The following is a 99,544-nucleotide window of genomic DNA, read 5'->3' on the forward strand; positions in this document are numbered from 1 at the left end:
GGGCCTCCGGCCCGCTCAGGAGCGGGCCGGAGGCCCGCGCTCCCTTTAAGGTCGTGCGCAGCGATCGGCGATGTCCTTGGCATCGCCGCCGGCGTCGGTAGTCGGCCCGCCATAGACGCTGCGATAGGCGACCTCGGTGCCGCCGCCGCCCAAGCTGCGGATGTTGAACGTGCCCATCACGCCGCCAGCCGCATTGGTGACGACAATCTGGGCGCGGCCCGGCGAGAAGGTCGGCGTGACGGTGAGCAATGGCCGCTGCGAACGCGCCACGATGCAGTTCGCCAGCGGCTCCCACGGCGCCTGGTAGGCGGCCGTCCAGGTCGGCGGTCGCTGGTCCATCTGGCTGACGGACTGGCAGGCGGTGAGGGCAGAAAGGGCGGCGACGGCGAGGATCGTTTTGCTGTTCATGGCCGAAGAATGCCCCGAGGGTATGCTGATTGCGAGAGCTCTTTGTCTTCCGGACCGCGCGCTTCCAGCGCGGTCATGATCATGTGCGCGCTGGAAGCGCGAGGTCCGGAAGAGCATGATTCTAACTGGCCTTCCTCACCGCGCGCGCGACCTCGCCCCAGCGCTCGAGCACCTTGGGATCGACCTCGCGCCAGTGCGAGGCGAGGTAGATCACCAGCCGCGAGGCGATGCCCTTGTAGCGCTCGATCATGCGGTCGGCGACGTCGTCCCAGCGCGCCACGATGGCGAACTGGTCCAGGATCTCGTCGGTGATCAGCGCCTCGCTGCCGGCGCTGTCGCCGGCCTTCAGGCAGGCGCTTAGCTTGTCGCGCAGGCCGACATGGCCCAGGTCGTCGAACTGGAAAGAGTAGTTCGGTGTGGCGCCGTAGAAGCCGATGGTCGTCTTGGCCTCCTTGATCGGAGTCATGCGCTCCTCCGGCGTGTCGCCGGCCGCGACGATCACCGGAACGATCAGGTCGACGTCCTCAAGCTTGCGTCCGGCCCGCTTCGCGCCCTCGGCGACGCCGGGCAGCAGGCGGTTCTTGATGTAGTGCATGGAATGCATGGGATGCACATGCACGCCGTCGGCGACCTCGCCCGCCACCCTGAGCATGATCGGGCCGACCGCCGAGATGTCGACCTTGACGTCCTCGAACGCGTGCCGCGGCGGCGTCCACTGCTCGGTCAGGAGGTTCATCTTGTAGTAGGGGCCGTCATGCTGCAGCGGGCCCTCGCGTCGGAACGCCTTCAGGCAGGCCTTCACCGCCTGCACATAGTCCCTCATCTGCGGCGCGGGCTTGTCGAACGGGCTGCCGTAGCGCCGCGTGATGTGCGCCTTCACCTGGCTGCCCAGCCCCAGCCGGAACTTGCCGTTGGTGTTCTGCGCCAGCTCCCAGGCGATCTCCGCCGTCACCATCGGGCTCCGGGCGAAGGCGATGGCGATGCCGGTCGAGAAATGCAGCGAGGGCGCCGCCAGCGCGGCGGCCGCGATGTTCATCCACGGCACCTGGTGGCCCTCGGTGAACAGCATGCCGGAGAAGCCTGCTGCCTCGGTGCGCCGCGCCAGGCTGGCCACGTTGTCCCATGTGGTGGCGCGCGTCATGACATCGAATTCCATGGTCTTGTTCCTGTGCCGCGATGCGGGTGAATACGCGTGACGCCCGTGTCGCGGCCTTGCCATGGCGGAAACGGGCAGGTCAAGCTCGCCCACAGGGGAACGCGAACCATGACGACCAGCACAGCCTCATATGACTACATCGTCGTCGGCGCCGGCTCGGCGGGCGCCGTCGTCGCCACCCGGCTGAGCGAAAGCGGCAGCCATCGCGTGCTGCTGCTCGAAGCCGGCACCGAGGGTTCCAGCTACTTCTGGTCGCGCGTGCCGGTCGGCGTCTCCAAGATGATCGACCTTCCCGCCGTCAACTGGTGCTTCTCCTCGGAGCCCGACGAAGGCTCGGGCGGTCGGCGCATAGAAGTGCCGCGCGGCAAGATGCTGGGCGGCTCGAGCTCGATCAACGGCATGGTCTATATCCGCGGCCAGGCGCAGGACTACGACCACTGGGCGCAGCTCGGCAATCGCGGCTGGAGCTGGCAGGACGTGCTGCCGGTCTACAAGCGCATGGAGAATTACGACAATGGCTCGGACGCGCTGCGCGGCCGTTCGGGGCCGCTCCGCGTCACCGACACGCCGCGCCACAAGATCCCGCTGCTCGAGACCATGATCGAGGCGGCCAACAAGATCGGCCTGCCCTTCAACCCCGACCTCAACGGCGAGACTCAGGAGGGCATCGGCATGTCGCAGGTGACGATCGCCAAGGGTCGTCGCCAGAGCACGGCCTTCTGCTACCTCGATCCGGCGCGCGGCCGGCGCAACCTCACGATCGAGCAGGGCGCCCTGGCCGAGACGCTGATCCTCGACGGCAAGCGCTGCGTCGGCGTGCGCTATGCCGTGAACGGCCAGAAGCGCGAGGCGCGGGCCGGGTGCGAGGTCATCGTCTGCAGCGGCTCCATCAACTCGCCCAAGCTCCTGGAACTCTCCGGCATCGGCCAGGGCCAACGGCTGCGCTCGCTCGGTATCGTGCCGGTGCACGAGCTGAACGGCGTCGGCGAGAACCTGCGCGACCACTATTCGCCGCGCGTGAAATTCGCCATCACGGCGCGCAACGCCACCTTCAACGACAATGCGCGCGGCTGGCGCCTGGCGCGCGAGGCGCTGAAGTACGCGCTCTGGGGCGAGGGCTTTTTGGCGACGACGTCGGTGCCGATCCGCATGTACTTCCGCACGCGGCCCGGGCTCGACTCGCCCGATGCCACCATCTCGATCCTGCCGTTTCTCTACGAAATGGTCGGTCGCGAGCGCCGCGTCGCCAAGCGCCGCGGCATCACCATGAACGTCAATGTGCTGCGCTCGGAGAGTACCGGCTCGGTGCATGTGAAGTCGGCCGACCCCGCCGAGCCGCCCGCCATCCGCTTCAACTTCCTATCGGCCCGAGCCGACCGCGAGGGCCTTCTGGCCGCCATCCGCAAGGGCCGCGAGCTGATGGCGACGTCACCGCTCAAGGAGATGACCGGCGAGGAGATCGCGCCCGGCGCGCACCTCAAGACCGATGACGAGATCATCGAGTGGGTGCGCAACAATGCCGAAACCACCTACCATCCTGTCGGCACCTGCAAGATGGGCGGCGATCCGATGGCCGTGGTCGACAACGAGCTCAGGGTGCATGGCATCCAGGGCCTGCGGGTGGCCGATGCCTCGATCATGCCGACGCTGACCAGCGGCAACACCAACGCGCCCTGCATCATGATCGGCGAGAAGTGCTCAGAAATGGTGCTGGCCGCTGCGGCCTCGGGAGAGTGCAAAGCGGCCGCTTGAGGGAAGGGACCTATCGCCGAACGGGTTCCCGAACGAACACTTCGCGGCTCGAGCCGGAGCGCCCGGCGGGAACGGCGACCACGTTGCCTTGGCGATCGATCGGATTACCCTGCATGTCGTATTGCTCGCCGAACGTCATGCCGTGGTCGGACAGGGTTCCATAGACGACGGTCTCGGGAACCGTCATCGACGCCACGCATCGGCCGGCGTTCTGGCCCTGCGTCTCCTGCGTCTGCATGCAGGTGCGATCGAAGGCTTGGGCGCCGCTTGCGAACGAGAGCGTACCGACGATCAGGAGGGCGGACAGGCCGCGCGATAACATGAATTCCTTTGCCGGCGGCCGTTGATGCCACCTGGCTGATCAACTCGGTCGCGGCCGGAAAGTTGCCGCCCTGTTGTGCCTTAAATGGGCGCTGCAGGGTGGCTGCAAATCCCCCTACAAAACCCCAGCAAAGTGCGCCGCGCCGCCGTCGATCGTGACGACGGTGCCGGCGATGTGCGAGGCCCGGTCGGACGCCAGGAACGCCACGAGATCGGCGCACTGCTCGGCGGTTCCGACCGGCGGCTGCTTGGGGATCAGCTCGCGCCAGCGCTCGGCGTCGCCCAGCTTGTCCTTGGCGGTTGCGCGCAGCATGGTCTCCATGCGCTCGGTGCTGATCAGGCCGGGATTGCAGGCGACGATGCGCACCTTGTCGACCAGGCTGGTACCGCCCATGCCGCGGGTGAAGGCCATCAGCGAGGCATTGCCGGCGCTGCCGGCGATATAGCCCCAGGTCGGCCGCTCGCCGGCGGCACCCAGCACGTTGACGATGACGCCGCCCCCCTTCGCCTTCAGGACGGGATAGACCGCGCGGCAGAGGTTGATGTAGCCGAACACTTTCAGGTTCCAGGCGTCGCGCCAGCGCGCTTCGTCGATCGTCTGCAGGTCGCCGGCTGGGATGGCGCCGGCATTGTTCACCAGGATGTCGATGTCGGAGCAGGCCGCCGCCAGCGAGCGCGCGGCGTCGCCGTTGCTGAGATCGACCGGGTGGACCGTCACCGACACGTTGTGCCGGGACTGGATCTGCTCCTTGGCGCGCTCCAGGTCGGCCTTGGTGCGCGACGCGAGGTGCAGGTGGCAACCCTCCTCGGCAAGCTGCCTGGCGCAGGCGAGCCCGATGCCCTTGGATGCGCCGGTGACGAGAGCGGTCTTGCCGCGCAGATGGAGATCCATATCGACCTTCCCCCAGTGATGTCTTGGAACCGGCGGCGAGTATGGGCTAGAACGCCGGCTGCCAGTAGGCCGCTGAGCCGAGAGGCGGCACGGGAAGGGGAAACATTCTCCATATGCATGCGCTCAGGAACGTCGTCGCGGTTGTGGCGTGCGCGTCGATACTGGCAGCCTGCGCCAGCAACGATTCCTATCAGGCTGCCGCCCTGCAAGCGTCCGATGGCGGCGACCAGAAGGCGGCGGTAAGCCTGGCAAAGAAGGAGGTCGAGCGATTCTCCGATAAATGCTCGTCAACCAACAGGCTCGAGTGCGGGACGCTTGCGCTGGCTTACGGCGCGCTGGCGTCGTACCAGATCCTCGACCGCGATCGGGCTGGCGGAGAAGGCAGCTTCATCCAGGCCAAAGGGGCGTTGAGCGTGACCGATCCCGCAATCAGGGCAAGCGCCACCGGCATGGTCTATCGGGACGTCTCCGAAGCGTTCTGGAAAGCCGGCGATCAGGAGCGTGCCATTGCCGTGTTCAAGGAAGGCCGTGCCGCGGGTGGAGACGAGTACCTGTTCATGTCCTCTGCCGCCCGGGCTGCCGGTCAGCAGCCGACCAGGAAGCCATCGACAGATTGACGCCCGGATGATCTCGCGCAGGACCCTGCTTTCTTCCAGCCTGGCGGCTTCGGCCGTGGCCGGCTGCAGCACCAACCGGACGATCGCGCCGCCCTATCAGATGCCGATCGCGCCACCGCCGCCGGACCGCGCGACGCTGGGCCTGGACGCCGTCATCGACCTGAGCCGCGGCGTCACCGTCACCAGCTTCGGGCAGGTCCGCCAGAGCGGCATCCTCGGCGTCATCCACAAGGCGAGCGAAGGCGGCGACTATGCCGACACGGCGTACGCCGGGCGGCGGTCGCAGGCCGAGGCGGCGGGCCTGCTGTGGGGCGCCTATCATTTCGGCACCGGCCAGATGCCGGGCGAGCAGCAGGCGGCGTTCTTTCTTTCCATGTCGCGGCCGGGGACGCGGACCCTGCTCGCTCTGGACCTCGAGGCGAACGAGAACAATCCGTCGAACTCCATGCGGCTCGACCAGGCGGAAGCCTTCGTGCAGGTGGTGGCCCAGGCAACGGGCCAGCTGCCGGTTGTCTACGTGCATCCGACCTGGGCCAACGGCGAGCCGCTGCCGAACTCCGGCCTCAGCCTCGGCGCCGTGGTCACGCCGGCCTCGATCCTGGCGCGCTGCGGCCTGTGGGTCGCCGACTACCATGATTCGCCCGAGGTGCCGCGGGCCTGGGAGGCGACGGGCTGGAAGCTCTGGCAGTACGCCGGCGACGAGAGCGCGGGCCGCCCAGCCTACGGCCAGACCACCATCGTGCAGGGTGTCAGCCACTGCGATCGCAACCTGTTCAACGGCGACGCGGGCGCGCTTCGGGGCTTCTGGGGCTCGAGCACCTGAGCCTCGCGAATGGCGCACCTTGACCGCCCCGTAGCAGGTACGGGACGGCTCCGCGTCCGAAGGCAAATGGTCTGGCACAATGAGAGCGCCTTGATTGAGTTGCTGTACGATGCAGTGCTTGCGTTGCGCCGTGAACGAAGGATGCCGTGAACGACGCTTGACGTCTCCCTGATCCTCGACGCGAATTCGTTGTGCGGATCGATGAGCGATGGGGAAGACCGGCATGGCGTTGCTGACCGGATTCAATGTCCTTCAGATCGGACGCGGTCCGGCGGCCGCGGTTTGCGGTCGATTGCTGGCCGACGTCGGCGCGCAAGTGACCTGCATCGACCCTGGCGCCGGGGCGACGCTGCTGGACCATCTCAATCACGGCAAAGCCGTTGCCGTTGACGCAACGGAACAACGCAAGGCCTTGGCAGCGGCGCATCTGATCGTGCGGGAAGGGCGAGGTGCCTACGACATGACCGAGCTGCGCCAGGTCAACGCGTCGGCGATCATCGTCACGATCTCTCCCTTTGGCGAGACAGGCCCTCGGGCGAACGACCCGGCCACCGACCTGACCCTGTTCTTTGCCAGCGGAATTTCGCGTCTGCTGACCGGCCAGGTCGACGATCTGACGGAGCCGCCGATACGTCCCGTCGGTGAGCAATCCGCCTTCATTGGCGGATTGGCCGCTGCGTGCGCCGGCATGCATGCGTCGCTAGGCAACCAGTCCGGTGCGTCGATCGATGTGTCGATCCACGAAGCCCTGGCGACGCTCGCCATGACCGAGCTCGCGCGCGCGGGCCTCGGCAAGAAGAGCTGGGAGCGCAAGCGCCTGACCGACGGCAATGGCGCAACGGTGACGATCCTGCCGGCGAGCGACGGCTACGCCGCGATCTCCCCCCGCGAGGAGAAGCAGTGGGCATCGTGGCTCGAAGCGATGGGATCACCCGCCTGGGGCGACGACCCGCGCTTTGCCACCAAGGCCGATCGAGTGAACAACTGGGACGCCCTGCACGCGCTGATGTCGGAATGGAGCCGGCGGCACGACAAGCAATCGATCGCCGACACGGCGCAGCGCGCGCATGTGCCGAGCTTTCCCCTGCGCGAGGTCGCCGAGCATCTCGACACGCCGCAGATGAGGCATCGCCGGTACTACGCGCCGCATAATCTCGCGGGAAAGACGATTCAACGACCGGGCACGCCGTTCGGGCTGAGTGTTGTCGCGTCGAACCGCAAGCAGGAGACCCCGAGGGGGCCGATGCCGCTGTCCGGCATCCGCGTGCTCGACTTCAGCTGGGTGATCGCGGGCCCGACGACGACGCGCTACCTGGCCGCGATGGGCGCGGAGGTCATCAAGATCGAAGCGCCCGGCAAGGGAGACCCGGGGCGCGCAACGGAACTGCATACCGCGCTCGGCCAGGCGAAGAAGAGCATCGCCATCGATCTCAAGAAGCCGCAGGCGGTCGAGATCGTGCGGGCGCTTGCCGCGAAATCCGACATCCTGATCGAGAATTTCGCCACCGGCGTCATGGACAGGCTCGGTCTCGGCGCCGAGGCGCTGAGGGCCGTGAACCCCGATCTCATCTACATCTCCGCATCGGGCATGGGGCGAACGGGGCCGGACGCTCAGGCCGTCGCCTACGGGACGCTGTTGCAATGCTACAGCGGCTTTGCCGGTCTCAATCGTCATCCCGAGGTCGCGCCGCGAGTCGGCTTCGCGTGGCTCGATCCGATGTGCGGCCTGATGCTCGCCTTCGTGGCGGCCGCCGCGCTGTGGCATCGCCAGCAGGAAGGAGGGGTGGCGCGCGTCGATTTCTCGATGATCGAGGCGATGCTGTGGACGATGGCGGAGCCGCTGGTCACGACCCAGCTCGGCGCACCGCCAAAACCGGTGGGCAATGGATCGATGCATCATGCGCCGCACGGCGCCTGGCGCTGTGCGGGTGACGAAGACTGGGTCAGCATCGTCGTGCGCACGAATGAGGAATGGCGCGCCCTGTGCCATCTCGTGCCGGGCCTGGCGGACATGGCGTCGCTCGATCTCCGGCAGCGCCGCGACGCGCAGCACGCGATCGACGCTGCCCTGGCTGCCTGGGCCGCCGCCCGGTCGGCTGCCGCGGTCGCCGAATCGCTCTTGAATGCCGGCATTCCCGCCGCCGCTCTCGCGCGTCACGGCGACCTGGTGCAAAGCCCGCATCTCGCCGCCCGCGGCTTCTGGGACAAGCAAGGTAGCGGCCTGTTGCCAGGATTGCCGTGGCGCGCAAGCTTCGGCCGCACGCTCGGGCCTGCGCCCGAACTGGGCGCCGATGCCGATCATGTGCTCGCGACCGTCCTCGGCCTGTCGCCGGAACGCATCGCCGAGCTGCGGACGAGCGGCGTGCTCGGCTGAAGCGGGCTCGCAGCCCTTTTACGGGGCGGGAACCAGGACGGTGCGCGGTGCGCCGTCCTTCGCGTCCTTGCCGTCGGACACGATCAGCAGTCGCAACTGACCGGACGATACCTCCAGCGGCAGAATGCCCTCGGGTTTGCTCTGCTCGGCGGCCTGCGCCTGATCAGTGATGTCGCCGAGGTGCTTCATGTCGGGGCTGCTCGTATCCCACCAGTAGACATCGTAGCGACCTCTCTCGCTGCCGACCGGGCCCGCAAGGACCAGCAAGCCACCTCCGTACGGCGCCAGATCCCGCACGCCACGCCCTTTATCGAGCTTTACGACGACCAGCTTGGCTCCACCGGTGCCCGAGCCGAACAGCGACTCGAGCGGCACGGAAAGGATAGGTGCGCCGGGAAGGGACGGGCCGCGAAAGCCGGCATAGAGCCTGCCATTGAGGATGGCGAGCCCCTCGATGGTGACTCCGTTGCCCTCGGTCTGGGCATTGGGCTCGAGACACTTGTCCATGTGCGGCTGCAGCGTCGGCTCGGCCGCGATGAAGTCGCGCAGCTTGGCGTTCCGGGTGATGTCCACCACGTCGTGCCTCGAGAGAGTCTTCCCGACCGACGGCTTCAGCCGGATCCGCACGATCTGGCTGGAGGCGGCAATCCTCGCCTTGTTTTTCTCTGTCAACGGCCCGACGCAGTCGGTCGTGTCATGCCGCGCATGGCCGTGCGAGCCGATGACGTAGAAGGCACCGCCATCTTTTGGATCCGAGTAGAAGGCCACGCCTTCACCGTCCAGCTCGAGATCCCTGCCGCCAAAGGTGTTCTCGATCAGCGGCACGACATCGCCGGGCTGCAGTTCGCCGTCCTTGAGCGTGAGGAACTGGCCGCTCTGCAGGTTGTCGTCGATCACCAGGCAATGCCGCGGGAAACCGCTCGATGTCATGCAGGCTATACCGCTCACATCGCGCGAGTGCTTGCCGTCCTCGCCGAGGATGCGATCGACGACGGTCCACTCCTCGCCGGCTTTCGCCTCGTTGCCCGGCAAGGGCAGGACGACGAACAGGCAGACAACGGCACACAAGCTTCTGGACCAGGCGTGATCGAGGCAGGACATGGTGGGCCTCCCGCGAAAGCTCGTTCGCGTGTCGACGATGCAATGGCACCGTGCTGCGCGCATCCCGTATTGAGAGAATATCTTATTATGATGCAACTTTCCAGAGAGTACTCAAAATTCCCCGCTGCGATAGGCCTCGTCCAGCCGCTTTGCGTCCTCTTCCGAGAGATCCGGCCAGGCATCGCCGCGCTTGCGCAGCTTGCCGTCGAAGTTCGGCTTGCGCTTCTCGTTGAACGCCTGGCGGCCTTCCTCGCCGTCCGTCGTGGTCTGGATGAGCAATGAGTTGATCAGGTTCTGCACGTGCCACGCCTGGTCGGTCGGCAGATCGCCGAAGCGGACCACGAACTCCTTCATCATCCGCACCGCGACGGGAGGCAGCTTGCAGATATGGCGGGCGAGCTCCTCCGCCCGTTCCAGCAATCGCGCGTGCGGGACGACCTCGTTGATGAGGCCGATCCGCAGCGCCTCCTGCGCATCGAACGGCTCGTCCGTCAGCAGGATCTTCATGGCATCGATGTAGCGCAGCTGCTTGACGAGCAGGCTGGCGCCGGGTCCATGCCCCAGCCAGCCCTGAGTCAGGAGGGCGAATTTGAAGCGCGCATGCTCGGCGCTTGCAATCCTGATGTCGGTCGACGCCAGCAGGGAGTAGAGACCGGCGCCCGCCGCCCAGCCGTTCACCGCGGCGATCACCGGCTTCCACACCCGCGGATAGTGATCGCCCATGCGTCCGTCGACACCGGTCTTCTGGCCATGCACCGTTCCGGCCAGCGGCCAGAAGATCCGCTGTGTGCGCAGATACTCGCGCTCTTCTTCCGTGATGTTCTCCCGCGGCGCGAGATTGTGGCCGCCGCAGAAGTGGGTATCGCCCTTGCCGGTCAGGATCGCGCAGCGGATCGAGCGATCTTCCCACAGGTCGATCCACGCCTCGGAAATCGCGTCCGCCGTGGGCTTGTCGAAGATATTCGCCTTCGCGGGGTTGTTCAGCGTGATGTAGGCGACGCCGTCGCGCTTCTCATAGTCGATGGGCAAGCGGTCCTCCTCCCATGAAAAGTGGCAGAGCGTGCACTTGGATCGGATATTGTAGGATTCGGTTCCAACGGCCAAGGGAGAGCCTGATGCGGATGCAGCCAATGGTCATCGGCCACCACTACATGGCGTCGGCCGGGCAGTATCTCGCGACCGAGGCGTCGCATGCGATCTTGCGCGCCGGCGGAAATGCCATCGATGCCGGCGTCGCCGGCGGCATTGCGCTCGGCGTCGTGCACAGCGACCAAGTACAGTTCTCCGGCGTTGCGCCGATGCTGATCTACCTCGCCGATCGCGACGAGACCGTGTCGATCGCGGGGCTGGGCTGGTGGCCGAAGGCGCTGAACATCGAGACGTTCATCCGCGACCACAACGGCACGATTCCAGTCGGGCTTCAGCGCACCGTGGTGCCGGCGGCGCCCGACGCCTGGATCCTCGCGCTGCAGCGCTACGGCACGATGAGCTTCGGCGAGGTCGCGGCGTCGGCCATCCGCTACGCGCGTGACGGCTTCCCGGTGCACAGCGTGATGGCGACCTTCCTGCAGGACAAGGTCGAGGACTATCGGCGCTGGCCGCAGAACGTCGCGATCTTTCACCGCGACGGTGCGCCCCTCGAGGAAGGCGATCGCCTAGTGCAGGCCGATCTCGGCCGCACGATCCAGTACATGGTCGATCAGGAGAAGGCGGCGGTGGGCAAGGGCCGCGAGGCCGGCCTGGCGGCGGCGCGCGACGCCTTCTATCGCGGCGACATTGCCCGGACGATTGCTAAGTATCATCGCGAGAATGGCGGGCTGCTGACCGAGGCGGATCTTGCCGAATACCGCTCCGAGATCGAAGCGCCGCTCAGCTACAGCTTCAAGGGCACCGAGGTGATGAGCTGCGGTCCCTGGTGCCAGGGCCCGGTGCTGCTTCAGATGCTGTCCATGCTGGACGAGGTCGACCTATTAGCGCTCGGCCACAACTCCAAGGCATACGTCCATCTCCTGGCCGAGGTCATGAACCTCTGCTTCGCCGACCGCGAGCGCTACTACGGCGATCCGCGCTTCGTCGACGTCCCTATGGAGACGTTGTTGTCGCGGCCCTATGCCCAGGAGCGGCTGAAGACGATCCGCAACGACCGCGCCTTCGGCGAGATGCCGCCGGCCGGTCCTGTCGCCGGCCACGTCGCGGGCCACACCCGCCAGCCGTCGGTTGCCGTCGGCGAGCCGGGGTTGCCGGGCGACACGTCTTACGTCTGCGTCGTCGATTCAAAAGGCAACGCTTTCTCGGCGACGCCGAGCGACGTGTCGTGGGAAAGCCCGGTCATTCCCGGGCTGGGCCTCTGCCCATCGTCGCGCGGCTCGCAGTCCTGGGCCGATCCTGGCCATACCTCCGTCGCCGCGCCGGGCAAGCGACCCAGGCTCACGCCCAACCCGGCGATGGCGATGCGCAAGGGCGAGTTCCTGATGCCGTTCGGCTCGCCCGGCGGCGATCTGCAGCCGCAGGGCATGCTGCAGGTCCTTCTGAACCACGTGATCTTCGGCATGGACATCCAGCAGTCGGTCGAGGCGCCGCGCTTCATCACCCGCAACTTCCCCGACAGTTTCGAGCCGCACACCTATTATCCGGGCCGCGTCGACATCGAGCAGGGCATCGGCCGTCCGACCGGCGAGGCGCTCGCTGCCATGGGCCACCAGGTGAACTGGCTGCCCGATCTCTCGCTCAAGACCGCCGGTGTCTGCGCCATCTCCGCCGACCTCAAGGCCGGCAAGCTCTACGGCGCCGCCGATCCCCGACGGACAGGGCGGGCGATGGGTTGGTAGGGGGTGGCTTTCGATCTGTTGAAGCAACGCTCCGTTGGTCGGAACGGATTTCAAGAATCATGAAGCTCCGATAAAAGTGACCAATGACTGCGCAAATCAGACACAGGATTTACGGGACGCCCTTGGAAGAATGGATAGAGCTCGTCCCGGGGGAGCTTGAGATCGATGCTGTCAGCCTCCGGAACATCCTTGTCGCAGGGCGCGAAGGCTTCGGATTGTCGGATGACCAACTGATCGACTATGTCCGGCGCAACATATTGCTATTGCTCGCTAAGGGCGCAAAGCCGGTCGTTGGGGCCTTGGATGGCGTGCACTTCTGGTCGCTTGTCGACTACGGAAACGCACCGGAAGAAATAGCGGACGCGATCATAGGGGAATGGCAGCGTGTGGGACGGGACCCCGAACTCGGTGATTTGTCGTTCGCAGTGCCCAGCATTTACGAGGCGACCATACCTCCCGAGGCCAAGGCCGACATTGAGAGGTTGGAATCGCTGAGAAGAGATAAGGGGAATTAGACCGACAACGACGCCGAACGCCGTGCAGGTTTGTCTCCATCAGAGCGTCACAAGTATAGAAAACCTAGCTAGCTTGCTCGCGCGATCGGCAGGCCCGCACGAATGATGGAAGTAAATTGATTCTGCCGTTCACGGGGTAGATGGCTATGCTGCACTCCAAGTCTGGCAATGTTGCCTAATTGGGGTAGGAAGCATGACCAACCAACTCCGCTTCTCCGTGCTCGTGCTGCCGAACGTGCCGTGGCCCGATCTTCTGCGCCGCTGCCGCCACGTCGAGGAGCTTGGTTTCGATTCCGTCGGTCTCGCCGACCATCTCGTCGACTGGGCCGGCGGCAAGGGGCCGTGGTTCGAGCTGTGGTCGCAGCTCGCCGCCATCGCCCAGGCGACGACGCGCGTGCGGCTGACGACGCTGGTCGCGCAGATCCCGCTGCGTAATCCCGCCCTGTTGGCACTGCAGGCGCTCACCGCCGATCACATTTCCAATGGCCGGCTCGATGTCGGGCTCGGCATCGGGCTGGAGATCGATCCGTCGTATCGGATGATGGGCATCGACAATTGGAGCGCGAAGGAACGCGTCGCCCGCTTCGGCGAATATGTCGAGATCGTCGATCGCCTGATGTCGCAGGAGGAGACGACGTTCCAGGGCCGTTTCTACAAGGTCGATGCGGCGGCGCTGCGCCCGCGCCCCGTCCAGTTGCCGCGCCCGCCCATCGTGATCGCCGCGATGGGTCCCGTCATGCTGGGTCATGCCGCGCGCCATGCCGATGTCTGGAACAGCATCAGCTTCGCCAAGACCTTCGAGGCCCAGCTCGACGAGACACGCCAGCGCGTGGCCGCCATCGACGCAAGCTGCGCCAGGATCGGCCGCGACCCGACGACCTTGCGGCGCTCCTACCTCATGTTCGACCCGACCGCCCGTTCGAGCGGTGGCAAGATCAAGTACTACGAGTCCGAGGAGACCTGCCGGCAGATGGTGGAGCAGGTGATCGCGCTCGGCATCTCGGACATCGCGTTTTACTACCCCATGCTCGAAGAGCAGCAGCCGACCTTCGAGCGTATCGCGCGGAACGTGCTGCCAGCGTTGAAGGCCGCGCACGGCTGAGACTGCAAAGTCCCGTCATCCCGACCGGAGCCGAGCGTAGCGAGGCGGAGCGGAGGGACCTGTTTTTGTGGATGCATCGACAAAAACAGGTCCCTCGACTACGCCGCCCTTCGGCCGGCTCCGCTCGGGATGACGGGAAGCGATGTACTCTTCGCCAGCTTCGAGTCCTGCCAGGCGAACCAGCGCATCGCGAGCGGCAGGAACCAGGGATTGCCGCGATAGAGCGGCAGGGTAGGGAAGGCGTCTCGTTCGAAGGCGGTGACGCCATCCGTCAGGCCGAGGATCTTCTGCGCAATCTTCAGCCCGAAGAACGAACCCATGGGCACGCCGGCGAAGTTGTAGCCCATGCCGTACCAGACGCCGTCATGGCAGCCGATATGCGGCATCATGTCGAACGTGCCGGCGCATTGCCCCGTCCAGACGTGGCTCAGCTTGACGTCGGCCAGGTCCGGCAGCGCACGCCGGAGCCGCCCATGCAGGAGGCTGGCAATGGCCACGGGATCTTCCAGGCCGTTGGCCGTGGCGCCGCCGAACAGCAGGCGCGGCGAGTCCGGCGCCGGCCGGAAGAAATCGATGTCGAGGTTGGAATCGATCACCGTGCGCCGGTGCGGCAGCTGCTTCTGCAGCAGCGTCGGCGTCAGCGGCTCGGTCGCCGCCATGTAGCCGACGAAGGGAATGAGGCGCCGGGCGTGCCAAGGCAGGCTTTTCGGCGTGTAGCCGTTGGTGGCGACGATCACGTCCTGCGCGCGTGTCGGTCCGGCGGCAGTGGTGACACGGAAACGGTCGCCTTGCTGGCCGATCTGCTCGATCGCCATGACCTCGCAGTTCCCGAAGATCGCGACGCCAGCGGCCAGCGCGCGCTCCATCAAGCCGCGGTGATAGAGGCCCGGATGCAGCGATCCGAGATCGGGAATGACGGCGCCGCCGTCATAGAGGTCGCTCGCCATTTCCTCGCGCAGCCGCTCGCGCGGCAGCATGGCATAGGGCAGGCCGAGATCGGCCTTCATGCCGCTGAGCTCGCGGTCCAGCAGGGCGTAGTGCGCGGCGGAGGTCGCCGCGATGAGCCGACCGCAGCGCACGGCATGACAGTCGATGCCCTCCTCTTCGATGAAGGCGAGCGTGCTCTCATAGGCCGTCATCAGGTCGCGATAGATGGCGGCAGCAAAGGCGGCGCCCTTTGCGGCCTTCAGATCGATGTAGGATTTCTTGAGCGTGCGGCCGAGAAATCCGGCATTGCGCCGCGACGCGCCGTAGCCCGGCCGCTCCTTGTCGAACACCGCCACGCTTCGTCCGGCCCGGGCGAGCGTCAAGGCGGCGCGCAGGCCGGTGTAGCCCGATCCGACGACGGCTACGTCGTAGGAAGGAGCAAGCGCGCCACCGGCGACCTCAGTCAGTGGCGCTGCGTCCCACCAATAGGGTGCGTTCTTGAAGTCGGTCGTCAGCTGGAACTTACTCATCTTCCGACGGCATCCTTGACTCCGCGTAAGGCCTCGCCGAGATATTGGCCATGGTCGAGAAGGACATCCACATTGTCGCCCGAGTGGCCGGCATCCCCAACGCGGGGTGCCGGGGTGTCGACCACGCAAGCTGAATACGCGGATCGCCAATCCTGGCCTCGCCCCTCGCGGACGAGGTCTTTCGGCGTTTGAACGTGCCTCGTCCCCCTTTTCATTTGTGGAGATGAACGTGGCACAGAATATCTACGACAATTCCGATTTCTTCGCTGGTTACAACCAGTTGCCCCGACAGGTGCATGGACTGGCCGGTGCTCCCGAATGGCCGGCGGTCCGGGCCATGCTGCCCGCGCTGGCCGGCAAGCGCGTGGTCGATCTGGGCTGCGGGTTCGGCTGGGCATCGCGCTGGATGCGCACCGAGGGTGCTGCTTCCGTGCTTGGTCTCGACCTGTCGCAGAACATGATCGCGCACGCCAAGGCCGATACCTCGGATCCGGCGATCGACTATCGGATCACCGATCTCGAGACACTGGACCTGCCCGAGGCGGCTTTCGATCTCGCCTACAGCGCGCTCGCCTTTCACTATGTCGCGGATTTCCAGCGCCTCGCGCGCATGATCCACAAGGCGCTGGCAGCCGGCGGAGGCCTGGTTTTCACGATCGAGCATCCGATCTTCATGGCTGCGGCGCATCCGCATTGGATCGCCGATGAAGACGGCCGCAAGAGCTGGCCGGTCAACGATTATTCGATCGAGGGCGAGCGCCGAACGGACTGGTTCGCCAAGGGCGTGCTGAAGTACCACCGGACACTGGGCACGACGCTGAACACCCTGATCGACGCCGGCTTCGAACTGCGCCGGGTCGAGGAGTTCGCCCCGACGCGCGAACAGATCGAGCAGCTGCCGGGACTGGCCGAAGAACGGGAGCGACCGATGATGCTCCTGGTCTCCGCGCGAAAGACAGGAACGCGTTGATCAGCGCTTCGGGCCGCCGCCCGGCCAGACCGGGTTTTTTGCCAGGTCGGGCCAGCCGGCCGGCCCGCCCGAAGCGGCGATGGCCTCTGCGACGGGAAGCGAGGAGTCCCACTTCGCGGCAACGAAGCGCATGCCGGTGATGGCGCTGCCTGCATCGGAAGCGAGATGCAACATGGGCGGCGCCATCTTTTCCGGGCGGATCATCTGGCTGCGCTCCATCGACCCGTCGTCCGGCACCATCGGCGTATCCGTCGGCCCGCCCGGCACCACGACATTGACGGTGATGCCGGAGCCTTTCAGTTCGCCGGCCAGGCTGGCGCTCCAGGCTTCCAGGCCGGACTTGGCCGGGCCATAGGGCGAGAAGCCGGGATTGAGCATCGTGAAGAAGCTGGTGGTGACGTTGATGATCCGCCCGAATTTCCGGGCGCGCATGCCGGGCACGGCGGCGTGGGCCATGTAGAACGGCCCGGAGAGATTGACCGCCATGAAGCGGGCCCACAGGTCCGGCGCGATGTCCTCGATCTGCACGACGCGGCGCATGTGGTCTTCGCGCACCGTGGTCATCCCGACCGCGGCATTGTTGACCAGCACATCGAGGTGCCCGAAATGGCTGATCGTGCGGTTGACGCTGTCGCGACACGAAGCCGGATCCGACACGTCCATCGGCAGCGCGATCGTCCGGTCGGCGCCGAGCTCGCCATGGAGACGAAGCAGGGCGTCCTTCGAGGTGTCGCACAGGGCGACACGCAGGCCGGCGCCGACGAAGGCCCGCGCAAGGGCCTGGCCGATGCCGCCGGCGGCGCCGGTGATGAGGGCGATGCGGTTGTCGAGATCAGGTGCGGACATGTCGGGTACCTACGCTACAGGAGGGGCACTTCAGGCCGGCGAATAGAGCTCTTCCGCGACCTCCACGACTTCGCGCGTGCGCGTTATGCCTGTTCCCCAGACACGGTCGAAATCCGCCATCTGCGTGGCGAGCGCCGAGGAATCCAGAATCGCATCGGCCTCTTCGACGCTGGCGAACTCGTAAAGGGCGATATGGACGAGAGGATTGGTCCGGCTCCAGCAACGCCATGCGCGCTGCGCATGATAAAGCCTCACGCCATTGGGTAGGTGTTCGGTACTGTACCAACTGTCAAACTGCTGCCGATCAGCCATGTTGGTCAGTCTCGCCCGAACGATGAGAACGGCTGTAGCCATGGGCACCTCCGCAGCGGCGTTTCCTTGGAGCTAGAGACTATTGGCGGCCGGCACGTCAGGGAAGCCGACATCGTGCATCTCTGAGGCAACCCTCGGCCTGGCGGCTCCGTTGATGGCGCGCTGGATGCCCAGCGGAGCCCCTTCAGGCATGAGCGATCAGCCCGCCGACCTAAGCGCTCTCTCCGTCACAACCGCCGAGCCGCTGCGGCAAGGGCTGCTCACCCCGACGGTCATCGCCGCCACGGGCCTCGCCGCCATCCTGACGCTTGCCGCCGTCGATGCGGCGCTGCGCGGACCCTGGCTCGACGAGTTCTGGACCCTTGAGCTTTCGGATACCCGCAAAGGCCTGTCGGCGCTGGTCTGGGACGGCTGGATGCGCGATGCCCATCCGCCGGTCTTCAACGCCTGGGCGACCCTGCTTGCCTCGCTGGGCATCACCTCGATCCCGGCCGGACGCCTGGTCTCCAATATGCTCGTCGCCGGCCTGATGATCCTGGCGGCCTTCCGCCTGTCGCGGCGAATACCCGGGCAGGCGGGTTTCGCCGCTGCCCTGCTGCTGCTCACCCTGTCGCTGCCGCAGGCGATGGAATCCTTCGCCGTCTACCGGTCCTATTTCTGGCAGATAGCGGCGATCGGCACGCTGGCCCTGGTCGCCCGCCATGTCGCCGCGGCCAAGTCCGACCTCGCTTGGCGCCGTGACCTCGATGTGGCCGCGATCGCCGCGCTGGCGACGGTCGGCTCGATCGGCATCCACTATGTCGGTGCGCTGTTCGGCGGCCTTCTGGCCGCGGCCATCGCCGTCTGTGCCTTCGCCAGGGGGCTGCGGCGGTGGGCAACCCTGGTCCTGGCGACGGCGGCGCTGTCGAGCCTGTTCATCGCCACCAGCGTCGCGCTGCAGATGCCGAGCTGGGCGGCGCAGTTCGATCACAGCTGGATCGACCTGCCCGGCCTTGCCGCGCTCGGCGTGCTGGGGTCGCTCGCCGCGGCACCGCTCTGGCTCAATCCCGTGCCTCTGGCCGGCCTCTGGCTGGGCCGGGAGCGGGCCGGCGATGCGTCGCAGGCCTGGTTCGTCGCCATGATCGGTATCGTCCTGGCCGTCGGCATGGCCATCGTGTTCGCCGTCCATCTCGTCCAGCCGATCGTGGTTGATCGCTATCTCTTCGCCGTCCCGGTGCTGGTGTGCGCGCTGCTGGCCGTGCCGGCCGCGCGGCTTGCACGGGATCGATGGCTGTTCGGCCTGCTGGCGCTGGTGGCGGTGGCAGGCGCGGCGCGGCCGATGATCGAGACCGGCATCAGGCCCCTGTGGCGCGAGAATGCCCGGACGATCGCAGCCATCGTCGCCGGCTGTCCGACCACCCAGGTCTACGCCGCCAGCGGCTGGGCGCTGGGACCGGCCGCCGAGACCCGCGCAGCGCGGCGCGAAGACCCGGTCTTCGAACAGGCCTACCGGTCGCTCGCTGCGTCCGCGGGCTTTTCCGTCCGTTTCATCGGCCAGGGCGGCAGTGCACAGGCGACGCCGGGCGCCTGCCCGGTGCTGCTGTGGTACGAGCATACGCCCAACGAGGCGGAGGACGACCTGCCGTGGGCGATCGAGGCGGCCGGCTTCAGCGGACTGGAAGGCGCCCGCATCTCGGTGATGCGCAGCGCCACGGGCTTCGTGCTGCGCGCCGACCGGCCATAGGGACCATCAAAGGGGACCGTCAAACGAGACGCAGATGGCTGCCGGACCGCGCCTTGCGCAGGTCCGCCTCCAGGTCGTCCTTCTTCTTTCGCCAGCGCGCGTCCTCCGCTTGCGCTTTCTTGTCGAGCGCGGCGCGTTCCTTTTCGATCTCCCCGCGTTTCGCCTCGTGCTCCTGCCGGCCTTCTTCGAGCGCGGCTTCGGCGGCAGCGACCGCCCGCTCGCGGCGCTCGCGTTCTTTCTGCCGGGCCGCTTCCTCCTTGCGGCGCTCGCTGTCGCGTCGTTGCTGCTCCTTCTCGAAAGCCCGGGCAGCCTCGCGGGCCGCCTTGTCGTCGACGGGCTTCGGCGGCGGCTCGTGCTTCTTCGGCGCCGGCCGCTTCGCCGCCGGTCGCGGCGTGCTGGTGACGGGCAAGTCCGTGGGGAGCTTGGCATGTTCGCCGAAGGCGCCGTTCGAGCCGACCGGCCGCCGCAGGACGACGCCGGGACGCGCCATCGTCGCGGCAACGATCTTCGGATCGTCGGAGAGCTTGGCGAAGCCATGCTGGAAGAGATTGTTCTTCGAGCCCCAGGCGTCCAACGCCGCCTTCATCGACGGTGCGGCGACGGCGAGATCGAAGAATCCCGCTGAGGTCGTATAGGTCTTGAGCTTCCGGGCCATGGGTTCCGCGCTTTCCTGCAGCGCAACATTACCCGATTGCAGGAGGTTCCGGGCAACGGGCTCATTGGCCCCGGCATTGAAATCTCAGTGTTGCGCTCACATTGGAGGAGGAGACCGTGACGCCCGTTAAGCCCGCTCTGTTGGCGCGCTGGGCTTGCCTTGGTGCGCTCGTCACCGTTCTCGCCGGCTGCGAGGGCGAAGGAATCACTGCCTGGAGGAAGGACGATCCCGGCGGCATCTACCCGGCCGGAGAGATGAGTGGTGAGCCTGCATTCGGCATCGGATGGCGGCACCGCCTGTATCGATGACACTGAGTGCAGTCAGTGCATGCAAAGAATTTTGGCGTGATACGGTCCGCCAAAATCGCCGCCGTGCGTTTTGAGCTTGTGCGGCAATAGAACTTTAGTTATTATTCAGTTATAAGACGCACGCTCGGCGACGTCCTTTGCATGCCCCAACCATCACAGCGGATCCCGCACGCGCTGCCACGCCCACGACCGGGCGCGACAAGCGTGCGCAATTTGCTGTCTCATCCTGGGTGCACGCCACCCTTGAGGGGGGTAGCGCAACATGCGGGAACTGCGCTAATTCCCCCCGCAAGCCGCCTGCAGTGCAGGCGTCAGCGTCGCTCGAAGTCGATGCGCTCGTCGACCGGCAGGCCGAGCAGGTGACGGCGCAGGCAGTCCAGCCCCATCTCGACCGCGCCGGCGCGGATCCAGTCGCGGTTGCCGATCAGGCGCGCCTGGCGGGCGACAGTGCCGCTGCCGTCGGCGATGCCGATGCAGACCGTGCCGCCGAAATCGGGCCGCTCGGGGCCTTCGTCGAGGTCGATCAGCAGGGCGAGCGCATGGCTGGCGCGGCTTTCGTCGCGCAGCTTGCGGCCGACCGATTGCGCGGCCTCGGCCGACACGCCGTTGATGCCGAGCTCGCCCGGATCGCGCGTGACGACGCCCTTGCGGAAGATCCTCTCGGCGCCGGGCAGGGGCGCCAGCCGCGCCGCCATGTGGCCGCCGCTGAACATCTCCGCCGTGGCCAGGGTGAGGCCGCGCTCGAGCAGCGCCGCCAGCACCACGCCCTCCAGCGTCTGGTTGTCCTCGGCAATGATGAAGTTGCCGAGGCGCTTGCGCACCTCAGCCTCGACCGGCGCCAGCCTGATGTTCAGGTCGGCCTCGCTGTCGCTATGGATGGCGAGCTTGGTCTCGAGCTCGGGATAGTGCGCCTGGAAGCCGAGCTTGATGTGGCCGTTCTGGAAGGCCGGGATGTCGCTCAGCATGCCGTCGGCGCGCGACTCGCCGATGCCGAAGGTGTGGAAGCGTTTCAGCCGCGTCACGCCGGTGATGCCGCCGATCTTGAGCAGGCGCGGGATCAGCTGTTCCTCGAGCATGAGGCGCATCTCGCGCGGCACGCCCGGGGTGAAGAAGAAACGGGCCTTGCCGATGGTGACGGCGAAGCCGCAGGCCGTGCCAATCGGATTGTCGATGAACTCGGCGTTCTCCGGCAGCATCGCCTGCTTCTTGTTGTTGGGCGGCATGACGCGACCGCGCCGCGCGTAGTTCTGCTCCATGCGCGTCATCCAGTGCTCGTTCAGCACCAGCGGGACGCCGCACGCCTCGGCCGCCACCTCCTGGGAGAGGTCGTCGACGGTGGGGCCGAGCCCGCCATTGACGATCACCGCGTCGGCACGCTCGCCGGCCTGGTGAAAGGCCTGCAGCAGGCTTTCCCGGTCGTCGCCGACGGTGGTGCCCCAGTGCACGGTGAGCCCGACTTCGCCGAGCCGCCGCGCCATGTGGCTGTAGTTTGTGTTGATGGTCTTGCCGGTGAGGATCTCGTCGCCGGTGCACAGGATTTCGACACGCATGCGGGGACAGTAGCTGACCGCCTGCAACGAAACCACCTCGCGGAGACGGCCGTTGCCGGAGTTCCCCGCGGCCGGCTAGGGTCTCGCCAACCCAAGGGGAGGATTTTCAATGACGACGCTTTCATCCGATCTGCGCGAGGCCTTGGCCAAGGTCGGCACCTCGACGCTGACCGGCGTGCTGAACCGGCGTGGCCTCAAGAGCATGACGCTGTTCGACGTGTGGCCGCTGCGGCCCGAGCAGCCGCGCCTGGTCGGCATCGCTTTCACCATGCGATTCATTCCCTCGCGCGAGGACATGGACGGTCCCACCTCCAAGAACCGCTCGACCATCCAGCCGCAGGCGATGGAGGAATGCCCGCCCGGCCATGTGCTGATGATCGATTCGCGCGGCGATTCGCGGGCGGCCTCGGCGGGCGACCTCTATGTCGGCCGGCTGAAGGCGAGGGGTGCCGCGGGCATCGTCACCGACGGCGGCTTTCGCGACACCGACGGCGTGTTCAAGACCGGCCTGCCGGCCTACCATCGCCGGCCGTCCTCGCCGCCGAGCCCGATCGCCCACCGGCCGATCGACCTGCAGTTGCCGATCGCCTGCGGCGGCGTCGCCGTCTATCCGGGCGACATCGTGGTCGGCGACCGCGATGCCGTGCTGGTGATCCCGCCGGACATCGTCGAGGCGGTGGCCCAGGAAGCGCTCGACACCTACCACTACGAGGAGTTCGCCGAAGCCGAAGTGGCGCGCGGCCGCTCCCTCAAGGGCCTGTTCCCCGCCGCCGGCGAGGAAGCCAAGCGCGACTACGAGGAGTGGAAGAAGAAAAAGGGCTGACGCCTTCTGGGAGCGCGGGCCTCCGGCCCGCTGATGATGCGGGCCGGAGGCCCGCGCTTCCATCACGCCAGCGTCGTCCTGATCTCCAGCCCACCCTTCAAGGTCAGCGTCACCGGCGTGCGCTCGGCGATGTCGGCCATGCGCTTCTTCTGCTCGGCGTCGACTCCGCCCTCGATGGTGAGCACGCGATCGATGTGCTGCTTGTCGCCCTCGCGCACGAAATGCACGTCGGCGTGCACCGCCGTCACCGGCCACTGCTTGCGCTCGGCATACATCCGCAGCGTGATTGCCGTGCACGCCGCCAGCGCCGAGGTCAGGAGCTCATAGGGCCCCGGCCCGACATCCTTGCCGCCCAACGCCGGTCCTTCGTCTGCAGTCAGCCGGTGATGGCCGGTGACGATGGCGGTCTGGTAGTTGGTCGTGCCGATGCTTGCCTTGGCGTGCGCCATGCTCACCTCCGTCGCGGATGCGGCAGTCTAGCGGCGTGCGCGCTTGGCGGCTTTCCTGGCGGCCTTGGGTGCGACCTTTCGTGCGACCTTCCGGACGCTGCGCTTGGCCCGCGACACGGCCTTGCGGGTGGACTTCTTCGCCGCCTTCTTCTTGGTCGTGACCTTGCGCTTACCGGCGCCGATCTTGCGATTGACTGCCTGGACCGCTTGGCGACCGGTCCTCACGATCGCCAGCTCGGCGCGCACCACTGCATCGGCGACGGTGTCGACGATCCTGTTCTTGGCCATTTGTCGTTTGTCCCCTGCGTGACTCGCGTCGGGCAACGCTGCAGCATCGCCGAGGTTGCGAACCCTTTAGCGATACATCCGCATCCACTTGCGATCGATGTGGTCCTTCCACCACCACACCCATCGTCCTTCGATCGCCCAGCTGCCGCGCGTGGCGACGGCACGGCCATCGCCCGTGCCGAGGATGGAGAGATAGCGACGCTGCGGTACGAAGGGCTGCGGCTGCTCGCCGTTGAGCACGCGCCGCAGGTTGTCGGCCAACGGCGGCCCCTGGCGCACCGCGAAGACGCCGGCCTTGGGCCGGCGGTGCTCGAGCACGGTAGCGCAGTCGCCGGCGGCGAAGATGCGGTCATCGCCAGTCGAGGCAAGCGTGGCGTCGACGGCCAGGAAGCCACGCTCGTCGAGCGGCAGGCCGGTATCGGCGAACCACGGCGCGGCACTCGCCTCGGTGACGACGAACACTGCGTCGGCCTGGTGCCATTGGCCGTCCGCCAGCCGGACCGCGCCGCGCTCGATGCGCTCAGCGCCGCTCTGCTCGAGCAGCCGGATGCCGCGGCGCTGGAAGATCGCCCGCAATCGCCGGCGCGCCGCTTGCGCCTGGCCCATCAGGATCTCGTCCTTGGTGACGAGCGTCACCTGCAGATCGGCTGCCTTCGCCACGTCGCGCAGCCGATGGTCGATCGCCAGCGCCAGCTCGACGCCGCCAGCGCCGCCGCCGATCACCATGACGTTGAGCGGCCCCAGCCAGGTCTCCATGCGGCCACAGAACTCGAGCCAGCGTCGGCCCAGCTCGGCGATCGGCTTCACCGGGATCGCCCCTTGTTCCGCGCGCTCGATCGTGCCGACGTTGGGCGCCGAGCCGACGTCGATCGACAGCAGGTCGTAGTCGAGCGCCGGCCGATCCTTCAGGAGCACGCGCCGCGCCGCGCGATCGATGCCGGTCGCCTCGGCATGGACCAGTCGCGCGTGGGCCCGCTGGCAGAGCCGTGCCAGGTCGATGTGGCACTCCTCGAAGCTGTAAAGGCCGGCGACGAAGCCCGGGATCATGCCGGAGTAGGGCGTCTCGATATCGCGGCCGACCAGCGTCACCTCGGCGTCCGCCAGCGGCCTGTCACCGAACTGCTTCAGGACGTGGACGTGGGCATGGCCGCCGCCGATCAGCACCAGATGTCGCATCACCGATCGGTATATCCGACGATCGCTGGTACTGGTACGCCCATGAAAAATGTTGTATATCAATCCTTTATATCAATTTCTTTCAGTATTTTCGGAGCTACTGATGGCCGACATTTCCGGCCCCTCCGTTTCTCTCGAGCCAGCTCGCGGCAGGACGTCCTCCCGCTCGGGCGCCCGCTCCATCTGGGCGGTGTCGTGGCCGGTCCTGATCGGCCTTGCGGTGTTCGTGTTCCTGAACAACCCGTCGGGCCTGCCGCTCTTGAGCGACCCCGACACGCATTGGCACATCACCGTCGGCAACTGGATCCTGGCGCACGGCGCGGTGCCCACGGTCGACGCCTACTCCTTCACCTTCACCGGCCAGCCCTGGATCGCCAAGGAGTGGCTGTCGCAGATCCTGCTGGCGCTGGCCTTCAACCTCGGCGGCTGGGGCGGCGTGACCGTTCTTGCGTCCGCCGTGATCGGCTTCACCTTCGCGTTGCTGCCGCGCCTGCTGATGCGCGACATCCGGCCGTTGCCGGCGCCGCTGTTCACGGCGGCCGCGGCGGTCATGACGGCGCCGCACCTGCTGGCCCGCCCGCACATGCTGGTGTTCCCGCTGATCCTCCTGTGGGTCGCGGGCCTGGTGCGTGCCGTCGAGCAGCGCCGGGCGCCCGATCTCTGGCTGCTGTTGGTCATGCTCCTGTGGGCCAACATGCATGGCGGCTTCACGCTCGGCCTGCTGTTGGCGGGAGCCTTCGCGCTCGATGCCCTGGTCGGTGCGCGAGACGCCGCCGAGAGGCGCTCCCTGTTCGTCGCCTGGGCCAAGTTCGGCGTTGCCGCGCTGGTGGCGGCCTGCATCACGCCCTATGAACCGGAATCGATCCTGGTGACGTCGCGCATCTTCGGCTTCGGCGAGGCCTTGCGCCTGATCACCGAGTGGCGTCTGCCCGACTTCCAGAAGCAGCCGTTGCAGGAGCTGGTGCTGCTGGTGGCGCTCTACCTCGCGCTGTCGCGCGGGCTGAAGCTGCCGCTCGTTCGACTGCTGATCGTGCTCGGGCTGGTGCATCTCTTCCTGCAGTACGCCCGCAACGCCGAGCTCATGGCGACACTGGCGCCGCTCGCGACCGCCCTTGCTGGCGCGGCAGTTCCCGGCGATCGCCGCGCAGCCGCGGGCGTCCGGCCGCTTCGACATGTTCTCCCGTCCGTCGGGGCCGGCGGGGCTCGCGGCCTGCCTCGGCGTCGCGGGCCTGCTGGCGGGCGTGCTGATCGGGCTCGGCCGCGTCGCACCGCCACTCGAGAATTCGCCCACCGCCGCCATCGCCTTCGCACGCGACGCCGGCCTCACCAAGGGCCGCGTGTTCAATCACTACGGCTTCGGCGGCTATCTGATCAGCGCCGGTATCCCGACCTTCATCGATGGCCGCGGCGAGCTCTATGGCGGCGACTTCGTCAAGCGCCATGTCGAGGCCGTGGCGCTGCGCGGCGAGGAGCCGCTGGAGGCGATGCTCGATCGCTACACCATCGACTGGACATTGCTGATGCCGGAGCAGGCTGCCAACCGGTTGCTGGCGCGCCTGCCCGGCTGGCGCCGCGCCTACAGCGACGAGGTCGCGACCATCTTCGTGCGCGAGCGTTAAGCTTTCTGGGAGCGCGGGCAGAGGCCCGCGCTCCCAGTCTAATCCTTCAGCACGATCCAGGTGCAGGTGCCGACGGCGCACAGCCGGCCGGCCTCGGTGTAGAGGGCGGTGCCGGAATAGAGCTTGCGGCCGTCCTCGCCGATCTTCCAGCCGACCACGGCGCAGCGCTCGCCGACTTTCGGCGGCTCGATCACCTTGGCGGTCATGCGTCCGGTCACCGCCGGTCGCATGTCGTCGATGTCCTGCACGGCGAAGGCGCCCGGGCAGTCGAGCGTGCCCCACACGAACTCCGGCCTGATGCGGCCGGCATCGTCGGCGTGGTTGGCATGCGGCAGGTAGCAGGAGAGGGAATAGCCCGGCTGCGGCCCCGAGGTGCCGAACACGCGCAGGCCATCGCCCTCGCCGCGCTTGCGGCCGCAGACCACGCACCAGGTGAAGTCGCTGTCCTCGGGCGAGCCGCCGGTCTTGGCGCGGCGCAGCACGTCGTCCCAGTCGGTCGGCGCAGGCGGCGGTTTCAGATGCGCCACCGAGCCGGCACGCGCCTCGCAGATCAGCGTGTCGCCGTCGCGCAGCAGCAGCGCCTCGCTGTCGCGCACGACCTGCAGCGCGCGGTCGATCGGGATCGGCGCGCGCAAGGTGATCTCGACCGTGCCGTCACCGCCGAAGGCTTGTGTGAAGCGGCCGGCCATCACGCCGCCGACATAGCCGCCGTTGCCCGACAGGCGCGGGCCGTTGAAGCGCGGCTCGATGATGAGCGTGTCGTCCATCAAAACTCCCTGGCGCCGCGGACCTTGCCGACGCCTCGCCCGCGATGCAAGGGTGAAGCCGATGACGCGGTTCGTGCCCTGGGCGCTGGTGGCGCTGTGCTTCGCGCTGGGCGTGGCGAGCCGCTCGATCAGCGACACCTTCGTGGTCTTCGTGCCGGCGCTGCAGGGCGCCTTCGATGCGAGCCGCAGTGCGGTCACGCTGATCTACAGCTTCGCGCTGCTGGTCGGCGGCATCGCCGCGCCGATCTCGGGCTGGATCGTCGATCGTTTCGGTCTGCGCGCGCTCACCGTCATCGGCATGTCGGCCGCGGCGCTCGCCACCCTGTCGGCCTCGTTCGCCACGGAGATCTGGCACCTCTATGTCGCGCTCGGCATCGTCATGGGCTTTTCCGGTGCCTCGTTGGCGGGCGTGCTCAGCGCCACGCTGCTCGGCCGCTGGTTCCCGGCGAATCGGCTGGGCGTGGCGCTGGCCGTCGCCTGGTCGGCCGCAGGTGTCGGCACCATGGGTATGCTGCCGCTCGCCCAGCACCTGATCGCAACGGACGGCTGGCGGCATGCCTACAGCGTGTTCTCGATCATCAGCGCCGCCTTCATCCCGCTGCTGGTAGTTCTGCCGTGGCAACGCATCGCGCGCGGTGCATCCGGCCTGGTGCCGGCGCGCGCGACCGACAAGCCCGGGCCGACCGTCGGCGAAGCGGTGCGCGAATGGCCGTTCTGGGCGCTGACCGCGTCGTTCGGCTTCACCTCGCTCGGCATCTTCTCGATCGTGCCGCAGACCGTGGTCTATCTGCTGGAACGTGGCTTCGACGGCGCTTATGCCGCGCGGGCCATCGCCGTCGCCGGCTTCCTGACGCCGCTCGGCATGATCGGCTTCTCGTGGCTCGCCGATCGCGGCGGCCGCAAGATCGCGGCCATCCTTGCCTATGCCTGCTCGATCGCGGGCGTCTGTGCGCTCGCCATGGTGCGTACACCGGGCGACGATCTCTGGCTCTGGGTCTACGTGCTGCTGTTCGGCGGCAGCATGGGCTCGCGCGGACCAATGATCTCGACGCTCGCGACCTTGCGCTATCGCGGCGCCCATTTCGGCCGCATCTACGGCTTCATCGGCATCGGCATGGGCCTCGGCGGATTTTTGGGCGCCTGGATCGGCGGCCTGCTGCACGACTGGACCGGCGGATATGCGGCCGTGATGATATTTTCCGTGGCATCCTTGGCGCTCGCCATGGCGGCGCTTGGTGCCGAAGCGGGCGAACGGGAGCGGCTCAGCAGGTAGCGAAGGAGGAGACAAGTGATGTTCAGGAAGATGACGATGATCTTGCTGGCGCTGGTCGGCCTCGCGGCGACGGCACGGGGCGACGTGGCGAAGGGCGACGCCTGCGCGTCGAACCTCTCGGCGGTCGGCAAGCAGATCTATGCCGCCACCGTCGCCGCCAACCCGACGCTACAGACCCTGCGCGACACGGTGCGTTCGCAGGCACGCGGCATGGTGATGGGCGGCCAGATCTCGCGCGACGACGCGGAAGCCAACGCCATCCCCGCCGCCGAGTGCGTGCGCGTGCGCCTGCAGCAGCAGTAGCGCCGGAGAGGCTACGGCAAGATGGCCGAGTGCACGAAGTTGGCGACGAGATCCAGTCGCTTGCTGTGCCAGGGGTCGGGAACGCGGTTGTTGGTGACGTAGGCGAACGACACGCCCGACTCCGGATCGCCCCAGCAGTACGACGTGCCGACGCCGCCATGGCCGAAGACGCCCGGGTTGGCGAAGGCGCCGAGCCCGCGGATGTTGGCCGTGGTGCCGCGCAGATGCGGCCCCAGGCCGCGATGCATGGGCATGCCCATGAACTCGTCGACGCGATCGCCGGTGTGGTTGCGGATGGCGTATTGCAGGGTGCGAGGGGAAAGGATGCGCGTGCCGTTGAGCTCGCCGCCCGCCAGCATCATCTGGTAGAGCGCCGCCATGGCGCGCGCCGTGCCGTAGCCCGCGCCGCCCGGTGCGCCGCCCTTGCGCCATTCGGCGGTGTTCGCATCCCCGTCGCGGCGCATGCCTTCACCGTTGGGCCCCTTATCGCCGGGTACTGTTTCGTGCATGTCGGCGGCGCGGCCGAACTCGGCCTCGGGCAGGCCGACGAAAAGCTCGCGGCCGAGGCCCAGCGGCTCGGCCACGGTCTCGCGGATGACGTCGCGAAAGTCCTTGCCGGTGACGGCCTCGATCAGCACGCCCAAGGTCCAGTGCGCCGACAACCCGTGGTAATGGACCTTCGAGCCGGGCGTCCATTCGAGCGGGAAGTCGCACACGACCTCGCGCAGCCGCTTGTGGTCGGCCCATGCATCCTTGCCGACGACCGCGTTGGGGAAGCCGCCCTGGTGCGTGATGGTCTGCAGAACCGTGATGTTGCCCTTGGCGTGCTTGGCGAAAGCCGGCACGTGATCGGCGATCCTGTCGGAGAACGAAAACAGCCCGCGCTCGGCCAGCGCCCACAGCGTGACGGCCGTCACCACCTTGGTGTTGGAATAGAGGAGCCACAGCGTGTCGTCTGCCGCCGCGCGCGGTTTCGGTTCGGTGACAGCGTTACCGAAGCTTTTATAGAGCGCGAGCTTGCCGTGGCGGGCGAGCGCGATCTGGCAGCCGGGATAGCGGTTTTCCGCGACATGCCGTTCGATCAGGGCGATCAGCCGGTCGATCTGGCCTTTGCGGAAGCCGAGCGATTCGAGATCCGACGAAGGCAGGGGAAAACTTGCTGCACGGGCGATGTTGGTGACGGTGTCCACGATAAGGTTCCCTCCTGTGATGGCGATATTATCGTTCGATTGCATGTCGATGAACCGCTTATCGACATGTTGTGTTTTAGAAAAACTTTGCCACAATGCGCGGCATGTTCGACCGGGCTTTCGACCGACTCGACTTCCGCAGTAGACCCGCTCAACGGCGCCGAGGCTAGCCGTGACGCCGGGGCTCGAATCCTGTCACGCGCTGGTGCTCAACGCCGACTTTCGACCCCTGTCTTACTTTCCATTGTCGATCTGGTCCTGGCAGGACGCGGTGAAGGCCGTGTTCCTCGACCGCGTCAGCGTGATCTCCGAATACGAGCGCAAGATCCACAGCCCGTCCTTCGAGATGCGGCTGCCGAGCGTCATAGCGCTCAAGGAATACGTGCCGGCGGCACGGCGGCCGGCGTTCACGCGGTTCAACGTGTTCCTGCGCGATCGTTTCCACTGCCAGTATTGCGGCGGCGACTTCGCGACCAACGAGCTTACTTTCGATCACGTCGTGCCGAAGTCGCGCGGCGGACGTACGGCGTGGACCAACGTCGTGACCGCCTGCAGCCCATGCAATCTCCTGAAGGGCAACCAGCTCCTCAAGGAAATCGGCATGCTGCTGCAGCGCTATCCGTCGGAGCCGACGACGCAGGAGTTACAGGAGAACGGCCGCGCCTTCCCGCCCGGCTACCTGCACGAAAGCTGGCGCGACTTCCTCTACTGGGACAGCGAGCTGGATCAGACCTGATTGGGAGCGCGGGCCTCCGGCCCGCTCATGCGCTCCCGTTAAAACCGCGTCGACAGCCAGATCGCCAATCGCGAGCCCGCCTTGATGGCCGAGGTCAGCGTCTCGTAGGCCGGCGCCTGCTCGGCGCCGGCGGCGAGGGCCGTTTCCTTGTGCTCGATCTCCTCGGCGCGGAACTTCTCGATGGTGCCGCGCAACTCGGCCTCGTCGTCGCCCAGCGCGGCGGCCTGATGCGCATAGTGCTCGTCGATCGTTTCCTCGACGGCGACGGTGCAGGCCATCGCCGCCTTGTCGCCCATCAGCGCCGTCGCCGCGCCCAGCGCGAAGCCCGCGACGCTCCACAGCGGCTGCAGCACGGTCGGCCGCACGCGGCGCTCGACCAGCAGGTGGTCGAAGACCTCGTTGTGCTCGCGCTCGGCGCGCGCCATGGCGGCGATCTTGCGGCCGGCCTCGCTGTTGGAGCGGCCGGTCCAGCGCATGGCTGCGAGCTGGCCCTGGTAGATGCGCACGGCGCCGAACTCGCCCGCCTGGTCGACGCGGATGGTGCGCTCGATCAGCTCGCGCGGCTCGGCATCGCCGGGATTGCGGGTTTCGCCGGTTTTCATCGACGCTCTCTCACCCAACTCGCGACGCCCGAGGCCAGCACGAAGGCGAGGGCGCCCGACAGGATCGCGTTCCAGCCGGCCATCGAGATACCCCACATCGCCCAGGCGGTCTCGTCGCAACGGACCATCTTGGCGCCGAACAGGTACTTCTTGAGCTGCTCGGGCGTCAGCCCCTTCGGCACGTTGCCGGAGCAGGCCTGGGGGCCGGCCCACCAATGATACTCGACGCCGACATGGAACACGCCGATGCCGGCCGTGACGATCAAGGCCGTGATCGCGGTCAGCATGAACACCAGCGCAAGCCGCGGCCAAGCGAAGGAGGCGAGCGCCAGCAGCCCGACGATGATCGCCACCATGTGCGGATAGCGCTGCCAGTAGCACATCTCGCAGGGGGAGAGGCCCATGACGTATTGGAAATAGTAGGCGCCGCCCAGCAAGGCGCCGCTGCCCAGCGCCGCGAGAAGGCCGAGCTTGCTGGGAAGGGGAAGACGTTCAGCGAGGGTCATGCACGCGACCTAGAAGATGTAGCGGAAGGCGACGAACCCACCGATCAGGGCGATCAGGAACAACCACGTGAGCAGCGTCAGGCGCTTCTCGACGAAGGTCCGGATCGGCTCGCCGAACTTCCACAGCAAGGCTGCCACGATGAAGAAGCGCGCGCCACGCGTCACGATGGACGCCCACACGAACGTGAACAGGTCGAAGTGGGCCGCGCCCGAGGCGATGGTCACCAGCTTGTAGGGGATGGGGGTGAGGCCTTTTATCAGGATGATCCAGATGCCGTACTGCTCGAAGCCGTGGCGGAAGGCGGCCAGGCCCGACTGCAGGCCGTATGTCCGGACCACCCATTCGCCCAGCGTCTCGAAGAAGTAGTAGCCGATAGCGTAGCCCAGGAGGCCGCCCACGACCGAGCAGACGGTGCACACGGCCGCGATGGTGAAGGCCTTGGCGCGATTGGCCAGCACCATCGGGATCAGCATCACGTCAGGCGGGATGGGAAAGACCGAGCTTTCCAGGAAGGAGATGACGCCGAGCGCAGGAAGGGCGCGAGGGTGAGCCGCGAGCCGGATCACCCAGTCATAAAGGCTACGGATCATGCGGGTCGTTCCCTAGCAGGGGCAACCCCACCTGTCATCCTGAGCGCAGCGAAGGATCTCATGCCCGTTGCAAACGGCGATGAGGTCCTTCGCTTACGCTCAGGACGACAGAAACTACTCTGCCGCCTGCTTCAGGCTGGTCGGTACCGTCTCGCCGGCAAAGAGAGCCGCGCGGGCGGCCTCGTATTCGGCCTTGAGGCGCGCCACGATCTCGGCTGCCGGCGGCGCGTCGAAGATCTGGCCGACGCCCTGGCCGGCGCCCCAGATGTCGCGCCACGCTTTCGCCTTGGTGTTGCCGCCCGAGCCGAAGTTCATCTTGCTCTTGTCGGCCACAGGAAGGTCATCGGGGTCGAGGCCGGCTGCAGCGATGCTGCGCTTCAGGTAGTTGCCGTGCACGCCGGTGAAGAGGTTGGTGTAGACGATCTCCTCGCCGCTCGACTCGATGATGCACTGTTTGTTGCCGTCGGTCGCGTTGGCTTCCTTGCTGGCCGTGAAGCGCGTGCCGATGTAGGCGAGGTCCGCGCCGACCGCCTGGGCCGACAGCACCGACGCGCCGTTGGCGATCGAGCCCGAGAGCAGGAGGCAGCCGTCGTAGAACTGGCGCACTTCCGGCACCAGGGCGAACGGCGACAGCCGGCCGGCGTGGCCGCCGGCGCCCGAGCACACCAGGATCAACCCGTCGACACCCGCCTGCAGCGCGCGCTTGGCGTGCACCACGTTGGTCACGTCATGGAACACCAGGCAGCCGTAGCGCTTGGCCGACTTCACCACGTCGTCGGGCGCGCGCAGCGAAGTGATCTGGATCGGCACCTTGTACTTCTCGCAAAGATCGATGTCGTGCTGCAGGCGGTCGTTGGAGCTGTGCACGATCTGGTTGACCGCGAACGGCGCGACCTTGGCCGTCGGATGCTTGGCCTTGTACTCGGCGAGCTCGGAGGTGATGCGCTTCAGCCACTCCTCGAGCATTTCCTTGGGCCGCGCGTTCAGCGCCGGGAAGGAGCCGACGATGCCCGCCTTGCACTGCTCGATCACCAGGTCGGGATTGGAGACGATGAACAACGGCGCGCCGACGACAGGGATCGAGAGGTTGTCGCGCAGCAGGGCGGGAAGAGCCACGATTTCGCTCCTTGGAATGTCTATTTCAGTGTTCGAGCCGGCCTAGCACGACCGGGTTCACTTCAGGAAGGTCTGCGGCCCGCCTCGTTCCAGCGCACGCTTGTAGGCCGGCCGCGCCTGCACGCGCTCGACGAAGCTCCTGAGCTTGGGCAGCTTGCCGGTGAAGCCGACGCGTGCATCGGCCGCTTCGATCGGGAAGCTCATCTGCACGTCGGCCGCGGTGAGCTCGGCGCCCGCGAACCACTCGCGCTTGTGCAGCTCGCTCTCGAGGAAGGCGAAGTGGTTGGTGACCTGCGGGCCGAGCAGCGCCTTGTCGGCGCCGTTGGAGATCATCTTCGCCACCGGGCGCATCGCCCACGGCACGCGCTCGGGCAGGCGGTTGAACACCAGCTTCATGAACAGAATCGGCATCAGCGAGCCTTCGGCGTAGTGCAGGAAGTAGGTGTAGTGCAGCCGCTCCGGCGTGCCGTGCTGGGGCGCCAGCCGGCCGTTGCCGTAAGTCTCGACCAGGTACTCGAGGATCGCGCCCGATTCGGCCAGTGTCTTGTCGCCGTCGGTGATCACCGGCGACTTGCCGAGCGGATGCACGGCGCGCAGCGACGCCGGCGCCTGCATCGTCGGCTCGCGCTTGTAGAGCTTGACCTCGTAGTCGAGGCCAAGCTCCTCCAGCATCCACAGCACCCTTTGCGAACGCGAGTTCTCGAGATGGTGGACGGTGATCATCGTCGTCTCCTTAGAGCGGGCCGGGCCGCCAGTTGCCGTGGAAGCCTGCGGGCACCTTGGTGCTGAGATGAGCGAGCGCCACCGGTCCCTTGGCGATGTCGGTCGCCTCGAACACGGCGAGGTCGCTGCGACCTTCCTTGCCGCGCCACACCACGGTCAGCACCCAGCCGTCGCCTTCGGGAGCATCGTCGCTGCGCGGCACGAAGATCGGCTCGCCGAAGCGGTCGGCCTGCTCGCCGGCAAAAGCCTCGTTCTTGCCGGTCTTGAGGTCGTAGTGGGTGATGCCGTCCATGCGCGGCTCGCCGGTGCGCGTGTCGACGACGTTGCCGGCGACGATCCAGCCGTGCCGGTAGTCGCTCATGCAGAAGCGTTCATCGAAGCGCGGGAACTCGCCGGCGCGGTCATCGAGCTGCTCCTCCTTGAAGGTGTTGGCCTGGCCCGACGGATCGAAGGTCCAGCGGAACAGCCGGGCCTGCGGCGTGGTCGGCGACGACGGCTTGCCGTCGGGCAACGGGAAGAGCGGGGCCACGTCGAACTTCATGACGTCGACCACGACCTTGCCGTCGGCGGTCTCGTAGTGGTTCATCGGATGGAAGACGTAGCTCGGCGGCGCACTGATCCACTTCACATCGGCGACAGTGCCGTTGCGCGGGATGAAGGCGATGTGCGTGCCCTTGTCGGGCTCCCAGGCGAAGGGCGGCAGGCCCGCCATCGCCCGCTCCATAGACGAGGTCAGCGGGAAGATCGGCAGCACGATCCAGTTCCGCGTCACCGCGAAGTCGTGGATCATGCTGGGGAAGGGGCCGTCGAGGACCTCGGCGCGCGTGATCTGGCCGTCTTCCGTTACGGTCTGGATGCTCACTTCCTTGGTGAAGCGCCCCTTGGCCGAGTAGCCGAAGAACACCATCTCGCCGGTCTTGGGATCGAGCTTGGGATGGGCGGTGAACGGCCCGTTGAGCTTGTCGCCGAAGGTCTCGTAGCCGCCGTTGACGGGCATGAGGCTCGCAGGGTCAAGCGAGAAGGGCGCGTGCGCCTCCTCGAGCGCCAGAAGCTTGCCGCCGTGCCAGACGATGTTGGTGTTGGCGATGGTCGAGTTCATCTGGAAGATACGCGGATCGCTGTAACGCGGATTATTGAAGGTGCCGGAAAGGCCCTCGCCCTCCTTGTTCTCGAGCTCCCACTTGGGCGTGCGCACCCAGCGGTTCCGGTAGGAGACGTTGCCGTTCTCGATGTGGAAGGCGTGGATCATGCCGTCGCCGCCGAACCAGTGGTACGGCCCGCGCGGCGCGAATTGCGGGTTGGGGCCGTTGCGGTAGAGCGTGCCGCAGAGCTCCCGGGGCATCTCGCCGGTGATGTGCAGGTGGCCGGCATCGGCCTCGGTGTTCACCGGGCCGTAATAGCCGTGCAGGAAGGGATTGTCGGTCGGGAAGGCCTTGGCCATGGCGCGCTCCGCTCGTCGGTTAAGGGTAACGCTGTGTACTTATCCGACGCTATCAATACACACTGTTTCCCGCAAGAGGATTCTTCAGGCCTCGCGCGCGCTGGTTCAGGCGGCTCTGTTGATGGTCTTGATGGCGAGGGGAGGGATGCCCGACTTCTCCGCTACGGCCCGGTCCTGCTCCTCGATGACACCACGTGCACCGGCATCGCCGTCGGCCAGGGCGTCGGCGGGAACCCGACGATTCGAGCGTTGCGAGCCGTCTTCGTAGGTTACGTTGAAGAAAACGAATTCCGCCCGGGCGCGCGCGCCAGGTTTCTTGGCCATGAAGCTCTCCAATTCTGTGTGATGACGATCTCCATAGCACGTCGAGGTGCCTTGGGTGAGAAAGTTCCGGGTGAAGGTCGTACGGTCTCGAGGCAACTCAAGACCGTCTGCAACCATCTGTTTTCATTCGAGATCGGCGACGATCCTGGGGGTTCGCTCCGGCTCGATCTCGCGCCGCCGGTAATAGAAGTGACCAACCACGCCCAGCCCCAGTAGCAGCAGGCCGAGATAGAACTCGGTGTGCGTCGGGCCGATCAGGTCGAAAAGCGGCGTGGCGCCGAGGTTAAAGACCAGCATCGAGCCCGCCATGATGGCGAGCCTGAGGCGAAACACGCGGGCGATCTCGGCGCCGCGGAAGGTCGTCTGCATGCGCGTGATCATGGGAATGAAGAAGAACGGCCCGCCAAGGCCTGCGACCATGCCGGACAGCATCATGCCCGGCAGCTTGTAGGGGTTGGGCAGACCCCAGGCCGCGAGCGCCAGCAGGACGAAGCCCAAACCCATGGCGACGTAGCCCAGGAACATGGTCGAGAGCGGCCGCGCAAAGCGCACGCTGCCTGCCACGAGGTTGCCTATGACGTCGCCGACACCGATGGTGCCGATGATCAGGCCGAGCGCCGCCAGCCCATGGAAGCCGAACAGGTGCGGGTCGTGCTCGACCACCATCAGGGCGATAGCGAGCTGCAAGGCCACGCTCCACGGACCGTTGGCGAAGGCGTTGACCAGGAGCAGCGCGCCGGTCGTGGGCTCGCTCAGCATCAATCGCGCGCCGTCGAGCAGGGCATCCCAGGCGCCGCGCCAGCCGCCGCGGCCGACGCGCGGCTTGTTCGCCGGATCGACGACGCGATCGCGGACCATCCAGACCGCGACGGCCGACGCCACGAACCCCACCGCCGTCACCGACAGGAAGTGGATCACCGGCAAAAGCGCGTTCAACACGGCCGCCAGCACGGGCCCGATGAGCCGCGCCAGTCGAAAGGTCGCGTCGAACAGGCCGTTGATCGCCTGCAGGGCCTCGCGGTCCTTCACCAGCACGGGCACGGCCGACTGCAGCGCCGGATTGAAGACCATGCGCATGGCGGCGAGGCCCATCACCGACAGCACCAGCAGCGGGATCGAGATGCCCCAGATGTAGAAGCCCGCGACGGGCAGCAGCGCGAGCACGGCGCTGGCATACTTGGCGCCGATCATGGCGCGATCGGCGCGCCAGCGGTCGAACAGCGAGGCGCCGAGCAGGCCGACCGCCAGCATGGCGCCATACTGCGCGGCGTTGACGTAACCCGCGGCGTTGCCGATCTGCCCGGCGGCGATCCAGACGACGGCGACACGGAACAGGTCCTCGCCGATGGTCGAGGCGGCAAGCCCCGACCACACCGTGGCGACGGCGGGGTCTTTCAGGGGACGAAGGACGGGGATCATCGACGGATCGTCAGCGGGTCACTTCACCCACACCCCGCCATCCTTGTTGGTGTAGCCGAGCGAAAGATAGGCCGCGTCGACCAGCGCCTGGCCGCGTTCGTTCATCAGCAGGCCGGGGCCCATGCGGTTCATCGTGTAGCCGAAGGAGAGACCGGCGACGGGATCGGCAAAGCCCAGCGAGCCGCCGGCGCCGACATGGCCGAAGGCGGCGCTGCCCATGATCACGCTGTCGACGTCAGGACCGAACAGTTTCGCGCCGACGCTGCGCTTGCGATTGTCCATCGATTTCATGAAGCCCAGCGCGAAGCGCGTCGGGATGCGCAAGGTGGCGTCGTCGTGCGTCGCCATCGAGACCTCGCCCATGCGGGCCAGGGTCGTGCCATCGACCAGCCTGCCGCCGCCGTTTGCCAGCGGGGCATACATGCCGGCGAGCCCACGCGCATTGGTGATGCCGTTGGCCGCGCCGATCTCGGCTGCATGGCCGGCGCGCGAGTTGGCGCCGCTGGCCCGCCAGGCGCCGACGTTGAAGAAGAACAACGCCGCCGGCGAGTCCCGCTTGAGCGCAAGATCGATCATGAACGGCGTCTTGGCCTGCTCCGGCTTGTAGACGAACGGGGTGATCGGCGCGACGCGCGGCTCGATCTCCTCGGGCAGGCCGATCCAGAAATCGAGTCCCAGCGGCCTGGCGATCTCGTTCTGGAAGAAGGTGCCGAGCGACATGCCGGCGGCCCGGCGCACCATCTCGCCCACCGTCCAGCCGAAGACGAAGCCCTGATAACCGTTGCGCGTACCGGGCTCCCAGAACGGCGCCTCCTCAGCCAGCAAGCCGGTCATATAATCCCATTCGTAGGGACCGCTGTCCTTCACCTTGGTGCGCAGGGCCGGCACGCCCACCGAATGGTCGAGCATCATGCGCGTGGTCGCGCGCTCCTTGCCGTTCTTCGCGAATTCGGGCCACAGCTCGGCGACTGGCGCATCGAGATCGAGCTTGCCGCGGCTCGCCAGCATGTGGGCGCAGAGCGCCGTCGCGCCCTTGGTGCAGGAGAAAACGATGCTGACCGTATCCTTGGTCCACGGCGTACCGGTCTTCTGGTCGGCAATGCCGCCCCACAGGTCGACCACCGTCTCGCCACCGACGGTCAGGCACACCGAGGCGCCGACTTCGCCGTTGGCATCGAAATTCTTGCGGAAGGCCTCGGCGACGCGCTCGAAGCCCGGCTTGCAGAGGCCGTCGGTCATTTCGGCACCGGGAGCTTGAACGCTTCCAACAGGAAGCGCGCAGCGGCGGACAGCCCGGTGTCGTTGATGCCGTGGCCGACGCCTTCGGCGATGTGCAAGCCGACCTTCACGTCGTTCTGCTCCAGCACCTGGGCGGCGCGCTGGCTGAGGATATGCGGCAGCATCTGGTCCTGGTCGCCGTGGGTCAGCAGCACCGGCGGGCGCGACTTGATCTCGTCCTTCAGGACCTCCGGTCCTGCCAGCATGCCCGAGAAGCCGATGATGCCGGCGAGCGGCTTGGTGCGGCGCAGGCCGATATGCAAGGCCATCATCGTGCCCTGCGAGAAGCCGACCAGCGCCGTCCTGCTCTCGTCCAGCCCGTGCTCGGCCATCTTCTCGTCGAGGAAGGCATCGACATCGGCCGCCGCGCCGCGCACGCCGGCTAGCGCCAGCTGCGGGTCGAGGCGCGAGACGGGAAACCACTGGTAGCCGAAAGGATTGCCCTCGCATGGTTGCGGCGCATTGGGAGCGTAGAAGATCACGTCGGGCATCAACGGCCCAAGCACCGGCGCGAGACCGATCAAATCGTTGCCGTCGGCGCCATAGCCGTGCAGCAGGATCACCATGTGTCCGGCCTTGCCCTCGTTGTGCGGGCCGTAGCTGGCGCCTTCGAGCTTGGTCATTTCGTTTTTGTCTCCACCTTGGGCGCCTTCGCACTCCAATCCGGCATGTTGCGGCGATAGTGCCAGAGCAGCAGTGCCGCTGCACTGCGCCAGGGCCGCCACTGCTCTGCGATTTTGACCAGCCGTTTCGCATCGGGACGCTTGCGCAGTTTCTTGAGATGCTGGGCCGCGATCACCAGGCCGAGATCGAGGCCCGGCATGATGTCGGGCCGGCCATGGGCGAACATCAGGTAGATCTCGGCCGTCCAGCGGCCGATGCCCTTGGCCTGGCACAGCATGGCGATGGCCGCTTCGTCGTCGAGCGCATCGAGCGTCGCGAAGTCGATGCGGCCCTCGACGATGTCGGTGGCGAGGCTGCGGCCGTAGCGCATCTTGGCGCCCGACAGGCCGACGGCGCGCAGGTCTTCGTCGCTCAGCGCCAGGAAATCCGCCGGCTCCATGCTGGGAGCCGCGGCTTCTAGCCTGAGCCAGATGCTGCGCGCGGCATGAACCGAGACCTGCTGGCCCACGATCGAGCGCATCAGGCCGCCGAAGCCCGTCGGCACCTCGCGCAACTCGGGATGCCCGACCTCCTTGATCGCGCGCGCGAAATCCGGATCGACCTTCGCCAGATGCCGCATCGCCTTCTTGAGATTGGCGGCATCGAGAACCACTTGAGCCATGCGGCCGGCATAGCACGCCGCGAGGCAGAACTGTAAGTTCCACGCCATGGGCCTGGCGAAACTCGACCTTCCCGACCTGCACGCACACATGCTGGAACGCGTCATCGCGGCTGCGCGCGCGGACGGGCACTTCGAGGCGCTGCTGGGAACCGGGTCGTTGGCCTACGGCGGCTTCGACGAGCATTCCGACCTCGACTTCGTGATCGTCGTGCGCGCCGACGATCATGCTGCGGCGATGGCCGAGCGCCAGGCGTTCGCCGCCCGGCTCGGACCTTTGCTGGCGGCGTTCGGCGGCGAGCATGTCGGCGAGCCGCGCCTGCTGATCTGCCTGTTCGGCCCGCCCTTGCTACATGTCGATCTCAAGTTCATCACGCCGGGCGATCTTTCCGCGCTGTCGGAGCACCCCGTGGTGCTGTGGGCGCGTGACACCGGTGATCTCGAACGGCGCCTGGCCGGCATGACGGTCTCGGGCCGCGGCCGCGATGCCCAATGGTACGAGGACCGCGCCTGGGTGTGGCTGCACTACGTTGCGACCAAGCTCTTGCGCGGCGAACACTTCGAAGCCATCGGCGGGCTCGACTTCTTCCGCGACCAGGTGCTGGGTGCAATGCTCCAGCGCAATGCCGGCCGCAAACCGCGCGGCGTGCGGCGAGTCGAGGACGTCGAGGGCGCCAAGGCGCTGCTGGCGCCGACGCTGCCCAGCACCGGCCATCGCTCCATCGCCGAGGCCCTGAAGCGATCGGCGGCGCTCTACGTCGAGCTGCGCACGGCCGAGCCGCCGGCGTCGCCGGTCAAGGGCATGCCCGGCCTGCTCCTGGACTTCGTCGACGGCAAACAGTCGCGCGCATGACGGTCGTCACGCGGTTTGCGCCCAGTCCGACGGGCGAGCTGCATCTCGGCTCGGCCTACTCGGCCTGGACCGGATGGCATCGCGCGCGCGAGGCCCATGGCCGCTTCCTGGTGCGTTTCGAGGACATCGACATCCGTCGCTGCAAGCGGGAGTTCGAGATGGCGATCCTCGACGATCTCAGGTGGCTCGGCTTCGATTGGGACGGTGAAGTGCGCCGCCAGTCCGAGCACTTCGCGACCTACGGCAAGGCGCTCGACCAGCTCGGCGCGCGCGGCCTGATCTATCCTTGCTTCTGCAGCCGCGCCGCGATCGAGCGCGAGCTCGCGGCCTCGGCCAACGCGCCGCATGGACCCGATGGCCCGCTTTATCCCGGAACCTGCCGCCGTCTGTCGGTGCAGGAGCGACGCGACAGGATCGCCGCCGGGCAGGAGCACTGCCTTCGCCTCGACGCCGAACGCGCAGCGCGGGAAGCCGGCCCCTATCACTTCTTCGACGAGACGCTGGGCCGCGTCGAGGGCGAGCCATTGCTGATGGGCGACTTCGTGATCGCGCGTAAGGACACGCCGACCAGTTACCATCTGGCGGTCACGGTCGACGATCATCTGCAGGGCATCACCCTGGTGACACGCGGCGTCGATGTCCTGCCCTCGACCCACGTGCACGGCCTGCTGCAGAAGCTTTTGGGCTACGAGACGCCGCGCTACGCCCACCACAAGCTCTTGACCGACGCCTCGGGCCGCCGCTTCGCCAAGCGCGACCGCGACATGACCATCCGCGCCATGCGTGAAGCGGGTCTCGAGCCCCGGGAGATCATCGTCCGCGCACTGGCGGCGGCCGCGGCCGCGTCCTAAGATTCGAGCCATGAACAGACAAGAAGAACTGGCCGTCGGGAGGCGGCTGCTCGGCCACATCGACGGCCGCACCACCGACCTTGCCGAGGCGATGTTCCGCAATCGCGTCTCGGCCTATTCTTGCCGCGAGCGTGCCGCGCTGGAGCGTGACCGGCTGTTCCGCGAACGGCCGGTCTTCATGGGCCTGTCGACGCGCCTGCCCAGGTCTGGTGACTATCTCACCGAGGATGTCGCCGGCATGCCGGTGCTGATGACCCGCGGCGCCGACGGCGAGGTCCGCGCCTTCGCCAACATCTGCCGCCATCGCGGCGCGCCGGTCGCGCACGGGTGCGGCAACGCCCGCGCCTTCGTCTGTCCCTATCACGGCTGGACCTACGATGGCGCCGGCAAGCTTCTGGGCACCACCGACAAGGTGGGCTTCGCCGGCATCGATCTTTCAAGCCACGGCCTGGTGCGCCTGCCGGTGGCCGAGCGCCATGGCCTCATGTTCGTGCGGCCCAAGCCGATCGGCGCGGGCGAGAGCGGAGCGATCGACATCGATGCCGATCTCGGTGCGCTGGTGCCCGATCTCGCGGCGCTGAAGCTCGACACCTATCCGATCTTCTCGGCCGACCGAGTCGCCCCTCGCATCAACTGGAAGTTCGCCATCGACACCTTCCTCGAGGGCTATCACATCCCGCATCTGCATCGGAAGACGATCGCGCCGTACTTCATCGGCAATGTCGGCACCTTCGACGGCGCCGGGCTGCACGGCCGCATGTGCGTGGCGCGCACCTCGATCGACACGGTGCGCCCGGTGGCCGAGGGCGAGCGCAACTACCGCCCGCACGTCATCTCGATCTACCAGCTCTTCCCCAACACCATCCTGATCTGGCAGGTCGACCATATCGAGATCTGGCGCGCCTTCCCCGACCGTGACGATGCGAGCCGCTGCGATGTCGAGATGACGATCTACAAGCCCCAGGACAGCGACAGGCCCGACGCCTACTGGGAGAAGAACCGCGACATCGCCATCCGCACGGTGATGGAGGAGGACTTCCCGCTGGGCGAGCGCATGCAGATCGGCTTCGAATCCGGCGCCACAGAAGAGGTGATCTACGGCCGCAACGAGCCGTCGCTGGTCCATTTCCACACGTCCATTCGCAACGCCCTCGGCGTGGCGGCTTAGCTCATTGGACCGCGGGCCTCCAGGCCCGCTCATGAATCATGAGCGGGCCTGGAGGCCCGCGGTCCGGCAAGAAGGAGAAGACAATGCAACGTACCACGCCGCCCTTCCGTGCCGACCAGGTCGGCAGTCTCTTGCGCAGCGCACCCGTGAAGGACGCGCGCACCAAGCGGCTGGCCGGCGAGATCACGCCTGCCGAGCTGAAGGCGGTCGAGGATGCCGAGATCAAGAAGCTGGTGGCCAGGCAGGAATCGATCGGCCTGCAGGCGGTGACCGACGGCGAGTTCCGCCGCTCGTGGTGGCATTACGACTTCCTGGCCAAGCTCGACGGCGTCGAGCTGGTGAGCGTCACCCAGGGCCTGCAGTTCAAGGGCACGCAGACCAAGGCCGAGGGCCTGCATGTGCACGGCAAGATCGACTTCTCGGCGTCACATCCCATGATCGACCACTTCAAGTACCTGAAGTCGGTCGCCAAGTCTGTGCCCAAGATGACCATCCCGTCGCCGACGGCGCTGCACTATCGCGGCGGCCGTCAGGCGATCGAGAAGTCGGTCTATCCCGAGATGGATCCGTTCTTCGCCGATCTCGGCCGCGCCTACGGCAAGGCGGTGCGCGCTTTCGGCGAGGCGGGCTGCACCTACCTGCAGCTCGACGAAGTGTTCGTGGCGTACCTCTGCGACGAGGCGCAGCGCGGGTACCTGCGCGGTCGCGGCGACGATCCCGACCGGCTGCTGCATGTCTATGCCGACCTGGTGAACGCCGCCTGCGCCGGCCGCACGCCCGGCATGATCATCTCCATGCATCTCTGCCGCGGCAACTTCCGCTCGACCTGGATGGCGCAGGGCGGTTACGAGCGTGTCGCCGACATCCTGTTCAACCAGATGGGCGTCGACGCCTATTTCATGGAATACGACACCGAGCGCGCTGGCGGCTTCGAGCCGCTGCGCTTCCTGCCGAAGGGCAAGCAGGTCGTGCTGGGCGTCATGACCTCCAAGACCGGCGAGCTGGAGAGCAAGGACCAGCTCAAGCGCCGCATCGACGAGGCGGCCAAGTTCGCACCGATCGATCAGCTCTGCCTCTCGCCGCAATGCGGTTTCGCCAGCACCGAGGAGGGCAACCTGCTCGCCGAGGATGAACAGTGGGCGAAGCTCGGCCGCTGCGTGGAGGTCGCGAGAGAAGTCTGGGGTTAGGGTAGCGATGCTCATCGCGTTTGGCGGAAGACGACCGTTGCCCGCGCACTGGCGCGACGAAGTCCCGGCCGACCTGACACCTCCAGGTTGCTGCGGCGGGGCGAAGCGGGGCACCTATTGTTCGCCGGCGTCGACAACGCCCATTGCGCATGGCAGGCCGCGTAGCCACCTCAGTCACCAGCCCTATAAAGCAGATTTTTTTAGATTGGGACCAAATCATGTTTCGGTTGATTGCAGGCGCGTCGCTTGGACTAGCGTTGGTTGCGTCTTCGGCGGAAGCCAGAGTTTACTGTAATGCAGATGGCACGCCGCAGGGTTGTGTTTGGGAGCCGACTCAGGGCTGGGGCGCGCGTGGTGTTGGCGTCGCTCCGGGCGTTGGTGCCGGCGCAGCCGGTGTCGGTGTCGCTCCCGGTGTTGGCGTGGGCGCGCGGGGCGTCGGCGTTGAGCCCGGCGTTGGCGTCGGAAGAGACGGCGCCGAGGGCGAGATGAATCGTGGCGGCCCGGTCAATCGCGCCGGTCGTCGCTAAAGCACGATCTGCTCGGCTGGAAGCGGCCGAGCAGATCGTGTCCGCTGAACAACGAACATCCGTGCGCTCCACTCGCCGACAGGAAATCAGATGCGAACGATCATGACCGCGACGCTGGTGCTCGCCATGGCGGGCCTGGCGGCTACGGCGCGGGCGGACGGGCCGGCAGGCGAGACCTGTGCGGCTGGCCTGACGAGCGATGGCAAGGCGATCTTTGCCGTGGTCACCGCCACCAACCCGACGTCCGAGACGGTGAAATCGGTGGTCGAGTACCAGACGCGAGCCCTCGCCATGGACGGCAAGATCGGCCGCGACGACGCGCGCGAGAACGCGATGGCCGCAGGGGCGTGCATGAAAGCGCGTCTTCAGTAGCTCAACGTCCGCCGAGTGCCTGGCTGATCCAGTCCTGCACCGTGCTCGACTCGAGATGCCGGTAGGCGGAGGTGCGTTCGCTCTCGTCGACGAGATTGCCGGCGATCACGGCAATGACGAGATCGCACTTCTGCGAGACAGCAATGCCTTCGACATGGCGCGTCGTGCCGTTCGCGAGCTCGTAGCGATAGAGCCGCGCGCGGCCGGACAGCGCTCCGATGCGGACGGCGAGGCCTTCCTTGACCGGCGCGAAGCGTTGGTCGAGCAGGTCGACGTCGGTCACCCGGTCGACCTCCTCGTCGGTGGTGACGCCGGTCTCGCAGTTGCCGCAGAAGCCGAGCTTGGGCCGGAGATAGACTTCAAGCGTGCCGCGGCGCCAGGCGCGGCCCTGGGGCCACGCGTCGCGCGGAAACGGCCAGTTGGTCGGTCGCCACGGCGCGTCCTTGCTGAGCGACGGTGGGTCGTCTTCACTCAGGTTGAGCGCCACCATGCCGGCCACCAGGCCCGCGGCGAGCGATGTTTGGACGACCGTGCGGCGCTTCATGGGATGCCCCGCCTATTTGAGGCCCGCCACTGTGCGCGCCTCGCCGCCCAGCTCGAGGATGTGCATGCCCGTGTTGGCGCGATCGACGATGTAAATGTAGCCGCGCGCGTCGGTCTCGACATTGTTGGTCTGGATCGCCGTCTTGCAGCGGTCCTGGCCGTCGACCTTCACGCAGCGCTTGTCGGTCTTCTCGGTGATCGCCGGGATGAAGTAACCGACTTCCTTGGGCTGGAAGGGATTGCGGATGTCGAGCGCGCGTACGCCGGCATTGAAGAAGGCGATGAAGGCCATCTTCTTGTAGTAGACCGGGTCCATGCTCTCGTTGGAGGAGTGCGCACCGAAGCGGCCGCCGCGCTGGCAGAAATTGCCGCTCGCCTCCGGCACGGTCCAGTTCGACACCATCATCGGCGCCTTCTCGATCGACAGGTCGGCGAACCACACCATCTGCCGCGCTTCCGCGCACTCGTTCAGGATCGATTCGTTCACGATCATGACGATGTCGCGCTCGGCTCCGTCCTTGTCGCGCGCGAACTCGGCCACCGGCATTTTTGGCATGGGGAAGGTGGTGTGCGCGCCGGTCCATGGCGTCATCACCAGCCGCGCCACCTCCGGCGCCGCGAGGTTGGCCGGCGTCGGCTCCTTCGGTCCCTTGAGCAGCTTCTCGCGGTCGACGATCTGCAGCATACCGCCCTTGTTGGTGCCGTAGCCGAAATAGACGCGGTTGCCCTGCGGCCCGGTCGAGATCGGCCCGTGCAGGTCGGTCGGCACCGTGCCGGTGGCGCCCGGCTCCTGGCCGACCAGGCCGAAGTCGCGGATCTTCACCGGGTTCTTCGGGTCCGAAAGATCGTAGATCTGCGTCATGCGCTTGGTGCGCCAGTCGGGCGCGCCGCCGACCAGGAAGGCGATGCCGGTGTCGCACTCCCACCAGCTCTTGTGCGTGTCCTTCAGTCCGCCGATGCGTATCACCAGCACGGGCTCGGCCGGATTGGCGACGTTCCAGATCTCATGCGCCTCGCCGCCGAAGGTGCGCAGCATGTAGACCGCCGCGCGGTCTCCTTTGGGCAGGGCCGAGCCGTCGCAGATGCGCACCATCTGCGCGCCGCCCGCCTCGTACTTGCCCGGCTGGCCGGGCAGGTGGCGCAGGTATTTCGGGTTGGCGGGATCGGTGACGTCGACGATCGACGTGCCGTTGGGCTCGGGCTTGCCGGTCATGGGATTGACGGGCTCGGCGATGTCGTCGGTGCCGCCGTGATGGCCGACATAGGCGATCCAACGATCGCCCTGGCGATGGATGGTGGGCTGGTAAGCGCTGCGCGCCTGCAGGTCGGTCCAGCCGACCAGGCGCATGTTCGAGGCTTCCGGCGGCGCGCCGACTTTCTGTTGCTGGGCAAAGGATGGAAACGCCGCGACCAACAAACCGACGATGAGCAGAGACTGCCGCGTCATGGTGTTTTCTCCGGAGTTTGACCGATTATAGGCCCAACTGGCCGGACCGGCGACGGGGCGGCGGTGACCTCGAGATATCGAATATCGCGCCTTGACGGTCGCCTGCCTATCGCGCCTCGAGCTGCTTGTTCACCCACACCTGCACGGTGTTCGACTCCAGGAACTGATACGCCATCTTGCGCTTGTCGGGATCTGCCATGTCGCCGTCGACGATGGCGACCAGCAGGTCGCACTTGTAGGCGACGGCGATGCCCTCGGCGAGGCGCGGGGCGCCGTTGTGCATCTTGTGGCGATAGAGGCGGCTCCTGCCAAACAGGTCGGTGATGCGGATGCGCTTGCCCGGCCCGTCCGGAACGAAGCGCGGATCGAGGCGGTCGATGTCGATCACGCGGTCGACCGCCTCGTCGCTGATCACGCCCGTCTCACAGTCGCTGCAGACGTCGAATTTCAGGCGGACGTAGAAATCGAGATCGTGACCGGTCCAGGCCCGACCGGGCGGCCAGGCGTCGGGCGGGAAAGGCCAGCGGATGGGCCTGAAACCCCTGCCGTCGGTTGGGCCGAGCGCCACGCGTTCGTCGGCGAGCCAGGCAAGGCCGGCCAGGCCGGCGACCATGCCTGCCCCCAGATAGATCTTCGTGACCGTGCGGCGCGCCAACAGCGCCATCGCGTTCTCCCTGCTCGCTGCAATTATATACCCGCGACGGGCTATCGCTTGACCGTCCGCGCGACCGACAGCATTTTGCCGCCCGCGATGACGATCGGGAATCTCCTGCTTTATTTTCTGGCCTGCGGCGTGGCGACCTTTCCGCTGACGCTGATTGGCATGCGCGTCGTCGCCTCCCTATCGCCGGGCAGCCGCATCGCCCGCAAGCTCGACGACACGTTCGAGGCGGCGCTGACGATTTCCCTCGTCGTCTGGCTGTTGGGCGCCTTCGTGTTCTACGGCATCGCGCTCTATATCGAGCGCAAGAGCGACTGCGCCGACCAGAGAACGACGCAGCTTACCTACGAGTGCCGCAAGCTTTACGGCGGCAGGGACATATAGCTGCGCGAAAGCTGTCATCCCGAGCGCAGCGAGGGACCTTTGAGGCAACGAGTAAAGGGCCCTCGCTTCGTTCGGGATGACAGTCTCGTCGTTGCAAGGGCTGCCTAAATCTGATGCGCCATCGGCGGGGCGGGGATCGGGCGGACGCGCTCGTAGGCGGCCGCCGCTCGCAATACCAGCGCATCGCGGGCGTGGCCTGCGACGATCTGCAGGCCGATCGGCAGGCCCTCACGGTCGAGGCCGCAGGGGATCGTCGCAGCCGGCTGGCGGGTCAGGTTGAAGGTGAGCGTGAACGGCGTCCAGCCGATGTCGACGCCGTCGCCGCCCCAGGCGGCATTCTCGTTCACCGCGAAGGCCGTCATGGGCATGGTCGGCGTCAGCAGCAGGTCGTACTTCGCCACGAACTGGTTCATGATCACGCCGAGCTGCTGACGCTGGTGGATCGCCGCCACCACCATCTCCTGGCCGAGATTGGCGCCGTATTCGGCGGCCTTCAACAGGCCGGGGTCCATCAGCGTACGCTTCTCGGGGCTGAACGTCTTGACCAGGTGAGCGACGTTCGACTGCCAGTGCGCGTTGAGGATGCGGCGCGGGTCGAGACCCATCAGGTCAGGCGAATCCTCGACCACCTTGGCGCCCAGCGTCTTGAACACCTTCACTGCGTTCTCGACGGCAACAGCCACGTCGCGGTCGATCTTCTCCTTCTCGACGAAGCCCAGGTTGGGCGAATAGGCGATGCGCAGCCCCTTCACGCCCTTGTCGAAACCCTTGAGATAGTCCTCGACATCGTCCGGCCGTCCGTAAAGATCGCGCGGATCGGGCCTGGCCATCACGTTCATCATCATCGCGGCGTCGCGCACGGTGCGCGTCATCGGCCCGATATGGGACAGCGTGCCCATCGCCGAGGGCGGCCACAGCGGCACGCGCGCCTGCGTCGGCTTCAGCCCGAACAGGCCGGTGAAGGAGCAGGGGATGCGCACCGAGCCCGCGCCGTCGGTGCCGACGGCGAGATTGCCCATGCCGACCGCCTCGGCCGCCACGCCGCCGCCCGACGAGCCGCCCGGCGTGCGTCCGATCTTCCAGGGATTGTGGGTCGCGCCGTACAGCGCCGAATCGGTCACGCCCTTCCAGCCGTATTCCGGCGAGGTCGTCTTGCCGAGAAGCACGGTGCCCGCCTGGCGCAGGTGCTGGCCGACCGGCGAATCGACGGTCCACGGCCCGTCGGCATCGGTCGCCAGGCTGCCCATGCGCGTCGGCAGGCCCTTGGTCAGCACCATGTCCTTGATGGTGATGGGCACGCCGTCGATATCGGAGAGCCGCTTGCCGCCTTTCTTCCAGCGCTTCTCCGAGGCCCGTGCGGCACGCAGCGCACCGTCGGGATCGAGATGCTGGAAGGCGTTGAGCTGAGGATTGAACGCTTCGATGCGGGCGATGGCGGCCTTGGTCGCTTCGACCGGCGAGGCCTTGCGCGCCTTGTAGAGTTTCACCAGCTGCCAGGCAGGCATCATCGCAAGATCGCCAGTCATTTACTTGGTCTCCGGCAGGGCAGGGAATTTCAGCGGGTTGGTCTCGGCATAGCGAGCGGCGGCGCGCAACACGAGTGCGTCTTTATAGTGTCCCGACGCGATCTGCAGCCCGATCGGCAGGCCCTGGCGGCTGAGGCCGCACGGCACCGATGCCGCAGGATGGCGGCTCAGGTTGAACTGCGAGGTGTAGGGCGACCACAGGATATTGGCCTTGCCCTCCGGTCCCTCGGGCAGGTTCTTGCCGGCCTCGAACGGCTGCACCGCGACAGTGGGTGACAGCAGCAGGTCGTACTTGTCGAAGAACAGGTTCCACGCGATCGAAAGCTCGCGGCGCGTCACCTGGGCGTTGACCACGTCCTGCAGCGAATAGCGCAGGCCGGCCTTGGCCGAGGCCAGAAGGTTGGGATCGAACTCGTTGTGGCGGCTTTCGGGAAAGAGCTGCAGCAGTCGCTGCAGGGCCGCCAACCAGTGGATCACGAAAGCCCGGCCGGCTTCGGGATAGGGGAAGGGCGCCTCGACCTCCTCGACCTTGCAGCCGAGCTTCTCGAACTGCTTGGCCGCCTTGGTGACCAGGGCCGCGACCTCGATGTCGACCGGATGATCGCCGAAGCGCAGCACGAAGCCGACTTTCAGCTTCTTGAGCTTGCCGTCGATCTTCTTGGCGTAGTCGGCGTCGTCTTCGGGCAGGCCGTAAGCGTCGCGTGCGTCGGGTTGGCTGATGGCGTTCAACATCAGCGCGCAGTCGAGCGCGGTGCGACACATCGGGCCGGTGTTCGACAGATCGCCCGTCATCGACGGCGGCCAGGCCGGCACGCGGCCGAACGTGGCCTTGATGCCGACCAGCCCGTTGAAGCTCGAGGGGATGCGCACCGAGCCGCCGCCGTCGGTGCCGATGGCGAGCGGGCCCAGGCCCGCGGCCACCGCCGCGCCGGCGCCGCCCGATGAACCACCCGGCGTGCGCTCGGTGTTCCAGGGATTGCGCGTGATGCCGTGCAGGGGCGAATCGGTCACGCCCTTGTGGCCGTATTCCGAGCTGGTGCTCTGGGCGAAGACGATGGCGCCCGCCTCGCGCAGTCGCGCCACCGCCGGCGCATCGGCGTCGGCCGGCGCCTTGTCGGTGAGCTTGCTGCCCATCGAGGCCGGCCAGCCCTTCACGCGCACCAGCTCCTTGATCGACACCGGCACGCCGTCGATCGGCGACAGCGGCTTGCCCTTCTGCCAGCGCCGTTCGGACTCTCGCGCCGCCTTCAGCGACGGCTCGATGTCGACATGGCAGAGCGCGTTGATCTCGGAATTGACCCTGCTGGTGCGCGCCAGCACCGCCTTCATGGTCTCGACCGGCGAGGCCTTGCCCTTGCGGTAGAGCTTGGACAGCTCCGCCGCCGTCAGTTGGGTGAGGTCGCTCATGACGCCTTTCCTCTCGCATACTGTCGTGACAACTGCTCGGCCTGGTACTCGGCCGCCAGCGCCTGCTCCATGCGGCCGACGCGGCGATAGACATCGCCGAGCGAGCGCTTGGTCCACGGCACGGTCGGCCGCTCGCGGTCGTCGGCCTGGAGAATCTTCAGCGCCGCGTCGTTCCAGCCTGACTTCATCAGGGCATCGAGATGGATGGCGCTGAACAGCGAGCGCTGCGCAATGCTGCCGCCGATCTTGGAAAGATGCGGCATCGCCTGGCCGAGCAGGCGCGCCGCCTCGGCGTGATCGCCCTTGGCGTAGGCGGCAAGACCGTGCGCCGCCGGCACGGTGCAGTCAGCCCAGGCCTCGCGTTCGAAGGGCTTTGCGTTCTCGGCCTTGTCTTCCAGGCTCGCCAGCATCTCGGTGACGGCGCTCTGCTCGCCGGCGCGGGCAAGGCCGTAGAGATATTGCAGGTCGAGGAAGGGCACGAAGTGCTCGTGCAGGCGGGGCTTCAGGTACTGCGCCACGTCAGCCCAGCGGTTGCCGACGTCGACGCCGCGCAGTTCGAGACGCGCCAGCAACGACACAGCGTTGATCTGGTCCTCGCAGAACTCCTTCCACACGCCCCAAACGCGCTTGTCGAACAGGGCCAGCGCCTCGTCGGTGCGGTCGAGGTCGATCAGGAACAACGCCAGATGCCACCAATTGTGGGTGTACATGAAGGAGTTGCAGCCTTCCCAGGTATCCGACATCGCTTCCAGGAAGGCCACGCCCTCGAGCATCCTGCCGCGCGCCTCCAGGCAATGGGCGACGGCGTGATGCGCCCAGGGGTCGCGGCGGTCGACCTCGAGCGCGGCGCGCGCGACGCTCTCAGCCTCGTCGATGCGATTGCACTCTTCCAGGCCGAAAGCATACATCGCATTGACGTAACGGTTGTCCTGGTTGGCGGCGAACAGGCGCTCGCCGATGCGCAACAGGGCCTCGGCGTCACCGCAGTTGAAGGCATGGAGCTGGCCGAGCTTGCCCGCCAGCAGATCGCGCGGCCATTCGGCTGCCATGTCCTCGTGGATTTTCAGGCAACGATCGATGTTGCCGCCGATCCAGGCCTCGGTCGTGGCGAGCCAGGCCTGCTCGCGGGCGTTGGCGTCCTTGGCGAGCGCCTTGGCGCGCGCGAGATACCTGGCTGCCGTCGCGCGGCCTTCGTCGGAGTTCATCGACAGGACGAGGTTGGCCGCCATCACCGGCAGCAGGGTGCATCTTGTTTCCTTGTCGGCGGCGGCGACGAACTCGGGCAGCCGATTGCCGAAGGAGAGCCACTCGTCGCGCAGGAAATCCAGGGAGGCGATCGCCTCCGCACCGGCGTTGCTCACCTCCAGCCCTTGACCGTCCCGCGCCACTACTTTCGTCCCCGGTTGTCTTGTCCAACCTTCGCATGCCGTGGCAGGTTGGGCAAAACGGGAGGCAACATGAAACGCCGGCATCTCCTGGCCGCGGCGGCAGTCGTCGCCATTCCGCAATCCGGCCGCGCGCAGGCGTTTCCCGAGCGGCCCATCCGTTTCATCGTGCCCTATGCGCCGGGCGGGTCGACCGACACTTCCGCGCGCTTCGTCTCCGAGAAGCTGGCCGCCGTGCTGGGCCAGCCGGTGATCGTCGAGAACAAGCCGGGCGGCGGCACCATCATCGGCACCGAGATCGTCGCCAAGGCCAAGCCCGACGGCCACACCATCCTGCTGACGCCGGCCGCCATGATCGCCATCGCCGCGTTCGGCATGGCCACGCCCTACGACATCGACAAGGATCTCGTGCCGGTCGTGGGCTTCGTCGACCTGCCGATCCTGCTGGCCGCCTCCAACAGCGCGCCGTTCAAGACGGTCGCCGAGCTCGTCGCCTGGTCGAAGGCCGAGCCCGGCCGCACCGTCGCCTATGCCTCGGCCGGCATCGGATCGCTGACCCATCTGTGGGGTGAGTACGTCAAGGCCAAGACGGGACTGCCGATGGAGCATGTCGGCTACAAGGGCAGCGCCGAGGCGTTGCGCGACGTCATCGCCGGGCACGTGCCGTTGTTCGCCGACGTGCTGGTACCGACGGCGACGGCGGTGCGCGCCGGCCAGATCCGTGGCCTCGCGGTGGCGATGGCGCATCGCTCGGAGCTGCTGCCCGACGTGCCGACCGTCGCCGAGGCGGGCCTGCCCGGCACGGAAGGTACCGTGCCGTTCGGCATCTCGGTGCCCGGCGGCACGCCGGCCTCGGTGGTGATGAAGCTCAACACCGCGTTCAACGAGGCGCTGGGCGATGCAGCGATACGGCGCAAGCTCCTGGAGCTCGGCTTCGTACCGGTCGGCGGCGCGCCGCAGGCCTACGTCGCGGTGCTGGCCAACGAGATCGCCAAGTGGCGCAAGGTGATCAAGGACGCGAAGATTCCGGCACCGTCATAGGAGCACGGACCTCCAGGTCCGCTCAGAGTCTTCGTCTTCCGGACCGCGCGCGTCCTCGCGCGCTCATGAGCGCGCGAGGACGCGCGTGGTCCGGAAGAGCATGAGCGGACCTGGAGGTCCGCGCTCCGAAGAGGGCTAACTCTTGGGACTGCCCCCCAGGAAGCAATAGATCATCCCGCTCTTGCTGGCGCAGATGTGGCTGCGGCCGTCGGGGGCGAGCTGCTTCAGCACGACGCGCGGCGGCACCGGCACCCAACGACCGTCGAGCAGCGCGTACCACATGCCGTCGTCGTTGAGATAGGCGCGGGTCGGCCGGCAATCGCCGTCCGTGGAACTCGAGCGCCCGTTGCAGCATGAGTAGCCGGTGTCGGGCTGCTTCAGCTCCTTGTACCAGTCGTGATTCTCGGCGTGGCCCTGGCCGTATTGGCCCTCGGCGTGATCGTGCACATCCTGCGCACGGGCGCCGACGCTCGCGATGCAGAGAGTCGATAGCAATATGAAACCAAGAGCGGACAGGCGCATCGAACCGCCTCCGTCTGCCGTGGAAACGAACAAGGCATCGTTTTTCGCAACGAAGCCGGGAACCTCCGGGTCCCTTTTTAGATCTTGGGCGAGCCGCCCAAAAAACAATAGATCATGCCACTTTTGCTGGCGCAGATATGCGAACTGCCATCAGGTGCGAGCTGCTGCAGGACGACGCGCGGCGGCACCGGCACCCAACGGCCGTTGAGCAGAGCATACCATTGTCCGTCATCGTTGACATAGGCCCGGGTCGGCCGGCAATCGCCTTCGACTCCATTGAGCGTACCGTTGCAGCACGAGAGGCCCGTGCCCGGCTGCTTCAGCTCCTGATACCAGTCGTGGTTCTCGACGTGGCCTTGGCCGTGGTGACCATCCTGTGCCAAGGCCGGATGGAAAATGGCCGGATTGAAAGTGACGCAGACCGAAACGACACCAACAAGTGCGTATCGTGGCATGAGGAGTGCCACCTTTCGCAAACTCTGTTGAGCCGGCCACGCATTCCAAGCGACGCGCCGTCGCTCAACCGATACCGTTGAGCGAAGTGTACTCCTTCTTCAGTCCGGAGACGATGGCCATGAACTGTGGATCGTCGGCCGACAACAGCCCGTGGCGCACGAAGAAGTCGATCAACACCAGATTGCAGTTGTATTTGAACTGGGTCGTGTCGCGTACGGTCTCGAACACGCGCTGCACCGGCCACAGCTCGAAGGAGTGCACTTCGCCGTCATTTGCGCGCGGTGTGAAATCCTCGGGCAGCTCGAGATCGAAGCACGTCATGATGTCGGGCTTGAGCTGCGGGCCCGACTGGTTGAGGTAGGTGATGTAGCTCACCGCCTTGGCCTGCTCGGCGAGCTTGCGCGGAATCGAGGCTTCCTCTGCACATTCCTTGATCAGATTGTCGTGCAGGCCGATGCCGATCGGCTGGCCGCCGGCGACGGTGTTGTCGAGCTGCCCCGGGAAGGTCGGTTTCGTATAGGAGCGGCGCGGCACCCAGATGTGCAGGCCATCCTTGCGCCGCACGTAGGCCGTCAGGTGCGGTCCGAAGGCACGCACGCCGAACCACGGCACCGCCGCGCGCTCCATCGCCATCAATGGCGGGTCGGTGAACACCCAGGTGACGGGATAGGCCTCCTCGCGCCACAGACTGCCGAACTGGCCGCGCTCGCGCAGCTCAAGCAGGAAGGCGCGCATGGCAGCGGTGCGCTTGTCGGGCGTGTCGAGCGCGGGATCGAGATGCCAGGCGGCGTCGTGACGGACGAACAGATCGGGCCGCGTCGCCACCACGGGCGCGAAGTCGCGATGGATGAAGCCTGCGCGCTGGCGGCCGATGAACCACGGCTCGAACTGGCTGAGGTCGCCGTTGTTGCAGCGCTTGATGTGGTCGAGGAAGGACATCGGGGAGGCACATAGCTGGCAACGCCTCCGATGTCATCCCGAGCCTCTGTCATCCCGAGCGCAGCCTTCTGTCATCCCGAGCGCAGCGAGGGATCTTTCCTGCGGCCTTAAAGATCCCTCGCTACGCTCGGGATGACAGAGGGCGCTCGGGATGACAGCGGGTATGGTGTCTGCGACATTGAGTCGGATGACCGAAGACGAGCTGCAAGTCCTTCTCGACAAGACCTTGCCGGCGGCCGACCGGCACGACGTGTTCGTCGAGGAGTGCCAGGATCAGGACGTGCGGCTGCGCTTTTCGCTCAAGCCCGGCGAGATCTGGTCGAGCGCGGCGCTGCTGTCTCTGGCCGACACGTCGCTGCGCGCGGCGGCAGGACTTGAAGCTGCTCTTTCGCATCTCAACGTCACGGTGCTGAGGGCAGCGCACGAGGCCGACGTGCTCGCCCTGTCGCGCGTTATCCGCCGCGACGGCGGGACCGTGCATGCCGAGGCCTGGCTATTCAGCCACGCCGTCGTCGAGCCAATGCTGCACGCGACGGCGACGTTGAAAAAGTAACGTCATCGGAGCGCGGACCTCCAGGTCCGCTCATGCTCTTCTGGACCGCGAGCCTCCGGCTCGCTCATGAGCGCGCTGGAAGCGCGCGGTCCGGAAGACGAAGACGATGAGCGGACCTGGAGGTCCGCGCTCCGTCAGGCCGCTTCCTTCCAGGCGCCATCCACGACGGCGACGATGTCGCGCATGATCTGGGTGAGGTCGAAGTCCTTCGGCGTGTAGACGCGGGCCACGCCCGTCTTGATCAAGGCCTCGGCGTCGGCCGGCGGGATGATGCCGCCCACCACCACCGGCACGTCGCCGATGCCGGCGGCGCGCAGGCCGGCTAAAACCTCGCCGACCAGGGAGACGTGGCCGCCCGACAGGATGGAGAGCCCGACCACGTGCACGCTTTCCTCGAGGGCGGCGTTGACGATGCGCTCGGGCGTCAGCCGGATGCCCTCGTAGACCACCTCCATGCCGCAGTCGCGGGCGCGCACGGCGATTTGCTCGGCGCCGTTGGAGTGGCCGTCGAGCCCGGGCTTGCCGACCAGGATCTTTATGCGGCGGCCGAGGCGGCGCGACACCGTGTCGACCTCGCGGCGCGCGGCCTCCAGGCGGCCGTCGCTGACGCCGACGGCGCGGGCCACGCCGGTAGGCGCGCGGTACTCGCCGAACACCGAACGCAAGGTGTCGGTCCACTCGCCGGTGGTGACGCCCGCCTGCGCGCAGGCGATCGAGGCCGGCATGACGTTGCGGTCTTCCTTGGCGGCAGAGGTCAGCTCGTCCAGCGCCTTCTTCACGGCGGCGTTGTCGCGCGCGGTCCGCCACGCCTGCAGGCGCTCGACCTGCTCGCGCTCGACCGAGGCGTCGACCGTCAGGATGGCACCTTCGCCGGTCGAGAGCGGCGAGGGCTCGGCATCGGTGTAGGCGTTGACGCCGACCACGGTCTGCTCGCCGGCCTCGATGGCGGCCAGCCGCTTGAGGTTGGACTCGACCAAGCGCTGCTTCATGTAGGCCGCTTCGATCGCCGCCACCGCGCCGCCCATGTCGGCAATGCGTGCCACCTCGGCGTTGGCTTCCTGCTTCAGCGACTCGACCTTGCGGGCGATCTCGGCACTGCCATCGAAGATGTCGCCGTATTCCAGAAGGTCGGTCTCGAAGGCCACGATCTGCTGCAGGCGCAGCGACCATTGCTGGTCCCACGGCCGCGGCAGGCCGAGCGCCTCGTTCCACGCCGGCAATTGCACCGAGCGGGCGCGGGCGTTCTTGCTCATCACCACGGAGAGCATTTCGAGCAGGATGCGATAGACGTTGTTCTCGGGCTGCTGCTCGGTGAGACCGAGCGAATTCACCTGCACGCCGTAGCGGAACAGGCGCTGCTTCGCGTCGGTGACGCCGTAGCGCGTGCGCGTCAGCTCGTCCCACAGCTCGGCGAACGCCCGCATCTTGCACATCTCGGTGACGAAGCGGATGCCGGCATTGACGAAGAAGGAGATGCGGCCGACGACCTGCGGGAAGTCGGCCTCGGGCACCTGACCGCGATCGCGCACCGCGTCGAGCACGGCGATGGCATTGGCGAGCGAGAAGGCGAGCTCCTGCACCGGCGTCGCACCCGCTTCCTGCAGGTGATAGCTGCAGACGTTCATCGGGTTCCACTTGGGAACCTCGCGGTAGGTGAAGCCGATCGTGTCGGCGGTCAGACGGAGCGACGGCTCGGGCGGAAAGATGTAGGTCCCGCGGGAAAGATACTCCTTGATGATGTCGTTCTGGGTTGTGCCCTGCAGCTTGGCGCGCTCGACGCCCTGCGCTTCTCCGGCCGCGATATAGAGAGACAAGAGCCACGCCGCCGGTGCGTTGATGGTCATCGACGTGTTCATGCGGTCGAGCGGGATGCCGTCGAACAGGGTCCGCATGTCGCCGAGATGGCTTATGGGCACGCCGACCTTGCCGACCTCGCCCTTGGCCAGCGGATGGTCGGAGTCGTAACCGGTCTGGGTCGGCAGGTCGAAGGCGACCGACAGGCCGGTCTGACCGCGCGCCAGGTTGGTGCGGTAGAGCTCATTGGATTTGGCCGCGGTCGAGTGGCCGGCATAAGTCCGGATCAACCAGGGACGGTCGCGGTTGGTCATGGTAGCGGCTGCTGAAAGGTTTCCGGTAGACTGGGATCTCAAGCGATGTTGCATTGCAGCATGAATGATTTCGCAGCGCAACCGAGGTTAGAGACCGCTTCGTGACCAACACGACCTCTCCTTGGGGGCAGGCTGTCACGCCGAGCACGGCGGCGGCAGCCATGGCGGCCGCCACGACCGAGCCGGATCTGACGCCGAGCCGCCCGCGATACGACGGCCGGCTCAGCGAGCTCTATGTCATCTATATGCGCCATCTGGTGCTGATGCTGCTGACCTTGGGCTGGTCGCGCTTCTGGGGGCGAACGCGCATCCGCCGCTACCTGTGGAGCCATTTCGCCATCCTGGGCGACCGCTTCGAATATCGCGGCCGCGGCATCGAACTGATGGTGGGCTTCGTGCTGGCGCTGCTGATGCTCGCGGGCTGGGGCGGCCTGATGTACCTGGTGTGGATCTACGTGTTCCACGAACGGCCGTTCGCGAGCTTCGGCCTGTTCGACATCTTTTCCCTGTCGGTCGCGCTGATCGGCTTCCCCCTGGCCTTTGTCGGCCACTATGCCGGCCTGCGCTATCGGTTGTCGCGCACACGCTGGCGCGGCATACGCTGCGGGCTGGCGGGCTCGGCCTGGCGCTACGGCGCGTCGGCGACCTTTCTGACGTTCGCCAACGCCATCTGCTTCCAGCTGCTGACGCCGGTCGTGTCGGTGAACCTGGCGCGGCCGCGCATCGCCAACACGCGCTTCGGCAGCCTGCCCTTCGTCTTCGGCGGCAGCGCCGGCGACATCTACGGCCGCTATGTCGGCTACTACTTCCTCAACGTCATCGCCTGGCTGGTGGCGGCCGGCATCTTCTTCGCCGCGATCGGCGGCGCTGTCGGCGGCCTCGGCATCAGCTTCACGGAGGAGGAGCTCGGCGAGCTGTTCACGCGACCCAGCCTGCGCACCATCCTGGTGGTCGCAGCGATTGCGATCGGCGTCTACATTGTCTTCAGCCTGCTGATCCTGTCCTTGCGCTGCTGGTGGCAGGCCTATCTGTTCCGCTATCTCGTTTCGCACAGCCGCGCCGGCAACGTCCTGTTCGCTACGGCGATCTCGACGCGCCAGATGTGGGGCTTTCTGGTGCTGAACTATCTGATCATCATGCTGACCCTTGGCCTGGGCTGGCCCTGGGTGATGCATCGCACCTTGCGGCTCATCGCAGCCGAGCTGTGGCTGTACGGTGCGCCCGATGGCGCATCGATCCGCCAGCCGACCGATCTCGGGCCGCGCTACGGCGAGGGGCTTCTGGACATGTTCGACGTGAGCGGCGTCTGAGATGGCCTCGATGGCCCGCTTCTACGACGGCGAGACCGCGCTGGTGCACGAGGTCAGCGTGCGCACTACCACCAACGAGCTGGTGATCTTCCGCCTCGCCGATGCCGGCATCCTGGCGCGCTGGCCGATCGGCGAGCTCGCCGTGCTGGGTGACGTCCAGCACGAGGTAACGCCGCCGATCGTGCGCAAGGGCTCGGAGGCCCGTCTGGTGGTCGACGACCCCGAGCTCAGTCGGCAACTTGCCTCGCTGGTGCCGCAGCTCGCGCCGCTGGCCGGGACGCGACCGGCGCCGGCCGCCCGCATTGCGGCGTTCGGCGCCACCTTCGCCGCACTGGTCGGGCTGTTCTGGCTCGCCGTCGAATACGGCACCGAATATGTGGCGCCGCTCTTGCCCTACAGCCTGCAGGCCAGGCTGGGCGAGAGCGTGTTCGACGAGCTGACGGCCGACAAGGACGAGTGCCACGGCAAGGCCGGCGTCAGGGCGTTGAACGACCTCGCCAACCGGCTGGCCAAGGCGGCCGACTATCCGCACGAGATCGTGGTGCACGTGATGGAGGGCGGCCCGGTCAACGCCTTCACCCTGCCGGGCGGCATCCTGGTCTTCTATTCCGACCTCATCGAGCAGGCCACGGACAGCTCGCAGGTGGCGGGCGTCATGGCGCACGAGATCGGCCACGTCGTGCACTATCATCCGGTCAAGGGACTGGTGCGCCAGTACGGCATCGAGCTGCTGGTCAAGCTGGCGAGCGGCGGCTACTCCGACATGCTGAATACGCTGGCGTCGGGTGGCAATGTCCTGCTGGCGCTGCGCAACGGCCGCGGCTTCGAGCGCGATGCCGACGCCACCGGTATCGCCTTGCTGGAGAAGCTCGAGATCCGTGCCGACGGAGTCGCGAGCTTCTTCGAGCAGATGCTGGCCAAGGAGCCCAAGGACGCGGCTGCCGTCGCCGGCATCTGGTCGAGCCATCCGCCGACCGCCGAACGCATCGCGGCGACGCGGCGCCCGTCGTCCGGCAAGCCGGCCTTCACCGATGCCGAGTGGAGGGCCGTGCGCAATGTCTGCAAGTGAGGGTTAGACGATGCCGATGCGCTGGACGATCTCGCACGACGAGCGGTTGGTGCTGGCGACTGCCGAGGGGCCGTTGGGCTTGCTCGAGATCGAGGCCTATTTCGATGCCCTGATCGTGGCGGGCGCGCAGCCCTACGCCAAGCTGTTCGACGGGAGAAGCATGGACGTACGCCTCACGGACGACGACGTGATGGCGGTGGGCGCGCGCATGAGTGCGTATGTCAAGGACCAGCAGTGGACCGGTGGGCCGGCGGCCTTCGTGGTGACGACCCGCGCCAACCGCGAGTTCGTCAAGCGCTTCATCAATCTCACCGCTTCGCCGCGCCAGGCGAAGATCTTCCAGACCCTCGACGAGGCCCGTGCCTGGCTCGACGAGCAGAAGAGCTAGGCATGGCCGGTACGATCGTTCTCGCGACCGCGGCTGACCAGCCCGACATCACCGCCTCCGACGAGCTCTACGCCGCGGCGCTGCGGCGGCGTGGCTTCGAGGTGCTGGGCGCGGCGTGGAACGGGCCGCGCGCCGCATTCGACGGGGCAGCGGCTGTCGTGTTGCGCTCGACCTGGGGCTATTACCGGGCGGCCGCCGAGTTCAGCGCCTGGACGGAAGCCATCGCGGCATCGACGCGCCTGTTCAATCCGATCGGCCTGGTGCGCTGGAATTTGCGCAAGGACTACCTCGGCAAGCTCGCAACGGCCGGCATACGCACGCCCGGAACGCGCATCGTCGCGCGTGACGTGGCCACGATCGAGAAGGTCTTCGACGAGACGGGGTGGCAGTGCGCGGTCGTGAAGCCGGCAACCGGCGGCGGCGGACATTCCGTCGAGCTGCTGAGTCGGGACACGGTGGCCGACGCTGTGCCCGGGCTCGCTGCCGGCGACGTGCTGGTGCAGGAATTCCTGCCCGAGATCGCCGACGGCGAGCTGTCGATGGTCTACTTCGACGGCGTCTTCAGCCACGCCGTCCGCAAACGGCCGCCCAAGGGCGAGTTCCGCAGCAACTCGCGCTACGGTCCCACTCGCGCCGCCGAGAGTCCGGCAGACGAGGTGGCGGAGCAGGGCGCCGCTGCGTTGCGGGCGCTGCCCGAGATGCCGCTCTATGCCCGGGTCGACGGTGTCGTGCGCGACGGCGCGCTGATCGTGATCGAAGTCGAGGTGCTGGAGCCGTCGCTGTTCATGGAGTTCGATCCGCCATCGGCCGAGCGCTTCGCCGAGGCGACGGCGAAGCGCCTGCGTCAGAGCGCGATGACTTTCGCTCCATCGTCCCGACCGGAGCCGAGCCCCTCGACTTCGCTCGGGACAGGCTACGCGAGGCGTAGCGGAGGGACCTCCTCTCTACGACAAGCGGCTTATTGTCGAGAGATGCGTCGGCGTTGAAAGCATTGCTGGCAGCTGGGGCCAGCGCCACAACGATGGCGTGCCCGCGGGTTCGACCTGCCATTCGTGGCCCTCTACGGACGGCACCTCGCCGCCAAAACCTCTGTGACGAGCCACTAGCGCTGCTGCTTGGCCTTGTAGGCCAGCCAATCGACGATGGCGTCGAGATCGCTGTCGCTCAGCTGCGACTGATCGAGGCTCTGCATCTTCTGGTCGGGCCACTGGCGCACCGATGCCGGATTACGGATCAGCTTCTTCAGCGCCGGGATCTGGAAATAGTCGGTGACGTTCATCGGCCGGCCGAGATCGGGCCCCTGGTCGCCTTCGCCTTCGCCGTTGAAGCGATGACAGGACATGCACATGGCGACAAAGCGGTCGAGGCCGGTGCGAATGCGGTCGCCCGCCGGGACGTCGGGGCCGACCGCGAGGCCGGGCCAACGCTTCAGCGGACTGTCGGTGACGGCGAGCGCGGCGAGGTGGTAGGCCCAGTATTCGGGGCTGATAGTCACCGACGGCGCGCGTCGCCAGATGATGTAGAACGGGCCGGCGCTCTCCTTGTCCGGCTTGCCCGGTATGGCAGGCCATGGCGCCGCCGGATCCTCGATGGCGAGGAAGGCTTCGACCTGTGCGATGTCGGCGGAAGCAGCCAGGCGGCCGGGAATGCTGACCGAGAAGTTGTCGATGGCGCGCGCCTGCACGTGATCGTCTGCGCCGATGCCGGTTCCTTTCAGCAGCTCGGACAGCGGGATCGCACGGTAGGTCATCGTGCGGCGATAGACGGGATCAGCGACAGTGACACTGCGCAGGGACGGATGGGCGAGCAGCGCCTTCTGCGCAAAAGTCTTGCTCGAGTCCCTGCCGGTGACGGTGAGGGTCGGCGATTGTGCGGCAACGGACAGCGCCACAAGGCAGGCCATGGCGCCGAACAGCGCAGCCGCGAGAAGCCGCGCTGCGGCCATCACGTCATCCTCTGGCCGCCGATCCGGCAGTCCTTGAGGATCTCGAGTCGGAAGGCGAGGCCATGGCCCGGCCGCTCGGGCGGCGTCATGGTGCCGGTTTTCGACGGCAGCACCGGCTCAATCCAGAGATCGTCGTTCCAGTCCATGTATTCGAGGTAGTTGGCATTGGGGATCGAGGCCAGCAGATGGACCATGGTCTCGTGGAAGAGATGCGGGGCGATCCTGATGCCCCACGGCTCGGCGGCGGCCGCGATCTTGCGCAGCTCGGTGTAGCCGCCGCGCATCGGATCGGGCTGCAGGATCGGCACGCACGGCGTCTCGAAGAAGGGGCGCAAGTCGTTGCGCGTGAAATGGCTCTCGCCGCCCACGATCCGGGTTTTCAGCGCGGCGGCGATGCGCCGGTAGCCGGCGAAGTCTTCCGCCGCCACCGGCTCCTCGAGCCAATAGGGATCGAACTCGTCGATGCGATGGCCGGCCTGGATGGCGGTGTCGGCGTCCCAGCCCATGTTGACGTCGATCATGATCTCGATGCCGCCGCCCATCGCCTCGCGCATCGCCTTCACGTTCAGAACGTCCTCGCGCCACGGCCGGATGTGCGCCACCTGCATCTTGATGGCCTTGAGGCCTTGGTTGGTGAACTCCTTGGCGCGCGCGATCATGCCGTCGCGGCCGAGGCCGCGGAAACAGCCCGAGCCGTAGGCCGGCACCTCGGTGCGCGCGGCACCCCACAGGCGGAAGAGGGGCAGGCCGGCGCGTTTGCCTAGAATGTCCCACAGCGCCATGTCGACGGCGCTCTGCGCGAACACCGTGACGCCCATGCGGCCCAGCCAGAAGTTGCTCTTGTAAAGCACCTGCCAGATCGCCTCGATCTCGGTGGCGTCGCGGCCGATGATGTGCGGGGCCATCAGCTCCTTCATGCAGGCATCGAGCGTCTGCAGCCCGCCGCGCAAGGGCATGAGGTAGCTCATGCCGATGAGGCCGCCCTGGGTCTCGATCTCCAGCACGTAGATGTCGCGCTTGGGTGCAGAGAGGATGCCGGCGGCCGGCGGCGGGCCGCGCCAGGGTACCTGCAGAAGGGTTGAACGCAGCTCGACGATGGTCGTGGGCGTGGTCATCAGGCGTATCTCCCGCGCGTTTGGCTCACTATGATGCGCCCGCCATGACTTCGTCCAACCGCCTCTACCTCTTCGACACTACCCTGCGAGATGGCGCCCAGACCCAGGGCGTCGACTTCACCGTGGCCGACAAGGTTGCCATCGCGCGCGAGCTCGACCTTCTGGGCATCGACTACATCGAAGGCGGCTGGCCCGGCGCCAACCCGACCGACGACCGCTTCTTCGCCGATCCGCCCGAGTTCCAGAACGCCAAGTTCGTGGCCTTCGGCATGACGCGCCGTGCCGGCCGAAGCGCGGCCAACGATCCCGGGCTGGCCGCCATCCTGCAGACCAAGGCGCGCAACCTTTGCATGGTCGGCAAGACCTGGGACTTCCATGTCGACGTGGCGCTGGAAGTCGATCGGGCCGAGTACCTCGAGATGATCGGCGATTCGCTCGCCTATGCGAAGACCCGCATGGAAGAGGTGATGTTCGACGCCGAGCATTTCTTCGACGGTTACAAGGCCAACCCGGACTATGCGATGGCCTGCCTGGCCGCGGCCGAGAAGGCGGGCGCGCGCTGGCTGGTGCTGTGCGACACCAACGGCGGAACCTTGCCGCACGAGGTCGAGCGCATTGTCGGCGACGTGGTGAAGAAGATCCCGGGCGAGCGGCTCGGCATCCATACCCACAACGACACCGAGAATGCCGTCGCCAACACACTGGCGGCCGTGCGCGCCGGTGTGCGCCAGGTGCAGGGCACCATCAACGGCCTGGGCGAGCGCTGCGGCAATGCCAACATGATCGCGCTCATTCCCAACCTCGTGCTGAAGATGGGCTTCGAGACGGGCTTGAAGGACGGTGCCCTGCAGCGGCTGACGCACCTGTCGCGCCTGCTCGACGACCGGCTGAACGTCGTGCCCAATCGCAGTGCGGCCTATGTCGGCACGCGCGCCTTCGCGCACAAAGGCGGCCTGCACGTTTCGGCCGTCGAGAAGGATCCCAAGACCTACGAGCACGTCGATCCCGAGACGGTCGGCAACCAGCGCATCATCGTGGTCAGCGACCAGGCCGGCCGCTCCAACATCATGGCGCGCTTTCGCCAGATCGGATTGGAGGTCGATCCCAAGGATCCCGGCGTCGCGCGGCTGCTGGAGATCGTCAAGGAGCGCGAGGCCGAGGGTTACGCCTACGACGGCGCCGATGCCTCGTTCGAGCTTCTGGCACGCCACGAGCTGCATACCGTGCCCGACTACTTCGCCCTGCATAGCTTCCGCGTGCTGGCCGAGCGGCGGGTCAATGCGCGCGGCCAGCTCATTGCGCTTTCCGAGGCGACGGTGAAGCTCGACGTCGGCGGCCGCCGCGCCATGGAAGTGGGCGAGGGCAACGGCCCGGTGAATGCGCTGGATGCTGCCCTGCGGAAGGCGCTGCTGCCGGTCTATCCCGAGCTGCAGGACATGCGGCTGGTCGACTTCAAAGTCCGCATCCTCGATGCGGCCGGCGGAACGGCGGCGACGACGCGCGTGATGATCGAAAGCGCCGACGCCGAGCGGCGCTGGTCGACCATCGGCGTGTCGCCGAACATCGTCGATGCTTCCTACAACGCGCTCTACGACGCCATCACCTACAAGTTGTTCCGCGACGGCGCCAAGCCGGCGGAACGAGCGTAGCTTCCTCATCAGACTCCTCTCCCCCGCTAGGGGGAGAGGTTGGGTGAGCGGGCCGCGCACGTCGTAACCCCCTCACCTAGCCTCTCCCCCTAGCGGGGGAGAGGAAGCTGAAAGCGCCTGAAGGAACGTCGCCAGCGCAACCGACCTACCTGCCATGCCGCCGCTGCCAGTTGACCGGACTGGGGCCGCGGCAGACCATATATAGGTGCGAGACGGAGAGCATTTGGACGGCCGTTCCCCGGTGGGGACGGTAACGCCCCCGGTTGCGGCCATTCAGAAGCGGCCGCGCATGGAACGGCGTATCGTCGCTCGAGCCGTCATGTGGTCGCTGCCCGCGATCGTGCTGGCTGTCAGCGTTTTCGTCTGGCTGTCGTCCGGCCGCTACGTCAGCACCGACAACGCCTATGTGAAAGGCGACCGTGCGCAGATCGCGCCCGAGCTCAGCGGTATCATCGTCGAGGTGCCCGTGCAGGAGAACCAGCACGTGTCGCGCGGCCAGCTCCTGTTCAAGCTCGACGATCAGTCCTACCGGCTGTCGCTTGCCAAGATCGACGCCGAGATCGAGACGACACGCGCGGACATTCGCGGGCTGCGTGCGCAATGGCGCACCAAGCGCGAGGAGATCAAGGCGGCGCAGAGCCAGCTTACCTTTGCCCAGCAGGAATTCGACCGGCAGTCCGATCTCGCGGACAAGAAGATCGCCTCGGCGCAGAAGCTGCAGGAGACGCGGATGGGGCTCGATATCGCCCGCCAGCGCATTTCGGCGGCGCAGGAGGACCTGCAGCGCATCGAGGCACAGCTCGCCGGTGATCCCAAGATCCGCACCGACGACCATCCGCGCGTGAAGCAGATGGTGGCGGCGCGCGACGAGGCCTTGCTGCAGCTTCGCCGCACCACCATCGAATCGCCACTCGACGGCATCGTCTCCAAGCGGCCGGTGCCCGGCAGCTACGCCACCGCCGGCGTGCCGGTGATGGTGGTGGTGGCCGACAGCGATCTCTGGATCGAGGCCAACTTCAAGGAGACCGAGCTCACCCTGGTGCGGCCGGGCCAGACGGCGATCGTCAAGGTCGACACCTATCCCGACGCCGAATGCACCGGCAAGGTCGCGAGCATCGCGCAGGCGACGGGCGCGGAGTTCGCTGTGCTGCCGCCGCAGAACGCCACGGGCAACTGGGTGAAGGTGGTGCAGCGCATTCCCGTGCGAATCGCCGTCACCTGCCGAGAGGGCGATCCGCCCTTGCGCGTCGGCATGAGCACGACGATCGAGATCGATACCGGCCACAGCCGCTCGATCGGCAGCCTGTTGAGCGGGCTGGCCAAGGCGGTCGGTCTCACGAGCGCGTCGGCCACGGCCAAGCCATGACGCCGGTCGATCCGGCGGTGAGGCGCCGGCGCGGCCTGATCACCATCACGGTGATGATGGCCACCATCATGCATGCGCTCGACGGCACCATCGCCAACGTGGCGCTGCCCTCGATCCAGGGCTCGCTGTCGGCGACCCAGGAGCAGGTCTCCTGGGTGGTGACCTCCTACATCGTGGCATCGGCCATCATGACGCCCTTCGCCGGCTTCTGCGCAACGCGGTTCGGCCTGCGGCGCACGCTGTCGACCTGCGTCATCGGCTTCACCATTGTCTCCATGCTGTGCGGTGCGGCCCAGACGCTCGACCAGCTCGTGCTGTTCCGCGCCTTGCAGGGCGGGTTCGGCGCGGCGCTGGTCCCGGTCTCTCAAGCCATCATGATGGACACTTATCCGCGCGAGGAGCAGGGCAAGGCGATGGCGCTATGGGGCGTCGGCACCATGATCGGCCCCATCGTCGGCCCGTCGCTGGGCGGCTGGCTGACCGACGAGTTCACCTGGCGCTGGGTGTTCTACGTCAATCTGCCGGTCGGCCTCCTGTGCACCTTCGGCATCCTCGTGCTGGTGCGTGATACCCTCCCGGACCGCAAGCGGCCCTTCGACATGCTGGGCTTCCTGTTCCTGGCCATCGCCATCGGCAGCTTCCAGCTCATGCTCGATCGCGGCCAGCAGCTCGACTGGTTCGATTCGATCGAGATCATCGTCGAGACCCTGGTGGCGGGCGTCGCGTTTGCGATGTTCCTGATCCACATGATGACCGATCATCATCCGTTCCTGTCGCGTGACCTGTTCCGCGACCGCAACCTCACGGTCGGTCTGTTCCTGACCGCCATCACCGGCCTGGTGCTGATCGTGACGGCGACGCTGATGCCGCCCTTCCTGCAGCAGCTCAAGGGCTACCCGGTGTTCACCACCGGCATCGTGCTGGCGCCGCGCGGTGCCGGCATGATGATCTCGATGATGCTGGTGTCGCGCCTGATCGGCCGCTTCGACGCCCGCGTCATGATCGCCCTGGGCTTCGGCCTGTGCGCGCTCTCGCTGTGGGAGATGACGACCTTCACGCTCGATGTCAGCGAGAGCCGGATCATCTGGAACGGCGTGCTGCTGGGCTTTGCGCTCGGCCTCGTCTTCCCGCCGCTCACCACGCTCACCTTCGCCACCCTGCCGCCCCGGCTGCGCACCGAGGGGGCGGCGATCAACGCGCTGATGCGCAATCTCGGCGCCTCGGTCGGCATCGCCCTGCTGGTGTCGCTGCTGGCGCGCAACACCCAGGAGAACCGCTCCGAACTGGTCGGCCAGCTCACGCCCTACAGCGCCGGCTGGCCGTTCGGCCGCGTCATGCCCGGCCCCGATTCGCAGATGCTCGCAGTGTGGGATGCCGAGATCAACCGCCAGGCCGCGATGATCGGCTACCTCAACGACTTCCGCGCCATGACGATCTGCAGCCTGGTGGTGATTCCGCTGCTGCTGCTCATGCGCAAGCAGATGTTGGCGCGTTAGACTTTCCGCTAACTTGACCTCGAGATGTTGACGGTGCTGAGGTGCGTACATCATAATTTGATGTAGCCGCATCATCCAATCGCGCGGCCAAGTACCAACAGGAGGAAACATGGCACGCATGTCCTTTGCGGCGCTGATTGGCGCTGCTGTCCTGGCCGGCATTGCGGTGAGCAGTTCGGCTGGCGCGCAGGTGATCGGCGTGAGCTGGTCGAACTTCCAGGAAGAGCGGTGGAAGACCGACGAGGCGGCGATCAAGGCGGCGGTCGCGGCGGGTGGCGGCACCTACGTGTCGGCTGACGCGCAGAGCAATGCCGCCAAGCAGATCACCGACATCGAGGCGTTGATCGCGCGCGGCGCCAAGGCGCTGATCGTGCTGGCGCAGGATGCCAACGCGATCCGGCCGGCGATCGAGAAGGCGCTGAACGAGGGCATCCCGGTGATCGGCTACGACCGCCTGATCGAGATGAAGGACGTGCTCTACATCACCTTCGACAACAAGGAGGTCGGGCGCATCCAGGCGCGCGAGGTGTTCAAGGTTAAGCCCGATGGCAACTACGTCTTCATCAAGGGCTCGTCGGCCGATCCCAACGCCGATTTCCTGTTCTCCGGCCAGATGGAAGTGCTGGGCGACGCGCTCAAGGGCGGCAAGATCAAGAATGTCGGCGAGGCCTACACAGACGGCTGGCTGCCGGCCAACGCGCAGCGCAACATGGAGCAGTTCCTGACGGCCAACCGCAACAAGGTCGACGCGGTCGTGGCGTCGAACGACGGCACGGCGGGCGGCGCCGTCGCCGCACTGGCGGCGCAGGGCATGGCCGGGTCGGTGCCGGTCTCCGGCCAGGACGGCGACCACGCGGCGCTGAACCGCGTGGCGCTGGGCACGCAGACCGTGAGCGTATGGAAGGACTCGCGGCTGCTCGGCCGCACTGCGGGCGAGCAGGCGATCACCCTCGCCAAGGGCACCAAGCTCGGCGCGCTGAAGGACACGAAGACCTGGGCCGACGGCCCGCGCAAGGTCGCGATGACCTCGATCCTGCTGACGCCGGTGCCGATCACCAAGGACAACCTCGATGTCATCATCCAGGCCGGCTGGGTGCCGAAGGATGTGGTCTGCCGCGGCGTGAAGGCGGGGACGACCAAGGTCTGTAACTGAGCGTTATTGAGGCTTCTCCCCTCATGTTCCTCTCCCCGCTAGGGGGAGAGGTTAGGTGAGGGGGCAACGACGGGTGTAACCCCCTCACCCGACCTCTCCCCCTAGCGGGGGAGAGGAGCACGAGTGTGGTGAGTCATGAGTGGTGGCGGGTGAGGGGGCAGAAATTCGGGTGTGGGGACTGAAGTGGACTCATCGCTCTCCGGAGCATCGCAACGCGTGAGCGCGCCCCGACGTCGCGCCTTCGCCGACCTGTTCCGCGCGACCGAGATCGACGCGCGGCTGGTCGGCATGCTGGGTGCGCTGGTGCTGATCTGGATCGGCGTCGACCTCCTGTCGGGCGGCGCCTTCCTGACGCCGCGCAACCTGTGGAACCTCTCCGTGCAGACCGCGTCGGTCGCCGTCATGGCGGCCGGCATGGTGCTGGTGATCGTGGCGCGCCACATCGACCTTTCGGTCGGCTCCGTCCTGGGGTTCGTCGGCATGATCATGGGGGTGACGCAGGCCGAGTTCCTGCCGAAGTATCTCGGCTTCGAACATCCGCTCATCTGGGTCATCGCGCTCGCCGTCGGCATCGCCGTCGGCGCCGCGATCGGGTTGCTGCATGGCGCCATCGTCGCCTATCTCGGCGTGCCGGCCTTCATCGTCACCCTGGGCGGCCTGCTGGTGTGGCGCGGCTGCGCCTGGTGGGTCACGTCGGGCCGCACCGTGGCGCCGATGGACGATGCTTTCCGGCGCATGGGCGGCGGCATCGAGGGCGCGATCGGCGCCGGCTGGACCTGGGTCGTGGCGCTGCTCGCGCTGGCAGCCATCGCCTTCAGCACGCTGCACGCGCGCCGGCGGCGCCGGCAGGTCGGCTTCGCCCTTCGGCCGGTCTGGGCGGAGGTGGCGGTTGCCGGCCTGGCCGGCCTCGCGGTGCTGGCCATCGTCCTGGTCGCCAACAGCTATGACCTGCCGCCGCGAGTCGCCGAACGCATCGCCGCCGAGCGCGGCCTCGTCGTGCCGCCGCAGGGCCTGTCGATCGCGCATGGTCTTGCCCTGCCGGTGCTGATCGCCGTCGGTGTCGGCATCGTCGTCACCTTCCTGGCCCGGCGCACACGCTTTGGCCGTTATGTGTTCGCGCTCGGCGGCAATCCAGAGGCGACCGAGCTGTCGGGCGTCGACACCAAGCGCGTCACTGTGCTGGTCTTCGTGCTGATGGGCGTGCTGTGCGCCATCGCGGCCGCCATCTCGACCGCCCGCCTCAATGCCGCGACCAACGCGCAGGGCATGCTCGACGAGCTCTACGTCATCGCCGCGGCCGTGATCGGCGGCACCTCGTTGGGCGGCGGGCTCGGCACTGTCGCCGGCGCCATGCTGGGCGCGCTGGTCATGCAGAGCCTGCAGTCGGGCATGGTGCTGATGGGCCTCGACACGCCGTTGCAGAACATCGTCGTCGGGCTGGTGCTGGTCGTGGCCGTGTGGCTCGACCGGCTCTATCGCTCGCGCACCCTGAAGGGGAGTGCGGGATGAGCGATTCCCGGCCCCCACTGGTCGAGATGCGCGGCATGAGGATCAGCTTCGGCGGCGTGCGCGCCGTCGACGACGTGTCGCTCGACCTTTTAGGCGGCGAGGTCGTGGGCCTGCTGGGCCACAACGGCGCCGGCAAGTCGACGCTGATCAAGATGCTGTCGGGTGCCTACCGGCCCGATGCCGGCGAGATCCGCATCGACGGCCGGCCGGCCGCCATCAACAGCCCGCGCGATGCCAGGCGCTACGGTATCGAGACGATCTACCAGACCCTGGCGCTGGCCGAGAATCTCGACGCAGCGGCCAACCTGTTCCTGGGGCGCGAGCTCAGGAGCGGCTGGGGCACGCTCGACGACGTCGCCATGGAGGCTGAGACGCGCAAGGTGATGGCGCGCCTCAATCCGCACTTCGCCAAGTTCAAGGAGCCGGTGCGCGCGCTGTCGGGCGGCCAGCGCCAAGCCGTCGCCATCGCCCGGGCGATCCACTTCAACGCCCGGGTGCTGATCATGGACGAGCCGACGGCGGCGCTCGGTCCGCAGGAGACCCAGCAGGTCGCCGATCTCATCGTCCAGCTCAAGAAGGAGGGGATCGGCATCTTCCTGATCAGCCACGACATCCACGACGTGTTCGACCTCTCCGATCGCGTCGCGGTGATGAAGAACGGCAGGCTCGTCGGCACGGCGCGCACGCGCGCCGTGACCAAGGACGAGGTGCTGGGCATGATCATCGTCGGCACCTGTCCGGCCGCGGCCATTCCCGGGCCGGACGCTCTCGCCGTCGGCAGCGCCTGAGCGGCCATGACGCGCCGAACCCTCGAAGATGTCGCCCGCGCCGCCGGCGTTAGCCTCGCCACCGCCGACCGCGCCCTCAATGGTCGGGCGGGTGTGCGCGAGCAGACGCGGCGCAAGATCGAGAACGCCGCGCAGCGCCTCTGCTACCGGCCGGACCGCGCCGCCGCGGCGCTGGCGCGCGGCCAGCGCTGGCGCTTCTGCTTCGTGCTGCCGGCTGGCGACAACGTGTTCATGAACCAGCTCGCCGAGGCGGTGCGCGAGACGGCGGCGTGGATGGCCGAGGAGCGCGCCGACATCGAGCTCGTGCATGTCGACGTGTTCGACGGCCCGGTGCTGGCGCGCGAGCTGGCGCGGCTCGGGCCGCGCTACGACGGCTTCGCCATCGTGGCGCTCGATCATCCCGCGGTGCGCGAGGCCATCGATGCGCTGGTGGCGGACGGGCGCTATGTCGTCACCCTGGTGTCCGACGTGCCGACCTCGCGGCGGCACCACTATGTCGGCCTCGCCAATTTCGCCGCCGGGCGCACGGCCGGCACGCTGCTCGGCCGCTTCGTCGGCGCGCGCCTCGGCACGGTCGGCGTGATCGCGGGCTCGCTCGCCTTGCGCGACCACGCCGAGCGCCTCGCCGGCTTCGTCCAGGCGCTGAGCGAGGTGGCGCCCCATCTCGACGTCGCCGCGACGCGCGAGGGCCGCGACGACCGCGAGCGCACGCAGGAGGCGACCGAGGATCTCTTAGGCGCGCATCCCGGGCTGGTCGGGCTCTATGTGATCGGGGCTGGCAAGCGTGGTGCGGTGGCGGCGCTGGAGATCGCCAGGCGTGCCGGCGACATCATCTTCGTCGCCCACGAGCTCACGCCCGACACGCGCCGCTTCCTGCTGTCGGGGACGATGGCCGCCGTCGTGAACCAGGACGCCGGCCACGAAGCGCGCTCGGCGGCGCGGGTGCTGCTCGCCTACTGCGAGGACCGGGCGATCAACGCCGCCCAGGAACGCATCCGCATCGATGTCTTCGTGAAGGACAACTTGCCTTAGCTCTTGAGCCTTTCAAATCCTCCCCCGTCATACGGGGGAGGAATATGAGAGAGTTCATGGGACGTCCCGCCAAAGGTCGCGCTACCACCAACGCCGCGCCGACGATCATCCTGGTGCGACCGCAGCTTGGCGAGAATATCGGCATGGCGGCGCGCGCCATGCTGAATTGCGGCCTGTCGAGCCTGCGCCTGGTGGCGCCGCGCGACGGCTGGCCGAACCCGAAGGCTGAGCGCGCGGCGTCCGGCGCCGACGTGGTGCTCGACAAGGCCAAGGTGTTCGATACGGTCGAGGCGGCGGTCGCCGACATGGGCCGCGTGGTCGCGACCACGGCGCGCAACCGCGAGCTCAGCCAGCGCATCGTGACGCCGCGCCGCGCCGCCGCCGAGATCCGCTCCTGGACGGCCGAGGGCGACAAGGTCGGCGTCCTGTTCGGGCCGGAGCGCACCGGCCTCACCAACGACGACATGGTCCAGGCCGACACGGCGCTCTCGATCCCGCTCAATCCGCAATTCTCGTCCCTCAACATCGCCCAGGCGGTCCTGCTGGTGGCCTATGAATGGGCGATGGCGGGGGAGGAGGCGCCGGCCGAGCGCATGTCCGACCATTCGACGCGGCCCGCCACCAAGGACGAATTACAGAATCTGTTTGACCATCTCGAGCGCGCGCTCGACCAGTCGGGCTTCCTGCGCCACAAGGCGATGCGGCCGGCGATGGTGAACAACCTGCGCGCACTGCTGCAGCGCACGGCGATGACCGAGCAGGAGGTCCGCTCCTTCCACGGCGTCATCAAGTTCCTCAGCAAGCGCAAGCACGACGAGGAGTAGGGCCTCAGGCAGGGCATCCGCGGCGCAGCGTCTCTGACGGCCTTTCGCCGTAGCGCCTGCGGTACTCGACCGAGAAGCGGCCGAGGTGGCAGAAGCCCCACTGGACGGCGATGGTCGTCACGGTGTCCTGCGGGCAGGCCTGCAGCAACGCCTCGCGCACCTCGGCAAAGCGGCAGTCGCGTGCGTAACGCATCGGCGAGGTGCCGCGTGTGTCGTGGAAGTGCTTGTAGAGCGTGCGATGGGCGACGCCCGCGGCGGCGGCCACGTCGCCGACGGTCATCGCATCGTCGAGATGCGCGCCGATATATTGCTGGGCGCGCTCCACGTCAGGCATCAGATCTTCGATGTCGGGAAGCAGTGAGGTCGGGCTGTTCATCCGTGTCGTCTCAGCAACAGTTTTCTGCGATTTGCGGGAACTGGGGACTTTGGGCGGTTTCCGGATAGTGGCTGGCCCGGTTGCATTTCATTTTCCCTTATCGCGATCCCATCGCGACGGATGGAGGCTTCAATGCAAACCAATTATTCCTATGCATCGGCCCTTGCTGCCTCGCAGCGCCTCAACTGGCGAGTCGAGGACATTATCGGCGGTGAAAAGCGGCTAGATTTTGACAAGCCGTTCATGCCCGAGGCGCTTGCCCGCATCGCCCCGCTCGACAGCCTGTCGGCGCGCGAGAAGCTGCTGCTGAACCAGATCCGCGGCCACGGCTATCTCTACCAGTTCGGTCTGGTCGAGGAGTTCATCCTGCCCTTCCTGCTCGACCACACGCGCCCGCGGCTCGCCGGCGACGATGCGCGCTGCCGCGCCTTCCTGCAATTCGCCGGCGAGGAGGCCAAGCACATCGATCTCTTCAAGCGCTTCCGTGCCGAGTTCCAGAAGGGCTTCAGCACGGAATGCGAGGTGATCGGCCCGCCCGAGGCGATCGCCGAGGCCGTGCTGAAGCACAAGCCGTTGTCGGTGGCGCTCTTGATCCTGCATCTCGAATGGATGACGCAGCGCCACTTCATCGAATGCATCCGCGACGACGGCGGCCTCGACAAGCAGTTCGCCAGCATGCTCCGGCATCACTGGATGGAGGAGGCCCAGCACGCCATGCTCGACACGCTGATGGTCGCCGATCTCGCCAAGGGCATGCCGGAAGGCGAGATCGTGAGCTGCGTCGACGGCTATCTCGAGATCGGCGGGATGATCGATGACGGGCTGAAGCAGCAGGCGCTGTTCGACCTCGCCGCCATGATGAAGGCAAGCGGCCGCAAGCTCGGCGAAGCCGAGCATGCGAGGCTCGCCGAGCAGCAGCACCAGGCCCAGCGCTGGACCTTCATCGGCTCGGGCATGAGCCATCCCAACTTCCTCGGTACGGTGCAGCAGCTCTCGCCGGCGAGCGCCAAGCGGCTGACGGAAATCGCGCCGGTGTTCTGTTAGGCGCTTGATGCCTTGCGCTCGGTGAAGGATGTAGTGTCGAACCGACACGCATTCTTCACGGAGCCGAGATGTCCACGACTGCCAAGATCTCCTGGGTCGACGGCGCCCTGTTCGTCGCCGAGGCCGGCAGCGGCCACACCATCACCATGGACGGCGCGCCCGACGTCGGCGGCCGCAATCTCGCGTCGCGGCCGATGGAAGTGCTGCTGATGGGCATGGGCGGCTGCACGGCGATCGACGTCGTCTCGATGCTGAAGAAGCAGCGCCAGGACATCGAGGGAATCGAGGTGTCGATGGTCGCCGAACGGGCCGACGATTTCCCCAAGGTCTATACCTCGGTGAAGCTGGTCTACACGGTGCGTGGCCGCAAATTGAACAAGGCGCTGGTTGAGCGGGCGGTCAGCCTGTCGGACGAGAAGTACTGCTCAGCGACGGCAATGTTCAAGAAAACCGCCCAAGTGACCCATGAAATCGTGCTGGTCGAGATCTAAGCCATTGATCTTTAAGGGCGAACAGGCGCTTGACTGGCCGGCGTTCGCCAGTATGTTCCGCGCTTCTTCCGGAGAACGTGACTGAAGGCCTTTTCAGGCCCTCATTCCGCCCCAGCAAGCCTGCTGCAAATAGCGGGTAGCTGGATCCAGGCCTATCCGGACAACAGCGTCACATGACGCACAACGATGGAGCGATCGCGTGAGCAAGCGCGAGAATTCGAAGTACAAGATCGACCGCCGCCTCAGGGTCAACCTGTGGGGCCGTCCCAAGAGCCCGATCAACAAGCGCGAATACGGTCCCGGCCAGCACGGCCAGGGCCGCCAGAAGCCGACCGACTACCGCCTGCAGCTCATGGCCAAGCAGCGGCTCAAGGGCTACTACGGCTCGGTCTCGGAGCGTCAGCTGCGCCGCTATTATCTCGAGGCGGTGCGCCGCAAGGGCGATACCGGCGAGAACCTGGTCGAGATCCTGGAGCGCCGGCTGGACGCCGTCATCTACCGCATGAAGTTCGCCATCACCGTGTTCGCCAGCCGCCAGCTGGTCAGCCACGGTCACGTCAAAGTGAACGGCAAGCGGGTCAACATCGCGTCCTACCTGGTCAAGGACAACGACGTGATCGAACTCACGGCCAAGGCCAAGGACATGGCCCGGGTGCTGGAAGCCACCCAGACCGCCGAGCGCGACGTGCCGGAATACGTCTCGGTCGATCATAAGGACATGAAGGGCACCTACGTGCGCGGCCCCAAGCTCGCCGACGTGCCCTATCCGGTCCAGATGGAGCCTTCGCTCGTGGTCGAGTACTACAGCCGTTAAGCTTAAGTTAAAGGCTGTGATCTGCAAAAAGACGAAGAACCCGCCCAATGTGGCGGGTTTTTTGCTTTGAGAATTCGGGGGTAAAGGGCGGTTCTGGCTGTCCGGCAGGGCAGGCAACCCCTATAATCCCTCTTAAGGGGCTGGGGATCTGGAGAGTCTGGGATGCGGATGGTCCGGGTGGCGGTTTTCGCTGTGATCGCGGTCGCGGTCGGCGGGGCCGGGTATTTCTATCGTGATGAGGTCGCCCAAAGGCTGGGTCTTGGGGCGTTTGCAAGTGCGGCCGAAAAAGGAAGCGCGGCCAGTCCTGCAGCCGCCGCGCAACCGCAGGGCCGGCGTGGCCGATTGAACCCGGGCGGGCCTGTTCCCGTGGTCGTCACCAAGGTCGCCAAGAAGCCGCTGCCGATCGTGATCGAAGCGGTCGGCACCGTGCAGGCCATTGCCTCGATCCAGATCAAGCCGCGCCTCGACAGCCAGATCATGAAGGTGAATGTCGAGGAAGGTGCGCTGGTGAAAGAGGGCGACGTCCTCTTCGAGCTCGATGCGCGCACGCTTAAAGCGCAGCTCGGCCAGATCGAGGCGCAGATCCGCAAGGACCAGGCCCAGGTCGCCCAGGCCAAGCGCGACGTGAGCCGTTACGAAGAGCTGCTGTCGAAGAACGCCGGCACAGTGGTCAATCGCGACACTGCCCAAACCACGCTCAAGGCGGCCGAAGCCCAGCTCGAAGCCGACGAGGCAGCCAAGGCGAGCGTGATGACCTCGCTCACCTACACCGAGATTCGCGCACCGGTGTCGGGCCGCATCGGCTCGATCTCGAGCAAGGCCGGTACCGTGGTTCGCGTCGGCGACAACACCGCGGCGAGCTCGCTCGCCACGATCAACCAGGTCGACCCGATCTACGTCGCTTTCGCGATCCCCCAGGTCTTCCTGCCGGACATCCGCGCGGCGATGGCCAAAGGCGATGTCAAGGTCAACGCCCTCATCGACGACAATCGCAAACAGTCGGGCGTCATCGCCTTTCTCGAGAATACCGTCGATCCGCTGACTGGCACGGTGACGGCCAAGGCGCGCATCAATAATGCTACCGAAGGCCTGTGGCCCGGTCAGTTCGTCAAGGTCGAGGTCATTCTCGGCATCGAGCCCGAGGCGATCGCCGTGCCGGCACCCGCCATCCAGCTCGGGCCGCAAGGTCCCTATCTGTTCGTCGTCAAGGACGGCGTCGCCGAACTGCGCAATGTCGTCATCAAGCGGACCCAGGGCGGAGAATCGGTGATCGGCAAAGGCCTGGAAGGGGGCGAGCAGGTCGTCACGGACGGCCAGCTCCGTCTGGTCAACGGCGCCAATGTCGGCATCAGGCCGGCGACGCCCGAGACGCCGTCGACTGCCGCCGCCCCGCCGCGCGGCTAGAGCCTCAGAACCAGAGACCGGACATGCTTTCAGCTCTTTGTATCCGCCGCCCGGTCATGACGATCCTGGTGATGGCGTCGTTCGTCCTCGCCGGCATTTTCGGCTACAAGCAACTGCCCGTCGCGGCCGTACCGCGTGTCGACTTCCCGACCATCCAGGTCCAGGCGCAGTTGCCCGGCGCCAGCCCGGAAACGATGGCCGCCTCGGTCGCCTCCATCCTCGAGCGCCAGTTCGCGACCATCGCTGGCGTGACCACGATGACCTCGACGTCGTCGCTCGGGAACACCTCGATCGTCCTGCAGTTCGATCTCAACCGCTCGATCGACGGTGCGGCGCTCGACGTCCAGTCGGCGATCTCCTCGGCGATGCGCCGCCTGCCGGCCGAGCTGCCGACGCCGCCCAGCTTCCGCAAGGTCAATCCAGCCGACTTCCCGGTCATGTTCCTGGCGCTGAAGTCGTCCCAGGTCCGGCTGTCGGACGTCGACGCCTTCTCAAACCGCGCGATCCTGCCGCGCATCTCGACCTTGCCGGGCGTCGCCCAGGTGCTGATCTTCGGCTCGCAGAAGTACGCAGTACGCGTGCGCGCCAATCTCGACCAGCTGGCGGTGCGCGGATTGACGCTGCAGGAACTGCAGAACGCCATCGTCAACGCCAACTCGAGCAAGCCGGTCGGCGCCATCGCCGACTCGCGGCAGAGCTCGATCCTCGACGCCACAGGGCCGATCAACAAGGCCGCCGACTACATGCCGGTGATCGTGACCTGGCAGAACGGCGCGCCCGTGCGCATCTCCGATGTCGCCACCTCGATCGACAGCGTGGAGAACGACAAGGTCGCGACCTGGCTCGACGGCACACGTGCCATCGTGCTCGCGGTCTATCGCCAGCCCGACGCCAACACCGTCGAGGTCGTCGACCGCGTCAAGGCGATGCTGCCCGCCATCCAGGCCGAGCTGCCGACCGGAGTCGAGATCAGCGTGCTGAACGACCGGTCGGTCTCGATCCGTCATGCCATTGAGGACGTCCAGTTCACCCTGTGCCTGGCCGGTCTGCTGGTTGTCATCGCCATTTACTTCTTCTTGCGCAGCTTCCGCGCCACCCTGATTCCGGCCATCGCGCTGCCGATCTCGGTCGTCGGCACATTCGCCGGCATGTATGTCTGCGGCCATTCGATCGACAACATCTCGCTGCTGGCGCTGACGCTCGCCGTGGGCTTCGTCGTCGACGACGCCATCGTGATGCTGGAGAACATCGTCCGCCACATCGAGGCGGGCGAGAAGCCGATGGAGGCCGCCTTCAAGGGCTCAAAGGAGGTGGGCTTCACCATCATCTCCATGACGCTGTCGCTGGTCGCGGTATTCATCCCGGTGTTGTTCATGGGCGGCGTGGTCGGCCGCATGTTCAACGAGTTCGGCCTGGTCATCAGCTTCGCCATCCTGATCTCCGGCGTGGTGTCGCTGACCCTGACGCCGATGCTGTGCTCGAGGCTGCTGAAGCCGATCGACCACCACGAGAAGCACAATTTCCTGCTGCGCTCCTTCGAATGGAGCTTCAACAAGGTGACCCAGGGCTACACCTGGGCGCTGAAGCGGACGGTGACCGTGCCGCGGCTGGTGCTCGCCATCACGCTCGGTACCTTCGTATTGACCGCCATCATGTTCCAGGCGATCCCCAAGGGCTTCTTCCCGACCGAGGACATCGGCCAGATCTCCGGCGCCACGGTCGGGCCGGACGACGCCTCGTTCGACGCCATGGTGGCGCGCCAGGCGGTGCTGGCGGAGATCATCAAGCGCGATCCGGATGTGGTCTCGGTGATCTCCACGGTCGGCGGCGGCAACGCGGCGAGCACCGTCAATTCGGGCCGCATCTTCGTCACTTTGCGCGACAAGCCGGAACGCACGGACAGCGTGACCCAGGTGATCGCCCGCCTGCGTCGGGCGACCTCGACGGTGCCCGGCATCAACGTCTTCTTCCAGCCGGTGCAGTCGATCAACATCGCCACCACGCAGACCCGCGCCCAGTACCAGTTCGGCATGCGCTCGAGCGATCTTGCGGTGCTGCGCGACTACGCGCCCCGCATGGAGGAGCGCATGCGGCGCATCCCGACAATCCAGGACGTCAACTCCGACCTGCAGGTCAAGGCAAGGGCGACGGTCATCGACGTCGACCGCGACGTCGCCTCGCGGCTCGGCCTGTCGGTCGACCAGATCCGTTTGCTGCTCTACTCGGCCTTCGGCACGCGCCAGGTATCGACGATCTATGCGCCGGACGACACCTACCAGGTGATCCTGGAGGCTGATCCGAGATATGCCGACATCAACGAGGTCTTGCGCCGCATCCAGGTCCGTACGCCGAGCGGCGCGCTCGTGCCACTCGACACCGTGGCCAAGCGCAACGACAAGCCGACGTCGCTCACCGTCAATCACATCGCCCAGCTGCCGTCGGTGATCATCTCCTTCAACCTGGCGCCGGGCGTGGCGCTGGGCGAAGCGGTACAGGACATCACGGCCGCCGCGACCGAAGTCGGCCTGCCGCAATCGGTCGCCATCAGCTTCGAGGGCAGCGCCCAGGTCTTCCAGCAGGCCGTGGCCAACCAGGGCATGCTGCTGTTTGCCGCCGTGCTGGTGATCTACATCATCCTCGGCATCCTCTACGAAAGCTTCATCCACCCGCTCACCATCCTGTCGGGCCTGCCATCGGCCGGCATCGGCGCACTGGCAATCCTGATGCTGTTCGGCATGGACCTGAGCGTCATCGCCCTGATCGGCGTCGTCATGCTGATCGGCATCGTCAAGAAGAACGCCATCATGATGGTCGACTTCGCGATCGAGCGCCGCGCGCAGGGCGCCACCGCCGAACAGGCGATCGTCGAAGCGGCGCAGCTTCGCTTCCGACCCATCATGATGACCACCACCTGCGCCCTGCTCGGTGCCTTGCCGATCGCCATAGGCGCCGGCGCCGGCGCCGAGCTGCGCCAGCCGCTCGGTATCACGGTGGTGGGCGGCCTGATGGTGTCGCAGCTGCTCACGCTGTTCATCACGCCGGTGGTCTACATGTGGTTCGACAGGCTGACCGGTGTGAAGCTCGGCTCGCGCTGGCGTTGGCGCCGGCGCGCCGCGACGCCGGCCGAATAAGCCTCTACGATAGCCGTCATGACTGACGATATCGGCGCTTTCGTGCCGGGTCCGCGCGTGCGCGTCGAAGGCCGCACCGGCGGCCCGCTGCAGGGCCTCACCTTCGCTGCCAAGGACCTGTTCGACGTGGCCGGCGTGCCGACCGGCGGCGGCAACCACGACTGGCCAACCGGGCGCCCAGTCCCCAGCCGGCATTCCTGGGCGGTGCAAACCCTGCTCGACGCCGGCGCCACCCTGATCGGCAAGACCATCACCGACGAAGTCTCGCTCGGCATCCTGGGCGAGAACGCCTTCGACGGCACCCCGGTCAACACGCGCGCGCCCGGCCGCGTGCCCGGCGGCTCGTCGTCGGGCTCGGCCGCCGCCGTGGCGGCGGGGCTGTGCGACACCGCGCTCGGCACCGACACCGGCGGCTCGGTGCGCGTGCCGGCAAGCTTCTGCGGACTCTACGGCATCCGCCCGACGCACGGCCGCATCGACGTCACCGGCATGCTGCCCCAGGCGCCGACCTCCGACACCACGGGCTGGTTTGCCCGTGACGCCGAGACGTTCGCCCGGGTCTCGTCGGTGATGCTGGGAGAGGCGATACCGACCGTCCTGCCGACGCGGCTGATCGTGGCCGTCGACGCCTTCGGCTTTGCCGACGCCAACGTCGCCGCCGCTCTCCAGCCGATGGTGAAGCGCCTGGCCACGCTGATCGGATCGAGCCGCGAGGAGGTCATGGCGCCGCCCGGCCTGTCGGCGTGGGCGCGCGCGCAGCGCATGCTGCAGCCGGTCGAGGCCTACAACACCTTCAAGTCCTGGCTGGACGAGCGCAACCCGCGCTTCGCCTTCTCGGTCGCCAAGGCGCTGGTGATGGGTTCGCTGGTGCCGCCGGCCGAGCAGGCCTGGGCGCAGCTGATGCGCCAGGAAGTGCGGGCGCGCGTGGCGTACCTGCTGCCCGCCGGCACGATCCTCTGCCTGCCGACGACGCCGTTCCCCGCGCCGCTGGTCGGCCAAGCGCTGTCGGTTCTCGATCCGCTGCGCGATCGCATCACCTGCCTCTGCGCGCAAGGTGGACATGCTGGTCACCCACAGGTCAGCCTCCCGGGCACGACGGTTGACGGGCTGCCGGTCGGTCTGTCGATCATCGGGCCGCGCGGCAGCGATGCGACGCTGGTCGCCGTGGCGAAGGCACTGGAGGCAACGACGTGAAGGACATGACGCCGAACATCCCGGAAGTCGTCGAGGAAGTCCGGGAATTGTTCGAGCGCTACGAGCAGGCCCTGATCGACAAGAACGTCGACGTGCTCGACGCCACCTTCTGGAACAGCCCGCACGCGATCCGCCTGGCCAATTACGAGCACGGCTACGGCTTCGACAGGATCCACGCCCATCGCGTCGCCCGGCCTCCCGGTCCCGGCACCAAGGAGAAGCGCCATCGCCTCGACATCGTGACCGTGGGCCGCGACGTCGCCACGGTGACGCTGGTCTACAAAGTTCGCGACAGGGACATGGTCGGCCGGCAGACCCAGACGTGGGTGCGTTTCCCCGATATCGGTTGGAAGGTCGTCATGGCCCATGTGTCGATGATCGACAAGGAACCGACCTTGTGAGGGCGCGCGAAGGCGGCCTGGTTTTTGCAGATCACCGTCCGGGAGGAGCCCTCATGCGTCGTCTTGTTCTTTCATCCATCGCGGCGCTTGCCGCCGTTTCCACGGCGCCGTTGGCTTCGGCACAGACCCTCAAGGTCGTCATGCATTCCGACGTGAAGGCGCTCGATCCGATCTGGAGTGGCGCCTACATCACGCGCAACCACGGCTACATGATCTACGACACGCTGTTCGCCATCGACGACAAGCTGCAGGTCAAGCCGCAGATGGTCGAGAGCTGGACGACCAGCCCGGACGGCCTCACCTGGACCTTCACCCTGCGCGACGGGCTGGAATGGCACGACGGCGCGCCGGTCACGGCGGAGGATTGCGTGGCCTCGCTCAAGCGCTGGTCGGTGCGCGATGCGATGGGCCAGAAGCTCAACCAGTCGCTGCAGGACTACAAGATCGTCGATCCCAAGACCTTCCAGATCGTGCTCAAGGAGAAGTTCGGGCCGTTGCTCGAATCGCTGGGCAAGCCGTCGGTGGTCGTGCCGTTCATGATGCCCAAGCGCGTCGCCGACCTCGACCCCATGAAGCAGCTCGAGGACACGACCGGCTCCGGGCCCTTCATCATGAAGAAGGATGAATGGAAGCCGGGCGAGAAGATTGTCTACGTGAAGAACCCCAAGTACAAGCCGCGTACCGAGCCCGCCGCAGGCCTCGCCGGCGGCAAGGTTGTCAAGCTCGACCGCGTCGAGTGGATCTGGATTCCCGATGCAGAGACGCAGCTCAACGCGCTGATGAACGGCGAGATCGACATGATCGAGAGCGTCTCCTACGACCATCTGCCGATCCTCGAAAAGAACAAGGACGTCCGGCTGATCTCGAACAAGACCTCCAACCAGTATGTCTTCCGTGCCAACTGGCTCCAGCCGCCGTTCAACAACGTGAAGGTCCGCCAGGCCGCGGCCTACGCGCTGAACCAGGAGGAGTTCCTGCAGGCCAACATCGGCGACAAGCGGTACTACCGCGTCTGCAAGGCGATGTTCACCTGCGATTCGCCGCTCGCCTCGACAGCCGGCACCGAGGGCATGATGGAGGGCAACGTCGCCAAGGCGCGCGAGCTCCTGAAAGAGGCCGGCTACGACGGCACGCTCGTGGTGATGCCGCAGCCGACCGACCTCGGCGTCATCAAGCAGCTGGCGCCGGTCGCCAAGTCGCAGCTCGAGAAGGCGGGCTTCAAGGTCGAGGTCCAGCCCATGGACTGGCAGAGCATGGTGACGCGTCTCACGACCAAGCGAGGACCGCCGTCGGACGGCGGCTGGAACGCTTTCGGCACGAGCTGGGTGCAGCTCGACATCCTCGACCCGCTGATGACGCCCTATCTCATCGCGACCTGTGACAAGGCGCGGGCCGGTTGGCCGTGCGACGAGGCCATGGAAAAGCTGCGCGACAAGTTCGTCGCCGCCACCTCGGATGCCGAGAAGAAGGCGGCTGCCGAGGAAGTGCAGCGCTACGCTTTGCAGATCGTGACCCATGTGCCACTCGGCGAGTGGTTTGCGGTCTCGGCAGTGCGCACCAATATCGGCACGCGCCCCGTGCCGCCGCCGATCACGGTCTTTTGGGACATGACCAAGAAGTAGGCTCACGGCCATGTGAAGGGCCCGCTGTCGTCCAGTGCTGCTGCCACGCCGTAACAGGCGGGCCAGACAATGGAGGCAGGGAATGGCAGACAACGTGAAACTGATCCGGGATTGCTTCGATGCGTTCGGTCGCGGTGACCCGGGTTTCATCGTGGCGCGCGTGGCCAAGGATGTGGATTGGCGTCACGCTGGCGGCCCGGAAATCCCCTATGGCGGGGCCTACAAGGGCCGCGACGGGGTCGGCGACTTCTTCACCAAGATCGGTGCGGCGGTCGACGTACTGACCTGGGAGCCCAAGCATGTCTTGCCGGCCGGTGACGAGGTCGTGGCGATCGGCCACTGGACAGGCAAGGCCAAGCCGACAGGCCGCACCTTCGCCGCCGACTGGGCCATGGTGTTCGGCGTGCGCAACGGCGAGATCACCTCGTTCCGCGTCGTCGAGGATACGGCAAGGGTGGCGGCGGCCTTTCGCTAAGGTCTTCCGGACCGCGGCGTCAGAGCATCGCGCCGGCGTCTCTCAGCTTCTCGCGCAACGTCGCCGGATCGAGTTGTGCCGTCGGCTGGTTGGAGGCGGCGAGCAGGGCCGCTGCGGTGCCGACGGCCTGGGCGACGGCCATCGCCGTCGGCATGACGCGAATGGCGCCGTGCGCCTCGTGTGTGGCCGAGAGGCCGCGGCCCGCAACCAGCGCATTGTCGAGACCTTGCGGCACGGCGATGCGGTAGGGCAGGGCGTAGACGTGGTCCGGTCCCAGCTCCTCGAAAGTGATGTTGGCGTCGCCGGCGTGATGGACGTCGATCGGATAGGCGCCGAGCGCCATGGTGTCGGTGAACTCCGCGCCGTTGCGCAGGTCGTCGGCCGTCAGCGTGGCGAGGCCGGCGATGCGGCGCGTCTCGCGGATGCCGAGTTGCGGCGCGAACGACACCAGCCGCGCCCTGGCGCAGCCCGGCACGTTGGCGGTGATGAAGCGTGCCGCGGCGAGCGCCTGGCGGCGGCCTTCGCGCTCGCCGTCCGAAAGGGCGAAGGGATCGCTGGCGTCGATGGCAAGCCGGGTGACGTTGAACCAGCCATCGTCGCCGCCCGGCACGCGGCTGCAATGCAGCGCCGCGCGCGGCAATGCGCCCTCGGCGACGCCGCGGGCCGCGAGGGCTGCCTTGGCGTCCGCACTCATGCCGTCGAAGGCGGCGAAGTCGATCGGCCCCAAGCGGAACATCATGGTCGCGGGCTGCAGGCTCTCGCCCTCGTCGAGGTCGAGGAACGGGGCGCCGGCGCGCGCCATCAGGTCGAGGTCGCCCGAGCTGTCGATGAAGAAGCGGGCCCGCACCTCGAGCAGCCCACCCTTGGTCAGCACCGTCGCCGAGCCGATGGTGCGGCCGCGGCGCGAGATCTGGGCGAGCTGACCGTGCAGCAGCACCCGCACGCCTGCCTCGTGCGCCATCTCGTCGAGCACCACCTTCAGGATCTCGGTGTCGTATTCGACGCGATCCATGCGATGGCCTGTCGACATCACGAAATGGCCATGGCCGCTGCTGCCGCCCATGGCTTGCAGGCGCCCCACGATCTCCTCAGCGAGCCCCGCGATCACCCGACGGCCGGCCCGCGTCTCCCAGCCGACGAACTGGCCGACGGCGCCGGCCGTCGCGGCACCTCCCAAAAAGCCGTGGCGCTCGAACAGGACGGTCCGGGCGCCCTGGCGGGCCGCCGCGATGGCAGCCACCGTGCCGGCCATGCCGCCGCCGCTGGCCAGTACGTCACAATCGATGGGATTCATCTTCTCGACAGCAGTCATTCAGCCTCTGAGCCGTTCCTAAATAGCGGCATGCAAGGCTGCCCGCCAGACAACTCGCGCCGAGAGATCGTTGCAGAAATACTCGTCATAGTAGCATTCTGCTTGACCGCGCTATATAATGCCAAACAGGGGGCTTCGAGCGAATGTCCAAGAAGATCGTCATCTGTTGCGACGGTACCGGCAATGAGATCGGAAAGAAGATCTCAAATGTCCTGAAGCTCTATCGTATCCTGAAGAGGACCGACGCCCAGCGGGTCTACTACAATCCGGGAGTAGGCACGATCGGGCAGCAGAATGCCTGGCAGAGGTTCAGGCAGAACGCGAGCGCCGTGTTTGGACTGGCGACAGGATACGGCCTGGATAACGACATCCTGAGCGCCTACCGCTTCCTGGCCGAGACATACGAGCCCGGCGACAAGGTGTACCTGTTCGGCTTCAGCCGGGGAGCATACACGGTCCGCGCGCTCGCAGCCTTCACGCACGTCATGGGATTGCTCCCCAGGGACCAGCTCAATCTCGCGACGTATGCGTTGTCGGCTTACAAGAGGGCAAGCAGCGACAGCCAGAAATCGTCGGATACGGACGAAAGAGAAGTAAAGAGCGAACAGCTGGCGGCAGCGTGGGACTTCAGCCGGGTTGCCGGCGGGCGACCGATCAGGATCGAGTTCATCGGCGTCTGGGACACCGTCGCCTCGGTCATCGTGCCGAGAACAGATCGGCTGCTGCCCAACCTGCAAACCCTGCGATTCACGCGAACCAACCCGAGTGTCCGCATCTTCCGGCAGGCCATCGCGATCGATGAACGCCGGCGCATGTTCCGGCTCAACCGATGGATCGACCCGCAGCCCTATCAAGACAACCCTTTCGATCGCGCATCGGCTGTCGAGCAGAACATCCGGCAGGTATGGTTTGCCGGCGTTCACTCGGATGTCGGCGGTGGATACGCGGAGGAAGAAAGCGCTCTCTCCAAGTATCCGTTGATCTGGATGATTCAGCAGGCATCGGACGCCGGCCTCGACATGAACGACGGCATGTTGAGGCGGCTGGCCTTTGGCCAAGGGAAGGCGGGCGACAAGTATCAGTACGCAAAACCTGACGCGACCGCCGACATGCACGATTCGATGAACGCAGCCTGGCGCGTGCTGGAATGGCTGCCGAAGCGAGCGCGATGGCGCGATGACAAGTCGCTTCCGACTTCCGGCTGGTACCTGCCTCGCTCGGAGCCCCGGCTGATTCCCGAAGGCGCAATCCTTCACCACTCGGTGATTGAACGGAAGGAAAAGCGCGGCTACGGCCCGCCGAATCTGCCCGCAAAATTCGAGGTGGAGGGCAAGACGCAGCTGGAACTCGGCAACTCGACCTGACTGAGCAATAACGTTGTAAGTCTCGCCGAACCTTTGGCATTGTTGAGCCGGCGGCTTCGCCCAAGGGGAACGGGAGGCTTCAGGGTGTTTTCCAATCGCACGACGCGCCGGTGGGCGCTGGGCGGCATGGCTGCGCTGTCGATGGCGCCGGCTGCAAAGGCCCAGGATCTGACGAAAGCCTCGATCGCGCTGCTGAAGCTGTCGTCGTCGGGCCCGATCTTCATCGCCCAGGAGAAGGGCTGGTTCAAGGAAGCGGGCCTCGATCTCACGATGAAGGACTTCCAGGCGGCGGCCCAGGTGCCGCTGGCCGTGGTGTCGGGCGATGCCGATCTCGGCGTCACCGCCTTCACCGCCGGCTTCTTCAATCTCGCCGCGAAGGGCGGGCTGAAGGTCGTGGCGGCGCAGAGCGCCGAGCGGCCGGGCTACCAGCTCAATGTCATCGCCGTCACCAATGCCGCCTGGGATGCCGGCGTTCGCGACGTGAAGGACCTGTCGGGCAAGCGGGTCGCCGTGACCACGGTCGGCTCCTCGGTCCACTATTCTCTGGAAGTCGTGGCGCGCAAGCACGGCGTCGACATGAAGACCGTGACCATCGTGCCGCTGCAGACCATTCCCAACATGGTGGCGGCCTTCAAGGGCGGGCAGGTCGACGCCGCGGTGTTCCCCATCACGACCTTCCGCCAGGTCGAATCGGAGGGCAGCGGCAAGCCGATCGCCTATGTCGGCGACGAGGTGCCCTGGCAGCTCGGTGCGGTCTTCACCTCGCCCAAGACCATTGCCGAGCGCCGGCCGCTGGTCGAGAAGTTCCTGGTCGGCTATCGCCGCGGCGCCGCAGCCTATCACGAGGCGTTCGGCAAGCGCGAGAACGGCAAGCTGGTGCCCGGCCCCAACTACGACGAGATGATCGGCATTCTGTCGAACGTGGTAAAGCAGCCGCCGGCGCTGATCGCCGCCGGCCTGCCCTACATCGATCCGGAGGGCAGGCTCGACGTCGGCGACATCTATAAGCAGGTCGCGTTCTGGCAATCGACCGGGCAGGTCTCACGCGACGCCGATCCCAAGTCGTTCATCGACCTCAGCTTCGTGCAAGGGCACTTCAACGTGCCTAAGTGACATTGCGCCAACGGCGCGGTGTTATCCTGAGCGCAGCGAAGGATCTTTGAGGCCCCAAAGATCCTTCGGCCTGCGGCCTCAGGATGACAGCTTCGCTGTCATTCAGCCGCCTTCAGCTCCGCTGCCCGCGCGGCGCGCAGGGCGGCGTCCTCGGCTTCCCAGCGCATGCCGATCTCGGCGAGCTTGCCTAAAACGTCGTCGAGCTCGTGGCCGCGCTGGGTCAGCGAATACGTGACCTTGGGCGGAATCGTCGCTTCATAGTCGCGCCGCACCAGCGAGGCGCCCTCGAGCGTGCGCAGCCGCTCGGTCAGCATCTTGGCCGAGATGCCGGCCACCCGTCGCTTCAGCTCACCGAAGCGCTGCGGGCCGTGGGTCTTGAGGTTGTAGAGGATGTACGTCGTCCACGGCCCCATCAGCATGCGCAGGATGAAGTCCATGGGGCAGGAGGCACTCTCCTTGCCGTGGTGGATCTGTTTGGCGTCCATGGGAATATCCATGAGTTACGAATTGGTACCTACTGGTGAATATATAGAGCGCTTCCTAAATCTTTCCAGTCACAAACGGTAACCTAATAAACTGGGGAAACATATCGTCTTTTCTCTAGTTGAATCAAAGGATTGGAGAGAATCGTGAGCACCATCGCCATCGTCTATCACTCGGGCTTCGGCCATACCCAGGCCTTGGCTGAGGCCGTCGCCAGGGGCGCCGAATCGGTTGCCAGCACCAAGGTGAGCCTGATTCCGGTCGCCGACGCGGAAGCCCGTCAGGCCGAGCTGGACGGCGCCGATGCCATCATCTTCGGCAGCCCGACCTACATGGGCGGCGTGTCGGCCGAGTTCGCCAAGTTCAAGGACTGGACGTCGAAGCGCTGGATGGAAGGGGCGTGGCGCAACAAGCTCGCGGCCGGCTTCACCGCCTCGGCGTCGTGGAACGGCGACAAGCACAACACGCTCTATCAGCTGCTCACGCTCGCCCTGCAGCACGGCATGGTGTGGGTCGGGCTCGGCCTGCCGCCGGGCTACAACCATTCCAAGGGCTCTGCCGAGGATCTCAATCGCCTGGGCGCGTCGGTCGGCGCCATGGCGCAGGCCAATGCCGATCAGGGTATCGAGGGCATCGCCGCCTCCGACTTCCGCACCATGGAGGCGCTCGGCAAGCGTGTCGCCGATTCAGCGCGCCGCTGGCGCGAGCAGCCGCTGGCCCAGGCGGCGTAGCGAGCTGCGTAGCATCGGACGGGCGCATCCGGCAGGGCGCCAAGGCCTGCCGGATGTCCACTCGGAGCTACTTCTTGCTGATGTTCCACACCACCGGCACGGGCCCCGCCAGCCAGCCGGAGAGGCGGTCCTTGCGGTAGGCGCCGAAGGCCTTGTACTGGCCGACCGGCGCGTAGAGGCCCTGATCGACGAGACGGTCCGAGATGGCGTAGCCCAGTTCCTTCTGTTTGGCCGGATCGCTCTCGCGGATGAAGGCGGCGCGCAGCGTCTCGATCTCGGGGTCGCACGGCCAGCCGAACCAGGCCTTCTCGCAGGTGCCGGCGGCATAGGCGTTGATGCCCGGATTGTCGAGGTCGAGCGTGATGTTGGTGGTGAAGAAGATGTTCCAGCCGCCCTGCGCCGGCGGCTCGCGGCGGGCGCGGCGCGACACCACCGTCTGCCAGTCCATCGGCAGCAGGTCGATCTTGAAGCCGGCCTTCTCGAGTTGCTGCTTGGCGACCGCCTGGACCTGGTTGGACGACTGCAGGTCGGTTTGCTGCAGCATCGCGACGGGCGTGCCGTCGTAGCCGCTCTCCTTGAGAAGCGCCCGCGCCTTCTCGAGGTTGGGCTTGATCAGGAGATCGCCGTATCCCTTGCCGTACTTCGTGCCGCAGACGAAGGGTGCGTTGCAGACCTTGTAGATCTCGGGATCACCGACCTGGGCGCGCAGCATGTCCTCCTGCGCCAGCGCCCACATCGCCGCCTGGCGCGCCTTCACGTTGTTGAAGGGCGGGTGGAGTGTGTTGAAGCGCATGATGATCTGGCTGCCGAGCGCGTTCCAGCCGAACAGCGCGATGTTCTTGTCGGCCTTCAGCATCGGGAAGAGATCGGGCACGGGCGATTCGATCAGGTCGATCTCGCCGGCCATCAGTGCGTTCACCGCGGTGGCGGGATCGGGGATGGCCAGCCACTCGACGCGATCGACCTTGGCGATCTTGCCGCCGGCCAGCATCGAGGGCGGCTCGTTGCGCGGATTGTAGCGGGGGTTCTTGACGTAGACGATCTTCTCGCCCGGCTTCCACTCGTCACGCTTCAGCATGAACGGGCCCGACCCGGTGTAGTCCTCGATCTGCTTGTTCGGGTCGGTCTCGGCGACGCGCTTGGGCATCATGAAGGGCACGTTGGACGAGGGCTTGCCCAGCGCGTCCAGCACCAGGCCGAACGGCTCCTTGAGGACGATGGCGAACGTCCGTGCATCGATCGCCTTGATGTCGCTGGTGGCCTTCAGCAGGATCTGACCGAAGCCGTCGCGGGCAGCCCAGCGCTTGATCGAGGCGATGCAGTCCTCCGACGTCACCGGCGTGCCGTCGCTCCATTCCAGGCCCTCGCGCAGGGTGATGGTCCAGGTGAGCTTGTCGTCGGAGACGGTGTATTTCTCCGCCATCTGCGGCTGGATCTTGAGGTCGGCGTCCTTGGCGAACAGGACATCGTAGACCATGTAGCCGTGGTTTCGCGTGATCAGCGCCGTCGTCCAGATCGGGTCGAGGATCTTGATGTCGGCGTGCGACACCATGCGCAGCGTCTGCGCCGTCGCCGGTCCCGCCATGGCACCGGCCGCCGTCGCCAAACCGAGCGCGACGGCACCCCGTGCCACCCATTTCCACAAACCCATACTCATACCCTTTCCATACTTGACGATGCCCCGCACGCAGCTCGGCGCGCCGGGGTTGACGAACGATGCGATGTCCGTGCCAACGATGTTCGCCCGGCAAAGCGGGCCGCGAATGGCCTACTTCTTGGTGATGTTCCACATCACCGGCACAGGGCCGGGCAGCCAGCCCGAGACGCGATCCTTGCGGTAGGCGCCGAACGCCTTGTACTGGCCGAGCACGATGTAGCTCGCCTGGTCCATCACGCGATCCTGGACGGCCATGGCGATCTGCTTCTGCTTGTCGGGATCGACCTCGCGCGCGTATGCAGCGCGCAGCTTCTCCATCTCCGGATCGCACGGCCAGCCGAACCACGCCTTGTCGCAGGCGCCGCTGGTGAAGGAGTTGCTGGCTGGATTGTCGGCGTCGACCGTGACGGTGGTGGTGAAGAAGATGTTCCAGCCGCCCTTGTCGGGTGCATCCTTCTTGGCACGGCGCGACACCACGGTCTGCCAGTCCATCGCCTGCAGGTCGACCTTGAAGCCGACGCGCTCGAGCGCCTGCTTGGCGACCGGCGGCAGCTGGTTGGACGATTGCAGGTCGGTCGCCTGCATCATCACGATCGGCGTGCCGTCATAGCCGCTTTCCTTGAGGAGCTGCCGCGCCTTGTCGAAGTTGGGCTTCACCAGGAGGTCGCCATAGCTCTTCTCGTAGGGCGAGCCGCAGACCAGCGGCGAGTTGCACACCCGGTAGATCTCGGGATCGCCGACCTGCGCCTTGAGGAAGTCCTCCTGGGCGATGGCGTACATCGCCGCCTGGCGCGCCTTCACGTTGTTGAAGGGCGGATGGAGATGGTTGAAACGCATGATGATCTGGCTGCCCTGGGCGTTCCAGCCAAACAGCGCGATGTTCTTGTCAGCCTTCAGCACCGGGAAGAGATCAGGCACCGGGATCTCGACCAGGTCGATCTCGCCCTGCTGCAGGGCGTTGACCGCGGTCAGCGGATCGCTGACGGCGATCCACTCCAGGCGCTCGACCTTCACCACCTTGCCGCCGGCCAGCATCGAGGGCGGCTCGGCGCGCGGCTTGTACTTGGCGTTCTTGACGTAGACCACCTTCTCGCCGGGCTTCCACTCGTCCTTCTTGAAGATGAACGGGCCCGAGCCGGTGTAGTCGTCGATCTGCTTGTTCGGATCGGTCTCGGCGACCCGCTTGGGCATCATGAAGGGCACGTTGGAGGAGGGCTTGCCCAGCGCATCGAGGACGAGGCCAAACGGCTCCTTGAGCGTGAGCGTGAAGGTCTTGGCGTCGACCGCCTTCAGGTCGCCGACCGAGGCCATGAACTGCTGGCCGAGCGCATCGCGCGCGCCCCAGCGCTTGATCGAGGCGACACAGTCCTCGGCCGTCACCGGCTGGCCGTCGTGCCATTCCAGGCCGTCGCGCAGGGTGAACTTCCAGGAGAGCTTGTCGGCCGAGACCTCGTATTTGTCGACCATCTGCGGCTGGATCTTGAGATCGGCGTCGCGCGCGAACAGCACGTCGTAGATCATGTAGCCGTGGTTTCGCGTGATGAAGGCGGTAGTCCAGATCGGATCGAGGACCTTGAGGTCGGAATGGGCGACCATCCGGAGCGTCTGGGCGCCGGCCGGAATCGTCCACAGCAGGGCGAGGCACGCCGCAAAACGCGTCAAAATCCGAAAAGCGTGCATTATATCTGTCTTCCCTGATACGAGCCCCGATTGCACACAGGCTGCCATGGGGCGGCCGAGGAATAAAGCGATGTCGATGCCAACGGTCTTTGTTTCGCACGGCTCTCCCATGCTGATCCTGGAGGATCGGCCGGCGCGCGCCTTCCTGGCATCGCTCGGCCAGGTCCTGCCGCGGCCCACGGCCATCGTCGCCGTCTCGGCCCACTGGGACACCGACGTGCCGGCCGTGTCGACGGCGCACAAGCCCGCCACCATCCATGATTTCTATGGGTTTCCCGAAGCCCTTTACGCGCTGCGCTACGATCCGCCGGGCGCGCCCGAACTGGCCGAGCGCGTGGCGAAGCTCACCGGCGCGGCCCACGATCCCCATCGCGGGCTCGACCACGGCGCCTGGGTGCCGGCCAAGCTTGCCTGGCCCGAGGCCGACATCCCGATCTTCCAGCTTTCAGTGCAGCCCAATGAAAGCCCGGCGCACCACATCGCGCTCGGCCGCAAGCTTGCGTCGCTTCGGGAGGAGGGCGTGCTGGTGATGGGGTCGGGCAGCGCCACGCACAACCTGCGGGCCTTGGTGCGCGGTGCAGGCAACGATGCCGAGCCCGAGCCGTGGGCCAAGGCGTTCGACGACTGGCTGGCCGAGACGCTGGAGAAGGGCGACGAGGCGGCGCTGGCGGATTACCGCACCAAGGCGCCCTATGCCCGCGAGGCCCATCCGACGGACGAGCATTTCCTGCCGATTCACGTCGCCTTCGGCGCGGCCGGCAAGGGCGCGCACGGACGCGCGCTGCATCGGTCGTTTACGTTGGGGAACCTGTCGATGGCGTCCTACGCCTTCGACTGAAGGCGCAAGCGCAGCAACAACGGCACTGTCACCCCGAGCGTAGCGAGGGGCCTATGAGGCCGCAGGAAAGATCCCTCGCTGCGCTCGGGATGACAGCGAGGGTGGATCGACGACGCCCGAAACGAGCGAGGTCTAGGCCGCGTTCGCCAGCGCGACGCCCTTTTCCTTGAAGAACTGCTCGAGCTCGCCCGTCTCGAACATCTCGCGGATGATGTCGCAGCCGCCCACGAACTCGCCCTTCACGTAGAGCTGCGGGATGGTCGGCCACTGGCTGAATTCCTTGATGCCCTGGCGCAGCTCCGGGTCGACCAGGATGTTGACGCCGTGGAACTTCACGCCGAGCTCGCTCAAGCACTCGACGACGGCGGCCGAGAAGCCGCACTGCGGGAACACCGGCGTGCCCTTCATGAACAGCAGCACGTCGTTCTTGGCGATCTCGTCGCGGATACGGTCGAAAACCTGGGGCTCGCTCATAACGATCTCCTGATGCGCCAAATTACGCCAGATTGGGGAGGCGCGGGTCTGGCCTTGAATATAAGGCCCCTAAGGCCTTTGCGCCATGGTGGTCAATTTAAGCGCATGCAGCACGCCGCCCATGCGACCACCCAGCGCGCCATAGACCATCTGATGCTGCTGGATCTTGGACTTGCCGGCAAAGGCAGCGGAAACGACCGTGGCGGCATAGTGGTCGCCGTCGCCTGCGAGGTCCTGGATCTCGACCTCGGCGTCGGGGATGCCCTCCTTGATCAGGCGGACGATGTCTTCAGCGACCATCGGCATGGCTTGATTTTCCTGCGTTATTCCGTGGCCGACATATAGCCCGGCAGCCAGGCCTCGTGGGCCGCCTTGATGTCGCTGAGCGGCAGCGACAGCAGGTCCCTGACCACCAGCGACGCGCCGCCCGAGTAGCCCAGCAGCACCGCCGGAACGCCCGCGGCATGGGCTGCTTCAATCACGTCGTCGGCCGAGCCGCTGGCGATGACATAGCGGCCTTGATCCTCGCCATAGAAAAACGCGTGCGAGGGCACGACGTTTCCGGCCGGCTGGGCGATTTCCATGCCCGTGCCGCCGGCGATGGCCATCTCTGCCAGGGCCACCAGGAGGCCGCCGTCCGACAGGTCGTGGCAGGCCTCTACGCGGTCCAGGGCAATCTGCGAGCGCACGAAGTCGCCGTTGCGCCGTTCGACGGCGAGATCGACCGGCGGCGGGGCGCCTTCCTCGCGGCCGCAGGCCTCGCGCAGGTAGAGCGACTGGCCGAGCCAGCCCTGGGTCTCGCCGATCAGCACGATGCCCAGCCCAGCCTGGGTCAGCCGCGAGCCGACCGCCTTGGCGATGTCCTCGATCACGCCGACTGCGCCGATGGTCGGCGTCGGCAGGATGGGGCGGCCCTCGGTCTCGTTGTAGAGCGAGACGTTGCCCGACACGACCGGGAAGTCGAGCACCTTGCAGGCCTCGGCCATGCCCATGATGGCGCCGGCGAACTGGCCCATGATCTCGGGCTTCTGCGGGTTGCCGAAGTTCATGTTGTCGGTGACGGCGAGCGGCCGCGCGCCGACCGCGGTGATGTTTCGCCACGCCTCGGCCACGGCCTGGCGGCCGCCGGTCTCGGGATGGGCCTGCACGTAGCGCGGCGTGCAGTCCGACGTCATGGCGAGACCCTTGTGGCCACCGTTGACGCGCACCAGGGCAGCGTCGCCGTCCTGCGGACGGATCGCCGTGTTGCCCATGATGAGGTGGTCGTACTGGTGCCAGATCCACGACTTGCTGGCCAAGTCAGGGCAGCTCATCAGCGCCAGCAGGGAGGCGCGCCAGTCCTTGGGCACCGGCACCGAGGCCGCGTCGAGCACCGCCGGCAGCGGCGTCAGCGTCCACGGCCGCTCATAGACCGGCGCCTCGGTGACCAGCGGCGGGATGGGGATGTTGCCGACGATGTCGCCGTGCCAGCTCAGCACCATGCGCTCGGTGTCGGTGAGATGGCCGATGACGGCGAAGTCGAGCTCCCACTTCTCGAAGATCTTGCGCGCCTGCTCCTCGGTGCCGGGCTTCAGCACGATCAGCATGCGCTCCTGGCTTTCCGAGAGCATGAGCTCGTAGGGATTCATGCCGGTCTCGCGCATCGGCACCTTGTCGAGCTCGACGATGACGCCCAGCCCACCTTTGGCCGCCATCTCGAACGACGACGAGGTGAGGCCGGCCGCGCCCATGTCCTGGATGGCGACGATGACGTCGGTCGCCATCAGTTCCAGGCAGGCTTCGAGCAGCAGCTTTTCGACGAAGGGATCGCCGACCTGCACGGTCGGGCGCTTCTCCTCGCTGTCCTCGCTGAACTCGGTCGAGGCCATGGTGGCACCATGGATGCCGTCGCGACCGGTCTTCGAGCCGACATAAACCAGCGGATTGCCGACGCCGGCCGCCGCCGCATAGAAGATGCGGTCGGTCGGCGCGATGCCCACGGTCATGGCGTTGACCAGGATGTTGCCATTGTAGGCGGCATGGAAGTTGGTCTCGCCGCCTACCGTCGGGATGCCCATGCAGTTGCCGTAGCCGCCGATGCCGGCGACCACGCCCGACACCAGATGCCGGGTCTTGGGATGCGCCGGATCGCCGAAGCGCAGCGCGTTCAGGTTGGCGATCGGCCGCGCGCCCATGGTGAAGACGTCGCGCAGGATGCCGCCAACGCCGGTCGCCGCGCCCTGGTAGGGCTCGATGTAGGAGGGGTGGTTGTGGCTCTCCATCTTGAAGATGGCGGCCTGGCCGTCGCCGATGTCGATGACGCCGGCATTTTCGCCCGGGCCCTGGATGACCCACGGCGCCTTGGTCGGCAGCTTCTTCAGCCACACCTTGGAGGATTTGTAGGAGCAGTGCTCGCTCCACATGGCCGAGAAGATGCCGAGCTCGACCATGGTCGGCGTGCGGCCCATGATCGCCAGCACGCGCTGGTATTCCTCGGGCGACAGGCCATGCTCGGCCACGATCTGCGGCGTGATCACGGGCTCGTTGGGCAGCTTTACGGGGGGATTCTTCTCCACGCTCACGCCATTGCCGCTCATGTGAGGGCCTCGACCAAACCTTCGAACAATGCCTTGCCATCGCTGCCGCCGAACATCGGCTCAACCGCGTTTTCCGGATGGGGCATCAACCCCATCACGGTCTTCGTCTCGTTGAACACGCCCGCGATGTTGCGGATCGAGCCGTTAGGATTGCCGGTGCCGTCGACCGTGCCGTCCGGCGCACAGTAGCGGAAGGCGATCTGGCCGCGATCTTCCAGGCGCTTCAGCGTGTCCTGGTCGGCAAAGTAGTTGCCCTCGGCGTGGGCCACCGGCACGCGGATCACCTGGCCCGCCTGGTAGCGGTTGGTGAACAGGCTCTGGCTGGTCTCGACCTTAAGGTGCACGTCGGAGCAGACGAACTTCAGGTGCGCGTTGCGCATCAAGGTGCCCGGCAGCAGGCCCGCCTCGGTGACGATCTGGAAGCCATTGCAGATCGCCAGCACCGGCACGCCCTGCGCCGCCCGCTTCTTGACCTCGGCCATGACCGGCGACAGCGCGGCCATGGCGCCGCAGCGCAGGTAGTCGCCGTAGGAGAAGCCGCCGGGGACGACGATCAGGTCGGTCTTCTCGAAGTCGCCGTCGCCGTGCCAGACCATCTGTGGCTTGCGGCCAGTGACGAGCTCGATCGCCTGGGCGACGTCGCCCTCGCGGTTGGAGCCGGGGAAAACCAGAACGGCTGCCTTCATGACCCGGATGCCTTTCTGTCTTGCCGGACCGCGGGCCTCCAGGCCCGCTCATATTCTTTCGGACCGCGCGCGCCCCGCGCGCTCATGAGCGCGCCAGAGGCGCGCGGTCCGCAAGAGCATGATATGAGCGGGCCTGGAGGCCCGCGGTCCGGCAAGAGGATGAGGTCTGTGCGTGACATCAGCCGACCAGCTCGATCGAGTAGTTCTCGATCACGGTGTTGGCCAGAAGCTTGCGGCACATCTCGTCGAGCCGCGCCTTCGCCTTGGCCTTGTCGGTTTCGTCGAGCTCGAGCTCGATGAACTTGCCCTGGCGGACATCGCCGACTTCGGGAAAGCCCAGCCGGTTGAGGGAATGTCCGATGGCCTTGCCCTGGGGATCGAGCACGCCGTTCTTGAGGGTCACGTGGACTCTGGCTTTCATTGCGCCTCATTACTGCAATGTGGTGGGACCGCGGACGTCGCCCGGCCCCTGGTCGATCAGGATTCCCAAACGCCGCGCCACTTCCTGGTAGGCCTCTTCGACCTTGCCGAGGTCGCGGCGGAAACGGTCCTTGTCCATCTTCTCGTTGGTGCGGAGATCCCACAGCCGGCAGGAATCGGGGCTGATCTCGTCGGCAAGCACGATGCGGACCATGTCGTCCTCATATAGGCGGCCGAACTCGACTTTGAAGTCGATCAGCTTGATGCCGCAGCCCAGGAACAGGCCGAACAGGAAGTCGTTCACGCGCAGGGTCAGCGCCACGATGTCGTCGAGGTCCTGGGGCGTCGCCCAGCCGAACGCCGTGATGTGCTCCTCGGTGACCATGGGGTCGCCCAGCGCGTCGTTCTTGTAGAAGAACTCCATGATCGAGCGCGGCAGCTGGGTGCCTTCCTCGACGCCGAAGCGCTTGGCGAAGGAGCCGGCTGCGACGTTGCGCACCACGATCTCGAGCGGGATGATCTCGACCTGCCGGATGAGCTGCTCGCGCATGTTCAGCCGGCGGATGAAATGGGTGGGCACGCCGATCTCGCCGAGCTTGGTCATCAGGAACTCGGAGATGCGGTTATTGATCACACCCTTGCCGGTGATCGTGCCCTTCTTTTGGTTGTTGAACGCGGTAGCGTCGTCCTTGAAGTACTGGACGATGGTCCCGGGCTCTGGCCCCTCGAACAAGGTCTTGGCCTTGCCCTCGTAGATGCGACGGCGGCGGGACATATCTTACTCCTGGGCGGACGGCGCCATCGGCCCACCATTCGGCCGGAATATGGCGGAAGTCCCATGCGCTGGGACTGGGGAAAAATCCATTGAAAAAGGTGACGTGGCCGTCATATTTACCTCACATCGGAGGCCCCAAATGGCCCAGCAAATCACCTACGACAAGGCCTATGACACGATAATGCCGGAAGACTTCCCAGCGATGCTGGAAGTAGCGCGTTACGGCCGGCGCAGCGATGCCTTCGACAGCATTATTTCGGCTACCCACGACCATTTCTGGGATCCGCTGGACAAGAACTACATCGATTTCGACCAGCCGTTCGACATGGCCGCCATGTCGGTGGTGCCTTTCGACATGATCGTGGAGCTCCGGAGCGCCGTCGCCGACCGGCTGGACGAGGGCCAGAAGATCCAGCTCGCCAACGACGTCATGCATTGGTCGATCTCCAACCTGCTGCATGGCGAGCAGGGCGCTTTGTCGCTGTCGGCCAGCCTCTGCCACATCCTGCTCGATCCGGGCGCCCAGGAGTACGCCGCCAACCAGGCGCGCGAGGAAGCGCGCCATGTCGCGGGCTTCACCCGTTACATCGCCAAGCGCTGGGGGCAGCCACTGCCGGTCGGCAAGACCATTGCCACGGTGCTGGCCGATCTCGTGAGCACGCCCGAGGTCTACAAGAAGATCGTCGGCATGCAGATGCTGATCGAGGGGCTGGCAATGGGCTCGTTCGCGACGCTGAATGCGCGCACCAACGATCCCGTGCTGCGCCGCCTGGTGCAACTCGTGATGAGCGACGAGGCGTTCCATCACCGCTTCGGGCGCATCTGGGCGTCGAAGACCATCCGGCACCTCAACGAAGAGGAGCATCGCAAGGTCGAGGACTGGGCGGCCCAGATCTTCCAGACCCTGCTGTTCAACTTGATCAACGCCGAGCAGAAGCAGGTCATCTACGCCAAGTACGGGCTCGACTGGCAGTGGGTGCGCGACGCGGTGAAGGAGAGCTTCAGCGACGACGATCGCCGCAACTCGCTGAAGGAAAGCACCAACATGTTCCGGGTGCTGATCAAGACGCTGCTGCACGCCGGCATCATCACCAGCCGCACTGCGCCGCTTTACGCGGTGTGGGTCGACATGAAGGAGCTCGAGGCCGAAGGCGACGGCATCCCCGGCGACGTCGTCGCCGAGGAGATGCTGGGCGTGCTGCGCGAGATCAACGCCAAGCGCCGGCGGATCAGCTCGAAAGACGTCGCTGCAGCGGCCTCTTAGTCTTCCGGACCGCGAGCCTCCGGCTCGCT

At 66.6% G+C, this 99,544-nt stretch carries 100 protein-coding genes; 49 read left to right on the plus strand and 51 right to left on the minus strand.

Annotated features, from left to right (window positions below; all coding sequences use genetic code 11):
* Positions 1-45: 45 nt before the first annotated feature.
* Both RSO01_RS00105 and RSO01_RS00110 read right to left on the minus strand, forming a co-directional pair.
* Positions 46-408 carry a hypothetical protein gene (locus RSO01_RS00105; protein ID WP_147144920.1) on the minus strand — a complete coding sequence of 121 codons (363 nt, stop codon included), beginning with the start codon at positions 406-408 and terminating at the stop codon, positions 46-48.
* Positions 409-529: 121 nt separating this feature from the next.
* On the minus strand, positions 530-1,564 hold the full coding sequence (locus RSO01_RS00110) for a TIGR03617 family F420-dependent LLM class oxidoreductase (RefSeq protein ID WP_147144922.1): 1,035 nt from the start codon (positions 1,562-1,564) through the stop codon (positions 530-532).
* Positions 1,565-1,672: 108 nt separating this feature from the next.
* On the opposite strand from RSO01_RS00110, the gene RSO01_RS00115 reads away from it, so the two are divergent.
* The gene (locus RSO01_RS00115) at positions 1,673-3,316 is read left to right on the plus strand and encodes a GMC family oxidoreductase (protein WP_147144924.1); all 1,644 of its coding nucleotides are present in this window, start codon (positions 1,673-1,675) and stop codon (positions 3,314-3,316) included.
* Between the two features lie 10 nt (positions 3,317-3,326).
* Here RSO01_RS00115 and RSO01_RS00120 read toward each other — a convergent pair whose 3' ends face one another.
* Positions 3,327-3,638 carry a hypothetical protein gene (locus tag RSO01_RS00120; RefSeq protein WP_147144926.1) on the minus strand — a complete coding sequence of 104 codons (312 nt, stop codon included), beginning with the start codon at positions 3,636-3,638 and terminating at the stop codon, positions 3,327-3,329.
* Between the two features lie 114 nt (positions 3,639-3,752).
* Positions 3,753-4,529, minus strand: coding sequence for a short-chain dehydrogenase/reductase (locus RSO01_RS00125; RefSeq protein WP_147144929.1), 777 nt, complete (start codon positions 4,527-4,529; stop codon positions 3,753-3,755).
* A gap of 113 nt (positions 4,530-4,642) precedes the next feature.
* Between RSO01_RS00125 and RSO01_RS00130 the strand changes: the two genes are divergently transcribed.
* From RSO01_RS00130 to RSO01_RS00140, 3 genes are all read left to right on the plus strand, one after another.
* Positions 4,643-5,146: a hypothetical protein gene (locus RSO01_RS00130; RefSeq protein ID WP_147144931.1), complete on the plus strand. Its 504-nt coding sequence runs from the start codon at positions 4,643-4,645 to the stop codon at positions 5,144-5,146.
* Positions 5,147-5,153: 7 nt separating this feature from the next.
* A complete protein-coding gene (locus tag RSO01_RS00135; RefSeq protein WP_147144933.1) occupies positions 5,154-5,969 on the plus strand; it encodes a glycoside hydrolase family 25 protein in 816 nt (271 codons plus the stop codon).
* Positions 5,970-6,192: 223 nt separating this feature from the next.
* Positions 6,193-8,343: a CaiB/BaiF CoA-transferase family protein gene (locus RSO01_RS00140; RefSeq protein WP_170302759.1), complete on the plus strand. Its 2,151-nt coding sequence runs from the start codon at positions 6,193-6,195 to the stop codon at positions 8,341-8,343.
* An 18-nt stretch (positions 8,344-8,361) separates the two neighbouring features.
* On the opposite strand, the gene RSO01_RS00145 is transcribed toward RSO01_RS00140, so the two are convergent.
* Together RSO01_RS00145 and RSO01_RS00150 are read right to left on the minus strand one after the other, a co-directional pair.
* Positions 8,362-9,375, minus strand: a complete 1,014-nt coding sequence (locus RSO01_RS00145) for a DUF3616 domain-containing protein (RefSeq protein WP_170302760.1) — start codon at positions 9,373-9,375, stop codon at positions 8,362-8,364.
* Between the two features lie 180 nt (positions 9,376-9,555).
* A complete protein-coding gene (locus tag RSO01_RS00150; protein ID WP_170302761.1) occupies positions 9,556-10,473 on the minus strand; it encodes an enoyl-CoA hydratase/isomerase family protein in 918 nt (305 codons plus the stop codon).
* Between the two features lie 86 nt (positions 10,474-10,559).
* Between RSO01_RS00150 and RSO01_RS00155 the strand changes: the two genes are divergently transcribed.
* From RSO01_RS00155 to RSO01_RS00165, 3 genes are all read left to right on the plus strand, one after another.
* On the plus strand, positions 10,560-12,272 hold the full coding sequence (locus RSO01_RS00155; protein WP_147144941.1) for a gamma-glutamyltransferase family protein: 1,713 nt from the start codon (positions 10,560-10,562) through the stop codon (positions 12,270-12,272).
* A gap of 83 nt (positions 12,273-12,355) precedes the next feature.
* Positions 12,356-12,787: a hypothetical protein gene (locus RSO01_RS00160; RefSeq protein WP_174825904.1), complete on the plus strand. Its 432-nt coding sequence runs from the start codon at positions 12,356-12,358 to the stop codon at positions 12,785-12,787.
* A 193-nt stretch (positions 12,788-12,980) separates the two neighbouring features.
* Positions 12,981-13,889 carry an LLM class flavin-dependent oxidoreductase gene (locus RSO01_RS00165; protein ID WP_147144943.1) on the plus strand — a complete coding sequence of 303 codons (909 nt, stop codon included), beginning with the start codon at positions 12,981-12,983 and terminating at the stop codon, positions 13,887-13,889.
* A 98-nt stretch (positions 13,890-13,987) separates the two neighbouring features.
* On the opposite strand, the gene RSO01_RS00170 is transcribed toward RSO01_RS00165, so the two are convergent.
* Complete coding sequence (locus RSO01_RS00170; RefSeq protein WP_147144945.1) at positions 13,988-15,346, minus strand: NAD(P)/FAD-dependent oxidoreductase; 1,359 nt, start codon at positions 15,344-15,346, stop codon at positions 13,988-13,990.
* Between the two features lie 229 nt (positions 15,347-15,575).
* Here RSO01_RS00170 and RSO01_RS00175 point away from each other — a divergent pair, with 229 nt between their 5' ends.
* The gene (locus RSO01_RS00175) at positions 15,576-16,316 is read left to right on the plus strand and encodes a class I SAM-dependent methyltransferase (RefSeq protein WP_147145106.1); all 741 of its coding nucleotides are present in this window, start codon (positions 15,576-15,578) and stop codon (positions 16,314-16,316) included.
* On the opposite strand, the gene RSO01_RS00180 is transcribed toward RSO01_RS00175, so the two are convergent.
* On the minus strand, positions 16,317-17,162 hold the full coding sequence (locus RSO01_RS00180) for an SDR family NAD(P)-dependent oxidoreductase (protein WP_147144947.1): 846 nt from the start codon (positions 17,160-17,162) through the stop codon (positions 16,317-16,319).
* Between the two features lie 30 nt (positions 17,163-17,192).
* A complete protein-coding gene (locus RSO01_RS00185; RefSeq protein ID WP_147144950.1) occupies positions 17,193-17,516 on the minus strand; it encodes a hypothetical protein in 324 nt (107 codons plus the stop codon).
* Between the two features lie 148 nt (positions 17,517-17,664).
* On the opposite strand from RSO01_RS00185, the gene RSO01_RS00190 reads away from it, so the two are divergent.
* Complete coding sequence (locus RSO01_RS00190; RefSeq protein WP_147144952.1) at positions 17,665-19,197, plus strand: hypothetical protein; 1,533 nt, start codon at positions 17,665-17,667, stop codon at positions 19,195-19,197.
* A gap of 19 nt (positions 19,198-19,216) precedes the next feature.
* Here the strand turns inward: RSO01_RS00190 and RSO01_RS00195 are convergent, their stop codons facing one another.
* Positions 19,217-19,852 carry a cell envelope biogenesis protein TolA gene (locus tag RSO01_RS00195; RefSeq protein WP_147144954.1) on the minus strand — a complete coding sequence of 212 codons (636 nt, stop codon included), beginning with the start codon at positions 19,850-19,852 and terminating at the stop codon, positions 19,217-19,219.
* 116 nt (positions 19,853-19,968) lie between these two features.
* Here RSO01_RS00195 and RSO01_RS00200 point away from each other — a divergent pair, with 116 nt between their 5' ends.
* Positions 19,969-20,160, plus strand: a complete 192-nt coding sequence (locus RSO01_RS00200; RefSeq protein ID WP_147144956.1) for a hypothetical protein — start codon at positions 19,969-19,971, stop codon at positions 20,158-20,160.
* 311 nt (positions 20,161-20,471) lie between these two features.
* On the opposite strand, the gene RSO01_RS00205 is transcribed toward RSO01_RS00200, so the two are convergent.
* Entirely contained in the window at positions 20,472-21,710 is a 1,239-nt protein-coding gene (locus tag RSO01_RS00205; RefSeq protein ID WP_147144958.1) for a CinA family nicotinamide mononucleotide deamidase-related protein, read from the minus strand.
* Positions 21,711-21,819: 109 nt separating this feature from the next.
* Here RSO01_RS00205 and RSO01_RS00210 point away from each other — a divergent pair, with 109 nt between their 5' ends.
* Positions 21,820-22,533, plus strand: a complete 714-nt coding sequence (locus RSO01_RS00210; protein ID WP_147144960.1) for a ribonuclease activity regulator RraA — start codon at positions 21,820-21,822, stop codon at positions 22,531-22,533.
* A gap of 62 nt (positions 22,534-22,595) precedes the next feature.
* Here RSO01_RS00210 and RSO01_RS00215 read toward each other — a convergent pair whose 3' ends face one another.
* The 4 genes from RSO01_RS00215 to RSO01_RS00230 all read right to left on the minus strand — a co-directional run bounded on the left by RSO01_RS00215 (position 22,596) and on the right by RSO01_RS00230 (position 25,620).
* Positions 22,596-22,982 (minus strand): OsmC family protein, encoded by a 387-nt coding sequence (locus RSO01_RS00215; RefSeq protein WP_147144962.1) that lies wholly within the window; start codon positions 22,980-22,982, stop codon positions 22,596-22,598.
* 27 nt (positions 22,983-23,009) lie between these two features.
* Positions 23,010-23,270, minus strand: a complete 261-nt coding sequence (locus RSO01_RS00220) for a histone (RefSeq protein ID WP_147144964.1) — start codon at positions 23,268-23,270, stop codon at positions 23,010-23,012.
* Between the two features lie 66 nt (positions 23,271-23,336).
* Positions 23,337-24,446, minus strand: a complete 1,110-nt coding sequence (locus tag RSO01_RS00225; RefSeq protein ID WP_246157912.1) for an FAD-dependent oxidoreductase — start codon at positions 24,444-24,446, stop codon at positions 23,337-23,339.
* Between the two features lie 97 nt (positions 24,447-24,543).
* A complete protein-coding gene (locus RSO01_RS00230; protein WP_147144968.1) occupies positions 24,544-25,620 on the minus strand; it encodes a hypothetical protein in 1,077 nt (358 codons plus the stop codon).
* Here RSO01_RS00230 and RSO01_RS00235 point away from each other — a divergent pair.
* Positions 25,619-26,065 carry a hypothetical protein gene (locus tag RSO01_RS00235; protein WP_147144970.1) on the plus strand — a complete coding sequence of 149 codons (447 nt, stop codon included), beginning with the start codon at positions 25,619-25,621 and terminating at the stop codon, positions 26,063-26,065. The two genes, RSO01_RS00230 and RSO01_RS00235, sit on opposite strands and share 2 nt — an antisense overlap.
* Positions 26,066-26,103: 38 nt before the next feature.
* Here RSO01_RS00235 and RSO01_RS00240 read toward each other — a convergent pair whose 3' ends face one another.
* Positions 26,104-26,832, minus strand: coding sequence for a hotdog fold domain-containing protein (locus RSO01_RS00240; RefSeq protein WP_147144972.1), 729 nt, complete (start codon positions 26,830-26,832; stop codon positions 26,104-26,106).
* A 61-nt stretch (positions 26,833-26,893) separates the two neighbouring features.
* Between RSO01_RS00240 and RSO01_RS00245 the strand changes: the two genes are divergently transcribed.
* Positions 26,894-28,105, plus strand: coding sequence for an MFS transporter (locus RSO01_RS00245; protein ID WP_170302762.1), 1,212 nt, complete (start codon positions 26,894-26,896; stop codon positions 28,103-28,105).
* Positions 28,106-28,123: 18 nt separating this feature from the next.
* Positions 28,124-28,408 carry a hypothetical protein gene (locus RSO01_RS00250; protein WP_147144975.1) on the plus strand — a complete coding sequence of 95 codons (285 nt, stop codon included), beginning with the start codon at positions 28,124-28,126 and terminating at the stop codon, positions 28,406-28,408.
* An 11-nt stretch (positions 28,409-28,419) separates the two neighbouring features.
* On the opposite strand, the gene RSO01_RS00255 is transcribed toward RSO01_RS00250, so the two are convergent.
* Positions 28,420-29,598 carry a serine hydrolase domain-containing protein gene (locus RSO01_RS00255; RefSeq protein ID WP_170302763.1) on the minus strand — a complete coding sequence of 393 codons (1,179 nt, stop codon included), beginning with the start codon at positions 29,596-29,598 and terminating at the stop codon, positions 28,420-28,422.
* Positions 29,599-29,770: 172 nt separating this feature from the next.
* Between RSO01_RS00255 and RSO01_RS00260 the strand changes: the two genes are divergently transcribed.
* On the plus strand, positions 29,771-30,334 hold the full coding sequence (locus tag RSO01_RS00260) for an HNH endonuclease (protein WP_147144979.1): 564 nt from the start codon (positions 29,771-29,773) through the stop codon (positions 30,332-30,334).
* 38 nt (positions 30,335-30,372) lie between these two features.
* Here RSO01_RS00260 and RSO01_RS00265 read toward each other — a convergent pair whose 3' ends face one another.
* From RSO01_RS00265 to RSO01_RS00315, 11 genes are all read right to left on the minus strand, one after another.
* Entirely contained in the window at positions 30,373-30,936 is a 564-nt protein-coding gene (locus tag RSO01_RS00265; protein WP_147144981.1) for a demethoxyubiquinone hydroxylase family protein, read from the minus strand.
* Positions 30,933-31,442 (minus strand): disulfide bond formation protein B, encoded by a 510-nt coding sequence (locus RSO01_RS00270; RefSeq protein ID WP_147144984.1) that lies wholly within the window; start codon positions 31,440-31,442, stop codon positions 30,933-30,935. Before RSO01_RS00270 ends, RSO01_RS00265 begins: the two co-directional genes overlap by 4 nt.
* A 9-nt stretch (positions 31,443-31,451) precedes the next feature.
* Positions 31,452-32,033 (minus strand): YqaA family protein, encoded by a 582-nt coding sequence (locus RSO01_RS00275; protein ID WP_147144985.1) that lies wholly within the window; start codon positions 32,031-32,033, stop codon positions 31,452-31,454.
* A 114-nt stretch (positions 32,034-32,147) separates the two neighbouring features.
* Complete coding sequence (locus RSO01_RS00280) at positions 32,148-33,149, minus strand: NAD(P)H-dependent flavin oxidoreductase (RefSeq protein WP_147144987.1); 1,002 nt, start codon at positions 33,147-33,149, stop codon at positions 32,148-32,150.
* 57 nt (positions 33,150-33,206) lie between these two features.
* Positions 33,207-33,872, minus strand: a complete 666-nt coding sequence (locus RSO01_RS00285; protein ID WP_147144989.1) for a glutathione S-transferase family protein — start codon at positions 33,870-33,872, stop codon at positions 33,207-33,209.
* Positions 33,873-33,882: 10 nt separating this feature from the next.
* Complete coding sequence (locus RSO01_RS00290) at positions 33,883-35,313, minus strand: carotenoid oxygenase family protein (protein WP_147144992.1); 1,431 nt, start codon at positions 35,311-35,313, stop codon at positions 33,883-33,885.
* A gap of 105 nt (positions 35,314-35,418) precedes the next feature.
* Positions 35,419-35,637, minus strand: coding sequence for a hypothetical protein (locus RSO01_RS00295; RefSeq protein WP_147144994.1), 219 nt, complete (start codon positions 35,635-35,637; stop codon positions 35,419-35,421).
* Between the two features lie 123 nt (positions 35,638-35,760).
* Entirely contained in the window at positions 35,761-37,056 is a 1,296-nt protein-coding gene (locus RSO01_RS00300) for an MFS transporter (RefSeq protein WP_147144996.1), read from the minus strand.
* Between the two features lie 18 nt (positions 37,057-37,074).
* The gene (locus RSO01_RS00305) at positions 37,075-38,295 is read right to left on the minus strand and encodes a serine hydrolase domain-containing protein (protein ID WP_147144998.1); all 1,221 of its coding nucleotides are present in this window, start codon (positions 38,293-38,295) and stop codon (positions 37,075-37,077) included.
* Complete coding sequence (locus tag RSO01_RS00310) at positions 38,292-38,957, minus strand: alpha/beta hydrolase (RefSeq protein WP_147145001.1); 666 nt, start codon at positions 38,955-38,957, stop codon at positions 38,292-38,294. Before RSO01_RS00310 ends, RSO01_RS00305 begins: the two co-directional genes overlap by 4 nt.
* Complete coding sequence (locus tag RSO01_RS00315; protein WP_174825905.1) at positions 38,954-39,619, minus strand: DNA-3-methyladenine glycosylase family protein; 666 nt, start codon at positions 39,617-39,619, stop codon at positions 38,954-38,956. Before RSO01_RS00315 ends, RSO01_RS00310 begins: the two co-directional genes overlap by 4 nt.
* A 46-nt stretch (positions 39,620-39,665) precedes the next feature.
* Between RSO01_RS00315 and RSO01_RS00320 the strand changes: the two genes are divergently transcribed.
* The 5 genes from RSO01_RS00320 to RSO01_RS00345 all read left to right on the plus strand — a co-directional run bounded on the left by RSO01_RS00320 (position 39,666) and on the right by RSO01_RS00345 (position 44,574).
* Entirely contained in the window at positions 39,666-40,469 is an 804-nt protein-coding gene (locus tag RSO01_RS00320; protein WP_147145003.1) for a nucleotidyltransferase domain-containing protein, read from the plus strand.
* On the plus strand, positions 40,466-41,320 hold the full coding sequence (gene gluQRS / locus RSO01_RS00325) for a tRNA glutamyl-Q(34) synthetase GluQRS (protein ID WP_147145006.1): 855 nt from the start codon (positions 40,466-40,468) through the stop codon (positions 41,318-41,320). Before RSO01_RS00320 ends, gluQRS begins: the two co-directional genes overlap by 4 nt.
* 10 nt (positions 41,321-41,330) lie before the next feature.
* A complete protein-coding gene (locus RSO01_RS00330; RefSeq protein ID WP_147145008.1) occupies positions 41,331-42,488 on the plus strand; it encodes an aromatic ring-hydroxylating oxygenase subunit alpha in 1,158 nt (385 codons plus the stop codon).
* Between the two features lie 83 nt (positions 42,489-42,571).
* Entirely contained in the window at positions 42,572-43,675 is a 1,104-nt protein-coding gene (locus tag RSO01_RS00335; RefSeq protein WP_147145010.1) for a 5-methyltetrahydropteroyltriglutamate--homocysteine S-methyltransferase, read from the plus strand.
* Positions 43,676-44,292: 617 nt separating this feature from the next.
* A complete protein-coding gene (locus tag RSO01_RS00345; RefSeq protein ID WP_147145012.1) occupies positions 44,293-44,574 on the plus strand; it encodes a hypothetical protein in 282 nt (93 codons plus the stop codon).
* A 1-nt stretch (position 44,575) separates the two neighbouring features.
* Here RSO01_RS00345 and RSO01_RS00350 read toward each other — a convergent pair whose 3' ends face one another.
* The 3 genes from RSO01_RS00350 to RSO01_RS00360 form a co-directional block, all read right to left on the minus strand.
* On the minus strand, positions 44,576-45,118 hold the full coding sequence (locus RSO01_RS00350; protein ID WP_147145014.1) for a hypothetical protein: 543 nt from the start codon (positions 45,116-45,118) through the stop codon (positions 44,576-44,578).
* Positions 45,119-45,130: 12 nt separating this feature from the next.
* Entirely contained in the window at positions 45,131-46,564 is a 1,434-nt protein-coding gene (locus RSO01_RS00355) for an LVIVD repeat-containing protein (RefSeq protein ID WP_147145016.1), read from the minus strand.
* Positions 46,565-46,670: 106 nt separating this feature from the next.
* Positions 46,671-47,228, minus strand: coding sequence for a hypothetical protein (locus tag RSO01_RS00360; RefSeq protein ID WP_147145018.1), 558 nt, complete (start codon positions 47,226-47,228; stop codon positions 46,671-46,673).
* An 87-nt stretch (positions 47,229-47,315) separates the two neighbouring features.
* Here RSO01_RS00360 and RSO01_RS00365 point away from each other — a divergent pair, with 87 nt between their 5' ends.
* Positions 47,316-47,609 (plus strand): hypothetical protein, encoded by a 294-nt coding sequence (locus RSO01_RS00365; protein WP_147145020.1) that lies wholly within the window; start codon positions 47,316-47,318, stop codon positions 47,607-47,609.
* 104 nt (positions 47,610-47,713) lie between these two features.
* Here the strand turns inward: RSO01_RS00365 and RSO01_RS00370 are convergent, their stop codons facing one another.
* From RSO01_RS00370 to RSO01_RS47030, 3 genes are read right to left on the minus strand one after another with little or no spacing between them, the layout of a single operon-like run.
* Complete coding sequence (locus tag RSO01_RS00370) at positions 47,714-49,135, minus strand: amidase (protein ID WP_147145021.1); 1,422 nt, start codon at positions 49,133-49,135, stop codon at positions 47,714-47,716.
* Positions 49,136-50,542, minus strand: a complete 1,407-nt coding sequence (locus RSO01_RS00375) for an amidase (RefSeq protein ID WP_147145023.1) — start codon at positions 50,540-50,542, stop codon at positions 49,136-49,138. It abuts the gene before it with no gap.
* Positions 50,539-51,930 carry a tetratricopeptide repeat protein gene (locus tag RSO01_RS47030; protein WP_170302764.1) on the minus strand — a complete coding sequence of 464 codons (1,392 nt, stop codon included), beginning with the start codon at positions 51,928-51,930 and terminating at the stop codon, positions 50,539-50,541. The genes RSO01_RS00375 and RSO01_RS47030 overlap by 4 nt, the downstream gene beginning before the upstream one ends.
* Before the next feature lie 69 nt (positions 51,931-51,999).
* Between RSO01_RS47030 and RSO01_RS47035 the strand changes: the two genes are divergently transcribed.
* On the plus strand, positions 52,000-52,968 hold the full coding sequence (locus RSO01_RS47035; protein WP_170302765.1) for a Bug family tripartite tricarboxylate transporter substrate binding protein: 969 nt from the start codon (positions 52,000-52,002) through the stop codon (positions 52,966-52,968).
* Between the two features lie 135 nt (positions 52,969-53,103).
* Here the strand turns inward: RSO01_RS47035 and RSO01_RS00390 are convergent, their stop codons facing one another.
* From RSO01_RS00390 to RSO01_RS00400, 3 genes are all read right to left on the minus strand, one after another.
* The gene (locus RSO01_RS00390; RefSeq protein WP_147145028.1) at positions 53,104-53,490 is read right to left on the minus strand and encodes a hypothetical protein; all 387 of its coding nucleotides are present in this window, start codon (positions 53,488-53,490) and stop codon (positions 53,104-53,106) included.
* Positions 53,491-53,567: 77 nt separating this feature from the next.
* A complete protein-coding gene (locus RSO01_RS00395; protein WP_147145030.1) occupies positions 53,568-53,957 on the minus strand; it encodes a hypothetical protein in 390 nt (129 codons plus the stop codon).
* Between the two features lie 52 nt (positions 53,958-54,009).
* On the minus strand, positions 54,010-54,885 hold the full coding sequence (locus RSO01_RS00400) for a DUF4743 domain-containing protein (protein ID WP_147145032.1): 876 nt from the start codon (positions 54,883-54,885) through the stop codon (positions 54,010-54,012).
* Positions 54,886-55,072: 187 nt separating this feature from the next.
* Here RSO01_RS00400 and RSO01_RS00405 point away from each other — a divergent pair, with 187 nt between their 5' ends.
* Entirely contained in the window at positions 55,073-55,438 is a 366-nt protein-coding gene (locus tag RSO01_RS00405; protein WP_147145033.1) for a hotdog family protein, read from the plus strand.
* A 134-nt stretch (positions 55,439-55,572) separates the two neighbouring features.
* On the opposite strand, the gene RSO01_RS00410 is transcribed toward RSO01_RS00405, so the two are convergent.
* The gene (locus RSO01_RS00410; protein ID WP_147145035.1) at positions 55,573-57,546 is read right to left on the minus strand and encodes an ethylmalonyl-CoA mutase; all 1,974 of its coding nucleotides are present in this window, start codon (positions 57,544-57,546) and stop codon (positions 55,573-55,575) included.
* A gap of 101 nt (positions 57,547-57,647) precedes the next feature.
* Between RSO01_RS00410 and RSO01_RS00415 the strand changes: the two genes are divergently transcribed.
* Genes RSO01_RS00415 through RSO01_RS00430 form a run of 4 tightly spaced genes read left to right on the plus strand, consistent with a single transcriptional unit; the run spans position 57,648 to position 61,299 of the window.
* Positions 57,648-58,856, plus strand: coding sequence for a YjgN family protein (locus RSO01_RS00415; RefSeq protein WP_147145036.1), 1,209 nt, complete (start codon positions 57,648-57,650; stop codon positions 58,854-58,856).
* 1 nt (position 58,857) lies between these two features.
* The gene (locus RSO01_RS00420) at positions 58,858-59,925 is read left to right on the plus strand and encodes a M48 family metallopeptidase (RefSeq protein WP_147145038.1); all 1,068 of its coding nucleotides are present in this window, start codon (positions 58,858-58,860) and stop codon (positions 59,923-59,925) included.
* 10 nt (positions 59,926-59,935) lie between these two features.
* Positions 59,936-60,313, plus strand: coding sequence for a hypothetical protein (locus tag RSO01_RS00425; RefSeq protein WP_147145040.1), 378 nt, complete (start codon positions 59,936-59,938; stop codon positions 60,311-60,313).
* 2 nt (positions 60,314-60,315) lie between these two features.
* The gene (locus RSO01_RS00430; protein ID WP_147145042.1) at positions 60,316-61,299 is read left to right on the plus strand and encodes an ATP-grasp domain-containing protein; all 984 of its coding nucleotides are present in this window, start codon (positions 60,316-60,318) and stop codon (positions 61,297-61,299) included.
* 116 nt (positions 61,300-61,415) lie between these two features.
* Here RSO01_RS00430 and RSO01_RS00435 read toward each other — a convergent pair whose 3' ends face one another.
* Positions 61,416-62,258 (minus strand): cytochrome c, encoded by an 843-nt coding sequence (locus RSO01_RS00435; RefSeq protein ID WP_147145044.1) that lies wholly within the window; start codon positions 62,256-62,258, stop codon positions 61,416-61,418.
* Positions 62,258-63,373 carry a mandelate racemase/muconate lactonizing enzyme family protein gene (locus RSO01_RS00440; protein WP_147145046.1) on the minus strand — a complete coding sequence of 372 codons (1,116 nt, stop codon included), beginning with the start codon at positions 63,371-63,373 and terminating at the stop codon, positions 62,258-62,260. The genes RSO01_RS00435 and RSO01_RS00440 overlap by 1 nt, the downstream gene beginning before the upstream one ends.
* Positions 63,374-63,417: 44 nt before the next feature.
* On the opposite strand from RSO01_RS00440, the gene cimA reads away from it, so the two are divergent.
* From cimA to RSO01_RS00480, 8 genes are all read left to right on the plus strand, one after another.
* Positions 63,418-65,022 carry a citramalate synthase gene (cimA, locus tag RSO01_RS00445; RefSeq protein ID WP_147145048.1) on the plus strand — a complete coding sequence of 535 codons (1,605 nt, stop codon included), beginning with the start codon at positions 63,418-63,420 and terminating at the stop codon, positions 65,020-65,022.
* A gap of 289 nt (positions 65,023-65,311) precedes the next feature.
* Entirely contained in the window at positions 65,312-66,388 is a 1,077-nt protein-coding gene (locus tag RSO01_RS00450) for an HlyD family secretion protein (protein WP_147145050.1), read from the plus strand.
* Complete coding sequence (locus RSO01_RS00455; RefSeq protein ID WP_147145052.1) at positions 66,385-67,884, plus strand: DHA2 family efflux MFS transporter permease subunit; 1,500 nt, start codon at positions 66,385-66,387, stop codon at positions 67,882-67,884. Before RSO01_RS00450 ends, RSO01_RS00455 begins: the two co-directional genes overlap by 4 nt.
* Before the next feature lie 109 nt (positions 67,885-67,993).
* Positions 67,994-69,037, plus strand: a complete 1,044-nt coding sequence (gene xylF, locus RSO01_RS00460; protein ID WP_147145054.1) for a D-xylose ABC transporter substrate-binding protein — start codon at positions 67,994-67,996, stop codon at positions 69,035-69,037.
* A gap of 216 nt (positions 69,038-69,253) precedes the next feature.
* Complete coding sequence (locus RSO01_RS00465; RefSeq protein ID WP_246157900.1) at positions 69,254-70,546, plus strand: sugar ABC transporter permease; 1,293 nt, start codon at positions 69,254-69,256, stop codon at positions 70,544-70,546.
* Positions 70,543-71,334 (plus strand): ATP-binding cassette domain-containing protein, encoded by a 792-nt coding sequence (locus RSO01_RS00470; RefSeq protein ID WP_147145057.1) that lies wholly within the window; start codon positions 70,543-70,545, stop codon positions 71,332-71,334. The genes RSO01_RS00465 and RSO01_RS00470 overlap by 4 nt, the downstream gene beginning before the upstream one ends.
* 6 nt (positions 71,335-71,340) lie before the next feature.
* Entirely contained in the window at positions 71,341-72,366 is a 1,026-nt protein-coding gene (locus RSO01_RS00475) for a LacI family DNA-binding transcriptional regulator (RefSeq protein WP_147145059.1), read from the plus strand.
* 56 nt (positions 72,367-72,422) lie between these two features.
* Positions 72,423-73,190, plus strand: a complete 768-nt coding sequence (locus RSO01_RS00480; RefSeq protein WP_147145061.1) for an RNA methyltransferase — start codon at positions 72,423-72,425, stop codon at positions 73,188-73,190.
* A gap of 4 nt (positions 73,191-73,194) precedes the next feature.
* On the opposite strand, the gene RSO01_RS00485 is transcribed toward RSO01_RS00480, so the two are convergent.
* Entirely contained in the window at positions 73,195-73,524 is a 330-nt protein-coding gene (locus RSO01_RS00485) for a helix-turn-helix domain-containing protein (protein ID WP_170302766.1), read from the minus strand.
* A gap of 174 nt (positions 73,525-73,698) precedes the next feature.
* On the opposite strand from RSO01_RS00485, the gene RSO01_RS00490 reads away from it, so the two are divergent.
* From RSO01_RS00490 to RSO01_RS00530, 9 genes are all read left to right on the plus strand, one after another.
* Positions 73,699-74,610, plus strand: coding sequence for a hypothetical protein (locus tag RSO01_RS00490; RefSeq protein WP_218037199.1), 912 nt, complete (start codon positions 73,699-73,701; stop codon positions 74,608-74,610).
* Positions 74,611-74,678: 68 nt separating this feature from the next.
* On the plus strand, positions 74,679-75,101 hold the full coding sequence (locus RSO01_RS00495; protein WP_147145067.1) for an OsmC family protein: 423 nt from the start codon (positions 74,679-74,681) through the stop codon (positions 75,099-75,101).
* A 199-nt stretch (positions 75,102-75,300) separates the two neighbouring features.
* Positions 75,301-75,915, plus strand: coding sequence for a 30S ribosomal protein S4 (gene rpsD / locus RSO01_RS00500; protein WP_147145069.1), 615 nt, complete (start codon positions 75,301-75,303; stop codon positions 75,913-75,915).
* A 177-nt stretch (positions 75,916-76,092) separates the two neighbouring features.
* Positions 76,093-77,319: an efflux RND transporter periplasmic adaptor subunit gene (locus tag RSO01_RS00505; protein WP_170302767.1), complete on the plus strand. Its 1,227-nt coding sequence runs from the start codon at positions 76,093-76,095 to the stop codon at positions 77,317-77,319.
* Positions 77,320-77,342: 23 nt separating this feature from the next.
* Entirely contained in the window at positions 77,343-80,450 is a 3,108-nt protein-coding gene (locus RSO01_RS00510) for an efflux RND transporter permease subunit (protein WP_147145073.1), read from the plus strand.
* An 18-nt stretch (positions 80,451-80,468) separates the two neighbouring features.
* Entirely contained in the window at positions 80,469-81,644 is a 1,176-nt protein-coding gene (locus RSO01_RS00515; protein ID WP_147145075.1) for an amidase, read from the plus strand.
* Between the two features lie 5 nt (positions 81,645-81,649).
* On the plus strand, positions 81,650-82,045 hold the full coding sequence (locus tag RSO01_RS00520; protein ID WP_170302768.1) for an AtzH-like domain-containing protein: 396 nt from the start codon (positions 81,650-81,652) through the stop codon (positions 82,043-82,045).
* 53 nt (positions 82,046-82,098) lie between these two features.
* Entirely contained in the window at positions 82,099-83,667 is a 1,569-nt protein-coding gene (locus RSO01_RS00525; RefSeq protein WP_147145078.1) for an ABC transporter substrate-binding protein, read from the plus strand.
* Between the two features lie 82 nt (positions 83,668-83,749).
* Positions 83,750-84,142 carry a nuclear transport factor 2 family protein gene (locus RSO01_RS00530; protein WP_147145080.1) on the plus strand — a complete coding sequence of 131 codons (393 nt, stop codon included), beginning with the start codon at positions 83,750-83,752 and terminating at the stop codon, positions 84,140-84,142.
* A gap of 19 nt (positions 84,143-84,161) precedes the next feature.
* On the opposite strand, the gene RSO01_RS00535 is transcribed toward RSO01_RS00530, so the two are convergent.
* Positions 84,162-85,454 (minus strand): FAD-dependent oxidoreductase, encoded by a 1,293-nt coding sequence (locus RSO01_RS00535; RefSeq protein WP_218037200.1) that lies wholly within the window; start codon positions 85,452-85,454, stop codon positions 84,162-84,164.
* Positions 85,455-85,597: 143 nt separating this feature from the next.
* Between RSO01_RS00535 and RSO01_RS00540 the strand changes: the two genes are divergently transcribed.
* Positions 85,598-86,818, plus strand: a complete 1,221-nt coding sequence (locus RSO01_RS00540; protein ID WP_147145082.1) for a T6SS phospholipase effector Tle1-like catalytic domain-containing protein — start codon at positions 85,598-85,600, stop codon at positions 86,816-86,818.
* An 84-nt stretch (positions 86,819-86,902) separates the two neighbouring features.
* A complete protein-coding gene (locus RSO01_RS00545) occupies positions 86,903-87,931 on the plus strand; it encodes an ABC transporter substrate-binding protein (protein ID WP_147145085.1) in 1,029 nt (342 codons plus the stop codon).
* A gap of 98 nt (positions 87,932-88,029) precedes the next feature.
* Here the strand turns inward: RSO01_RS00545 and RSO01_RS00550 are convergent, their stop codons facing one another.
* A complete protein-coding gene (locus RSO01_RS00550; RefSeq protein ID WP_218037201.1) occupies positions 88,030-88,416 on the minus strand; it encodes a winged helix-turn-helix transcriptional regulator in 387 nt (128 codons plus the stop codon).
* 144 nt (positions 88,417-88,560) lie between these two features.
* On the opposite strand from RSO01_RS00550, the gene RSO01_RS00555 reads away from it, so the two are divergent.
* Positions 88,561-89,145: a flavodoxin family protein gene (locus RSO01_RS00555; protein WP_147145087.1), complete on the plus strand. Its 585-nt coding sequence runs from the start codon at positions 88,561-88,563 to the stop codon at positions 89,143-89,145.
* A gap of 67 nt (positions 89,146-89,212) precedes the next feature.
* Here the strand turns inward: RSO01_RS00555 and RSO01_RS00560 are convergent, their stop codons facing one another.
* Entirely contained in the window at positions 89,213-90,802 is a 1,590-nt protein-coding gene (locus RSO01_RS00560) for an ABC transporter substrate-binding protein (RefSeq protein ID WP_246157903.1), read from the minus strand.
* 111 nt (positions 90,803-90,913) lie between these two features.
* Complete coding sequence (locus RSO01_RS00565) at positions 90,914-92,464, minus strand: ABC transporter substrate-binding protein (protein WP_246157906.1); 1,551 nt, start codon at positions 92,462-92,464, stop codon at positions 90,914-90,916.
* Between the two features lie 94 nt (positions 92,465-92,558).
* Here RSO01_RS00565 and RSO01_RS00570 point away from each other — a divergent pair, with 94 nt between their 5' ends.
* The gene (locus RSO01_RS00570; protein ID WP_281291389.1) at positions 92,559-93,320 is read left to right on the plus strand and encodes a DODA-type extradiol aromatic ring-opening family dioxygenase; all 762 of its coding nucleotides are present in this window, start codon (positions 92,559-92,561) and stop codon (positions 93,318-93,320) included.
* 132 nt (positions 93,321-93,452) lie between these two features.
* On the opposite strand, the gene grxD is transcribed toward RSO01_RS00570, so the two are convergent.
* From grxD to purC, 6 genes are all read right to left on the minus strand, one after another.
* Positions 93,453-93,794 carry a Grx4 family monothiol glutaredoxin gene (grxD, locus tag RSO01_RS00575; RefSeq protein WP_147145093.1) on the minus strand — a complete coding sequence of 114 codons (342 nt, stop codon included), beginning with the start codon at positions 93,792-93,794 and terminating at the stop codon, positions 93,453-93,455.
* Positions 93,795-93,863: 69 nt separating this feature from the next.
* Positions 93,864-94,100, minus strand: a complete 237-nt coding sequence (locus RSO01_RS00580) for a BolA family protein (protein ID WP_147145095.1) — start codon at positions 94,098-94,100, stop codon at positions 93,864-93,866.
* A 17-nt stretch (positions 94,101-94,117) separates the two neighbouring features.
* The gene (purL, locus tag RSO01_RS00585) at positions 94,118-96,370 is read right to left on the minus strand and encodes a phosphoribosylformylglycinamidine synthase subunit PurL (RefSeq protein ID WP_147145097.1); all 2,253 of its coding nucleotides are present in this window, start codon (positions 96,368-96,370) and stop codon (positions 94,118-94,120) included.
* On the minus strand, positions 96,367-97,056 hold the full coding sequence (gene purQ / locus RSO01_RS00590) for a phosphoribosylformylglycinamidine synthase subunit PurQ (protein WP_147145099.1): 690 nt from the start codon (positions 97,054-97,056) through the stop codon (positions 96,367-96,369). The genes purL and purQ overlap by 4 nt, the downstream gene beginning before the upstream one ends.
* Positions 97,057-97,234: 178 nt before the next feature.
* Positions 97,235-97,477, minus strand: a complete 243-nt coding sequence (gene purS, locus RSO01_RS00595) for a phosphoribosylformylglycinamidine synthase subunit PurS (protein ID WP_147145101.1) — start codon at positions 97,475-97,477, stop codon at positions 97,235-97,237.
* A gap of 9 nt (positions 97,478-97,486) precedes the next feature.
* Positions 97,487-98,251: a phosphoribosylaminoimidazolesuccinocarboxamide synthase gene (purC, locus tag RSO01_RS00600; RefSeq protein ID WP_147145103.1), complete on the minus strand. Its 765-nt coding sequence runs from the start codon at positions 98,249-98,251 to the stop codon at positions 97,487-97,489.
* 139 nt (positions 98,252-98,390) lie between these two features.
* On the opposite strand from purC, the gene RSO01_RS00605 reads away from it, so the two are divergent.
* Positions 98,391-99,515 carry a ferritin-like domain-containing protein gene (locus RSO01_RS00605; protein ID WP_147145104.1) on the plus strand — a complete coding sequence of 375 codons (1,125 nt, stop codon included), beginning with the start codon at positions 98,391-98,393 and terminating at the stop codon, positions 99,513-99,515.
* Positions 99,516-99,544: the final 29 nt, after the last annotated feature.

Source organism: Reyranella soli, from assembly GCF_007992495.1.
Lineage (GTDB): Bacteria > Pseudomonadota > Alphaproteobacteria > Reyranellales > Reyranellaceae > Reyranella > Reyranella soli.

Bases quoted from the DNA above. Each gene is read 5' to 3' on its own strand.
- RSO01_RS00510 (WP_147145073.1), top strand. From the start codon at position 77,343: ATGCTTTCAGCTCTTTGTATCCGCCGCCCGGTCATGACGATCCTGGTG.
- RSO01_RS00210 (WP_147144960.1), top strand. From the start codon at position 21,820: ATGACGACGCTTTCATCCGATCTGCGCGAGGCCTTGGCCAAGGTCGGC.
- RSO01_RS00420 (WP_147145038.1), top strand. From the start codon at position 58,858: ATGGCCTCGATGGCCCGCTTCTACGACGGCGAGACCGCGCTGGTGCAC.
- RSO01_RS00335 (WP_147145010.1), top strand. From the start codon at position 42,572: ATGCAACGTACCACGCCGCCCTTCCGTGCCGACCAGGTCGGCAGTCTC.
- RSO01_RS00410 (WP_147145035.1), bottom strand. From the start codon at position 57,546: ATGACCAACCGCGACCGTCCCTGGTTGATCCGGACTTATGCCGGCCAC.
- grxD (WP_147145093.1), bottom strand. From the start codon at position 93,794: ATGAGCGAGCCCCAGGTTTTCGACCGTATCCGCGACGAGATCGCCAAG.
- RSO01_RS00250 (WP_147144975.1), top strand. From the start codon at position 28,124: ATGTTCAGGAAGATGACGATGATCTTGCTGGCGCTGGTCGGCCTCGCG.
- RSO01_RS00540 (WP_147145082.1), top strand. From the start codon at position 85,598: ATGTCCAAGAAGATCGTCATCTGTTGCGACGGTACCGGCAATGAGATC.
- gluQRS (WP_147145006.1), top strand. From the start codon at position 40,466: ATGACGGTCGTCACGCGGTTTGCGCCCAGTCCGACGGGCGAGCTGCAT.
- cimA (WP_147145048.1), top strand. From the start codon at position 63,418: ATGACTTCGTCCAACCGCCTCTACCTCTTCGACACTACCCTGCGAGAT.
- RSO01_RS00480 (WP_147145061.1), top strand. From the start codon at position 72,423: ATGGGACGTCCCGCCAAAGGTCGCGCTACCACCAACGCCGCGCCGACG.
- RSO01_RS00235 (WP_147144970.1), top strand. From the start codon at position 25,619: ATGTTCTCCCGTCCGTCGGGGCCGGCGGGGCTCGCGGCCTGCCTCGGC.
- purC (WP_147145103.1), bottom strand. From the start codon at position 98,251: ATGTCCCGCCGCCGTCGCATCTACGAGGGCAAGGCCAAGACCTTGTTC.
- RSO01_RS00120 (WP_147144926.1), bottom strand. From the start codon at position 3,638: ATGTTATCGCGCGGCCTGTCCGCCCTCCTGATCGTCGGTACGCTCTCG.
- RSO01_RS00520 (WP_170302768.1), top strand. From the start codon at position 81,650: ATGACGCCGAACATCCCGGAAGTCGTCGAGGAAGTCCGGGAATTGTTC.
- RSO01_RS00215 (WP_147144962.1), bottom strand. From the start codon at position 22,982: ATGGCGCACGCCAAGGCAAGCATCGGCACGACCAACTACCAGACCGCC.
- RSO01_RS00515 (WP_147145075.1), top strand. From the start codon at position 80,469: ATGACTGACGATATCGGCGCTTTCGTGCCGGGTCCGCGCGTGCGCGTC.
- RSO01_RS00220 (WP_147144964.1), bottom strand. From the start codon at position 23,270: ATGGCCAAGAACAGGATCGTCGACACCGTCGCCGATGCAGTGGTGCGC.
- RSO01_RS00435 (WP_147145044.1), bottom strand. From the start codon at position 62,258: ATGGCCGCAGCGCGGCTTCTCGCGGCTGCGCTGTTCGGCGCCATGGCC.
- RSO01_RS00495 (WP_147145067.1), top strand. From the start codon at position 74,679: ATGTCCACGACTGCCAAGATCTCCTGGGTCGACGGCGCCCTGTTCGTC.
- RSO01_RS00240 (WP_147144972.1), bottom strand. From the start codon at position 26,832: ATGGACGACACGCTCATCATCGAGCCGCGCTTCAACGGCCCGCGCCTG.
- RSO01_RS00490 (WP_218037199.1), top strand. From the start codon at position 73,699: ATGCAAACCAATTATTCCTATGCATCGGCCCTTGCTGCCTCGCAGCGC.
- RSO01_RS00425 (WP_147145040.1), top strand. From the start codon at position 59,936: ATGCCGATGCGCTGGACGATCTCGCACGACGAGCGGTTGGTGCTGGCG.
- RSO01_RS00475 (WP_147145059.1), top strand. From the start codon at position 71,341: ATGACGCGCCGAACCCTCGAAGATGTCGCCCGCGCCGCCGGCGTTAGC.
- RSO01_RS47035 (WP_170302765.1), top strand. From the start codon at position 52,000: ATGAAACGCCGGCATCTCCTGGCCGCGGCGGCAGTCGTCGCCATTCCG.
- RSO01_RS00155 (WP_147144941.1), top strand. From the start codon at position 10,560: ATGCGGATGCAGCCAATGGTCATCGGCCACCACTACATGGCGTCGGCC.
- RSO01_RS00310 (WP_147145001.1), bottom strand. From the start codon at position 38,957: ATGACCAAGCTCGAAGGCGCCAGCTACGGCCCGCACAACGAGGGCAAG.
- RSO01_RS00345 (WP_147145012.1), top strand. From the start codon at position 44,293: ATGCGAACGATCATGACCGCGACGCTGGTGCTCGCCATGGCGGGCCTG.
- xylF (WP_147145054.1), top strand. From the start codon at position 67,994: ATGGCACGCATGTCCTTTGCGGCGCTGATTGGCGCTGCTGTCCTGGCC.
- RSO01_RS00375 (WP_147145023.1), bottom strand. From the start codon at position 50,542: ATGAGCGACCTCACCCAACTGACGGCGGCGGAGCTGTCCAAGCTCTAC.
- RSO01_RS00160 (WP_174825904.1), top strand. From the start codon at position 12,356: ATGACTGCGCAAATCAGACACAGGATTTACGGGACGCCCTTGGAAGAA.
- RSO01_RS00570 (WP_281291389.1), top strand. From the start codon at position 92,559: ATGCCAACGGTCTTTGTTTCGCACGGCTCTCCCATGCTGATCCTGGAG.
- RSO01_RS00365 (WP_147145020.1), top strand. From the start codon at position 47,316: ATGACGATCGGGAATCTCCTGCTTTATTTTCTGGCCTGCGGCGTGGCG.
- RSO01_RS00400 (WP_147145032.1), bottom strand. From the start codon at position 54,885: ATGTCCTTCCTCGACCACATCAAGCGCTGCAACAACGGCGACCTCAGC.
- RSO01_RS00125 (WP_147144929.1), bottom strand. From the start codon at position 4,529: ATGGATCTCCATCTGCGCGGCAAGACCGCTCTCGTCACCGGCGCATCC.
- RSO01_RS00110 (WP_147144922.1), bottom strand. From the start codon at position 1,564: ATGGAATTCGATGTCATGACGCGCGCCACCACATGGGACAACGTGGCC.
- RSO01_RS00115 (WP_147144924.1), top strand. From the start codon at position 1,673: ATGACGACCAGCACAGCCTCATATGACTACATCGTCGTCGGCGCCGGC.
- RSO01_RS00265 (WP_147144981.1), bottom strand. From the start codon at position 30,936: ATGAAAACCGGCGAAACCCGCAATCCCGGCGATGCCGAGCCGCGCGAG.
- RSO01_RS00300 (WP_147144996.1), bottom strand. From the start codon at position 37,056: ATGATCCCCGTCCTTCGTCCCCTGAAAGACCCCGCCGTCGCCACGGTG.
- RSO01_RS00530 (WP_147145080.1), top strand. From the start codon at position 83,750: ATGGCAGACAACGTGAAACTGATCCGGGATTGCTTCGATGCGTTCGGT.
- RSO01_RS00190 (WP_147144952.1), top strand. From the start codon at position 17,665: ATGAGCGATCAGCCCGCCGACCTAAGCGCTCTCTCCGTCACAACCGCC.
- RSO01_RS00105 (WP_147144920.1), bottom strand. From the start codon at position 408: ATGAACAGCAAAACGATCCTCGCCGTCGCCGCCCTTTCTGCCCTCACC.
- RSO01_RS00315 (WP_174825905.1), bottom strand. From the start codon at position 39,619: ATGGCTCAAGTGGTTCTCGATGCCGCCAATCTCAAGAAGGCGATGCGG.
- purQ (WP_147145099.1), bottom strand. From the start codon at position 97,056: ATGAAGGCAGCCGTTCTGGTTTTCCCCGGCTCCAACCGCGAGGGCGAC.
- RSO01_RS00225 (WP_246157912.1), bottom strand. From the start codon at position 24,446: ATGCGACATCTGGTGCTGATCGGCGGCGGCCATGCCCACGTCCACGTC.
- RSO01_RS00290 (WP_147144992.1), bottom strand. From the start codon at position 35,313: ATGGCCAAGGCCTTCCCGACCGACAATCCCTTCCTGCACGGCTATTAC.
- RSO01_RS00230 (WP_147144968.1), bottom strand. From the start codon at position 25,620: ATGTCGAAGCGGCCGGACGCCCGCGGCTGCGCGGCGATCGCCGGGAAC.
- purL (WP_147145097.1), bottom strand. From the start codon at position 96,370: ATGAGCGGCAATGGCGTGAGCGTGGAGAAGAATCCCCCCGTAAAGCTG.
- RSO01_RS00430 (WP_147145042.1), top strand. From the start codon at position 60,316: ATGGCCGGTACGATCGTTCTCGCGACCGCGGCTGACCAGCCCGACATC.
- RSO01_RS00360 (WP_147145018.1), bottom strand. From the start codon at position 47,228: ATGGCGCTGTTGGCGCGCCGCACGGTCACGAAGATCTATCTGGGGGCA.
- RSO01_RS00405 (WP_147145033.1), top strand. From the start codon at position 55,073: ATGACCGAAGACGAGCTGCAAGTCCTTCTCGACAAGACCTTGCCGGCG.
- RSO01_RS00390 (WP_147145028.1), bottom strand. From the start codon at position 53,490: ATGCGCCTGTCCGCTCTTGGTTTCATATTGCTATCGACTCTCTGCATC.
- RSO01_RS00270 (WP_147144984.1), bottom strand. From the start codon at position 31,442: ATGACCCTCGCTGAACGTCTTCCCCTTCCCAGCAAGCTCGGCCTTCTC.
- RSO01_RS00455 (WP_147145052.1), top strand. From the start codon at position 66,385: ATGACGCCGGTCGATCCGGCGGTGAGGCGCCGGCGCGGCCTGATCACC.
- RSO01_RS00140 (WP_170302759.1), top strand. From the start codon at position 6,193: ATGGCGTTGCTGACCGGATTCAATGTCCTTCAGATCGGACGCGGTCCG.
- RSO01_RS00275 (WP_147144985.1), bottom strand. From the start codon at position 32,033: ATGATCCGTAGCCTTTATGACTGGGTGATCCGGCTCGCGGCTCACCCT.
- RSO01_RS00305 (WP_147144998.1), bottom strand. From the start codon at position 38,295: ATGACCGACGGCCTCTGCAAGCCGGGCTTCGAGCGCGTCGCCGAGGCC.
- RSO01_RS00605 (WP_147145104.1), top strand. From the start codon at position 98,391: ATGGCCCAGCAAATCACCTACGACAAGGCCTATGACACGATAATGCCG.
- RSO01_RS00580 (WP_147145095.1), bottom strand. From the start codon at position 94,100: ATGCCGATGGTCGCTGAAGACATCGTCCGCCTGATCAAGGAGGGCATC.
- RSO01_RS00180 (WP_147144947.1), bottom strand. From the start codon at position 17,162: ATGTCCGCACCTGATCTCGACAACCGCATCGCCCTCATCACCGGCGCC.
- RSO01_RS00470 (WP_147145057.1), top strand. From the start codon at position 70,543: ATGAGCGATTCCCGGCCCCCACTGGTCGAGATGCGCGGCATGAGGATC.
- RSO01_RS00485 (WP_170302766.1), bottom strand. From the start codon at position 73,524: ATGCCTGACGTGGAGCGCGCCCAGCAATATATCGGCGCGCATCTCGAC.
- RSO01_RS00205 (WP_147144958.1), bottom strand. From the start codon at position 21,710: ATGCGTGTCGAAATCCTGTGCACCGGCGACGAGATCCTCACCGGCAAG.
- RSO01_RS00185 (WP_147144950.1), bottom strand. From the start codon at position 17,516: ATGGCTACAGCCGTTCTCATCGTTCGGGCGAGACTGACCAACATGGCT.
- RSO01_RS00245 (WP_170302762.1), top strand. From the start codon at position 26,894: ATGACGCGGTTCGTGCCCTGGGCGCTGGTGGCGCTGTGCTTCGCGCTG.
- RSO01_RS00285 (WP_147144989.1), bottom strand. From the start codon at position 33,872: ATGATCACCGTCCACCATCTCGAGAACTCGCGTTCGCAAAGGGTGCTG.
- RSO01_RS00535 (WP_218037200.1), bottom strand. From the start codon at position 85,454: ATGACTGCTGTCGAGAAGATGAATCCCATCGATTGTGACGTACTGGCC.
- RSO01_RS00355 (WP_147145016.1), bottom strand. From the start codon at position 46,564: ATGACGCGGCAGTCTCTGCTCATCGTCGGTTTGTTGGTCGCGGCGTTT.
- RSO01_RS00550 (WP_218037201.1), bottom strand. From the start codon at position 88,416: ATGGACGCCAAACAGATCCACCACGGCAAGGAGAGTGCCTCCTGCCCC.
- RSO01_RS00165 (WP_147144943.1), top strand. From the start codon at position 12,981: ATGACCAACCAACTCCGCTTCTCCGTGCTCGTGCTGCCGAACGTGCCG.
- RSO01_RS00350 (WP_147145014.1), bottom strand. From the start codon at position 45,118: ATGAAGCGCCGCACGGTCGTCCAAACATCGCTCGCCGCGGGCCTGGTG.
- RSO01_RS00330 (WP_147145008.1), top strand. From the start codon at position 41,331: ATGAACAGACAAGAAGAACTGGCCGTCGGGAGGCGGCTGCTCGGCCAC.
- RSO01_RS00130 (WP_147144931.1), top strand. From the start codon at position 4,643: ATGCATGCGCTCAGGAACGTCGTCGCGGTTGTGGCGTGCGCGTCGATA.
- RSO01_RS00560 (WP_246157903.1), bottom strand. From the start codon at position 90,802: ATGAGTATGGGTTTGTGGAAATGGGTGGCACGGGGTGCCGTCGCGCTC.
- RSO01_RS00450 (WP_147145050.1), top strand. From the start codon at position 65,312: ATGGAACGGCGTATCGTCGCTCGAGCCGTCATGTGGTCGCTGCCCGCG.
- RSO01_RS00295 (WP_147144994.1), bottom strand. From the start codon at position 35,637: ATGGCCAAGAAACCTGGCGCGCGCGCCCGGGCGGAATTCGTTTTCTTC.
- RSO01_RS00195 (WP_147144954.1), bottom strand. From the start codon at position 19,852: ATGGCCCGGAAGCTCAAGACCTATACGACCTCAGCGGGATTCTTCGAT.
- RSO01_RS00320 (WP_147145003.1), top strand. From the start codon at position 39,666: ATGGGCCTGGCGAAACTCGACCTTCCCGACCTGCACGCACACATGCTG.
- purS (WP_147145101.1), bottom strand. From the start codon at position 97,477: ATGAAAGCCAGAGTCCACGTGACCCTCAAGAACGGCGTGCTCGATCCC.
- RSO01_RS00370 (WP_147145021.1), bottom strand. From the start codon at position 49,135: ATGACTGGCGATCTTGCGATGATGCCTGCCTGGCAGCTGGTGAAACTC.
- RSO01_RS00440 (WP_147145046.1), bottom strand. From the start codon at position 63,373: ATGACCACGCCCACGACCATCGTCGAGCTGCGTTCAACCCTTCTGCAG.
- RSO01_RS00135 (WP_147144933.1), top strand. From the start codon at position 5,154: ATGATCTCGCGCAGGACCCTGCTTTCTTCCAGCCTGGCGGCTTCGGCC.
- RSO01_RS00170 (WP_147144945.1), bottom strand. From the start codon at position 15,346: ATGAGTAAGTTCCAGCTGACGACCGACTTCAAGAACGCACCCTATTGG.
- RSO01_RS00525 (WP_147145078.1), top strand. From the start codon at position 82,099: ATGCGTCGTCTTGTTCTTTCATCCATCGCGGCGCTTGCCGCCGTTTCC.